The 115,343-nt window shown below is 42.9% G+C and carries 131 protein-coding genes and 2 tRNA genes (1 of these 133 running past the window's edge); 72 read left to right on the top strand and 61 right to left on the bottom strand.

Annotated elements, in window-relative coordinates; all coding sequences use genetic code 11:
- Nucleotides 1–35: 35 nt before the first annotated feature.
- The 48 genes from C5S62_RS09405 to C5S62_RS09650 all read right to left on the bottom strand — a co-directional run bounded on the left by C5S62_RS09405 (nt 36) and on the right by C5S62_RS09650 (nt 59,616).
- Nucleotides 36–815: a PolC-type DNA polymerase III gene (locus tag C5S62_RS09405; RefSeq protein WP_104405127.1), complete on the bottom strand. Its 780-nt coding sequence runs from the start codon at nt 813–815 to the stop codon at nt 36–38.
- Between the two features lies 1 nt (nt 816).
- The gene (locus C5S62_RS09410) at nt 817–1,338 is read right to left on the bottom strand and encodes a guanylate kinase (RefSeq protein WP_104405128.1); all 522 of its coding nucleotides are present in this window, start codon (nt 1,336–1,338) and stop codon (nt 817–819) included.
- A complete protein-coding gene (locus C5S62_RS09415; protein ID WP_104405129.1) occupies nt 1,335–3,512 on the bottom strand; it encodes a DNA polymerase III subunit alpha in 2,178 nt (725 codons plus the stop codon). Before C5S62_RS09415 ends, C5S62_RS09410 begins: the two co-directional genes overlap by 4 nt.
- A complete protein-coding gene (locus tag C5S62_RS09420; RefSeq protein ID WP_104405130.1) occupies nt 3,499–4,824 on the bottom strand; it encodes an ATP-dependent RecD-like DNA helicase in 1,326 nt (441 codons plus the stop codon). The genes C5S62_RS09415 and C5S62_RS09420 overlap by 14 nt, the downstream gene beginning before the upstream one ends.
- A gap of 1 nt (nt 4,825) precedes the next feature.
- Nucleotides 4,826–5,200 (bottom strand): hypothetical protein, encoded by a 375-nt coding sequence (locus tag C5S62_RS09425; protein ID WP_104405131.1) that lies wholly within the window; start codon nt 5,198–5,200, stop codon nt 4,826–4,828.
- Nucleotides 5,201–5,202: 2 nt separating this feature from the next.
- Nucleotides 5,203–6,936, bottom strand: a complete 1,734-nt coding sequence (locus C5S62_RS14075) for a PHP domain-containing protein (protein WP_104405132.1) — start codon at nt 6,934–6,936, stop codon at nt 5,203–5,205.
- Nucleotides 6,920–7,450, bottom strand: coding sequence for an NUMOD4 domain-containing protein (locus C5S62_RS09435; RefSeq protein WP_104405133.1), 531 nt, complete (start codon nt 7,448–7,450; stop codon nt 6,920–6,922). Before C5S62_RS09435 ends, C5S62_RS14075 begins: the two co-directional genes overlap by 17 nt.
- Nucleotides 7,447–8,478, bottom strand: a complete 1,032-nt coding sequence (locus tag C5S62_RS09440) for a toprim domain-containing protein (RefSeq protein WP_104405134.1) — start codon at nt 8,476–8,478, stop codon at nt 7,447–7,449. The genes C5S62_RS09435 and C5S62_RS09440 overlap by 4 nt, the downstream gene beginning before the upstream one ends.
- Before the next feature lie 14 nt (nt 8,479–8,492).
- On the bottom strand, nt 8,493–9,839 hold the full coding sequence (locus C5S62_RS09445; protein ID WP_104405135.1) for a DnaB-like helicase C-terminal domain-containing protein: 1,347 nt from the start codon (nt 9,837–9,839) through the stop codon (nt 8,493–8,495).
- Nucleotides 9,823–10,413, bottom strand: a complete 591-nt coding sequence (locus C5S62_RS09450; RefSeq protein ID WP_133159558.1) for a hypothetical protein — start codon at nt 10,411–10,413, stop codon at nt 9,823–9,825. Before C5S62_RS09450 ends, C5S62_RS09445 begins: the two co-directional genes overlap by 17 nt.
- Nucleotides 10,367–11,017: an RNA polymerase sigma factor gene (locus C5S62_RS09455; RefSeq protein WP_104405137.1), complete on the bottom strand. Its 651-nt coding sequence runs from the start codon at nt 11,015–11,017 to the stop codon at nt 10,367–10,369. Before C5S62_RS09455 ends, C5S62_RS09450 begins: the two co-directional genes overlap by 47 nt.
- A gap of 229 nt (nt 11,018–11,246) precedes the next feature.
- Nucleotides 11,247–11,735, bottom strand: a complete 489-nt coding sequence (locus C5S62_RS09465; RefSeq protein WP_104405139.1) for a hypothetical protein — start codon at nt 11,733–11,735, stop codon at nt 11,247–11,249.
- Nucleotides 11,707–14,049 (bottom strand): AAA family ATPase, encoded by a 2,343-nt coding sequence (locus tag C5S62_RS09470; protein WP_104405140.1) that lies wholly within the window; start codon nt 14,047–14,049, stop codon nt 11,707–11,709. Before C5S62_RS09470 ends, C5S62_RS09465 begins: the two co-directional genes overlap by 29 nt.
- 2 nt (nt 14,050–14,051) lie before the next feature.
- Entirely contained in the window at nt 14,052–15,101 is a 1,050-nt protein-coding gene (locus tag C5S62_RS09475) for a metallophosphoesterase (protein ID WP_104405141.1), read from the bottom strand.
- Between the two features lie 72 nt (nt 15,102–15,173).
- Complete coding sequence (locus C5S62_RS09480; RefSeq protein WP_104405142.1) at nt 15,174–16,577, bottom strand: hypothetical protein; 1,404 nt, start codon at nt 16,575–16,577, stop codon at nt 15,174–15,176.
- Nucleotides 16,578–16,591: 14 nt separating this feature from the next.
- Nucleotides 16,592–17,065 carry a hypothetical protein gene (locus C5S62_RS09485; RefSeq protein ID WP_104405255.1) on the bottom strand — a complete coding sequence of 158 codons (474 nt, stop codon included), beginning with the start codon at nt 17,063–17,065 and terminating at the stop codon, nt 16,592–16,594.
- A gap of 184 nt (nt 17,066–17,249) precedes the next feature.
- Complete coding sequence (gene nrdG / locus C5S62_RS09490; protein WP_104405143.1) at nt 17,250–17,744, bottom strand: anaerobic ribonucleoside-triphosphate reductase activating protein; 495 nt, start codon at nt 17,742–17,744, stop codon at nt 17,250–17,252.
- Nucleotides 17,737–19,938, bottom strand: coding sequence for an anaerobic ribonucleoside triphosphate reductase (locus C5S62_RS09495; protein ID WP_104405144.1), 2,202 nt, complete (start codon nt 19,936–19,938; stop codon nt 17,737–17,739). Before C5S62_RS09495 ends, nrdG begins: the two co-directional genes overlap by 8 nt.
- The gene (locus C5S62_RS09500; RefSeq protein WP_104405145.1) at nt 19,922–20,644 is read right to left on the bottom strand and encodes a hypothetical protein; all 723 of its coding nucleotides are present in this window, start codon (nt 20,642–20,644) and stop codon (nt 19,922–19,924) included. Before C5S62_RS09500 ends, C5S62_RS09495 begins: the two co-directional genes overlap by 17 nt.
- A gap of 421 nt (nt 20,645–21,065) precedes the next feature.
- Nucleotides 21,066–21,275: a hypothetical protein gene (locus tag C5S62_RS13625; protein WP_104405146.1), complete on the bottom strand. Its 210-nt coding sequence runs from the start codon at nt 21,273–21,275 to the stop codon at nt 21,066–21,068.
- A gap of 2 nt (nt 21,276–21,277) precedes the next feature.
- Nucleotides 21,278–23,038, bottom strand: a complete 1,761-nt coding sequence (locus C5S62_RS09510; protein WP_104405147.1) for a hypothetical protein — start codon at nt 23,036–23,038, stop codon at nt 21,278–21,280.
- Between the two features lies 1 nt (nt 23,039).
- Entirely contained in the window at nt 23,040–23,567 is a 528-nt protein-coding gene (locus C5S62_RS09515) for a hypothetical protein (RefSeq protein ID WP_104405148.1), read from the bottom strand.
- Nucleotides 23,564–24,472 carry a hypothetical protein gene (locus tag C5S62_RS09520; protein ID WP_104405149.1) on the bottom strand — a complete coding sequence of 303 codons (909 nt, stop codon included), beginning with the start codon at nt 24,470–24,472 and terminating at the stop codon, nt 23,564–23,566. Before C5S62_RS09520 ends, C5S62_RS09515 begins: the two co-directional genes overlap by 4 nt.
- A complete protein-coding gene (locus tag C5S62_RS09525; protein ID WP_104405150.1) occupies nt 24,453–25,355 on the bottom strand; it encodes a hypothetical protein in 903 nt (300 codons plus the stop codon). The genes C5S62_RS09520 and C5S62_RS09525 overlap by 20 nt, the downstream gene beginning before the upstream one ends.
- Nucleotides 25,356–25,358: 3 nt before the next feature.
- A complete protein-coding gene (locus tag C5S62_RS09530) occupies nt 25,359–26,039 on the bottom strand; it encodes a hypothetical protein (protein ID WP_104405151.1) in 681 nt (226 codons plus the stop codon).
- Nucleotides 26,039–28,654 (bottom strand): hypothetical protein, encoded by a 2,616-nt coding sequence (locus C5S62_RS13930; protein WP_223301208.1) that lies wholly within the window; start codon nt 28,652–28,654, stop codon nt 26,039–26,041. The genes C5S62_RS09530 and C5S62_RS13930 overlap by 1 nt, the downstream gene beginning before the upstream one ends.
- 62 nt (nt 28,655–28,716) lie before the next feature.
- Complete coding sequence (locus C5S62_RS09540) at nt 28,717–29,370, bottom strand: DUF4376 domain-containing protein (RefSeq protein WP_104405152.1); 654 nt, start codon at nt 29,368–29,370, stop codon at nt 28,717–28,719.
- Nucleotides 29,371–29,381: 11 nt separating this feature from the next.
- Nucleotides 29,382–30,863 carry an RNA-directed DNA polymerase gene (locus tag C5S62_RS09545; protein ID WP_104405153.1) on the bottom strand — a complete coding sequence of 494 codons (1,482 nt, stop codon included), beginning with the start codon at nt 30,861–30,863 and terminating at the stop codon, nt 29,382–29,384.
- A complete protein-coding gene (locus C5S62_RS09550; protein ID WP_104405154.1) occupies nt 30,850–31,365 on the bottom strand; it encodes a hypothetical protein in 516 nt (171 codons plus the stop codon). The genes C5S62_RS09545 and C5S62_RS09550 overlap by 14 nt, the downstream gene beginning before the upstream one ends.
- A gap of 59 nt (nt 31,366–31,424) precedes the next feature.
- Complete coding sequence (locus C5S62_RS09555; protein WP_104405155.1) at nt 31,425–37,985, bottom strand: DUF1566 domain-containing protein; 6,561 nt, start codon at nt 37,983–37,985, stop codon at nt 31,425–31,427.
- Between the two features lie 197 nt (nt 37,986–38,182).
- A complete protein-coding gene (locus tag C5S62_RS09565; protein ID WP_104405157.1) occupies nt 38,183–38,404 on the bottom strand; it encodes a hypothetical protein in 222 nt (73 codons plus the stop codon).
- Between the two features lie 4 nt (nt 38,405–38,408).
- Nucleotides 38,409–40,937 (bottom strand): hypothetical protein, encoded by a 2,529-nt coding sequence (locus C5S62_RS09570; protein ID WP_104405158.1) that lies wholly within the window; start codon nt 40,935–40,937, stop codon nt 38,409–38,411.
- Complete coding sequence (locus C5S62_RS09575) at nt 40,937–42,772, bottom strand: hypothetical protein (RefSeq protein WP_104405159.1); 1,836 nt, start codon at nt 42,770–42,772, stop codon at nt 40,937–40,939. Before C5S62_RS09575 ends, C5S62_RS09570 begins: the two co-directional genes overlap by 1 nt.
- Before the next feature lie 2 nt (nt 42,773–42,774).
- On the bottom strand, nt 42,775–43,767 hold the full coding sequence (locus C5S62_RS09580) for a hypothetical protein (protein WP_104405160.1): 993 nt from the start codon (nt 43,765–43,767) through the stop codon (nt 42,775–42,777).
- Between the two features lie 5 nt (nt 43,768–43,772).
- Nucleotides 43,773–45,263 carry a hypothetical protein gene (locus tag C5S62_RS09585; RefSeq protein WP_133159559.1) on the bottom strand — a complete coding sequence of 497 codons (1,491 nt, stop codon included), beginning with the start codon at nt 45,261–45,263 and terminating at the stop codon, nt 43,773–43,775.
- Nucleotides 45,264–45,267: 4 nt separating this feature from the next.
- Complete coding sequence (locus C5S62_RS09590) at nt 45,268–46,383, bottom strand: DUF6046 domain-containing protein (RefSeq protein ID WP_104405162.1); 1,116 nt, start codon at nt 46,381–46,383, stop codon at nt 45,268–45,270.
- A 3-nt stretch (nt 46,384–46,386) separates the two neighbouring features.
- Complete coding sequence (locus C5S62_RS09595; RefSeq protein ID WP_104405163.1) at nt 46,387–50,646, bottom strand: phage tail tape measure protein; 4,260 nt, start codon at nt 50,644–50,646, stop codon at nt 46,387–46,389.
- Nucleotides 50,647–50,753: 107 nt separating this feature from the next.
- Complete coding sequence (locus C5S62_RS14055; protein WP_255400151.1) at nt 50,754–50,885, bottom strand: hypothetical protein; 132 nt, start codon at nt 50,883–50,885, stop codon at nt 50,754–50,756.
- Nucleotides 50,886–50,920: 35 nt separating this feature from the next.
- Complete coding sequence (locus C5S62_RS09605) at nt 50,921–51,316, bottom strand: hypothetical protein (protein WP_104405165.1); 396 nt, start codon at nt 51,314–51,316, stop codon at nt 50,921–50,923.
- Nucleotides 51,317–51,460: 144 nt separating this feature from the next.
- Nucleotides 51,461–51,910 carry a hypothetical protein gene (locus C5S62_RS09610; protein ID WP_104405166.1) on the bottom strand — a complete coding sequence of 150 codons (450 nt, stop codon included), beginning with the start codon at nt 51,908–51,910 and terminating at the stop codon, nt 51,461–51,463.
- Nucleotides 51,911–51,928: 18 nt separating this feature from the next.
- Nucleotides 51,929–53,263: a DUF2586 family protein gene (locus C5S62_RS09615; RefSeq protein ID WP_104405167.1), complete on the bottom strand. Its 1,335-nt coding sequence runs from the start codon at nt 53,261–53,263 to the stop codon at nt 51,929–51,931.
- 12 nt (nt 53,264–53,275) lie between these two features.
- Nucleotides 53,276–53,617, bottom strand: a complete 342-nt coding sequence (locus C5S62_RS09620; RefSeq protein ID WP_104405168.1) for a hypothetical protein — start codon at nt 53,615–53,617, stop codon at nt 53,276–53,278.
- A 100-nt stretch (nt 53,618–53,717) separates the two neighbouring features.
- Complete coding sequence (locus C5S62_RS09625) at nt 53,718–54,815, bottom strand: hypothetical protein (protein WP_104405169.1); 1,098 nt, start codon at nt 54,813–54,815, stop codon at nt 53,718–53,720.
- Nucleotides 54,816–54,833: 18 nt separating this feature from the next.
- On the bottom strand, nt 54,834–56,099 hold the full coding sequence (locus C5S62_RS09630; protein ID WP_104405170.1) for an ATP-dependent Clp protease proteolytic subunit: 1,266 nt from the start codon (nt 56,097–56,099) through the stop codon (nt 54,834–54,836).
- Nucleotides 56,100–56,152: 53 nt separating this feature from the next.
- Nucleotides 56,153–56,881, bottom strand: coding sequence for a hypothetical protein (locus C5S62_RS09635; RefSeq protein WP_104405171.1), 729 nt, complete (start codon nt 56,879–56,881; stop codon nt 56,153–56,155).
- Nucleotides 56,878–57,411 carry a hypothetical protein gene (locus C5S62_RS09640; RefSeq protein ID WP_104405172.1) on the bottom strand — a complete coding sequence of 178 codons (534 nt, stop codon included), beginning with the start codon at nt 57,409–57,411 and terminating at the stop codon, nt 56,878–56,880. Before C5S62_RS09640 ends, C5S62_RS09635 begins: the two co-directional genes overlap by 4 nt.
- A complete protein-coding gene (locus C5S62_RS09645; RefSeq protein WP_223301209.1) occupies nt 57,395–58,213 on the bottom strand; it encodes a hypothetical protein in 819 nt (272 codons plus the stop codon). Before C5S62_RS09645 ends, C5S62_RS09640 begins: the two co-directional genes overlap by 17 nt.
- Before the next feature lie 71 nt (nt 58,214–58,284).
- Nucleotides 58,285–59,616: a DUF935 family protein gene (locus tag C5S62_RS09650; protein WP_104405173.1), complete on the bottom strand. Its 1,332-nt coding sequence runs from the start codon at nt 59,614–59,616 to the stop codon at nt 58,285–58,287.
- Nucleotides 59,617–59,864: 248 nt separating this feature from the next.
- Here C5S62_RS09650 and C5S62_RS09655 point away from each other — a divergent pair, with 248 nt between their 5' ends.
- From C5S62_RS09655 to C5S62_RS09700, 10 genes are all read left to right on the top strand, one after another.
- On the top strand, nt 59,865–60,410 hold the full coding sequence (locus tag C5S62_RS09655) for a DUF4494 family protein (RefSeq protein ID WP_104405174.1): 546 nt from the start codon (nt 59,865–59,867) through the stop codon (nt 60,408–60,410).
- Nucleotides 60,411–60,544: 134 nt separating this feature from the next.
- Nucleotides 60,545–60,868, top strand: coding sequence for a hypothetical protein (locus C5S62_RS09660; RefSeq protein ID WP_133159560.1), 324 nt, complete (start codon nt 60,545–60,547; stop codon nt 60,866–60,868).
- Nucleotides 60,846–61,187 carry a hypothetical protein gene (locus C5S62_RS09665; protein ID WP_104405176.1) on the top strand — a complete coding sequence of 114 codons (342 nt, stop codon included), beginning with the start codon at nt 60,846–60,848 and terminating at the stop codon, nt 61,185–61,187. The genes C5S62_RS09660 and C5S62_RS09665 overlap by 23 nt, the downstream gene beginning before the upstream one ends.
- Before the next feature lie 5 nt (nt 61,188–61,192).
- Complete coding sequence (gene dut / locus C5S62_RS09670; protein WP_104405257.1) at nt 61,193–61,627, top strand: dUTP diphosphatase; 435 nt, start codon at nt 61,193–61,195, stop codon at nt 61,625–61,627.
- 54 nt (nt 61,628–61,681) lie between these two features.
- Complete coding sequence (locus tag C5S62_RS09675; protein ID WP_104405177.1) at nt 61,682–63,628, top strand: BRCT domain-containing protein; 1,947 nt, start codon at nt 61,682–61,684, stop codon at nt 63,626–63,628.
- 167 nt (nt 63,629–63,795) lie between these two features.
- Nucleotides 63,796–64,383, top strand: coding sequence for a tyrosine-type recombinase/integrase (locus tag C5S62_RS09680; RefSeq protein WP_104405178.1), 588 nt, complete (start codon nt 63,796–63,798; stop codon nt 64,381–64,383).
- Nucleotides 64,384–64,467: 84 nt separating this feature from the next.
- Complete coding sequence (locus C5S62_RS13305) at nt 64,468–65,109, top strand: hypothetical protein (RefSeq protein ID WP_133159561.1); 642 nt, start codon at nt 64,468–64,470, stop codon at nt 65,107–65,109.
- Nucleotides 65,081–65,410, top strand: a complete 330-nt coding sequence (locus tag C5S62_RS09690) for a hypothetical protein (protein WP_133159562.1) — start codon at nt 65,081–65,083, stop codon at nt 65,408–65,410. The genes C5S62_RS13305 and C5S62_RS09690 overlap by 29 nt, the downstream gene beginning before the upstream one ends.
- A gap of 108 nt (nt 65,411–65,518) precedes the next feature.
- A complete protein-coding gene (locus tag C5S62_RS09695; RefSeq protein WP_104405181.1) occupies nt 65,519–65,698 on the top strand; it encodes a hypothetical protein in 180 nt (59 codons plus the stop codon).
- Complete coding sequence (locus C5S62_RS09700) at nt 65,685–67,655, top strand: hypothetical protein (RefSeq protein WP_133159563.1); 1,971 nt, start codon at nt 65,685–65,687, stop codon at nt 67,653–67,655. The genes C5S62_RS09695 and C5S62_RS09700 overlap by 14 nt, the downstream gene beginning before the upstream one ends.
- Nucleotides 67,656–67,717: 62 nt before the next feature.
- Here C5S62_RS09700 and C5S62_RS09705 read toward each other — a convergent pair whose 3' ends face one another.
- Together C5S62_RS09705 and C5S62_RS13310 are read right to left on the bottom strand one after the other, a co-directional pair.
- Nucleotides 67,718–68,704, bottom strand: coding sequence for a hypothetical protein (locus C5S62_RS09705; protein WP_104405183.1), 987 nt, complete (start codon nt 68,702–68,704; stop codon nt 67,718–67,720).
- Between the two features lie 644 nt (nt 68,705–69,348).
- Entirely contained in the window at nt 69,349–69,600 is a 252-nt protein-coding gene (locus tag C5S62_RS13310) for a hypothetical protein (RefSeq protein ID WP_133159564.1), read from the bottom strand.
- Nucleotides 69,601–69,831: 231 nt separating this feature from the next.
- Here C5S62_RS13310 and C5S62_RS09710 point away from each other — a divergent pair, with 231 nt between their 5' ends.
- The gene (locus C5S62_RS09710; protein ID WP_104405184.1) at nt 69,832–70,320 is read left to right on the top strand and encodes a hypothetical protein; all 489 of its coding nucleotides are present in this window, start codon (nt 69,832–69,834) and stop codon (nt 70,318–70,320) included.
- A gap of 171 nt (nt 70,321–70,491) precedes the next feature.
- Here the strand turns inward: C5S62_RS09710 and C5S62_RS13315 are convergent, their stop codons facing one another.
- Nucleotides 70,492–70,956 carry a hypothetical protein gene (locus C5S62_RS13315; RefSeq protein WP_133159565.1) on the bottom strand — a complete coding sequence of 155 codons (465 nt, stop codon included), beginning with the start codon at nt 70,954–70,956 and terminating at the stop codon, nt 70,492–70,494.
- Nucleotides 70,957–71,809: 853 nt separating this feature from the next.
- Here C5S62_RS13315 and C5S62_RS09720 point away from each other — a divergent pair.
- From C5S62_RS09720 to C5S62_RS09995, 54 genes are all read left to right on the top strand, one after another.
- Nucleotides 71,810–72,547, top strand: a complete 738-nt coding sequence (locus C5S62_RS09720; protein ID WP_133159566.1) for a hypothetical protein — start codon at nt 71,810–71,812, stop codon at nt 72,545–72,547.
- A 258-nt stretch (nt 72,548–72,805) separates the two neighbouring features.
- Nucleotides 72,806–73,426 carry a hypothetical protein gene (locus C5S62_RS09725; protein ID WP_104405187.1) on the top strand — a complete coding sequence of 207 codons (621 nt, stop codon included), beginning with the start codon at nt 72,806–72,808 and terminating at the stop codon, nt 73,424–73,426.
- Between the two features lie 14 nt (nt 73,427–73,440).
- Nucleotides 73,441–74,001 (top strand): hypothetical protein, encoded by a 561-nt coding sequence (locus C5S62_RS09730; RefSeq protein ID WP_133159567.1) that lies wholly within the window; start codon nt 73,441–73,443, stop codon nt 73,999–74,001.
- A 237-nt stretch (nt 74,002–74,238) separates the two neighbouring features.
- Nucleotides 74,239–74,499, top strand: a complete 261-nt coding sequence (locus C5S62_RS09740) for a hypothetical protein (protein WP_133159568.1) — start codon at nt 74,239–74,241, stop codon at nt 74,497–74,499.
- 39 nt (nt 74,500–74,538) lie between these two features.
- Nucleotides 74,539–75,156 carry a hypothetical protein gene (locus C5S62_RS09745; RefSeq protein ID WP_104405191.1) on the top strand — a complete coding sequence of 206 codons (618 nt, stop codon included), beginning with the start codon at nt 74,539–74,541 and terminating at the stop codon, nt 75,154–75,156.
- 3 nt (nt 75,157–75,159) lie between these two features.
- Nucleotides 75,160–76,008, top strand: a complete 849-nt coding sequence (locus C5S62_RS09750; protein WP_104405192.1) for a hypothetical protein — start codon at nt 75,160–75,162, stop codon at nt 76,006–76,008.
- Complete coding sequence (locus tag C5S62_RS09755; protein ID WP_104405193.1) at nt 76,008–76,313, top strand: hypothetical protein; 306 nt, start codon at nt 76,008–76,010, stop codon at nt 76,311–76,313. Before C5S62_RS09750 ends, C5S62_RS09755 begins: the two co-directional genes overlap by 1 nt.
- Nucleotides 76,310–76,867 (top strand): hypothetical protein, encoded by a 558-nt coding sequence (locus C5S62_RS09760; RefSeq protein ID WP_104405194.1) that lies wholly within the window; start codon nt 76,310–76,312, stop codon nt 76,865–76,867. The genes C5S62_RS09755 and C5S62_RS09760 overlap by 4 nt, the downstream gene beginning before the upstream one ends.
- Before the next feature lie 10 nt (nt 76,868–76,877).
- Nucleotides 76,878–77,351 (top strand): hypothetical protein, encoded by a 474-nt coding sequence (locus C5S62_RS09765; RefSeq protein WP_104405195.1) that lies wholly within the window; start codon nt 76,878–76,880, stop codon nt 77,349–77,351.
- Nucleotides 77,352–77,355: 4 nt separating this feature from the next.
- A complete protein-coding gene (locus tag C5S62_RS09770; protein ID WP_104405196.1) occupies nt 77,356–77,721 on the top strand; it encodes a hypothetical protein in 366 nt (121 codons plus the stop codon).
- Nucleotides 77,718–78,287, top strand: coding sequence for a hypothetical protein (locus tag C5S62_RS09775; RefSeq protein WP_104405197.1), 570 nt, complete (start codon nt 77,718–77,720; stop codon nt 78,285–78,287). Before C5S62_RS09770 ends, C5S62_RS09775 begins: the two co-directional genes overlap by 4 nt.
- A complete protein-coding gene (locus C5S62_RS09780; protein ID WP_104405198.1) occupies nt 78,271–78,555 on the top strand; it encodes a hypothetical protein in 285 nt (94 codons plus the stop codon). The genes C5S62_RS09775 and C5S62_RS09780 overlap by 17 nt, the downstream gene beginning before the upstream one ends.
- 82 nt (nt 78,556–78,637) lie before the next feature.
- A complete protein-coding gene (locus tag C5S62_RS09785; RefSeq protein WP_104405199.1) occupies nt 78,638–79,306 on the top strand; it encodes a DUF1566 domain-containing protein in 669 nt (222 codons plus the stop codon).
- Nucleotides 79,307–79,361: 55 nt separating this feature from the next.
- Complete coding sequence (locus tag C5S62_RS09790; RefSeq protein WP_104405200.1) at nt 79,362–79,553, top strand: hypothetical protein; 192 nt, start codon at nt 79,362–79,364, stop codon at nt 79,551–79,553.
- Nucleotides 79,550–79,894 carry a hypothetical protein gene (locus tag C5S62_RS09795; RefSeq protein ID WP_104405201.1) on the top strand — a complete coding sequence of 115 codons (345 nt, stop codon included), beginning with the start codon at nt 79,550–79,552 and terminating at the stop codon, nt 79,892–79,894. The genes C5S62_RS09790 and C5S62_RS09795 overlap by 4 nt, the downstream gene beginning before the upstream one ends.
- Before the next feature lie 178 nt (nt 79,895–80,072).
- Nucleotides 80,073–80,321, top strand: coding sequence for a hypothetical protein (locus tag C5S62_RS09800; protein WP_104405202.1), 249 nt, complete (start codon nt 80,073–80,075; stop codon nt 80,319–80,321).
- Nucleotide 80,322: 1 nt separating this feature from the next.
- The gene (locus C5S62_RS09805) at nt 80,323–81,585 is read left to right on the top strand and encodes an RNA-directed DNA polymerase (RefSeq protein WP_104405203.1); all 1,263 of its coding nucleotides are present in this window, start codon (nt 80,323–80,325) and stop codon (nt 81,583–81,585) included.
- Between the two features lie 1,357 nt (nt 81,586–82,942).
- Entirely contained in the window at nt 82,943–83,404 is a 462-nt protein-coding gene (locus C5S62_RS09815; RefSeq protein WP_104405205.1) for a hypothetical protein, read from the top strand.
- Nucleotides 83,405–83,422: 18 nt separating this feature from the next.
- Entirely contained in the window at nt 83,423–84,520 is a 1,098-nt protein-coding gene (locus tag C5S62_RS09820) for a ubiquitin carboxyl-hydrolase (protein ID WP_104405206.1), read from the top strand.
- A gap of 64 nt (nt 84,521–84,584) precedes the next feature.
- Nucleotides 84,585–85,187, top strand: a complete 603-nt coding sequence (locus tag C5S62_RS13935) for a hypothetical protein (protein WP_223301210.1) — start codon at nt 84,585–84,587, stop codon at nt 85,185–85,187.
- A 3-nt stretch (nt 85,188–85,190) separates the two neighbouring features.
- Nucleotides 85,191–86,765 (top strand): DNA cytosine methyltransferase, encoded by a 1,575-nt coding sequence (locus C5S62_RS09830; protein ID WP_104405207.1) that lies wholly within the window; start codon nt 85,191–85,193, stop codon nt 86,763–86,765.
- The gene (locus tag C5S62_RS09835; RefSeq protein WP_104405208.1) at nt 86,762–87,034 is read left to right on the top strand and encodes a hypothetical protein; all 273 of its coding nucleotides are present in this window, start codon (nt 86,762–86,764) and stop codon (nt 87,032–87,034) included. The genes C5S62_RS09830 and C5S62_RS09835 overlap by 4 nt, the downstream gene beginning before the upstream one ends.
- Nucleotides 87,035–87,048: 14 nt before the next feature.
- Complete coding sequence (locus C5S62_RS09840) at nt 87,049–87,756, top strand: DUF2829 domain-containing protein (RefSeq protein WP_104405209.1); 708 nt, start codon at nt 87,049–87,051, stop codon at nt 87,754–87,756.
- A gap of 53 nt (nt 87,757–87,809) precedes the next feature.
- The gene (locus C5S62_RS09845) at nt 87,810–88,451 is read left to right on the top strand and encodes a hypothetical protein (protein ID WP_104405210.1); all 642 of its coding nucleotides are present in this window, start codon (nt 87,810–87,812) and stop codon (nt 88,449–88,451) included.
- The gene (locus C5S62_RS09850; protein ID WP_104405211.1) at nt 88,448–89,650 is read left to right on the top strand and encodes an RtcB family protein; all 1,203 of its coding nucleotides are present in this window, start codon (nt 88,448–88,450) and stop codon (nt 89,648–89,650) included. The genes C5S62_RS09845 and C5S62_RS09850 overlap by 4 nt, the downstream gene beginning before the upstream one ends.
- A 47-nt stretch (nt 89,651–89,697) precedes the next feature.
- Complete coding sequence (locus C5S62_RS09855) at nt 89,698–90,537, top strand: radical SAM protein (RefSeq protein ID WP_104405212.1); 840 nt, start codon at nt 89,698–89,700, stop codon at nt 90,535–90,537.
- On the top strand, nt 90,534–90,767 hold the full coding sequence (locus C5S62_RS09860) for a hypothetical protein (protein ID WP_104405213.1): 234 nt from the start codon (nt 90,534–90,536) through the stop codon (nt 90,765–90,767). Before C5S62_RS09855 ends, C5S62_RS09860 begins: the two co-directional genes overlap by 4 nt.
- Nucleotides 90,751–91,470 (top strand): TIGR02757 family protein, encoded by a 720-nt coding sequence (locus C5S62_RS09865; RefSeq protein ID WP_104405214.1) that lies wholly within the window; start codon nt 90,751–90,753, stop codon nt 91,468–91,470. Before C5S62_RS09860 ends, C5S62_RS09865 begins: the two co-directional genes overlap by 17 nt.
- 6 nt (nt 91,471–91,476) lie before the next feature.
- Nucleotides 91,477–91,818 carry a DUF551 domain-containing protein gene (locus C5S62_RS09870; RefSeq protein ID WP_104405215.1) on the top strand — a complete coding sequence of 114 codons (342 nt, stop codon included), beginning with the start codon at nt 91,477–91,479 and terminating at the stop codon, nt 91,816–91,818.
- 10 nt (nt 91,819–91,828) lie between these two features.
- Nucleotides 91,829–92,092, top strand: a complete 264-nt coding sequence (locus tag C5S62_RS09875; protein ID WP_104405216.1) for a hypothetical protein — start codon at nt 91,829–91,831, stop codon at nt 92,090–92,092.
- A complete protein-coding gene (locus tag C5S62_RS09880) occupies nt 92,089–92,328 on the top strand; it encodes a hypothetical protein (protein ID WP_104405217.1) in 240 nt (79 codons plus the stop codon). Before C5S62_RS09875 ends, C5S62_RS09880 begins: the two co-directional genes overlap by 4 nt.
- A gap of 1 nt (nt 92,329) precedes the next feature.
- A complete protein-coding gene (locus tag C5S62_RS09885) occupies nt 92,330–92,695 on the top strand; it encodes a hypothetical protein (RefSeq protein WP_104405218.1) in 366 nt (121 codons plus the stop codon).
- 1 nt (nt 92,696) lies between these two features.
- Nucleotides 92,697–92,900, top strand: coding sequence for a hypothetical protein (locus C5S62_RS09890; protein ID WP_104405219.1), 204 nt, complete (start codon nt 92,697–92,699; stop codon nt 92,898–92,900).
- Nucleotides 92,897–93,133 carry a hypothetical protein gene (locus tag C5S62_RS09895; protein WP_104405220.1) on the top strand — a complete coding sequence of 79 codons (237 nt, stop codon included), beginning with the start codon at nt 92,897–92,899 and terminating at the stop codon, nt 93,131–93,133. Before C5S62_RS09890 ends, C5S62_RS09895 begins: the two co-directional genes overlap by 4 nt.
- Nucleotides 93,134–93,205: 72 nt before the next feature.
- Nucleotides 93,206–93,466, top strand: coding sequence for a hypothetical protein (locus C5S62_RS09900; protein ID WP_104405221.1), 261 nt, complete (start codon nt 93,206–93,208; stop codon nt 93,464–93,466).
- 5 nt (nt 93,467–93,471) lie between these two features.
- Nucleotides 93,472–93,684 carry a hypothetical protein gene (locus tag C5S62_RS09905; protein WP_104405222.1) on the top strand — a complete coding sequence of 71 codons (213 nt, stop codon included), beginning with the start codon at nt 93,472–93,474 and terminating at the stop codon, nt 93,682–93,684.
- A 112-nt stretch (nt 93,685–93,796) separates the two neighbouring features.
- Nucleotides 93,797–93,985 (top strand): hypothetical protein, encoded by a 189-nt coding sequence (locus C5S62_RS09910; protein ID WP_104405223.1) that lies wholly within the window; start codon nt 93,797–93,799, stop codon nt 93,983–93,985.
- A gap of 83 nt (nt 93,986–94,068) precedes the next feature.
- Nucleotides 94,069–94,218 carry a hypothetical protein gene (locus C5S62_RS13635; protein ID WP_190311580.1) on the top strand — a complete coding sequence of 50 codons (150 nt, stop codon included), beginning with the start codon at nt 94,069–94,071 and terminating at the stop codon, nt 94,216–94,218.
- A 282-nt stretch (nt 94,219–94,500) separates the two neighbouring features.
- Complete coding sequence (locus C5S62_RS09915) at nt 94,501–94,842, top strand: hypothetical protein (RefSeq protein ID WP_104405224.1); 342 nt, start codon at nt 94,501–94,503, stop codon at nt 94,840–94,842.
- A gap of 37 nt (nt 94,843–94,879) precedes the next feature.
- Entirely contained in the window at nt 94,880–95,290 is a 411-nt protein-coding gene (locus C5S62_RS09920) for a hypothetical protein (RefSeq protein ID WP_133159570.1), read from the top strand.
- 1 nt (nt 95,291) lies between these two features.
- Nucleotides 95,292–95,702 carry a hypothetical protein gene (locus C5S62_RS09925; RefSeq protein WP_104405226.1) on the top strand — a complete coding sequence of 137 codons (411 nt, stop codon included), beginning with the start codon at nt 95,292–95,294 and terminating at the stop codon, nt 95,700–95,702.
- A gap of 3 nt (nt 95,703–95,705) precedes the next feature.
- Nucleotides 95,706–95,966, top strand: a complete 261-nt coding sequence (locus C5S62_RS09930; RefSeq protein WP_104405227.1) for a hypothetical protein — start codon at nt 95,706–95,708, stop codon at nt 95,964–95,966.
- Nucleotides 95,963–96,325 (top strand): hypothetical protein, encoded by a 363-nt coding sequence (locus C5S62_RS09935; RefSeq protein WP_104405228.1) that lies wholly within the window; start codon nt 95,963–95,965, stop codon nt 96,323–96,325. Before C5S62_RS09930 ends, C5S62_RS09935 begins: the two co-directional genes overlap by 4 nt.
- An 11-nt stretch (nt 96,326–96,336) precedes the next feature.
- Nucleotides 96,337–96,642: a hypothetical protein gene (locus C5S62_RS09940; RefSeq protein WP_104405229.1), complete on the top strand. Its 306-nt coding sequence runs from the start codon at nt 96,337–96,339 to the stop codon at nt 96,640–96,642.
- Nucleotides 96,643–96,887: 245 nt separating this feature from the next.
- Entirely contained in the window at nt 96,888–97,508 is a 621-nt protein-coding gene (locus C5S62_RS09945) for a hypothetical protein (RefSeq protein WP_104405230.1), read from the top strand.
- On the top strand, nt 97,477–97,872 hold the full coding sequence (locus tag C5S62_RS09950) for an RNase H family protein (RefSeq protein WP_104405231.1): 396 nt from the start codon (nt 97,477–97,479) through the stop codon (nt 97,870–97,872). Before C5S62_RS09945 ends, C5S62_RS09950 begins: the two co-directional genes overlap by 32 nt.
- A 9-nt stretch (nt 97,873–97,881) precedes the next feature.
- Entirely contained in the window at nt 97,882–98,271 is a 390-nt protein-coding gene (locus C5S62_RS09955; protein ID WP_104405232.1) for a hypothetical protein, read from the top strand.
- A 2-nt stretch (nt 98,272–98,273) separates the two neighbouring features.
- Nucleotides 98,274–98,909 carry a hypothetical protein gene (locus C5S62_RS09960; RefSeq protein WP_104405233.1) on the top strand — a complete coding sequence of 212 codons (636 nt, stop codon included), beginning with the start codon at nt 98,274–98,276 and terminating at the stop codon, nt 98,907–98,909.
- Nucleotides 98,910–99,098: 189 nt separating this feature from the next.
- The gene (locus tag C5S62_RS09970; RefSeq protein WP_104405235.1) at nt 99,099–99,308 is read left to right on the top strand and encodes a hypothetical protein; all 210 of its coding nucleotides are present in this window, start codon (nt 99,099–99,101) and stop codon (nt 99,306–99,308) included.
- Nucleotides 99,305–99,799 carry a class I SAM-dependent methyltransferase gene (locus C5S62_RS09975; protein WP_223301211.1) on the top strand — a complete coding sequence of 165 codons (495 nt, stop codon included), beginning with the start codon at nt 99,305–99,307 and terminating at the stop codon, nt 99,797–99,799. The genes C5S62_RS09970 and C5S62_RS09975 overlap by 4 nt, the downstream gene beginning before the upstream one ends.
- Nucleotides 99,796–100,194: a hypothetical protein gene (locus tag C5S62_RS09980; protein WP_104405236.1), complete on the top strand. Its 399-nt coding sequence runs from the start codon at nt 99,796–99,798 to the stop codon at nt 100,192–100,194. Before C5S62_RS09975 ends, C5S62_RS09980 begins: the two co-directional genes overlap by 4 nt.
- Nucleotides 100,195–100,196: 2 nt before the next feature.
- Nucleotides 100,197–100,529: a hypothetical protein gene (locus tag C5S62_RS09985; RefSeq protein ID WP_104405237.1), complete on the top strand. Its 333-nt coding sequence runs from the start codon at nt 100,197–100,199 to the stop codon at nt 100,527–100,529.
- Nucleotides 100,530–100,580: 51 nt separating this feature from the next.
- A tRNA-Met gene (locus C5S62_RS09990) sits at nt 100,581–100,654 on the top strand.
- Between the two features lie 275 nt (nt 100,655–100,929).
- Complete coding sequence (locus C5S62_RS09995; RefSeq protein WP_104405238.1) at nt 100,930–101,208, top strand: hypothetical protein; 279 nt, start codon at nt 100,930–100,932, stop codon at nt 101,206–101,208.
- A gap of 52 nt (nt 101,209–101,260) precedes the next feature.
- Here the strand turns inward: C5S62_RS09995 and C5S62_RS10000 are convergent, their stop codons facing one another.
- The 5 genes from C5S62_RS10000 to C5S62_RS10020 all read right to left on the bottom strand — a co-directional run bounded on the left by C5S62_RS10000 (nt 101,261) and on the right by C5S62_RS10020 (nt 105,717).
- Complete coding sequence (locus tag C5S62_RS10000; protein ID WP_133159571.1) at nt 101,261–102,538, bottom strand: hypothetical protein; 1,278 nt, start codon at nt 102,536–102,538, stop codon at nt 101,261–101,263.
- A 254-nt stretch (nt 102,539–102,792) separates the two neighbouring features.
- Nucleotides 102,793–102,865, bottom strand: a tRNA-Phe gene (locus C5S62_RS10005).
- Nucleotides 102,866–102,986: 121 nt separating this feature from the next.
- On the bottom strand, nt 102,987–103,772 hold the full coding sequence (locus C5S62_RS10010) for a TatD family hydrolase (RefSeq protein WP_104405240.1): 786 nt from the start codon (nt 103,770–103,772) through the stop codon (nt 102,987–102,989).
- Nucleotides 103,773–103,886: 114 nt separating this feature from the next.
- Entirely contained in the window at nt 103,887–104,858 is a 972-nt protein-coding gene (locus C5S62_RS10015) for a polyprenyl synthetase family protein (protein ID WP_104405241.1), read from the bottom strand.
- 58 nt (nt 104,859–104,916) lie between these two features.
- The gene (locus tag C5S62_RS10020) at nt 104,917–105,717 is read right to left on the bottom strand and encodes a TonB family protein (protein ID WP_133159572.1); all 801 of its coding nucleotides are present in this window, start codon (nt 105,715–105,717) and stop codon (nt 104,917–104,919) included.
- A gap of 114 nt (nt 105,718–105,831) precedes the next feature.
- Here C5S62_RS10020 and porQ point away from each other — a divergent pair, with 114 nt between their 5' ends.
- From porQ to C5S62_RS10060, 6 genes are all read left to right on the top strand, one after another.
- Nucleotides 105,832–106,809 (top strand): type IX secretion system protein PorQ, encoded by a 978-nt coding sequence (gene porQ, locus C5S62_RS10025; protein WP_104405259.1) that lies wholly within the window; start codon nt 105,832–105,834, stop codon nt 106,807–106,809.
- Nucleotides 106,810–107,381: 572 nt separating this feature from the next.
- Nucleotides 107,382–107,894 carry an RNA polymerase sigma factor gene (locus tag C5S62_RS10035; protein ID WP_104405244.1) on the top strand — a complete coding sequence of 171 codons (513 nt, stop codon included), beginning with the start codon at nt 107,382–107,384 and terminating at the stop codon, nt 107,892–107,894.
- Nucleotides 107,895–107,905: 11 nt separating this feature from the next.
- Nucleotides 107,906–108,361, top strand: a complete 456-nt coding sequence (locus C5S62_RS10040; RefSeq protein ID WP_104405245.1) for a hypothetical protein — start codon at nt 107,906–107,908, stop codon at nt 108,359–108,361.
- A 56-nt stretch (nt 108,362–108,417) separates the two neighbouring features.
- Nucleotides 108,418–108,948, top strand: a complete 531-nt coding sequence (locus C5S62_RS10045) for a DUF4252 domain-containing protein (protein WP_104405246.1) — start codon at nt 108,418–108,420, stop codon at nt 108,946–108,948.
- A gap of 464 nt (nt 108,949–109,412) precedes the next feature.
- Nucleotides 109,413–109,979 (top strand): elongation factor P, encoded by a 567-nt coding sequence (efp, locus tag C5S62_RS10055; RefSeq protein ID WP_104405248.1) that lies wholly within the window; start codon nt 109,413–109,415, stop codon nt 109,977–109,979.
- Nucleotides 109,980–110,097: 118 nt separating this feature from the next.
- Nucleotides 110,098–111,114: an acyltransferase gene (locus C5S62_RS10060; protein WP_133159573.1), complete on the top strand. Its 1,017-nt coding sequence runs from the start codon at nt 110,098–110,100 to the stop codon at nt 111,112–111,114.
- An 84-nt stretch (nt 111,115–111,198) separates the two neighbouring features.
- Here the strand turns inward: C5S62_RS10060 and C5S62_RS10065 are convergent, their stop codons facing one another.
- The 5 genes from C5S62_RS10065 to folP all read right to left on the bottom strand — a co-directional run bounded on the left by C5S62_RS10065 (nt 111,199) and on the right by folP (nt 114,775).
- Entirely contained in the window at nt 111,199–111,483 is a 285-nt protein-coding gene (locus tag C5S62_RS10065; RefSeq protein ID WP_104405250.1) for a DUF4834 family protein, read from the bottom strand.
- 18 nt (nt 111,484–111,501) lie between these two features.
- Complete coding sequence (locus C5S62_RS10070; RefSeq protein ID WP_104405251.1) at nt 111,502–112,215, bottom strand: phosphatidylcholine/phosphatidylserine synthase; 714 nt, start codon at nt 112,213–112,215, stop codon at nt 111,502–111,504.
- Nucleotides 112,216–112,310: 95 nt separating this feature from the next.
- Nucleotides 112,311–113,003: a phosphatidylserine decarboxylase family protein gene (locus C5S62_RS10075; RefSeq protein WP_104405252.1), complete on the bottom strand. Its 693-nt coding sequence runs from the start codon at nt 113,001–113,003 to the stop codon at nt 112,311–112,313.
- 146 nt (nt 113,004–113,149) lie between these two features.
- Entirely contained in the window at nt 113,150–113,920 is a 771-nt protein-coding gene (gene cdaA, locus C5S62_RS10080; RefSeq protein WP_104405253.1) for a diadenylate cyclase CdaA, read from the bottom strand.
- Between the two features lie 12 nt (nt 113,921–113,932).
- A complete protein-coding gene (folP, locus tag C5S62_RS10085) occupies nt 113,933–114,775 on the bottom strand; it encodes a dihydropteroate synthase (protein ID WP_104405254.1) in 843 nt (280 codons plus the stop codon).
- A gap of 179 nt (nt 114,776–114,954) precedes the next feature.
- Here folP and murF point away from each other — a divergent pair, with 179 nt between their 5' ends.
- Nucleotides 114,955–115,343 carry the start of a UDP-N-acetylmuramoyl-tripeptide--D-alanyl-D-alanine ligase gene (gene murF / locus C5S62_RS10090; protein ID WP_104405260.1) on the top strand. Its footprint extends 904 nt past the window's final position, so only the first 389 of its 1,293 coding nucleotides appear in the window; its start codon is at nt 114,955–114,957; its stop codon lies off the right edge, out of view.

The following is a 115,343-nucleotide window of genomic DNA, read 5'->3' on the forward strand; positions in this document are numbered from 1 at the left end:
CATATTTATCAACTTAAATTAATTCCGCCAACGGGTTATATTTTGAAGTGTTTACGTGATTTTTCGGCCTTTGAAATTGCAAGTTCTTCACCTTCGTATTCACCACCTATACTTCTCATACGCTGAGTGAGAACAGCGGCGACATTGGTAGTAGCCGAAACATCTGCGTCTGCATCATGGGCATCATCCAATTCAATTCCCAGATTTTCACACATGATTTCCAGTTTGTATGAGTTGACATTAGGTAAATGACATAGCGCAAGCTGCCCAAGTACAATCGTATCTACATAGAGCGGATGCCAGTTTCCGTAGAAATCCTCATCTCCCCGGAGAACCTTTTTCAGTTCATTCATAAGGCCAGCGTACTCGAACATTTGGCAAAGGAACCCCTCGTCAAATGCGATATGCTGTCCTATCAAAAATGGTTTCATGTTTTTAGGACACTTAGGCGTATTGTCTATCATAAACTGAAGGACCTCCTGTGCCACTATTTCAATGGGTTTGCCATAGGACTCCAGCATATCCATAGTGATAGCTGAATATTCCAACGCTCTTGCCTCATAGTCCATTGCTACTGCATCATCATTGTCATATTTTGACTTTAATGTTTTGCGTTTTTTGGTGGCGCCGGCTATTTCCTTACGGTTATAAGGAGCAATGTAGCTTTGATATGTGCCAATCTTTTCAAAAGTATCGAGTCGAGTGGCATGTACCGCTATCTGAGTACAAGCCGATGTCTGACATTTCAAACCGCCGGTCTCAAAGTCCAGGGTAAACGCTACCAATACCGGGGATTCTTCTTTAGGTGCTGCCATATTATTGATGTTTTTGAATTATACACTGTGCTGTTAAATAAAGAGTGGCGCGAAGATTCTCAATCGAGCCATTGTTATTGATGACATAATCATATAGTTCATCTGGGATGTTGATACGGTCATTGTCTCGCGCTTTACGCTTATCGTCAATGTCTTTCAAATTATCTCGCTTAATCTTGATTGTCACCAGAGAGAATGGGAAAGGAGTAGATTCTTTACTCTGTAAATTTATGAGCCCCTTTTCATCAATTACATACACACTGGGAAAGAGCGTAAGGAATTGATCCCACTCTGTCCAGTATTCATAACCTCCGAAATTTGTGTAAGCACACATTCGACTTTGAGGAGGTACTTGGTCTGGTTTAACAAACCAATGGTCTTTTCCATTTACCTCTCCTTTACGCATAGGGCGTGTCGTATAAGACGCAATAGCAGTCCATCCCAACTGTTGTTGGAGAATCATGGAAGCGGTTGTTTTACCACTTCCAGATGCTCCTACAATACAAATAATCAACGGTTTCATATTATCTCAATAAAATTGTTACGAGTGAGTTGGAGATTATTATGGCCAACGTAGTCACTGTATTTCACGGTAGCCATACAGATTATCAATTTGTTCTTGGCGCCAATGAGTAAGGCACGAGCATTACGATACTCTTCAGGCCATATCACCAATTCTGCCATATCGTTATTCTGCTGAAGGGTGACTTTGCAGAACACCTCTTGCTCCCCAGTTTTCTTACTGGTGAACTTCTTTTCCTCCATTTCTACTATGGTAGCGGCAATAGCAGCCTTTCTACCATCTTTATCCTCACTCAAGGAGTCTTTAAGCGTAGTGTATGCTGCTCGACCACGAATCTGTTCTTTAATCGCACTGTTGTCGTAGATTCGTTTATAATCAATGGCTCCGAGACCGGACACTTTAATTTGTTGCTGAGACCAGAAATAGTGCTTGTTGCGTAAGTCATCGGGGAAATCTTTTTGTTTGATTTCAAACCCAAGGGTTTCCGCAGCCTTCTCCACAATTGCATATCTTTCAACTACCGACAGTGCGTTTTCTATCTTGTCAAAGCATCCAGCAAGGATAAGATTGAGGACATGACGGGCATTGACTGGGCATCGTTGTACCTCATCTTCATTGTCTGGATCATCCCAGTATTGATATTTCTTGAGTTTATACTTGAATATGCGCTCAATGAAGTTGTTAATACTGGTAAACTCACCATTTTTGTTGCGCTCGTTGATAATCCAATCAACCGCTTTTGTGCCAACCATTTTAATACGAGAAAGCGACCAGAATATCTGATTGGTTTCATAGTCCGTATAGAAACTCATCGCACTCTTGTTGATGTCCGGTGACACTACCTTAGCGTTGCTGCAAGCCTCCATTTCGGACATGATAGGTATAAGTTCTTTGTCATCAGCCCATTCCAGTGCGACCGTATAAAACGCTGTTGGATATTGTGCTTTCAGAAAAGCACCGATATATGAGGTAACAGCATAGGCAGTTGCGTGGGATTTATTAAAGAGGTAAGAACCGCACGCTTCAATCTGTTGCCAAATAGCAATGGCATCTTCTATCGGACAGCCGTTCTCTTTTGCTCCTTTCAAGAATTTCTCACGCATGGCTTGAATCTTCTCAGCCTTTTTCTTTGAGATGAACTTTACGAGTTTTACACCTTCACCTAACGAGAAGCCGCCAACTTCACGAGCAATCTGGGCAACTTGTTCCTGGTAGGTAATTAACCCGAATGTGTCATTCAGGGCGTTATAAGTACCCCAAAGATACGTTGGCGCCACCAGTCCTTTTTTTCTGTCAACATAAGCCTCTGTTGAACCGTTTTCCAATGTCGCCGGACGAAACAGGGCGTTGGCCGCAATTAAATCGTGAATACAAGTGGGTTGCATCTCAACCAAAAATTTCGTCATGCCTCGTGATGAAAGCTGGAATACATTCTGCGTGCAACCTTGGCGTAACAATTCGTATGCACGTTCATTAGCCAAGTCACTTTCCACTACACCCTCCATTGTAAGGCCGGCACCATAATGCTCATTGATTAGATCAAAAGTCTGGTGAAGTTTGGAAAGCTCCTTAGTTGCCAGACAATCGTTTTTGAGCAAGCCCAGTTCATCGAGGTCGTAACCGCTATTCTCACTTACAAGGATGTCGTCAACTTTTTTAATAGGCACAAAGTCAAAACACTCCACATCTTCGCCGTCCATATCGTCCGGAGTTACAAGTAATGCTGAAGCATGGACCGAACTGGAGCGAGGTTGAAACATGAGAGTGCGTATGTCTTCAAACAGTTGCGGATAGTCATGGATAAATTTGGCAATCTTTCGGTTAGAAGCCGCAAGTTTGAAGATTTCTGTATAATCGGCACCATCATCCTCTATAATAGCCGTTAGATAATTTACCAAAGAAGGACTGATGCGCATTGTACGAGCCACATCCTTAATAACCGCCTTGGCTTTTAGAGTGGTAAATGTGCCGGCAGAAAACACGCGCTGCTTACCATCGTGATTGTAACGGCGTTCTATGTATTCCTTAACTTCTTGACGCTTGTCTGACTGGAAATCGTTGTCCACGTCAGGAAGTGATCCGTGCTCTGTTTTTACATAGCCGGAGTCAACGAAACAGTCCAGTACTTTGACTGGATGTTTCGTATGATGTTCTTGTATTTTAGTTACCCTCATAGCTCAAACTTTTGCAAATGGCGCGATATATGTCAAGATTAAACTTATTACCGTTATTCCGGCAGATGTGGTTAAAAGCGATGAGCTCTTTATCCTTAATAATGGCTCTTTTGTTAATGAAAAAATCCGTTACGATTCCTTTCATCGAAGTACATCGGCTCAATGCTACATATAACATTCCAGGCGCAAACGCATAGGGGCAATGTATAACCACGTTGTCAAAGGTAAGTCCTTGACTTTTATGAATTGTGATTGCCCATCCCAAAGTAAGTGGGAATTGCCTGCAACTTCCTTTTTCAATTGTTTCAATCTCATTGCCATTAACTTTATATTCTCGGTCAACCCATGTGAAAGGCTCAATGATGACCTGATGGCCGGCATCCAACATTACTCCAATTTTAGTGGCACTAATATCAGTTACTGTGCCCATAGAACCATTATAGAACCCCTGTCTGTTATCGTTTACTAAAGTCATTACGCGAGCACCAACACGTAGCTTCAAATCCAAATCACAAGGCGCATTTTTAGGATTGAAAGCATCCTTGAACTCTGCTGTAAATGAATGTGTCGTTTCTCCTATCATTTGACTATTGATTTTATCGGCATCGCGGCGCAATGAACAAATATGAATAGCTTGCGTATTGAAGTCTTTGCTCTCTCGATTGTCCCGCAGTTCGCTCAAATCATCAATATCCATCGGAAGAAGTTGATATTCTCGTATGCGATTTAGCATATTAACAAATCGTTCATCTTTCTGACGAAATACTTTAGTGAGTTCAACAATTTGAAAACCTACTTCTCTAAGTGCATGAGAATAGAAGAAGTAGTTTCCACGATACCACTGTCGAAGAATGATTTCCTCATTTTTCTTTATAACCGGAGGTAACTGGAACAAGTCTCCAAACAGCACGATTTGAATACCGCCAAATGGAAGTTCATTCATTCTGTAGAGCCTCAGTTTTCGATCCACATAATCCAGCACATCTGGCCGGACCATACTCGCTTCATCGATAATAAGCGTATCAAGTTTACCGAATAGTTCAAACTTATCTTGATACAGTTTTCCTTTGATAGGCGAATTTGGTCCTTGTAAGTCAAACGGGATTCCAAACAAACTATGTAATGTCACACCCCCTGCATTGATAGCTGCAATCCCGGTTGATGCAGCCACAATGATATTTTTATGAGTGTTCTCAACTATGTACTTCAGGAATGTGGTCTTCCCGGTTCCAGCCTTGCCTGTAATGAAGAGGCTGTCTGTCGTTTCTTCTATAATTTGAAACGCACGACTCATTTCATCTGTCAATTCCATATCAATCGTATTTTTCTATTCTGTCATTAACGAATTTGGAAAACTCAATCAATTTGCTGGCCGTCATTTCATCGTCGGGCATATACAAATCATTGCAAAATAAATAGTTAATCGACATTAAAGACGGTTGCAATTGGACGATGCTTAACTTGCCATTATTAGCTTGTTCCATGCAATGTGCACACATGAATTTAACACCATGACCAAAGCGTTGCCAAAGCTCATCTGTAACCATTGGAGCGTACCTATAATCATACATGTGTCCGCACGCATCACATTTTGTACTGTGATTTGCGACAGGTAGATTTTTACAGAAATATGGCGATGATTTCACCATTTTCTTAAACTCCTTGTATAAAATCTCGTTTTTGTTCATAATTATAACTCGTTGATTGTAAAAAGAATGTCTTTGTTATCAAAGATGATTTCATCACCCTCTTGGAGTTCATCAGCATATATTCTGATAGGCTCTTCGGTACCCATCCGCTTAACCATGAACTCAGCATCGTAATCGACTTTGATGATTTTGTCATTGTCTAATGTAAGCTCAAAATAACGATTAGAATCCATGTCGTTACCAATAATGGTTGTATCTGCTGGAGACAGTCCGGCACGCTCAGGAAGTAGGAAACGCTCGAAGATGAGATTGTATTTAATAGGGTCTATGAGGGTAATTCCCAGCAAATAAAGAAGCAGAGAGCCGGCAGCAGAGCCACGTCCACAACCCACAAAAATGTTGTTCTTACGAGCCCAGTTGCAAGTATCATACTGCACAAGCAAATAGTCCACATTATCAGTAGATTCAATGATGTATTTCTCGTACTCCATCTGCTTCCGATACTGATCCATTTTATCTTTAGGGGCCAAACACTGAAGTCCTTCCTCCAAAAGTTGATTGAACATATTATGGGTGGTGCCATATTTCCCCAGTTCTTCCGGAGTCATATCGTATTTCGGCATATAGTTTCTGGTAGTGTCCATACGTCCTTCTGCATGGTCTGCAATGATGAACGTATTTTCTGCACATTCACGGAATAATTCTTCTATATCCCAGTCTTCTCCGAATAGGGCCTCAAACAAAGCATAATGCTCATCAGTGTCTTTGAAATACTGGTCGCTGCTTTGCTCGTGTGCGGCACCCTCTGCTACCTTATTGAGAATTATTTTATTCTTGGCGTCGTCGGAGTCAAGATAATACGCATCGCTAAGCAGTACAGGGCGTGGCATTTTGCTGTCGTCATACCATTCATGGAAGTATTTCTTAGCAGCTTCTAAAACCTTGATGTCAATGCGCTCAGCTTTGTATTCAGATAAATCAACTTGATAGAAAATGCGATCAAACGCCTGTGTTAATGTTTCAACCACTTGCTTGTTACCCACGAAAGAAGTTGGTGCGTATTTATCGAGCACAAGTGCATTGCCTTCTGCCCGATTAAGCAGTTCTGAAATATCTATGGTCTTGTTTTCTACATTATCTACCATAATCGCTTTCTGGATTCTCAGCAGGTTACGGAAACCTTGTTGCGTCTGAACATAGATCTTTGCTCCAAAATTAAATCCATCAGCCTCAACTGTAAGGGAATAACCAAACACAGGCTTGATTCCGGCAGCATCACAACCTTTTTGAAATACAAAGCAAGCGGCCATAGTATTATAGTCACATACCCCCAATGCGGTATGCCCTAAATACTTCGCTTTACGAATCCATTCCTCCGGCATAAAGCTGCCATTCAAGAGTTCAAAGGGAGTATGCACCCCAAGATTTACAAATGGGATGTCATGTTGTAACTGGGCCCGCTTACCAACGTACTTTAAGATATTCAATTTGAAATCTTGATTTAGGTTGTGATAGTAGAAATTGTCGCCGAATTTGAAAATGATATTCTCAATGCCATCATTCAGCAATTCTTCTGGACGCACCAAACTATTAAAGATAAAGTTACCGTCCGTATCTTTGCGGAAGATTGAATTGTAGGTTGAACGCTGGGTGTCTTGGAAATACGCCTTACCAAACCCAGGAATATCAATAACTTCTGCATCTATTTGTGTGTACTGAATTTTGTTCTTCTCCAGCCACTCATACAATTCGATTATTCTATCTGATTTTGCCATGTGTAGTAATAGAGTTACGGTAAAACCAATTATTGATATATCGCCAAATTGTGATTCTTGATACACAATACCTTTTAGCTAAATCAACCAAAGTGTATTTACCTGTTTTATACAATTTCTTAACTTCTTTCACTTGCTCGTCTGTCAGCTTACTCATTTCTCCTTTTATTGACGATCTTCTGATGTTCTCGCGCTGTGAAACAATTTCAAGATTAGAAACACAATTATTAGATTTACAGCTATCCAAATGATCAACAACTAATCCAGAAGCAGGGTCATAATCTAAAAATGCCATAGCTACTAAATTATGGATATTCTTATATGTAACAATCCCATCTTTGCATAGAGACACACGGGCATATTTATGGTTAAAATTAGGCGTCAAAATGCGACCTCTATGCCGCCGGCTTCCTTTATTGCTATTCACAAATCTATCCAAACTACGCACGAGCCCCATTGAAGATACATCATACAAGCCTTCATATCCCGGTACTGCTTTCCATTCTTCATTCATATATTACCTAATTTATATTCTATGGGTGTATATAAATTATAAGCAAAGCTGTCATAAATTGACCAAAAATCACTTTCATCCCAATCTTTACCTTCACCTACGAGTTTGGCAATCATTACATTGTCAAAGTACTCGTTCAATTTGTCTGCGGCCACGTTGATTGCGTCTGATGCGTCCGTATCGTAACCTATGATGATGTCGTGGACGCCCTTACTTTGCAGTTTATAAATCTGGGCATCGCTGATTTTCTTTCCAAATGTGCAGACTGCCACTATACGATGGTTGTCATACAAATCCAGTTTGCGAGTAAGGGCAATGACATCAAATATACCCTCAACTAATATCACGGTGTCAGTCTCATCCTCAATTATGGAATCATAATTGTATAGGAGCTTGACAAAATCATTTTCAACACTATTGTTGTATCGACGAATCTGATATTTGTTGTTACGTTTTGCTTTGTCGTTGTATTCATCAATATCTTGTTTGCTCCATACATGTCTGGAGACATATCCTACAATATCGCCATCATCATATATCGGAAAAACCACATAATCGTCAAACTTAAAGTTTAGGCCGCGAGTTGTCCCGACAGGGAAATAGGCATAATCGTCAGTGGTAAAGCCACGAGATTTCAAATATGGGTTTTTGAAACACCGTTTCCAAGATTCTGGCATTTCTACGACCACAAGCTCATCATCAATCTCATCCTCTTCCAGATTGAAGAACTCCGGTACTTCTACTGGAGTAAATTTAGCTGTGTCCTTAACCTGTAAATCAGACCGACCAATTTCTTCTACAAATCGGTTAATGTCCTTACAAGTTCTACCACAAGAAAAGCAATGTGCCATACCGAATACTTTGCCATTCTTTTCAGGACCAACATAAATTCCAAGTTTACCACCGGTCTTACCGCACCAAATACATTCAGGGACTATTAGGTTTTTACGACCGCCGTCCAGCCTTGCGTGAAGCTCAGCCTGAAGCTCACGAATCAAGTATTCTTTATCTTCCTTACTTATATACATAACACCTCCGTATATTAAAGATTGGCTGTTCTTTGTCGGTCGAAAAACCTTTCATGGTCATAATCCGTAGCTATCTTGAATGTATCTCCCTTGGGGAAGAAACGGCTCTTGGCAATATGGATTCTCATTGTCTTTTCTCGACGCTCATTTGCGGATTGATTGAGAGTAATCAAGTGAGTAAGTGGCTGGGCGATTCCTTTGGCCTCCGATGACGAGTATTCCGTTAATACGTTCTTTTCGTCATTTACCCAATCAGGGTTTTCTATGCGTGCCTGATAAGTCGTCACCACCCAGACTTCTTCTTCACTGGCAATATCCTTTAAGTCATTTGCCACAGCAATGCGTTTCAGGCGCTCTCCGCTATCTCCATACTTACGACCAGATGAATCGTTCAATAAGTCCATAGAATCAATGAGGATAATATCCGGTTTAACGCCATAGTTCTTGCGAAACTCAGCAATAGCTTCCTTGATATTGATAGTGGAAACATGCTGATTGAATTTTGGATAACTTCTGACGTACAATTTGCCGGCTATGCTTTCCAATTCTTTAGTAAAAGCATCCATGTCCTTATCCTTGATAAAGCCCTTTTCATAACTATAGGCATTACAAGCAACAAGTGCCGCAGAGTAAGCGTTTTCAACTTCCTCTCGGCTACCTTCTAACTGGAAATGGAGTACGTTAAAACCGTCAATACAAGCCTGTGAGCCTATCCAACGAGCTGCATGACTTTTACCAACACCAGTTGGAGCCAAGATACAAGAAAGTTGACCACGCAAATCCCTATCTTGGTTAAGGTTGTCCAGCTCATCAATATAAAAGCGTGTGATAGCACGTATAGTACCACGGGAATTGTTTTTAGCACGATTTTGAATATGCCGTGTTGTAAAAGTATCAATCACATCGGTATAAGTTGATTCGGTTAATGAGAATGTACGCATCCAATCCACGTGCTTTGCAAGCAGTTGTTGGGCACTTTCTAACCCTTCTCGATTATAAACCTCACCGGCTTTCTTATATGTTTTCTGAAATTCAACACGTTTTAGATATTCTTCGAGCAAGCCAAGACATTCATCAGTAGCCAATGCTTCACCGTTATCATAGGCTTCCTTCCAAAATCTGAGGGCACCATTCTTGCCAGCGAGCTTTTGCTGAATAATTGAGTAATTCGGCACTCGTCGATATTCTCTATAATAGTCCTTAAAAGCTTTGAGAACAGCTGCTGTATTGCGATCTGGGAGATGTTCTTCTTCCAAATGCTCGCATACCATCGAAAGTATATAACTGTCCTCTATACATGTGATAAACAAATCTTCGATGAAAGCTTCCGAAAGGACGTTTGTTTTATTGTTTGCTGACATATTCTATTCTTAATCGGAAGATTTCCGGATATTTTTTTTGAGTTTCTGTTTTACATTTTGCAACAAAGTGGCACTCCGAACATGCTGTTGACAATGGCGACCACCCCAATGTAGAGGTTTGACAGATAGCAAAACCGACTTCTCTATTAAGTAGCCTTTGCTTAGTGCCTTCCTCACTGGAGACAAAAATGAATTTTGCCTTGGGGTGTTCGCTACGGTCAACAATCATATTTAGCAGTAACGACCGACTCAAATCTTCAGATTCCAGCCATTTGTTTTCAAAGAACATACGGCCTTTATCGGAGTTAAATCGTTCAAGAGACTTCGGTCCAAATACTTGGTTCAATTTCCAATTTGCACCCCTATCCTTGAAAGCATAGGATGAGCACACCACATAATCAACTATTCTTTGAGCTGTAAGGGCGCCATATTTCTTTTCAACCCGTTGGAGAGCTGTACGCATAACTCTTGTCGGTTCCCCGCCTTGCGGAAGCCGATAACCTGGATGTATGAGCTTAACTGCAATCTCATGGAACATCTTCAGGGTCTGTTTGATGAGGTATTCGTTGACCATCTTTAGTAAGGTTGTTTCTTAAATATTGTCTTGCCAACCTAAGCCGGCTTTTAATAGTATCAATGTTGAGAGTTTTCAATGAACCTTTAGCATACTCCATCTCTGCAATTTCTTTCAGTGAATACCCAGCTTCCTGGAGTATCAATGCGTCTCGGTATCTTGGCTTTAGTTCGTCAATGACTTCAACTATATCAGGACTATAATGCTCACGCCAATTATCTACACCCAAAACATTTTCACTGACATGATCATCATTCAACAGTTCGTCCCTATAATCATCAATATCATTGTCGTCGCTCTTATTATTGTGGGCATTTCTTTGTCGTTCACAAGCCCAGACCTGACGCTTGACACAAATGTGAATCCACGTTCTTATTGGTCGGTTCGGATCGTATGTCTCTATTCTTCTATAGAAGTTTACCATAACCTCAGAATAGTTCTCTTCTACATTTTGCGGGCTCCAACTATAATCCTTACATAATTTGTATATCATATTGGAGAAGGGCAGAACGTATTGATTGAAGAGAGCTGTTCTGCGGGCTATTACTTCTGGAAGGCAATCGACATCTACTTTTTGTTCGGTAGAGTGTACTTTTGTTCCCATGCGAGCGACACATTAGCATTAAACAAATCTGCTATACGTGTCCCAAGACGGTGGGTGACACAGTGTACACGCCACTCTGATTCATGTCTTATGAACTCAGCTCGTACTGTCTCATTTGAAGGTTTGGGCTGGGAGTCCAATAATTGATAGAACTCTTTCAGATGCTTGTTCAAAACCTTCTTATGCTTCTTAACTTCCTTTGGAAATACATTATTAACTGGCTGCATGATTAGAGGTTAAAACGCTTGATATAACAGAAGAATATGTGAATTGCGTCGGCCTCATTATCATCGCCGGGCTCAATTTGCCATCTGAGTTTACAAAACTCAATCATTTTTGCCTTTGTAGCCTTTCCATCTCCAGTGGCAAACTTTTTAAGGGATGCCGGATTGATGAAATGGGGCTCAGGCAGGTCGAGGGTGTCACACACCTCAAACAAAATTCCACGAAACTCTGAAAGTTTGCGTGTATCAGTGAAGTGGTTGTTTACACTGACATCTTCAGCCACAATCTGCTTAATTCCGTTACGCTGGATAAAATCAATCAGTGTGTCGCGGAAAGCCTTGTGCTGTTTGTTGTTGTTACGGCGCATAGATTCAGTGAAATCCCATGTGCCACGTTCATTCAAACAGAAAAAGCCGGTGTGCGTTGCGATGTCGAGTGCGGCCACTTCATTACGAGTAAGTTTCTCAGTTGTGGTCGTTGTTTGTTGCTTCATAAATTGAGGAAACCCCATTACTTTTTGTTATAGTAATTTTGTTGGGATAGCCCTCATTGGTCAAACCATGACTAACCACTAATGAAGTGATTTGCGTTTGGTTGAGTGCCTTAAAAACGCTGGCGAGTCCCTGCTCATCTGCGCTGTCAAGAACCTCATCCGCGATAAGAAGGTCTAATCCTTTCCCATCTTCGCAATTCAGATTCGTCAATTGATTCATGCTCAGGATGCTTGCAAGTTCTACTCGAACACGTTCTCCGGCAGAGAATTTCTCGAATGAACCACAATCAACCCCGTCTCTAAGAAGTGAGACAGAAATTTTGTCGCGCACTTTTCCAGATTTCAAAATAGTATATCCCGAAAGTGCAACTCGTATATCGCTGCCAATGGTTTCCAAAAACTCATTAGTAATTTGGGAAATGGCATTGATTTTTGTATTGGCGAGGTATGTTTTGAACTCAATAAAATATGCTTCTTGAGCTTTCAGCTCATTAAGCCTACTCTCTACCTCATTCTTGGCTTCTACGGCTTTCTTGAGGGCTTTCTGATACTCGGCTTGACTCTTATTAAGAGAATCCAGCATATCCTCTTCTGAGGCGTTCTGAGCATCTTCGATAGCCTTTTCGTAGGATGCAATAGAGCCATTCATAGTATTGACATCCTCTTCTAAAGATTTGATTTGATTTTCACGGCGCTTATAAGCACTGTCAATAACTTCAAACACTTCGTCAAAGATGCGTTTACGAATTTTTGAGATTTTGTCTTTAATTGTAGCAAGCAGGGTATTAGCTTCTTCGACCTCCTTTTCACATTGCGAACAAATTTGCCTGGCTTTCTTTATTGTTGCATCCGCTTTTTCGGAATCCTGCTCAATTTGTTTACGCTCATTATTCAACGCAGTTTCTATGTCCCGTTGATTCTTTCCATCAGCAACTGTCTTGTCATATTCCTTATTGTTCTCAATGAGGTCTTTGCCTATTTGAGCAATAGCGGCTTGTACTGATTTCAGATTTTTCCGGGCTGCTTCAATATCTAACTGGGCATGGAGAGTAAATTCGTGCTTACATTTAGGACATTGAATAACGCCGGCAAGTTGATTTTCAAGAGAAGCGGCCTCGCGTTTTTTTGTACGCTCATCACCATTCAACGAATCTGCTTTATTCTGAAGGCGCTTAACAGCCTTACTAAGTTTCTCCAAATGCTCAGTACATTCTGCACGATTGACACTATTCTTCTCCAGCTTAGACTGAAGCTCCGCATGAGTTGTGTTGTAATCGTTTTCTTGTTCATCCAACACATCACTGAGCTCTTTGGATTTAGCTGCCAAAACTTTAGCATTTTTGGATGCGGTCTCCAGTTGAGTGTCAAGCACAATCATCTCATGGAGATAATCTGTTGTTAAAGCAAGGTCATTTGTTTTGAACTGATTTGCAATTACCTGAAGGGATTCTTTGACACCTCTGTCACTTTTTTCGAGTTCCTGCATTTCTGCATCAAGGTCATCTAACCTCCCAAGACTTTCATCAATCTTGTTGATGTTATCATTAGTTGTACGAATGTCTGCCCGTTTTTGAGCAATCAATTCAGTCCAATTCTTAATGCGGGATTCGTTGGAAGCCTTACGCTCAGCAGATTCATTGATAGCCTTTTCTATTTCGGTGCCTAATGCTTCAACACGGCCAGTGCAAGTCGCAACTTCTTTGTCTGCCTCTTTCATTTCTGCTTCAATGGGCTCCATATCGACATGAAGCTCCTCAATTGATTGGTCCACCATAACGCCATTGCTGAAACGATTGATAAGCTCTTTTTTCTCTTTATCTGAACTGGCAAGAAAAGACTTATACTTACGGGCAGTCAAGATGAAATTCCCAAAAATATCGTCCTTTGATAAGCCAATCTGATCAAGGATATACTTATTGTAATCCGCAACCGTAGCCTGATTGATTTCTTCCGTATCTGTATCGTATGGACCTGACTGCTTGACAATTTGAATCTGCTGGGGCTGCTTACGAGAAAGACGGCGATTGACTGTCATTTGCTCTCCCAGTACATCATTGGTTAAAACGATGCCAATAGTCGCTTCGTCTTTAGTGTCATTTATAATTTCATCGGCGTTTACTTTGCGAAGTGGCTCTCCGGTAAGTCCGATTGCAATAGCCTCTATCAATGCAGATTTGCCAGAGCCGTTAGAGTTCTGGGAATCACTGTCGAGGTTATTTCCAAATATCAGTGTTGCTGCGCCTTGTTTCGGAGAATAATCCAATTCCAAGAACGAGCAAAGATTTTTAGCATGAATAGATTTCAGATGCCACATACTTACTTCAGTTTATCAAGATAGTGGAGACCAAGCTGATTATCGATGGATTTTTGAGTACAAAAGTTAGTGTACTCCTCCTTAATGCCTGACTTGTCAAACTTCTGTGTGATGCTCTGATGATCGGTGTGCATAACTTCCGTTTGTTCAGTAACAAGCTCAATTTTGTTGGCGCCGGCTTCAGCAAGCTGTTGCTTGTTGACTGAGGACGACTGGGCAGAATTACATTTTACGCGAACTTTGACTTTATAGCGACTATCGGCCTTAACTTTAGCCAGCATTTCCATAAAATCATCGTCCATATCTGCTACATCTACTTCGATAACCCTATATCGCTGGTTCACTTCGTTCTTGACAAACTTAGTAGAGCCATCTGTGTAAAGTATAGTATAGCCTTTCTCTTCATCTTCACCGAAGTTGTGTTGACGAGAAGAGCCAATATATTCGATTTGTGTGCCAGGAATTTGTTTACGATTATGATAATGACCCACTAATACAGAATCAAAACCCTTAAAGATATTAGCCGGGAGTTCATCATCACTTGGAGTAGCTAAGCCTCCGCGTATTCCCTCGTGGATATATAATACATTCTTTTTCTGGCTGTCAATGTTATATTCTTGCTGAAGGGAATCTAATTTCTCAATGAATGAGCCGCTTTCGGGGAAATAGCTCATCACATACAGAGAGAGTTCATCAGATAAATCAATCTCGGTAAAGTCATTGATTACCTCCACATTCTCATAGTCAGAGAACACATGGCTGTAACCCTCCATGTTTTCCAGATTAACCTTGCAATGATTACCTTCTGCGATAATAACATAAAGCCCATATTGCTTTGTGGCTTCCAAAATGGCCCAACGGACTGCCATAAGGACATCCAAAGTTTGAGCGCTGCGTGAAAGCCACATATCACCTCCTACAATCAGATACTGTATTTCGTTCTGCTTGCAGAGTTGTAAAGCCTCATTCCAGTTCTTGCGAAACTCAGCTATATTATCTTTGCTGGCGTGAATATCGTTTATCAACAACGCACAGGGAGATTTCTTTGACATAATCAATTGTGTTTTAAGAAATGCTCACCCAGATTTAACTGGGTGAACATTTCGATTAAAGTGCGTTGTTATTTAATCACGACGACGGGGTGGACGGGATCCACGGCGACTTGCTCGTGCAGCCGGTTCATTGGTGTCATCATTGCGCTCACGACGTGAACGGGGACGTTCAGGCTCTGGCGTATCATCCTCTTCCTCATCGGCTGGCTGAGCGGGTTCTGCATCGTCTTCCTCTTCTTCAACAGGGGTCTGACGGCGTTTAGGCGCAGGATCGGGCTTTTCCTCCTCTTCCTCTTCTTCATTACCTCTATTGTTGGCAGCTGTGGCAAGTTCATCCTCGATTTCATTCAGAATGTCTTCATTGGATTTCTTACGAGTTACTTTTACGTCAAGGTTATGCGCTTCAATATAAGCCATAATGTCAGTGCGAAGTTCCTGTCCTTCAGCAGTCTGGTCATCGAGGTCATCATTGCAAAGAGCATCGTAACGAGCCCACAGAGAATCAATGTCATTAGCAGAATCGCTATCAGATTCATCCTCTTTACCCTCGCCAAGAGTAAAGTGAGACTGATCGTCTGCCGGCAGCAAGGTCTTGATCTGGTCAATACAGTTCTGAACCTTATCTTCGCTCATCACATCGATGTCAAACTTCTCATCAAGCTGGCTGAGATAAGCAACAGTAGCCTCCAAATGATAACGAGTGTAACGGTAAATTTGCTCCGGGAGACGAGGCATGTCAATCAGTTGCTGGAGGATAGCTTCGTCCAGAACATCCTTATCAGATACGGTGTCGATGTTGAAACTGTATGCCGGCTTGTTATTCTCAGTCTTACGAGTGATTTCAACAGGATAAGCTGAGTCAATAGAAGAAATAGGGCATGGCACCATCTTTCCGTTTTTGTTCAGTTTGCCCCACAAGTTCAACTTGCGCTCTTCAAGGTCTTTGTACTGTGAATAAGAAAGCTGGAGGATTTGGACGCCATCGCCGGGATTGTCAAGGTCGATGATATACATGCAACGACGCGAATCCCACTTCAAGCCACCGGAAAAACTGCCTTCACGCAACTTCTTACAGAGCTTGTCATCGTCTGCGTACTTTTCACATGCCACAGAAACATAGGTGTCAATAAGGTCTGCGTTGATTTCCTTAAAGGCATACTTGGCGTTACAAACTGTAACATAGGTAATAGACGGCTTACCCTTCACCAGCTTCTTGTCGTTCTCAATTTTGAGCATCAAGGAACGAAGCGGATATTCATAGCCCTTACGTTCCAACGGTAAGAAGTTACCATCCTGGTCTTGAACTGGTGCCAAAGGAAGAATACGAATAGCATAAGTGCCATCTTTGGCAAAACGGAAAAACGAGGCGCGTTTGCTGCTCTCTTCTGCACTCTTTTTCTTTGCGTCATCAAATGTTTCTTGGGATGCCGCAAACACGTCATGGAGTGTACGTGCTTTTTTTTCTTGTTCCATCATGGGAGAATTGTCTTTTAGACTTTCCTTTGATAATTCTTCCAAGTATCAGCATAGGCACCTGCATAAAGTTCTGCTGCTTCAGCAGCTTTAATCCCTTCGCGGGAAAGCAGGTCAATACCCCATTCTGTCTTGGCATGATGGATAATTTTTTCAATAACATAATCCATCTCAGTTGCTGGTTCGTTTTTAAGGTCAAAGTATTCAAATACATTTGCCTCTCCTGGGATTTTGCAGCGATGAATCGGAGCATAAAGCTCTTCAAAATAACTGTATAGTGCTTCCGGATCTGGGTTGCCTTCTAACTCTTCACTTAGAGTTTTCAGTAAATACCCAAAAAGAAACTTCAACTGAGGTAGCGAGCGGTTCTTGTTCTTGTCAAACAGGAGATAACCATATTCTCCATCTGGCAGAATGTCCACAGCCTCTTCAAGCTCGCTGGTGTCGGCATAACCCTCATGGACTTCGACTATGCCCTTACTTCTAATCATGTCATATTCATTCGTTATTATTGATTGCGCTGCAAAGTTAAGACATTTTTTCAACCTAACAAAATTTTTGGGCGAAAATTTTTCAAGGGCTTGAAAATATGTTTTGCATTATTGCTGTAAATCAAGTATTTAACATTTTCATTTATATTAAAAAGATTATTTTTGAAAGTGTTTGCTTATTACACTAATCAAACCTGTCAGATATATCAGTAATGCGGATTTCCGGATTATGCACAATCTCATAAATCCGCTGATTTTTCGATCCCCTAAATGGTAGTGTCGCATCTCGCAAGTTTTCTTTGAAAACCCCATCAACTATGACATCTACATATTTTATCAGGTCGTTAAACAAGCTTTTAACTTGTGCCATTTCATATCCGGTCCATATCCAAATGGTTTTATCAGTGCGTTCTTTGATGGATCGGCACAGTTCAAGAATTGCTGGGTACTGCACAAGAGGTTCGCCGCCAAGAATGGAAATATTGAAGTCGTCAACATTAAGAGCTGCATAAACTTCCTCAATTGTCATTTCCTGCCCAGACTCCAATGGCCACCATTCCTTGTTATGACATCCGGGACAATGAAAATTACACCCAGACACATACAGGGAATTGCGCAGCCCAACCCCATCAACTGAGGTTGAGCTGACAATCTTAGCTACATATAGTATATTACTCATGTGTCTCCCGGTCTTTTAGTTCTGCAAGTTTTGCAGAGTTCCAACGATCTGTTGTACCTACAAGATAACCGGTAATACGCTGAAGGGTATCTATGTTATCGCCTCCGCAATTTGGGCATGTATGAAGTTCCTTTTGCGCATCTTCATATCCACAATCAAGGCAACGGTTGCGGGTATGATTGATTGAACAGTAACCAATATTGAACTTGTCCATCAAATCCACCACATTCATTACGGCTTCTACATTGTGTGTTGCATCACCATCCAGCTCGACATAGAAGATGTGTCCACCACGAGTTAATTCGTGGTAGGGCGCTTCTATCTGTGCTTTATGCGCAGCGCTACATTTGTAGTACACTGGAACATGATTTGAATTGGTGTAATATTCTCTGTCTGTCACACCAGGAACGAGGCCATACTTCTGCTTGTCTTTCTTTGTAAACTTGCCGGAAAGACCTTCTGCTGGTGTTGCAAGAACAGAAAAATTCATATCGTAATGGTCGGAAAATGCTTGGGCGCAATTACGCATAGCGCCTATAATTCTCAGGCCAAGTTCCTGAGCCTCGTCACTTTCTCCGTGATGCTTACCCGTGAGTGCTACAAGACATTCTGCAAGGCCAATAAAACCGATTCCCAAGGTACCATGTTTAAGTACTGGTCTTACCTCATCATTGGGACCAAGAGTTTCAGAACCGACCCATAAACCCTGCATCAACAATGGGAATTGTTTGGCTTTAGCGGTGCACTGGAACTCGTATCGGTCGAGTAGCTGCCGTGCCGTTACCGTCATCGCTTTATTAAGCTTATCGAAGAAGGCGATGATACGTTCGTTCTCATCTTCTATATCTCGAACACTCAAAGCGATGCCTGGAAGGTTAATAGTCGAAAAACTGAGATTGCCACGACCCACAGAAGTCTTCTCGCCATGACGGTCTTCAAATACACGGGTGCGGCATCCCATCGTGGCTACTTCATACATGTAGCGTTTGGGGTCGTCTGCACGCCATTTATCATGCTGGTTGAACGGCGCGTCAAGATTAACAAAGTTCGGGAAAAAGCGTTTGGCCGTTACGCGACACGCCAATTTGTAAAGGTCATAGTTTGGATCACCAGGCAGATAGCTTACACCCCGTTTCTTTTTCCAAATTTGGATAGGGAATATAGCAGTAGAGCCGTTGCCAATTCCCTTTTCTGTAGTCAGCAGCAGTTCACGGATTACGCAACGGCCTTCTGCCGATGTATCAGTACCGTAATTGACAGAACTGAAGACTACTTGATTACCGCCACGGGAATGAATGGTGTTCAGGTTATGTACGAAAGCCTCCATAGACTGATGTACACGGCGTACAGTTTCATTCATAGCGTGCTGTACCATACGTTCCCACGATTTCATACCATCCAAAGGTCTGATAAGGAAATCATCATAAGGTGCATCATAGGCTTCGGACAAGTCAACCTCATTAACCGTTTCCAACTTCTTGAGTTCTTCCTTAAAAGTAACACGCACATAAGGTGCCATGTAGAAATCAAATGCTGGAATAGCCTGGCCTCCGTGCATGACATTTTGAACCGACTCCATAGATATACAGCTCAAAATGCTTGCGGTTTCAATACGTTTAGCCGGACGTGATTCTCCATGTCCAGCCTGAAAACCTCCGCTCAAAATTTTATCTACAGGATGCTGGATGCAAGTCAAACTTCTGGTAGGCAGATAATCCTTGTCGTGAATATGAAGGATGTTGTCAGCAACAACTTGCTTTGTTTCTTCGGACAAAAGATAATCATCTACCAGTTCCTTGCTTCGTTCACTGGCGATTTTCATTACCATGCCGGCAGGAGTATCGGCGTTCATGTTGGCGTTTTCACGAGTGATGTCGTTCTTTTCAGCAGCGATAATGCTGAGGATGGTTTGGTCGCTTTCACGATGACGGGCCTTACTACGTTCATTACGATAGCAAATGTACGCACGCGCTACATCTTTATATTTGGAAGCCATCAAGCTCTCTTCCACCAGATTCTGAATTTCCTCAACGGAAATTTCATTGGGGCACTTGGTTGCAATCTTGTTAGCGATTTTGATTGCATAGTCTTCATCTGTTGTACCAACTTCTTTCATCGCAGCGAGAATCGCCTTAGTGATAAGCATCTGGTCAAACGGCACCTTACGGCCATCGCGTTTAATTACAGTTTTCATGGAATAACCCTTTTTGCTTTTGATTGAAATTTGACAAATATCGAGACAATTCTTCACGGAATTTCTGAGTTCCGTTAAACCCACAGCATCTTGGCTCTCCGCAAATGCCACCTCGATATACGCATTTACGAACCATTACTGAAGCCAAATCCGGGTCAATTTTTACAATCTCTTCTTTGATCGCCTGAAACACGGTTACAGTACCGGGAGACGCACATCCAGTACACAATCTCAACTTCGACATATCAATCAATGATTGGGCATTGATACATAGACTGAGGTTTACTGGGGTTTCTCTGTCAGCATTATTTTTAAGCCACTCCAGTTCTTCATAGATTGCATCTACCTCATGCTGATGGTTGCTAATAAATGCACCACCATTATGCCAAGTATCTACCAATCCTCTGATACGCTCAATAATTAAATCCACCTTGCCGGGCAAACCAGGGTTGCCCCCGTTTCTATCATCTCGACAAGTTAGTTGAAAAGGAACAGAACCAACATGGTGACGAATTAAGTGTGTACTAATGTAAAGAGGAATGTTTTTGAGGCTAATCCAAAATAGCTGAGTGCGTACTGGAGAGTGCTCAGACTTATAAAGAGAACTTAGTGTCGCATGACTGGTTCCCAAAAATGTCGTAGCACACGCCTCTTGTAAAAGTTCTAAGTCTGTAAGCTTTCGTACAGACACGGTAAAATCCTTCATTTATAGGAGTTTGCATAGTTTTAATAAATAAATTCTGTACGAAGTCAATTTGAAATGCGGTGCAAAGTTAATCAAAAATTTTCAAGAGCGTGAAAAAAAGTGCGAACAATTTTCTCATTCGCACCAATTTTCAGACTATTCTTGAAATTATCCTTTCATCATATTTTTTCGCTTATTTATCGCAGCCACAATAGTTTGAGGCTTTGGCGGTCTCTTGGGGTGTTCTGCATAACAGCCTTCATTTCTATATAAAATCAGAACTCGTCTGAAATCCACAGTCCTGAAATATGGATTTTTGGATGAATAGCTAATGGCTTCCACCAAATCTGCATCTGGGACTCCATTAGAGCCGACTACTTGCATAATAAGGTCGAACTCTAATGGAGCGTTCAATCGCAAATTATAGCCAAGAGGGACTTCATCAAACCTCCTTAGTATTCTTTTTCGACCGCGTTTTTTTGCCTGGGGCTTCGGTTTCGGTTTCCGTCCTCTTTTCTTCCCCTTCTTCTGCGGCTTGTACGGGTTGAATGTCGCCATTGATTGTAGGAATAATGTTAATTACTGAAGAGGCGGCTGCGGCCTCAATTTCTCGCAAGTTACGAGCCTGTGCGGGTGAATTGTACGTTTTCATTGTTATACCATATAAGTGATTGAAAATTCTGTTGATTTTCCACAACTGCCATCACAATAGACAACTGTGCAAGCCCTTTGACCGGCTGCAATTTTGCATACCCAGGATTTTTTATTGGAGAGAGCAATGCTATGTTTAACTGCATGACTTGGGGCTGCTATAGTGTTTGGTATAGTAAACACTGTGCCTGAATGTACTGTTTTAGTAGAACCCTGTATGCACACGATATTACCAATTTGACGTACATACAGCGAATCCTTAATCCATTTCCAACCAGAATCTGTTAATTTAGGCTGGAAATCGCCTACGCCAGCGGCTCCGATGTTGTTGCGGATCTTCTGTTTCTGTGCATCACTTGTTGCCATATCAGAAAGGCAATTTGACAATTTTGCATACGAGCTCAAGTCGTTTTTGCCAATAGCGCCTATATGAGAACGGCAATCGGCCGCAGTAACAGTTGTTGATACAAACTGCGATAACCCACTGGCTTTTATCGCAAATTTCTCATTTGCCTGAGTGGTTGTGTAAACATCTGCTGTGTTAGCTTTCTTATTCAATTCTTTAGTGAAATTGGTAGCCAGCACGTATTTCTCAGAAAGCAATACGCCATCTTCCATAATAGCCGGACCAATGTTTACGCTGGCGTGGCCCATAATACTGAGATTGTATGATGGTGCCGAAATAGAGAATACTTGATCTGTGGTGCTCAAAAAGCCAATGCGGGCCATAACATTATTGAGTGAGTCACGCCAAGAAATAGCATTAGTCAGACTATTGTTTTCTTTCTGAGCATTTGCTTTCAGGATTAACCCATCAGTAACGCCAGCTTCTATTTTTGTCACGCCATATATATTGGCACTTCCTTCAGAACCGACAATGCTAAACAGAATTTTTCCCTTACCATTTCCGATATGGGTGGTTCTGAACTGGGTGATACCGCCGTTATAACCACATACATTGATAGCCAACTCACTAATAGCATTGGCCGTTCCTTGATACAAGTTATTAGCAGTCAGTACGAGCCCACCAAACATGCCCTCATTTGCTGATACTGGTTTGCTGAAAGTTATAGCAGATGCTCCAATGGTGGCAATCAAAGTACCATTTGCATAAAAGCGAAGACCCACGCCGTCTTCTAACGACAATTGATAATTATTCGTATTGCCGGTGTATTTGACATTAAGCGTACTGCCGCTATAGTTTATCTCTGCTTTGATTGCACCAGATTTAATAGTGACACTCTTATTGACCGTAACATCGCCATTAGCATTGATTGCCTTGGCAAAATTCACAACACTGTTGACAGTTTGCGAACTGCTTGCAGGATTGAGCAAAAGAGCGTATTTACCGATAAAGGCGTCCTTCATGCGTAGCCCGCCTGTTGAAGGCATTGCAATAGACTGAAGGGCTTTACCAGTGAGCTCGTCTTGCTTTACGGGGACAGACTTACCTATGGCACATCCATAAATATTACGGCCAACCTTTGAGCCACCGCTTTCATAAGGCATATTTTCGGTAAAATTGGCTTCATAAATGTACTGGGGCCATGACGTGATACCTGTAGCACCTGAGAAATAGCGGAATTTTCCATTCAAGAACACATAGCCAGCACTGATAGCACTGCCTGTAATTTCACAACCGCTTACAATGAAATTGTCACAGTCATCAAAAATCTGAGCAAAAGCTAACGCCAAATCCTGAAGGTTTTCCAGGTCGTCGGCATAGGTGTAACGTCCACCGGTTTGTGCGCTAAATTCTTTCATTTCAATCGTATTTGATGATATAAGTTTTATTTGCAAGCCGATACCTGTCTATGACATATTTCAGCATTGCGACATATTTTTGCTCTGTAATAAGCTTCGTATCAATTTGGGGTGTCGTAACGATAAAACTAACAGAGCTTTCTTCTGTCTGCTCATCACTACGATATAGAATCAATTGGCGAGTAACACCAGCCTCTTTGTCGTGGTACACTAATATATTTTGCTCCACATCAATGTTGGCTGATTCGTGATAAATCGGAGTGCCTAATGCTTCAGAGTTTTTAATCGCAATTCGCCCACCATTCGCAAAATACTTTTTGAATTTACGATTAAGGTACCATTCAAACTTAAAAATCTGAGAGGTCATAGCAGCTTCGATTCTCGTTTCTTTGGCATATTCTACAAAGCCATCATTGACATGCCGTAACGGGGACATCAATGCTTGCAGATACAGAATCAGTTTGCGTCCTCCTATATAGTAAGGCACAAGCTGATTTATCGTTTTGTCGAAGTTGATAAAGTACCTCATACGTTATCTTCCAGTTTAAGAATTATTGTATCACGCCACAAAGGAATATTCACTTCCTCATCGGCGCAAGAGCTCTGCTTGATATAGCCAGAATTAGGGATGTAGTAGCGTCCAATTTTAGTCTGGACATTGCCATTTTCATCTTTGATAAGATGATTATCGTCGTCATACTTGGCAACAAATATGCCTTGATGGTCAGTATCGTCTGAAGAAACAGACACATCAGTAACGTGTTCAACACTCTGGATGCTGTCAATTACTTTCTGAGCATACACCAAACCATTAAACTCGATATTAGCGATATATTCATTGAGGGCATCTTCAATAGCTTGATATATCTCATCTTCGGTCACAGCACCATCGTAATACACAACTACCCGTGGTATCAATACATCACCAATGCGACTAACCACTTTAGCATGTTGGCCGGCAAACAATATTTGATTGAGATAGGCCCGGATTGAAATCAACTCGTCTTCCTCAATACGAGCATAGGCTCCGGGCTTTCCTGTCGCTATCTTGAAACGAACCAGCTTATCATGGAATCCAACCTCTTCCTCCTCAAAATACGCCACTTTCGTAATAACACGCTTAGAGGCGTCAATATTAGGGTAAGAAAAAGCTGTTCCATCTTCATTCATCACCAGTTCATCGCCAGATTGATATTTCAATAGAGCATTGGCAAAGTATGCCGGAGTGCCATTGATTCGATTCTGAAGGTCCTTCGCCAGATCAATCTTGAATACATCCAAGACATTTTCAAACGTCCAAATGCACGCCGATGTAACCCATGTAAATGCGTCAATTATAGACATTTTAGAGCTATTCTCGAACTCTGTGAGCTCAAGATACTGGTTGCGGCTATCTTTTGCCTCAGCATATATTTCACTTAGTGTTCGTGCCATTGTCAGGTTGATATAATTGATTGTTAATATAAAATTTCCATGTGTCTGAAATGTTCCACTCCGGCTCATTTAGAATTGTATTGATAGCTGCATATCCTCTTTCTGAAGGTTCGGTTGTCAGCCATATAGTGCAAGGCCGACGATCGGCATGATGAGTCACAATATATTCAAGATAATCGTCCACAGTGTTATCATGTAGAAAACGAACACCCGTCAAGTCAAGTTCTTGAAGGCTCATGTCACCTATCGGTAGCAGACTGTCAATAGTAGTCGAACGAAGGTCTATCTTATATGTGCCCTCAAACATAGATAATCCTACCAATAAATACCCACGATTAGTGCAAGCATATTCATCAACAACAACAGGTTTACAAAGAATCAAAGCTCCACCTAACCCTGTTGTATCGAGCTGAGTGAATTTTAGCGTTTGTGTGTCTCCATAAATGCGGATGCGTCTCTTTTCTGTCTCATTATCAAAATAATGTTCAATAGATTGTACAACTACGGATAATTGTACATGTTCCAATTCCGTATTATCTCCCCAATCAATAATCACTGTACCTTCTCCCGCAACTTTGAAGGAAGTGAAGACCATATTCGCATTGACTCCTACAAGAAATATCAAATCTTCACCAGGACGTTTGAAATAGACTTTACGTGCTCCAGATGAGGGGGTGATATTTTGTTTTTTGAACTCGCTCACAATTGATTCATTCAATACAAAATCTTCATGGTATATAAGTTCTTGACCATACACAAGGTCTGAAGTCATATTGAGTTCCGGGTTACTAATGAGAAGGTCAAATAGTCCTTCGATGCTGCCATACAAATGCAGGGCTACATCAAACAAATTCTGGTTCGGTTTTACTGTATATATGCCCATAGTTTAACCCTCCAAATCTTTTGCGTCCAACTCCATTTGCTTGGTCTCATAATTGTAGGCGGCATTACGAATCGTTACGCCGTCTGCACCAAATTCATCCTGAAGTACTTTGGTCAGACTGGTTGATGTCACATTATTTGAGTTAATCCATCGAGCAAGGCCAACTCCTGTCAATGGGTAACGATAGTTGCCACCAGGGAAACAAGCAAGAAGGCAGTTTGCGTTCTGTCGTCCAGCCTTGATGATATTAAAATCGGATTGACTGCTGGCATATAATTGAGCGATGCCATCTTTGAGCATGATGAAGAATCCATTTTCCGATATAGAAGGCAACTCTGATGCAAATACATTTCTTAATGTGGCGCCATATACTTGTGACTTAACGATAAACCACTGGGAACCATCTACATCGTTGGTGACATAGACAAATGAGCCATCTTCATTTACACGGCGAACTCGAAGCATAAATTCTTTGTACCTGGGAGTATATGGAATCACAAAGCATACCCCCTTATTCAAAATTGTACGCTCACTCAATGTGTATGGCACATCTATCTCACCATAAATATAGCGAGATAGCAATGCAGGCTCATCAACCCACCTAAACTCTCTCAATTTGATTTTATTCTGGGGGCTGATGGCAACATCACCAGTTATAATATGTATTTCTATATCTCTACGCATTAGCTTGAATGATTTAGTATTTGGTATCTGAAACCATCAATTTTGCTAATCAACACTGTTATAGAATCTCCAGAAGCCATTTCGTAATCTTGCACTCCTTCATTGTGATTATAAATTCCTTTCAATATGATCTTCTTTGAACCAGATCTTACTCTAAAAGTCACTATAGTAGCAAAGTCATCTGGAAGAGTGCTTAGACCAAATTGTTTAGCCACGGATGATTCCGTTGGGAGAGTTACTTCTGCACCGCTATAATCCGGCTGATTGTAATACATTAAAATAATATTATATTGCGAGAAATCAACAGTATAGGATCCACTCCCAAAAGTAAGCATTTTAGCTTTTGTGTTAATAAATGCAGGAGCTTTCAAAGCTGCGTTTGATTCTATGCCATAGTTTTTCGTACCACCGGTCACATTGATCAGCAAACCGTAATTGGCTTGATCAAATCCATAATACCCAAAAGTATTAGGAGCATTATTGACAATACGGCCAACTGCCGTGAAAGCGCCACCTGCGGAGCTCGGAATGACATCATTACCAAACATGACATATCCTTTAGCTCCTCCAACCTTAAAGAAATCTTTATAAATTGTAAGGGCAGCCCAACTTGCTTGTGAATTAGATCTAGGCTCTGAATCACTGGAGCTCTCTACCCCAATACATCCAGATGAAATTTTGAACCCTGCAATACTACCAGATGTCGCAACAATCTTTCCTTCTACGGTTAGATTACCATTATCATCCCAAAATAGATGGTTGGATGCTAAATATCCTGATCCGTCTGTAAGTAAAGCCCATTTTCCTTCACATTGAATAGATGCAGTAGATATAGTGCCAGCAGTAATATTGTTTGCGCTAATCTTAGCATCAACATTAAGATTGCCGTCCGCATCCCAATTGATCTTACCACCAGCCAATGCGCCAGAACCATCGTTCTCAAAACGCCACTTATAGCCACGCAATCCTGTAGGACCAAGAGTGATTTCTCCAGTGTTTGTATATCCAGAAGTTGCAGCAGTACCAGTGTAGAGGGTCGCGTGATCGAAGTTCCAGCCGGCAATATGACTGACACCATTACTTTTAATCTTGAAAATGCGTTTGCCATTCAAATCGTATGCAGCAAGGTCCGCACTATCAGCTTTAACCTTCAAGTAAATGCCACCATAGGAATCTATAAAGTTTTCCAATGATGCAGCAGACCTGGAATTGAACTGGGAATTTGCCGCAGCAGACATATATAGCCCAGTGTTTGCGTCATCTGACACAAGAGTTATCTTATCCGTAGAGAAGCGGCTTTCATTAAGTTTCCACCCCACAATCTCACCGCCATTGTCAGCAGCAGAGAATGTGATTTTGCCTCCCATAAACGACACGTCTCCATTTGCGTCAATATACCATTTGATACCACGCAAACCATTAGAGCCAATTGTTATGCCATTCGTAGCATATCCCTTAATAGTATTATTCTTATCACCAGACCAAATTGCTTCTGTATCGAAGTTCCAGCCGGCAATACAATTGGTAGAACCAGCGGAAAAAACTAAATTATCCCCACCTGTTCCATACGCTACAAAGCCAAAATTATTGCTGGAGCTATAATATAATGCGGCGCCGCCATATCCACGCATCCACCCCCAATGGTCATCTCCCCATTCACTGTCGGGTTCAAGTTTGCTCACGTTTGCAATAGCAATATATTTCCGGGCAGCAGATATTCCAATAGGAATATTATAAATACGCCCCTCTTCAATGGTCCATCCACCTATAGAGCCTTCCTGAGATGTGATTTTCCCTTTGAACTCGGCGTCACCGTTTGCATAAAATCTCACATTCTCCATCGCAAAACTGGCTTCACCGTTTTCTCCGATACTCCATATAGCGTCTCCTTCTGCATTGATAGCGCGAATTACACCATTGCTGAGAATTTGAAGCCTACCTTCTTTGCTGGAGATACCATAAGAGTCAATACTCCATCCACCAATCATTCCCCCATCTCCATTTAGATGAAAGATTTCTTGGCTTTTTAGATAACCATAAATACCATTGCTGCTCTCACCTGAAGCAAGCAAATCTGGGCCGATGTACACGCCTGTCAATGCTCCTTCTTTCCATGTTGGCTGAGTGCCAGAAGTGTCAAGAACGGCCTCTTTCTTACCAACGAACAGCTTGGGGGTCATTATATAGGTGCCACCAACTTTGGTTTTAGTGCCCTCCCAATCCTGAATCCAATCAAGCATGGTCGATTCACGTACTACATTGAAAGAGAATTGTACTTCGGTTGTATAATTGAAACCGTCTTGTGTGGTAATTTGGAATTTCACATAACCGTCTAAAATAGTATTAGCGAGTTTAGTTATCGCAAAGGGCAGCGTTGTAACCTCTTGAAATGACCAACTTACGGAAATTCCAGCAGAAGAATATACAACTTGACGTACTTTGAATGGCACTATTTTGGTTCCACGTTTAACCGTAATAGTGCCTTTTGCATTGGTTAGATTGGGGTTTGAGCCATCAAAATCAGCAGAAATAGAACACGAAGACGGAGTGAGCAATACTGTATAAGCATCGTTCACCGGACTAAGTGTGATTTCTCCTTTTGCTATTGTGCCCATTGTACTTTAAGTCTTTATGAAGAATAGTCAAAACGCTCATGGCATGGTGTCAAAACCAAGCTTTATTCTGCATTTTTAAGCTGAAGAATTTCAGGGTAATCAGCGCAAACATCAAATGCCCTAAGAGCTTCAACTGTACTACATTTATCTATTTGCGCCAAATGCTGTGCGGTAACATTATAACATTCATGTGCATACAATTCAAGCTGCGACAAGATTTCCAGAGCAACATCAACATTTACATTGACACTATGGCTTCCAAACCATAAACAAGTAGTGCTACGCTTGGCCTTCTTCTCAATGGTTATAGAATTGACCAACCCAACTCTGGTTGCCTTATCAAGCCAAAGGGCAAGACCGTCAAAATAAAAGAGATTGACCTTTTCGCTATTGTCATAACCTTGTATCTGCATTTTCCGAATCGCTTTCCATGCCTCAACGTCATTTTCGGACTGGAAGAATCGCAAAATTGATTCCAGTTCTTCAGTGGTCGCCTCCGCGATATGAGCTGAATCTACGGCATCAAGAAATGCAGATATAGAACGGTCGGCCAACACCAATCGTTCCGTGATAGCCTGAAAGTGCTCATCCTGATTTTCTGTCAGTTGCTTCATTTCTGATACCTGAAGATTGAGCCACACTATCCAGTGTCCCTTTTTATGCCCGCCATTATTGATAGTGGCCGGTCGTGTATTGAATTTGCAAATCTGTTTCATAATATATTCTTCTATCTAATAATAGTCTTCCATTGTTTCCTCAAGGTAACTTTAGAGACATTTCTGTCGATTTTGAAATACCTCTTAAACTCTTGGGAGTAAATAAGCGGTTGCATGGCTTTACGACGGATTCGATAAATTTGCCGATATTTACAGAAACCCAGATATGAGTTGAGGGTCGCAAGAATATGGTCAAGGTCAGCTGAAGTAATTTCTTTTGCTGGTTGTTTCATAAATTCAGCAATTTCCTTGGCTTTATTAGTGAATCGCCCAATAGTTCTGTTACTCAAATACAATCGGCCATTCTTGATATATGTGCCAACAAATAGCACTCCATGACTGGCCGGCTGGAAATATCGTTTGTCCTTATGGATTACCAAGTCCATAGATTTTATCTTAATTTCAGCAGCATGTATCAACCACTTCAATGCTTCTTTATCATTGCAAACCAAGATGAAATCATCCACAAAACGATGATAAGCAGCCCTGATGCCTCTTGCTCTCAGTTTTTTCACGCAATCCACCATAAAGGCATCGAAATCGGCCATAAAGAAATTGGCAAATAATTGAGTGGTAAGATTCCCGATTGGGGCACCACGCCCCTCTCCAGTCCGGAACAATGATTTGTTATGAGCCAATCCAGCCCAATCTTTTGGGTCTGAATTAAATACACAGTTCAATTCAGGACGGTGCATCACAACCACATCCAGTAGCCATATCAGAAGATTCTTGAAATCACCATGATATTCGTCTTGTGCAAAATCAATCAAATTATCGCACATACGGCGCTGGGGTAATGACATGAAAAAGCCTACCAAGTCTCCTCTGAACAAGTAGGCCTCCATACCATAATCGAAGGTGACTTCTTTGATTGCTTCAAACACCCCATCAACTGCCGATTTAGTCCCAAACCCAACTCGACAGTTATGAGTTACATTACCGATATTTTCATTGAGTTCTTCAAAATGAGGCACCAACCGCATACAAATCCAGTGATGAATGATACGGTCTCTGAAGGCTGCTGCAAATACTTCTCGAAGTTTAGGAAATCTTACAAGGAAACAGGTAGAGGTCCCTGGCTTGTAGGTTCTCTCTATCAGTTCCGTTGTAAGTAAGTCCAAGTCTTCGTTAGCGATGGGAATGTAATCTTGGAATTGTTGACTGGAAGTCTTGCCTCGACAGCAGTCTTCATACGCTTCCTGTAAAGATTCCCTTAATCGAAGCCAAGCCTTTGTCGGATGAGCTACAGCAGGGCGAACCACGTTAGTGTTGTACTTGTTGTTGTTGTTGCTGTTACCACTGTTGAAGTTCACGTTCCACGAGTTGTTGGCACTGTACTCAGTGGATGACCAGTGGTTGCCTGTGCTGTTTATATGCGGCTGTGCAGCTTCGTAACTCCGAACATAGTTCGTACCATGAAACGGAGTCAGCCGCCCATATCCGAGCAAAGCTCTAAGCTCTCTTCCGATGTTACAGCTATTAGGCTTCGTCATCGGAACCCTGGCTTTGTATTAGTGAGCCACGCCATGCTACAAGTTGACGTATCACTGCGTCAAAGGACGCAATAAGCTGCTTGTGCTTCGTAGCGCTAACGAGACCGGACATACAATTGAGCGTAATTTTAATCACACTCATTAAAGAAATAGCTTCTTCAAGTGCATTTTGTTTAAGAAAATCATCTTGATGATTATATGCTGCCGCAGTCCAGCGAATCATATCCGTAAAATTTTGGAGTAAGATGTCAGATACTTTTACAGTTTTCTTGGGCATCAATTGCACAATCTCTATGATAAGCCTCATAGAAGCGTGCAATGACCTGTAAATAGGTGTATTCTGAAATCCAGTAGCCTTCTTACGGGCTTCTCTTTTATTGCGACGGGCACGATTTATTTCATCATTGGAAAGCACAACAGAGTCATCAGGTTCGCTAAAAGGCGAACTATCAAACAAGTCACACACTTCCTCATAAGTCATAGATTTTCCATTTATATCCATATTTTTTAGTTTTATTTAACGGTTATAGGCGAGCTGCTTTAAGCAGCTCGCCAGGAAGATTAAAGAAAAAACTGATAGGCTACAGCAGGGCGAACCACGATAGTGCCGTACTTGTGGCCGTTGTAGCTGCCACCACTGCCGAAGCTCACGTTCCACGAGTTGCCGGCACTGTACTCAGTGGATGACCAGTGGTAGCCTGTGCTGTGCTGGGTGAACGGAGATGCACCGTTAGCAACCAAAGCCCTCCATAGAATCATTGAGTAGATTGGCTTCTCAGCTTCCACTAATGAATGGAAATATCGATTGATAGCAGCTATCTCAAGCCCAGTGTAATTGCCATATTCCACGTGTGATGGATTGACATTAGATTTAATTTCATTGGGCTCCGAAGAATTGATTGCCGCTAAAATCATATCGTCAATTACACTCTTAGCCGGGCTGGTGCCTTGGCCTTCTTGATAGGTCTCATTCATACCTCCAGTTCTGGATTTCGCAAAGAAACTATACTGGCGATACAATTCGCCACAAGCCGGTAAATACCAGTTCCCAGAAGCATATTGAGGATCAAGTTGCTCTCCTTCCTTCACTGTAGGCTGATAGAGATAACATCCATATCCTGCTGGATAGAGAAACTGTTGGTATTTCGTTAAGTTATTATTGGCTTTATGAAGTATTTCCATTGCGTTGGCTAACTCCTTCACTGTAGTTGGAATACCAGACAATTGATGTTCATTACCATCATCATCGGTAAAATAAATACCTACAGACTCATTTTCATCTGAAAGCAAATATGCGTTGATGATTTGATTCGCATGGCGTACAATTGCTTGCGTTTTTTGTTTTCCCTGCCAATCAACTACACAGCCTGATGCTTCAGAATAATCTTTGAACCCATCATCTTCGTTGATGTCAAGATAGTTGCCGATTGTCTGATAGTCATTATTAGGTCCACCTGTCAAGCCACGGGTTGTAATATTGACAATACCTGGCAAATCGAAAATACTGGAGATACCAGTAGCCGCACTAATTTCACTTTGTATGCTACCATGTCCGTTTGTATCACTACTCGGATAAAGCCCCCAAACGGAACTTCCAGCATTGATGAAACCACTTTCGCTTTTGAATGGAATATTTTCTTTAGCGTCAACACTAATTTGATAACCCACAAGTTTCCTTGTTTCCTTAAAAGATTCTGTCGGCTTATTATAACCAGTAAAAATAGTAGGCTCTGCTTCATTGTCGCCTTGCCACATTTCGTCAAGTTTATAAACAATACCAACCAATGTCTTATCTTTCATGTATTGATCATCGAATGTACCGTCTGCATAAGCAAAGTCTCCAATTTTAGGTACTCGCCGATAGAATCCAACCTGAAACTCTGCGGTTAAGATAGTGCCAGTAGTTTTTGTAAGCTCACACTGCGCCAAATAGCGCATGTCCGTACCACTCTCATCTAATTTGACTACTTGTAAAATACCATTTGCGGGGTCAACAAAAGTACCATAAGGCTTAGCGCTATCATCAATGCCCCATTTGATAGCCAGTTTCCCATCTTTGAGAGCGACATCATTACCGGTAGAAGGAGAGCATACCAATTTATACTGGTATATTCCTGTTTCAGCTATGTACGTTGGACCATTAACAGAAATACTGTTAATGGCACGCTTTGTGTAATTGATAAACAACTTATTGGCAGCATCGTCAATGTTCCCATAAGTATTTGCCAATGCCAATTTATTATCGAATGACAAATTACCACTCAAGCTAATACTACCAGTCAAATTGGCTTCTAATTGCTGCAACCACATCATAGCATCTACAGCAAACCCTGTCCATAATACATTATCAATCTCAACAAGATTGAGATTTTTAGCTTGTGTATAAGCAAGTTGTATAAGTGATTGTGTCTGTTGCTGAATCTGATGTTCCCCGATAATACGCAGTGTCCGCAGGTTTTCCATTCCTTCAACCAGCATACTTGCAAGATTAGGCTGACCATCAACAGTAATAGCGTTGACAGTGCCCGGCAACTCCACTTCAGTCAGTGTTGATGTTTTAGGGAGTGTTACACTGGTGTATGATGAACCGCTCAGTAACAACGATTGTAGGCGTGGCAAATCCGCAGAGAATGTACCAGAGAACGCTGACGCATGAGTGAAATCTATTTCTTCAAGGTTACGACAATTTGATATGACGATTCCTCGTGGATGAAATTCTATTGGAACTCCGTTTGCTGACCAACACTCTAATTTTCTCAGTCGTCTTCCGGTTATATTTACATTACCATCTTCTCCGCATGGAAGCGCACCAAGATTACCAATACTCTTAGCATAGTGCATCCAGCGCAGTGTAAACTGAGTATTGGAGTCAGTGTTGACAATGAAGCGTACAGTCTCTCCAGGAGCACAGAGGTAAGGCTCGCTACCTTGATTAACCCACTCTCCATCTTTTTTGGCATACAATGCTGCCATGCTGCCACCAATCGCCAACTTCGGATAAATATACTGGTAAGCGGTGTATTCTATGTCGTATGTGGGTGACTGTCCCTGCTGGTTATTCACGGAACGGAAACTGAGGGTGCCATCACCACCTGTCTCATACTCACACCATGACATTAGCATCGGTAAACGCTGATTCATAAACTGCTTCTCGCACTCCAACTGGTCTCCTACAGCCTGTGTGATTGGGTCTTGACTCACATCGATAAGCCCACTCATCAACTTCACCTGAGCAACTTCGTAAAGCACTCGGCTCGTTTCATTATATGCCACAGCTGGGAAATATTCTTGAACCCAATAATAACGCTTCTGCATATATTCTTCTACACTTCCAGCAATTTGAGCCATGAGGGTGAAGATGTCACGCATCATATTACGCATACGATCCGGATATGCACGCTCAATAAGAGTAAAGAGAATGTTGTTCTCACCATTCCAATAGTTGCTGCCATTGGCATCTTTAGTATGTTCCAACGCATAATACGGCTTAGTTTGACGACCTTGGTTATCGGTCTTCTTGATAGTATCAAGGTCGTCCTGCTTCCAACGAACCAATTTGTCAATTGCCGGATCAATCCACGGATATACGTTCTTGGTACGGTTATCCGTGCAAGCCTCCAGTTTGACAAATGACTGATGAAATACAATATCAGTAATGTCGAGGTACGCAGAAGCGTGAGCAGCAAAATATGCGACACGAGCCTTAGAGAAAATGTCATTAAGCACATCCATATTTGATGTCCCTAAAGTATTCATTGCCTCTTCAAGTGTCATATTTTGCTTGCCATCAACCGTATCAACACTGATGACGACCCCAGCAAGTTGTTCTGTAAGTTTAGGACTGCCGTAAGTATATGCACGGCCATCGCTTCCCCACGCTGTAGGAACCTTGACAATCTTCTCAAACTTAGCGGTTGCGGGGTTAAAGTAATACACATTAAAGCGGTCTGAACCAGAATTGAAAATCCAATACTGATGGTCACGAACCAAATTGTCACTATCCGCAATCAATTGAGCTTCAGTGCCGGCATAAGGCTTCAACAAAGGCGAACATGCAAAAACAAAATTAGCAAAGTCTGCAAAATGAGTATAGAGGGTGTTTTCTGTACCCCCCTTTGCCTCATCCTCAATGCGTAGTACGCCCTTATCTGTTTCTCCACCATCATATTTGGAACCAATCTCAACTTCAAAAGCAAGTGTATCACTATTACCGCTCTTATAACAGTAGCCGTTTTTAATATCACCGGTATTTATAGTTACGCTCTTGGCATAGATATTACCTTCCCATGCACCCTGTGTGTTTTTGCTGACAATCCAAGGCATTTGGAAAAGTGCTGCAATAGCACCATTATCGGCTCCAGAAACACAGAGATAGTCCGGGCTTTTCTTTTTATCGTAACCAAATGTTTTCTTATCGCCTTTACCGCTACCCCAAGTCTGGAAACCACAAAACACAGGATTACCATTACCTATTTGATAAAAAGCAAGGAACGGCTTTTCGTAACAACAAGCATGAGTGTTCTGAAGTACCGGACGGCCATCACTCCCATTATTAACAAGCGACTGCCAAAGCTCATCATAAGCCCAAATCGCGCCAAGCTTATGGCTTTGCATCGGAGAAGCATAGTTGCACTTACCAACCAATTTGGTGATACCGCCACGACCCTCTTCCAACTCGTATTTGGAAGCATACACTTGACTTACCCCATCCAGTGAATTGAAATACGATATTTTTTTATAGTATTTCCCATCCTCTGTATAGTGAGTCGGATCATTAGCATTATATTCATCAGCAGAAATCTCTTTATCATCTTCAAAACCATCAGAAATATTCCACCAATAATACCCCTTAGCAGAAGTTCCCTGCCCCTTATCAGTCATGCCTGTAAACGTGCCTGAGTGCTTAGTGTCAAGACTTTCTGCATTGCCACGTTCAGTGTAAATACGGACATCAACAGCTACATTCTTCTGCTTGCTTTGATTTTCGCGAGAAGGGTAATGACCGCCTTCTGGAATACGACGAAGAATTGTGTTGAGTCCCATAGCATTACACAAATCATAACCAATCTCCGTACCATTAAAAATTGAATTGAAACGCTTGAACAATTTTTTATCTTCAATGGTTGGCATCCCAGCCATGTAGTCATTCTGAATCTGAGTCGAACCAAGCTGCTGCCCTTTGTAAATGCGAACACCATAAATATCAATGTCAGCTTCATCTGAACCAATCACAATATTCTGTGCGCCGGCCACGCCAATAGGAGTGAATCTATCCTCATCAGTATAGATGAATGAACGATTAGACTTACCGTTGACATAGATACGAACAAGGTTCATACCCTCACCACGCAAATTACGAATAATGTTAATTGCAATATGTTCACGAACTTCCTCTTGGTAGTGAGCATCGCAAATATCTTCCGTAAAATTATTACGACTCAAGCAAACTACACGCGTAGGATAAAATTTCAATCCTGTATAAGCCTGGCTGAAAGGGGCTGAGGCGTCAATAATAGGCGCGTCACCCACAATATTCTTGGCTTTAAGGTCAAACTCAATAGTAATGGATCCCTCTACACCGTTAATATTCTGACCAGTATTCTCATTAAACAATTCATACGGTACAGTCAAACGATTGCCGGCACCAATACTAAGAATCGGGACATTAACTTGCGCTCCGGTAGAATCTGATTCCAGATTACTAAGCCAACCTGTATTAGTGTCTTTCGGATTAGACAACAAGTCACTCAACTCATACTCGACCTCATCAATAACAATGCTTTGCTTTTCTGCTGAAATTACAACATTCGCCCCCTTAGTAGGCGCAAAGTTTTCTGAATTATCAACAGTAAAATTGATATTGTTACCAAATGTTACGCCTGCTGCATTGGTAAACACAGCCTGAGCATGAATTATATTCGGTTGTTCCTCGCCTTCATACTCCATAGAGAAGTTCTCATCAAAGGCATATTCCTCACCATTAACACACACCTGGCTCTTTTGAATATATGCTTGACCTGTATCTCTATCTTGCAGAGTTATATTCAATTTGGTTTCGCTTTGGGCCGGATTGTAAATAGCATAGCGGAATATGGTAACACGAGTCCAGTTCTGAAACTCTTCCATAATATCCGTAACTGCCAGAATAGGTGTTGTCGAAGTATCTCCTTCTGGAATATAGATAAATTGGAACTCTTGATGTTCTGTCTCTGCGGTATAGCCCTCACCAAAAGCAATCCATGCCTCTGCCTTTACTGCCCCACGCACTAACGTAAACTCAGCCTGACTAAGAACTGCACCATAAGTGTTATCGATATAAGTGGCGGTGCCCAGTGTATAGTTTTTCGTGTAACCGTTAATTTTAATACGAAGCTGCTTCTGTACACTACCGGAAATACGGAAGGGTAACTGTACACTCGCGCCTTGATAAGCAGTTGCAATAGAGCCTTCGTAGTTTGCAGCAACATTAGAATACACGATTGTCATTGTAACAGGACTGGCAGAAATTCCACTGGTTTCACCAGTCGCAACCAAGCGCACCTGATATGTAGCATCAGATGTCAAGAGCTTACTCAGATCAATCACTTTGGTCTGACCGGATTGGATATTCACAGTAAACTCCTTGCTGGAATCCCATGAACCCCATGCTCCATTTGAGTTCTGTGTACGACAAGACACAACAATGGTTGCATCTTCATCTTGGTCCGTTGTTTCCTGAGTGATAGGATTGTACTGCTGCCACAGATAAGATACTTCTACACTTGCAATTGGCTTACTGGTCACAATCGAACCTGAAGAGATTCTGGTCAGCTTAACGATATTGCTGATTCCACCTTGTTCTTCAAGTAGCGGAATCGCTATATTAGCCAATCTCAAATCCGCATTAGAATCAGGATCGGTCATATAATCATCATAAGCAGCCTTGTCCGCAAACCCCCAAAAATGATAATAACCATCGGTATCTTTAGTTTGTGGAATGACTGGATAGCCTATCTTAGAACCGAGCTGGCTCTTCAGAAAGGTTTCAATGTCTTCAATGTCCACGCTTTCTCTCAGTTCTTTATTGCACCAAGGTTCCTTTAGCGAGGTCAAAGTTTTGCGAATTACAGTATTCTTTGCCATAGAAATTATTATTAAAATATACTATTTGCGATTTGCACCCCAGCCGGTTCCATAATCCCAGCCATGCCCATGTTGCCACCATCCACCGGCTAAGCAGTTGCTAACGGCTTCCCATATCAGGCGAGTGCCTTTATAGGTTGCAGATATAGCACGACGGCCATAATACCGGGCTGATAATTCTAACTTGTTTCTGATAATCATTCTTCAAAAATGTTATATTCGACAGTATCAATAATCTGGTTGTTTTCCAACAGAGCATCATATTCTTCTTGCGTGATGTACACAGTGGAATTTACCGATGCAATCATTTCGTTTACTTTCTCAACCAATTTATTAAACTCAGCAGCTGTAAGTTTTCCACTGGCATTAACTCCTTGGTTAGCAGTCTTAGTACCTATTGTCAGTTTCTCTATAGCCATATTATCAGAAAATTATAGGGAATGAATAATCGAAATGATCTGCCAGTCCAATCTCGCATACAAAAAGATCAGAACCGTCCATTTCGTAATTTAGCGTTAGTACATTGTTGCCATCCGTAACATCCAAATCCTCAAATCCAAGGTCTGTATTTAAGTCATTGACATTATAACGGTGCCAAGTAAACGTAAAATGCTCCAACGCATATTCCAAATTGACCGGCTGACCTTGATAATATACAGTAGCAGTTAATACGGTTGCGCATACCCCATTCTGAAAGGCATTACCCTTAGATGAAGTAATTTGCACCGTATATCCTTGAACATACTGCTTAATGATATTGAATGTATCGGTGTATGTTCTGGAATCATTCAATTTGATTTCGCATTTGAATGACACACGACTCTCGCCATGATATGTGATAGGGGCGCCATTCTCATCAGTGGCCGGCGGTGTAGTAACATAACCATACCAATAGCAAGAATCAGGAAACACCTCCAGTGTATTGCCGTTTGCACCAGGTATTGCAATCCATTCGTCTCCGATTAACAGATACCATTGACGCTGGCTGGACGATGAAGCAAAGCCAACCTCCTCCAACGACATCACAATGGATGATGGGCTACACGTTTTACCGTTTGTAGAATCCGCTTGTCCGATGATAGTAAAGGTGTCTTGTCCGAGAATACGCATATAACGATTTGCCATCTCATCCTGCGCATCATCAGATAAATTATCCCAATTAAGTGTTACATCTTTACCAAACGTGACTTTTCCATTATGGTCCCATTTGATATTCTCATTAGCCAAATGACCAGAGCCATCCTGATTCAGTCTGAATGAATTGGTACGAGTGTCAATAGCACCGGTTCCATCATAATTCAATCGAAGCAATGGATTTTGGATAGTACCTCCAATACCACCACGCGAAAACCATGCGCCATAGTCATTGGTTTCATCCAAAATATCATCAGTTGGCTGGTATTGCGTGCAATACTCTCCAGTTTCTAATTGAGGTGCGGTAACGTATAATACTTGCTCATCAGGATTAAGACTACCGGCAACAGACTGATATATTGAGCTGGTGAATGTAGGAATCAGACTAAGCAACAAGTCGTCCGTATCTTTTTCAGGAATCAGTAAATCAAAGAACACATGAAGCCTACGCCACTCATGGCATTGATCTGATGCTATTTGAAGTGCGCCAATGACTTTCCCGTTTTGTTTGATGCCAATCTGACACGGTTTTCCAGCATATCCCCAGAATGAAAAACAATATCGCTCCTTTGCATGGGTATTCAGCCACTCTCTGCTTTGAGCAAACATTATCAGTTCACTGGAGTTCATTGTTTTGTACACGTTACCCATACCAGTTGGGTTCAAAAGCGTGTCGTTGTCAATAGTAATACTGCTCAGAAAATTAACATCACATGAATTTCTAAAACAGTTACGATGTATTTTACCTGCATAGAATGTGGAAGCAAAGCCATTTTCATCTCCGGCAGTCAATGTACCTGAAATATGAGCGGTCTGGGAAGCATACAATTTTTGGATATACGCACCATACCCAGTAAGAGTGCCAAACACTGGATCGTTCACTCCTTCAAGTTTACCGATACGCATAGCAGTGGCGCTGCCAAAATTAGAGATGCTATCCAATAATATAATGTTGAAATCAGCAATCTCTACCCAATCATTTACCCCCAAACTCTGAAAATCCAGCCTGAATGTACGAAGGTGTCGTCCTGAATTAAGAACATTGATAGCCTGAAAGTGATAATGCCAATCTTCGGCAAAATCTTCAGTCCATTCTGCATCCTTTACATTAGCAACCGAATACCCAATCTCAGCATTAACAGTTACTGCTTTATTGGCTCTGGCCTTATAAGAAACAAGCACTCGCTTCTGGGCTGCAACCAGTTCATAAAATTCTTGGCTTAACCCACAGAATCCTGTCGTTGCTGTACTACGAGTTAAACGCACGATACGATTTTGGTCACTATCGTTCCCTTTGAAAAGTGCGGTTAGACCACTTCCTTTTACAATGTATTGCGAGCGTGGGTCTTCAAACGCTTCACTGGCAATATTTTCCGGCCAGCATATACTCTTGTTTCGGCCAAGACCATCAATGACATCCATGAACGGAGCTTTATCATCCGATGCTGTAAGATACAAGGCACCGGACCGGTCTGAGTCGAAAAGATTGGTAATTCTGGCAAAGTCAAGCAGCTCGTTAGTTTTAGGCGCATCTCCTTCCAACAGAGCCCCAATAAAATAAGGCACGTCTCGTTCAACATTTTGAGTGAGTATAGTGCCATCTGCATTGAATATGGGCTCTCCATTAGAATCGTATTGCGCCTCAGTGGAGAACCGCTTTGTCGTGCCATACGACAATACGCACATAAGCGAATAGATGATATTGGCACCATCAAAATATTGACGACGCACAATATCACCTGTTCGTAAACCCTGAACCTTCTTTGAATCCGGGGCTATCAGTATTTGGTATTTTCCCAGTTTGACCGGTGCTGCCATTACTCTAACGCTATTACTTCGTCTCCTGAGCAAGAATCACTGACCCAAAAAGACCCGTTGGTACATGATATTTTTTGGACTTCAAGCTCATAAACTCTCATTTTCTTACGAACCGTGAGAGAATCGAAGGTGGCGTGAAAGCCTCCATTTGTTACTTCATCTTTGACTGCCCATCCATAACCCGCAAAGCCACTCGCAAAACTGGGCGATGAAACACTGCCGTCAAAGTAGCCGTTGCCAGAATATCGAAGACCGTCAACTACACCTTCTATGAACTTTCCGTCATCAAAGAATAGAGCATCTTCAATCAGTCTGGTGTGATATTGCTCGCTTTTTATTGCAAAATAATCCGCTTCCACCGGTTTGTCGAAGGCGAAAAATTCCCCATCAGTATTAAAATGGAGTGTAGCAGACCAGTCTAATACCTTGTTTCTAAAAGGAGAAGTGGTCTGAGCAAAGAATGTATCAAACTTTAATTGTTCAATCGGATGTCCTTCTGCTTCACCGTTAATATGGGGTATCTGGATGTTCAGTTTGCCAGTAACGGGGTCTTGATAAATCGCCGGCCCCTCGGTAGTGCCAAAGCGAATCTGCTTGGGAAACAAAACGCCTAAATTATCTGCGTCTGTGCGAAATGTTTCCAGTACAGAAGACCCATTCACAGCGCACTGCGCCCTCAACCCATTCACAAAGTTTCCAGCACCTTCTTTTGAAACAAGCTTAAAATTGTTGGAATAATCCCAAATATCAGCCTGTAGGGATATTTTACTGGTTTGTTTGCCATTGTCACTATCACCCAAGTTCATTATCATTCCGGGAGCTGAAAACGATACCACTTGGTTATTGCGTACATTGATAATATAATCTTCGTCGAATTTAATTCCATGCCCGTTGATGATACGCAAATCGGAATCAAGTACGGTACAAGCTATCGAAGTAACGCTGCCATCCTCTGCTATTTGGTCTATCTTTTCAGAATAAAGGAGTTGTTTCTTTAATGCCCCCAAAGAAAAGCCATCATTTACGGCAAGAGCGCCCTCTACTGAAGCATTACCTTTGACTGACAGATTGCCATACACATTGGCATCTTTCATAGTCCAGTCCACATCGGATTTATTCGAGTTTCCCGAATGATAGAACTCATACTTGTCCCAGAAAATGCCATCCTTATTGATAAGGACATCGCCCAATTTGAAGGTGCCGTCAATTTCGATGTCGCCTTTCATTGATATGCTTTGCCGTTCTATGACAAGAGCATTGTTATCCAAATAAATGGACTTATTACCACCAAATGAAATCCCATCGCCAAAGTCTAATGTTCCTGTAATGCTGGCATCGCCCTTAACTTGCAACCCACCATGCACAATAGCCCATTTCTTCTCATCCGCATCAATAGATACTTCAAAGATTTTCTGGCCATTGACACCGGCATCGAACCCGTACCATGCAGACAATGCGCCCTTCATAGAGTCGCCTCCACGAGATACAAAACCTGTGGTATCGCCGCCTTCGCCACTACTTCCACCTCCGCTCAAAACGGACAAAATAGAATTGGCAAAGAGGTATGCCGAATTTTTCATCAGAATTGTAGAATAGCCGGATGCGACTTTATCTACTTCTGCCTTTTTCTCTTGGTCAAGCACCGGCTCTCCATTGGAATCAAAAACAGGATTGCCTTCTCCGTCTAATACGAGCAAATCATCAGAAGATGGGAAAGCCGGAGGATCAATCTCATTTGCTTTTACCATCCCCTGATAAAGCCTATCATATAAATGATACAGGTCACTTTTTTTATCAAGTTCTTCCTCGTTAAAATTAAGTTGTGCGTCTGCCATAACTATTTTTGAATTTGAACTTTCTTTGTTAAGAATCCACTATGACTGGAAGCAAACGATTGGATTTTTGCCTTCAATGCAATAAAACTCGCAAGGACGTTGGCCGGCGGTTGCGGCCCCATCATTGTCGGAGTCATCATTTGGCCAAGATAGCCGACCAAATCTGATAGGATTGTAGCAAGCTGTTGACCCAAAACGGCATCATCAGTACCACTTTTGCTGCCGACATACACAGTACCGTCTTCAGCTATCACAGCAGACTTACCCATCTCCATTTTTGCCTGAGAGCCGTCCAGAGTGACATTAGCTTTATCGTGCTCCAACACTATGTCATCTTCGGTCATAGTAGATGTCGATTTTCCTGAAACATCATGCTTGATTTCCAAGCCATCATCAGGGTCATTTCCTATGACTTGCGTTGCCACATGTTCTGCATTTTCATCGGTAACAGCAATAGTCTTAGCTGAATCTTTGGTGTATTCGGTGGTTGTCTGTATGCCTGTAAGCTCCAGCTCATGTATATCTGGGGCATCTTCGTCATCCGGTTTATATTCCTCACGCTCACGCACACCCACCATGATTTTTTCATGGGAATCGAGCTGGATGAGGTCCACGTGAGAGAACATCGTGACATACTCATTATTGGTTTCAGGGTCTTTGCTGACAAGGACATCTGAATACAGCTTAGGAATAATGATATAACCTTGATTGTCCTTCTGAATGGCGGTCAGTAAAACACCTTCATGGTAGCCTATTTTAGCGTCATCAGATTCTGCAATTGACCAGTCTGCATATTCCTGTACGTCTATTGTCCCAAATAACTCATCACTTTCATCGGAATGTATCTTAGCAACATAACCAGTAACTTTAGATGTACCTCGGACAGCACCTGTTTGACTATTGACAACACCTTTCAAAGCTATAGCGCGTATAGCCTCGCGTATCATCTCATTAGATGAATGGTCTGTCAAATGTTTTTTTGTATTGTTACTCATAATTATTATTTCTTGTCGTTGTTGCCTTCTCTCTTAATGCAATACGGCAATGTAATTTTTTGACGGAATCCATCCTTTGTACCGAAAGTTGTAGTAACTTCCTCAACTAAATAGATACCATTCTTTCCGGGGTATCTGTTGTCAATTAACTGAACTTGTTGGGCGGTCCGAATATGCAAGTCACCAAATAACGTGAGCGCCCCCTCTATTCCAGTCATATTGTAACCTTCAAAATACTTAATTGCCTCTTCTGCCAATTTCTCAACGGTTGTCGGAATTTTTTTTGACACGAAAGCAATCTGAGTATAGAGCTTCATATCAACCTTATCGTTAGGGGCATCTGTCAAATACCGTTTTCCTGCCTTCAAAGCCTTCTTGCTCAATTTTGTTTCATTAACATAGCGATAACGAGAATTACTCTTAGACTCTGGTTTACCTGGGTCGTACTTGGTATTTCTCAATATTGTAATGTTAATAAACTTATCATCGGATGATATGCCTTTTGCCTTAACAGCTAAGAAATCCTTATCAGAGGAAGTCAAGGTCAGTCCATTGTCCGCAACATGATAGTCGAAATGGATAGGTACAATACCGGGAACCGTTGTTGCGTTCAATAATGAATCTCTCCCTGGATTTGAAAAATATGCCCGTCCTATTTGAATAGCTGGCTGACCATTGTAATCACTAACATAACAGAACATACCATACTTAGCCCATTCTGTCAATACATCCGCAACAGTTAGCTCGGTGCTCAGTTCTACTGCTCCCAAGTCAAAATCCATTCCTGCGGTGTCTGGGTGTAAAATCAATCCGGTGTCCTGAAGCATCTTATATCGCCCTTTGTCACCAAGAAAATCTTTTACCTCACATTTCTTCAATTTAACCTTCGGGCAAGTAATTGTCTTTAGATAACTGGCAAGGTTCTCGCACTCCAGTTCAATAGGAGTGTCCAAACTAACCTTGGTGATGTACCCATCAAACATCAAACTCATATATTTTTTTGAGTCCGGGCCAGTATTTTTGAAATTCGACAGATACTCTTGATACGTGTCATTATCATTATAAATTGTTTTGCCAGTATTCCCCGTTTTGGCCATTTCTGCAACCAGTGGGTCTGTAGTGTAACCCAGATAAATTTTAATACGCTGGCCTATTTTGAATGTATCAACAGATGCCACGGAGGTTTCAGTACGAGTTTCTTCAACCACGCCGCTATTTGATAGATTAACACTAATTTTCTGAAAATCTTTTTCTTCTTCGGCAGTTCTGGCTGTAATGGTCTTGCGAATAATAGTACCACGAGGAAAACGTACTGAAGCAGTGCCAATCAGTTTCTTAAATGATTCTTCAATTTGCACTTCTTCAACTTCACAGATACGCATCACGTCCCCACTAATCTCACCATTGGGTTTTTTCTTGTCTTTCGGAGTCCACACCTCAATCAAAGAAATAAGAATGTGATAACCCGGCTGTTTGTTTGTATCGAAATCTGCCATGTCACTATATATTAGGAAGTAATTCATCAAGTCCGGCTCCAGCAGAAGAAGTCGCTGCACTTGTAGCTACATTCAAAGTTGTCTTAACAGCCATTTGAGCTAATTTGTTATCAAGAATAGCCTTGTACCAAGTGTCCCATTGAGATTCTGCAAGGTCTTTGTTGATTGCAGCAATTGTGTCAGCCTGGATAGTAATTGCATCATCAGGCTCAACCGCAACACACGTAAAACTGTAAGGCTGGATGTTTTTGTATTCGATTGTATCCAGTGAAAAATCCTTGATGATGATACGAGTAACGCCAAGCAATCCGAATGTGATAAAATTCACGTTCACAATTCCATTGTATTGCATAATTTTCACAAAGCGTTTCACTGCTTCGGTCGGGTACACACCTTCATCATTTGATACAATAGAGCCACTTATGTTATATGTCAAATCACCACCAGAAACCAACTCTTTACGAGTGAAATCTCGACCTTGTACTTGAGTCAAGATTACGTTTTTACTGCTATTCATCGACACTTTGGGAGCCAGGTCGATATGAAAGACCGTCTTTGTGTCAAAAGGATCGGCCTTAGAAGACTGGAGATTGTGTTCAATCTCATTTCCAGGATTCCAAAGTTTTTCCAGCGTACTCTTCTTCTTGATTGTATAAGACTCCACGGTATTTTCATCCCAAAGCACATCATCATAATGTACCTTTTCTTGATCATCAAAAGACAATATCAGAGCTTCGGGGACTGGAGTACCATACTTGGTCTTGGCAATAAGTTTATGCCCGCCCTCGCATACAATAAAGCCAAAGTCCTCAGTGGACTTCTTGCCATTATTGATAAGCACTTTACGATTAGCCTCTTGTTGAACACGCATCGCGTCTCTCATCTTATCACGAGCATATCTTTCATACCTTGGAAGGAGGCTATTTAATTCTCCTTCCAAGGTTGACATGGCAAGTTGCTTGGCTACATGAACCAAAGCACTTTTATACGCAGATCTGGAAACATATTGAATACCGCCCTGAGTTTTTTGATAGCGCCAGTTAAGGCTGCTTACTAATTCAGAGGTTGCATTTCCTGCGTTAAACACAAGGTTAGACCATACACTATTAAAGTAACCCATACATTATGTGTTTGAAAGGCCATTTAGCATCATTGTTCCGTCGGCGGCGGCTTCATAGAGTGCGTAGGCAACTTTTTCTTTTAATTTTTCAATTATTGCAACATTGTTTTCGTTGGTCATATCAATTGAATCCACCTTCATCAAATTCTGGATGTTGATGTTAATCTGCTTCGGAATGGCACGCTCCTTCTGATGAGATTTATAGTCAGATGTCCGGGTGCCGGTACGTCCACCGTTGTTTGTACCTTTATTATGGTTATTTCCAGTAGGAGTATGCACACCGGGTGCGTTAGGCTTAGCAACAGCATTACCCATCTGCTGAGGCGTCATAGTAACGCCTGTCGTCCTATAAGTCTGCTGAGGCGTAAATAAATTGTTACCGTTATTCCACGATGGCCACCAGCTAAATGGTTGTTCCTTGTTCGTATTTGTCAATGGATTCCATAACAAGCCATTAGTGGTCAAATTATTATTATCCGTCCCCCAATTGTACGGGCTGGCACTATTATAACCCCAGCCGGAGTTAATTGGATATACAGTAGGAAATAAAGTAGGCCATTGTGCGTTGACGTTTTGAACGGTTGTCAACAACGTATTCATATTGTTAGACATATCCACCAATCCCTGTGAAATCTGAGCTGGTTGATTATTGTCATCGATAAGTTCCCATTGTTTAGTGGTCGCGTTCCAACGCCATTTCTGACCATTCAGTTCTTTTATTTCTCCATCATGTGAACCAGACAGTGCCTCATTAGAGCCCATAAACGATTGAGCTAATGTAAGCAATGTATTGGCGTATGTCTGGAGTGCCTGAGTGGATGGGTCTGCTTCAAGCCCAAGCTTCTGGATAGATTCCAAAAGACGTTGCATCTGACCAGCAGCGGTTTGAGCCATAACTTCTGGCGTTTCACGGCCTGAAGGGTCACGCCATATACCATCGCCAGCATAGCCCATATTACGGAACCAACTGGTAACATCATTTGGATTATAGTCCACCAATGTCTGACCGAGAACATCATAGTCACCCCATCGCAATGCCCGAACTACATCATTTTCTGTCAAATTACCAGCGGCTAATTTCTCTTTGAAATCGGCAATAGCATTTTGAGCCTCAACCATTTGGTACATTGATTTCCAAAGAAGCTGAGCACCCATATATGACTTAGCAATGTCTTCTCCAGACCAATATTTAGCGACATCAGTATCTTCATTCCACTGATCCGGGCGAATCAAAGTTGCCCATGAAGCGGGACCGTATGTGGCGGCAAACGTATCACGCCAATTCTTCGCGTCTTCAACAGTAGCTTTTCCATAAAGAATCTGAGCCAAACGATGCTGATTCTCGTCCATAATTTTTGAACGGTACTGTCCATGTAGCAGTTCCATTGCCGCAGCCACATCATACATAACAGCATCGTTGGTGTCGGATGAACCTTTAGGGTTAGCAAACCTAATATACTTTCCATTAGCATCTTGATAATACCAATCGCCACCGTAATTACGAACTGACAACCCAAATTCCTGACCGTATTTATTAAAGAGTTCGGCTGCACGAGAAGCTGCACCACGGCTACCCCACATAGAGTCAGCTGCATAAAACTTCTCATACATAGTTTTATACGTTTCATTGCCAACATCTTTTGTAGTAGTCGCATTTGGTGTCTCAATGCCCAGCAACTCTTTCATCAATTCAATACGGCGCTGAATTAGGTCGTTTATGTCGTAATTCTTACGCCACACAAATTCAAGATAACGCTCAGTACGAGTATTACCATTCAATAAAGCGCCGTCAAGAAGTTGATGGCTATTGGAGAAATTATCAACAAATCCAGAAAGAGCATTAAGGTTCTGATTGAAACTGGCTAAAGATGCACCTAATCCACCAAGAGCCAAACCTGCGGCGGCTATCCACCCAATAGGGCCTCCAACCATTGCAGCCATGCCTGCCGCAGCAAATAGTCCTCCAGAAGCAACATCCAAACCATTTGCATTTTCTTTAGTCATCTGGTGCATACCAAGACCCATAACGGTTGCACCAACTCCCATTTTGCCAAACCCTTTAAGACCATTCTTGATTTGCATGTTGCGAACACGCTTGTTGAACGTCTTTTGATTCTGCTTATATCGCTTTAGTGCAGCTGCATCTTCTGCTTGGCGAGCCTGATACACCCCAGAGTTCCATGCAGCTACTTCTGCCTCTCTTCCAAGATTGTCTATTCTGTTAAGATAATATCCACTGGTTGAAGCATGAGGTCTGGACAAATCCAAGCCTTTAGCTGCTTTCATGTACTGTTTATATGACAATGGAGCAAACCCCGCTATACCCATAGGAACTCCAAATGCAGATAACTGACCCGTATTTAACATACTGCCAGGTGCTGCTACAGGGACTGTGTTTCCAATAGCAGTTACTACATTACCCAATCTTCGCTTAAACCACCCACCTTGCCCTAAAGTAGTGCCTAAAACAAGTAGCCTCTTATTAAGATTGCCAAATACACCAGACAGCCCAATAAGTACACTGCCTACCTTCCTTAAACCCAAGAGTCCAAGAAATACACTTCTAAGAGCCGTTACAGCTTTGACGACGGGCCAAATCATCAACTGAAACTTAGCCCATGTCTTGACGAGACCACCAAATTTATCAAAGAACCAAACAAACCATTTAGAAGCATCTATCAAAATCTGAATAAACTCTATCAGACTATTAGCCACCTCCTTGAACACCTTCTGTGCATCAGGATTCTTGTTCGGGTCCATCCAATTGATTGCCATCTTCATCCAACCACGCAAAGCCCCCTGCACTCCATTAAATGCAGTGACCCCCTGATCTGTGAACACAGAAACAAGTTGTGCCCATAAACCTTGGAATGTATTTTGTTTTTCTTCTGCCAAACGACGGGTCATACCTCCGGCTAAGAAGTTTTCCAGATAAACTTTCTCCCATTTATCTGCATGGGTTGCGAGAGCTACTGCTCCAGAAGCCGCTGTCTTATGGAATATACGATAATAGGCATCAACATCCAGATTCTTATCGTGAAGTTCCTGGAATATCTGAAGTATGTCTTTTCTTTGACCGTTCTTATCTGTAAGACTAATTCCTATATCTTCCCAGCCAGCTCTTTGTTTTTTAGTTGGATTCGCAAGGTTGGCCATAATAGTACGCATTGTAGTACCAGCCTGAGAACCCTTGATACCAGCATCTCCTAACACGCCAATAGCAGCTGTAGCTTCTTCAAAAGAAACATTGCCGGCAGACAGAAGTGAAGCCGCATATTTATAAGCTTCTGCAATCTCTGTCAATGTAGTATTTGACATGGTGAATGTATTGGTCATAATGTCCGCAGCATTACGCATCTTATTTGGCTCAATGTTGTAAGCGGTCATAATGTTTGTGACCAAATCAGCAGTTTTACCAAGCTCGGTATCACCAACCAGCGCAATGTCTGCAATAGGACTAATTGCTTGCTGGATAGCATTTACATTGAAACCGGCCATTGCCAAGAACTTCGCGGCATCGGCAACTTCCGTTACCTTGAACTTAGTCTTCATACCGACATTGCGGACGACCTGAGTCATTTGTGCAAATCTGCCGGCAAAATTTTCAGCGGTGTCGTGAGATTTCAAGATGTTCTCAACGGTTTTCATCGCATTGTCATACTCTGCGGCCTGATTAACGACTTCGGAAACCAGCATACCGGCTCCAGCAATACCATAGGCTATGCCCATGCCCTTGAGCATATCAATAGCCATACCGCCATTATTAGGAAGCGGAGTAGGACCCCAAAGCTTATATCCAAGATTAGTTGGGTGTCGCATTACTGAGGTTGCGTAACGCCTTGTAGCTGCTGTGGTCGTACTGGATGAGCGTGAAGGCGCTGTCCTTGTACGCGAACTGGAACCGCCAATAGGTGCGGCGGTAGCGGCAGTACGAGATGCTGTTTTTTTCTTATTGCCAACACCTCCTAAAGTCACACCCATTGCATTAAGCTGTTGCACTTCGACTTTTGCCATTTGCAAAGCGCGAATCAGCTTGCCAATCTTCTGAGTAGCTGGACGAGTATCAATCTTAACCGAGTATTTACCCCGATTAAGCGCACTCATAGTTTCCACGAGACCACGGACTTTACGCTGTAAATCCATTATTGGTTTCGTAGCCTTATCCATTGATGCAACGGCCCGCTTAAACGAATTGATTGCGGATTGAGCGTTGGCTGCATCAACATTTACAATATAATTGACTTGATATGTTTGTCCGGTCATAATCGAATCAGTCTTTTACAAAGAATAGAGATAGGAGATGAGGCATGGGGAAAAGATTAGCCCCGTTACACGATATTTGTAACGGGGCCTTTCAACGAGTTATCGAATTACAATCCTAAAGCATTTGCGTGTCTGGTGATGACCATTTGACTGTGCATCCACTCCGCATCGCACACCAGCCTGGCAAAATCGTCTTCATCAAGGTCATCGATATTAACACCTGGAAAGTAATGTCGCAAGAGAATTATCTTTTGACGAAAATAGTCATCCTCTCTTACTTCCCAGGTTTCGATAAATTTATGACACGACCGCCGCGCATCTGAATGATGTTGTTCAGCTGTCCCATAAGACCGAAGAGGAACAGAGAGTCGTCATCAATGAGTTCCTTGTCGCCATCCAAGAAGCAGTCACGCGCAAGCTGACGCATAGCCGAAGCCTGATCTTTCTGTGCGAAAGTCATGTACTTGGAGAACGTGATGAACGAAGGCTGGCAGAAGTAGCCGATATAGACGTCCTTTTCATCGTCCGGATCGCCGTCCACCATAAGCGGAAAAATCTTTGCTTTGGGGTTGTTAGCTTTCAGGTCTGCAACCTTCTTTTCAACGGCTGCACGGAGCTTGGGATCGAGTTCTTCGATGGTCTGAAGCTCAAGAGTTTCTTTTTCTTCCATGATTCGTTTATAAATTAAAGTTGATACTCAATATAGAATAGGGCGTCACTTATTCAAAGGAGTGAAAATCTTCAAGAAAAATGCGGCACCAGAATCATTACTGGCGCCGCATCCGTTCACTCTAATAAATCCTATGGAAGAAAATTATTTAGTGCTCAGTTCAATCTTGAAGGGGTTAAGCTCGAACTCTTTAGTGATGTTGGTGTCATCCTGTGATACCTCCATGCCATCCTCGTTGAAAAGACAGCCCTTCAGAGTCACAGTCTCCGTAGAGAAATCCTGAGAATTGAACTCGTTTGCGAAAGACAACACAAGATCAAATTCGCCCAGAGCCATCAAAGAGCCTTTGAGTGCTCGCAGCTGAACCTGAGTATTGTAGTCCATCGTAATCTGAGCAGTGTACTCAGTGTTACCAAAACCACGATTTACCGGCTCACCTCCAAGACCATAATTGGTCTCAACCTTCTTCTTTTTGTTCCACTTAATAGCGGTCACACCCTGAAGGATGATTGGATTAGGGTTTGCTGACCCCGTAAGTGCCAAGGATGTCAGCTGAACCATTGCCCATGAATAGGCTACGTTATTGATAATCATTGTCGTATGTAATTTTTATTACTGCTGACTAACGTAAAGACCTTCCGTAACCTCGATAGACTCTGCACAGCCCATCGGCACGATACCATACGAGAGGGTCAGCTTTTTGGTGACAAGAATATTCTGTTCAGCAGGAACGGTTACGAAAGCTGTTCCACTGATTTCCTCTGCACTCTCCATCTCATTCAGAATGTCTTTGAGAAGGTTCTCGAAAACAGTAACCTGAGCAGAAGACAGATTGCCATTAGAGGGGTCAACTTTGATCGGTGAGTTCACGTAAGGCAGCAAGGCGATACGAATAAGGCGACGAGACTTGTTGATAGTTCTGTTACGTGAAATGGTACAGAAATCACCAGCAGAACAAGTGTGGTCGTTAGCAAAGTATGTGTGTCCTTCCAGTCCCTCGAAAGAACGTACAAACACATAACCAGCCTCTTCCAGTGCATTGAGCTGAGACTTGCTCAGTGCCGAATAACTCAAGCCATTGGTGATGAGTCCATCAACAACAGTGGAGTCGCCAAATCCCATTTCGATTGCCGGAACATAGTTTACAAGGTCAAACTGACGAACCCAGCCGATAGACTCACCAACGCCAGCCTGAGTCAGAGTGCCCAATGCAAGTCCTACAACGCCGACAGGAGTCGTAGATTCAAGCGATGCTTGCATACGGCGAACATCTTCTTCCATTGACTGAGACAAAAGTACAGTCACGTAACGAGCGTCCACTACGCAAGAGGGGATCTGGCTGACCGCAATCTTATTGGAAGTGGTAGTGCCAATCTTGACCTTTGATGTGTTTGCGCAAAGCAAAATTGAAGCAGGGGCGAAATACTCATCAGCAAGCTCAACAGCTGCACGGTTGATGTCGGCCACAAGACCGATAGAGTAAGCGTTTGCACTCTCATCAGGCTTAGTCCAAAGCTGTTGCTCTGTCCATACACCAATCTGGAAGATTGCGCCACTGGCTGCACGCTGCATCTCAATGATGGCGTTCCAGTCATTAGAACAATCTGCAAACATCACGAACAGACGACCGCTTCCACCGGCCATGTTGAAGAACTGGCGAATGTGATAGTAAGGAATACCTGCCAATACATCGGTGCTGGCATTGGTTTCGCTATCAACTTCTCCAGTATAAGCGGTAATACCAGCCTCTATTGCATCATTAAGGCTATTCAACTCTATCACCTTGTCCTTCCAGGCATCTGCGATGTTCGCTCCACCGCCGGTAGTCCAAAAGTTAGTCTGACCAGAGATGTCAAAAATGAGACCACACACATTTTCAATGGTGTTGGAGCGCAATACCGGAATATTGCCGTCCGTGTCTTTCATAAAAACATTTCCTAATGCCATTGTATTATAGTTTTATTGTTTGCAAAATGGATTTTGGTAGAGGACTGCATCCTTCAGGAAAACTTTCGGAGTATCTGCTGAAAATACACCGCCCAGTTTGTCAAAATACACAGCCTTCTCTTCTGTATGATTCTTCAGATAGGCGAGCACGTATTCGGGAATATCGTCCTGTGATTTAGCACTGGCTTCATCTTTCTCTTCTGTAGCAGAATCTTCAACTTTTGTAGCCTCTGTTTCAGGCTCAACCACTTCAGTCTTTTCGACCTCTGTATTTTCTTTTGTGGCCTCGACTTCTTGTGCAATTGCCTGTTCAGCAACCGGCGCATTGTCTTCGGCCTTCTTTATTTTAGCCATAAGATTATTTTATTGAGTTACAATTAAAAAGAGGAATGGAGTTTCGGTATCTCCACTCCTCTTTTGATGATACAATTACACTTCGTGATTCAACATCTCTTTAACCGCCTGTAGTTGTTCCGTTCTTGTACGGAGTCCAAACGATAATCTCGCCCGGACGAACAAGGTTGACGTCCATCTTGAGACGCATCTGGAAGAAGTACATCTCAGAGTTAGCCTGAAGGCGTTCAACCTTCACGGACTCTTCATCAGTACTGTAGTCGATGGCCATCCAGAGGCAAGAATCCTGGTCGGTAGAGAACTTACCGAAGAAGATGGTCGATTCCGGAATACCGTCAATGACAACGATTTCCTTACCCTTGAAGGTACGCTTATTGACGTCAGGGTTCTCTACATACTTGTAATCCTTCTGAGTGGTCAGATACTGGTCGTACAGATCCCAAGTGTCCCAGCCCATGACGAACTTGAGCTTCTTGGACTTACGAATATTGGAAGGAGTCTTCTTCCAAATCGCATAAAGGGCATCTTCTACGTCTTTACCAGTGGTGAAGGCAGTAGAACCGGCCAACACAACCTTACCAGAAGCCAGTTCGTTCTTGTCTGCATCAGTAGGAACAGTTGCAGCCTGAGCTTTGAGGTTGGCAAGTATGCGAGCAAGTGCGCCGTCAAAGTACTTCATCGGTCCAGCAGCAGAAGCGCCACCGAGGATGGTAGCCCCAGCAGGAGCTGTGATATTTGCGTCTATGCCACCTTTCTTACCACACCAAATACAATCATTGATGTACTGGTCTTTCTTGTCAAGCAACAGACGAAGCATCGTCTTCTGGACAGCGGGGTCAAGTTCGCGGAAAACGAGAGGTCCTTCAGGCTGAGCAAAGCGCCAATACTCCTCAAAATCGCGAGGATTGAACTCAAGGTAAACCATGAAGTCCTGTGGATCAAGGTAGCGCTCAGACAGTTTATACTGGTTAAAGCCGGTTGTGTCATTCGCAGCACCTTCTGTAGAAGTAGGCGTAGGCTTGTTGTCCTGAATGATGGAGCCCAACTGAATGTGAGGCAAAACGTAGCGTTTTTGAATACCGGGCTTCACATGAATAAGACCGGCCTCATAGGTCTCATTCCCCTTCGCGGTGTAAACAAGGAGGTCTTCAAGTACCTCGCCCGCATAAGTGTTACCGGCAAAATTGATTGTAGCCATTGTTATAACGTAGGGAGATTAAAATGTTTCAAATTTTACCTCGCCAAGTTTCTCCTTGATTTTGGCTTTCATCTGAGCATCAACGTCTTTCAACGTCTCCTCGATTTTGCCTTCATTCGCAGGGTCTTTAGCGATTACCTCTGTGATTACTTCACGAGCCTGGATTGATGCAAGAGTGCTCTTGACAGTGGCAAAGTCAGACTCAGCCATCTTTGTCCAAGCATCTTTTGCAGAAGCCTCAATTTTACCTGCCTTGATTGCATTATCGATAACCGTTGCAATCTCGGCTTTGAGAGCAGCTTGTTCTGCATCCTTGTACGCCTGAAGCGCCGCCTTAGTCTCGGCCAGTTCACTTTTGGCGTTAGCGAGGTCGGCTTCCTTGCCTTCGAGTTTGATCTTCGTTGCAGTAAGCTCACCCTGAGTTTCCTTGAGTGTTGCTTCTGCATTGATCAACTCAGCAATGCGAGCTTCAATCGCTGCGGCCTGAGTGTCCTTAGCGAGTCCAAGTTGTGCTGAAATGGCGTCGAAATTGTTTTTTTCGTTGTTTTCCATTTTGTTTTCTTGGATTGGTGAATAATTATCTTTCTGATTACGAATAGCGGTAATTGACTCGATAAGTTTATTTTCGTCCACTTCAGCAGATACGGCAGACATGATATTGCGCATTTCGACAGCGCTATCAATACCTATCATCTCGTTTTTCACTTTGTCACGCACCTTTTTAGAGGTCTTGATGACATTCTCTGATGGCAGGAATCCAGCTTTCACAGCATCTTTAGCGCTAAAGAAAGTACCGTCCGCATCTCCCTCGCCGTTCATAATTTCCGCAACCTTGTCTTTGGAAAGTCCAAACCGTTTAGTATAAATAGTTTCCAATTGTGAGCGGAAAGCTTCAACGGTTTGCTTTACCGATGGGTCATCATCCTCAACCTTTGAATTAAAAGGATTGTGAATCATCAACAATGAATAATCGTGCATATAAAGGTTATCACCAGCAGCCCAGATAACGCTGGCCATCGAAGCTGCAATGCCTTCTATTACACAATCGACTTCAATAGGACAAGAGCGAATAACCGAGAACGTGCTCATTCCGTACAACACTGAGCCTCCTTCAGAATTGATCATCACAATAATCTTTGAAGGTTTCACATAGTCTTGCAACCACAAGAACTCATCATTGAAGCAGCGAACACTGTACTCATCTACGGCTGAAAAAAAGCGAATGATAGCCGGTTGGCCTTCCTCAGCCTTTCCAACTACATATTTCAAATTTTCTGCATCCATAATTGATTACTCTTTTTCCAAGAATAGAGAATTGCAATTTGAGTAGGGTGAAATCACTCTTTTTTATCTTTGAATCCTGCAATGTCTTCAAACTTCGGATATTCGTGATTTGGAAGATGATCGGGGTTGGCAATCTCATTCTGGTCGCTTGGCTGAGTGAACGGCGGCACCGTGACATACACATCCTGGTAATTCTTATAAGCGTATGAAGTAAAGTCTTGAAACCAGATTTGATAATCAATCCAATAGGGCTGTAAAGCATCATCGAAAGTCAATGGCTGATCCCAATACTCCAACTGAAACCTTGACACAAGTGCCGGGAAATTGGCTTTCTGCGCTTCTATAGCAGACACTATACGCTTATAGACTTCCATGCCTTCACACTCCACTTCATCATCACTGTTGTTGAGGCGATTCAACACATAATGAATACGCATAGTGCCTTTACCCTCAGCAATGTTAGAGGTACCAACATTGTAGTAAATATTGATAAAATGTATAAACACCGCCGGGAACACGAGCCCGTATTCCTTATTATGCGTGTTATATTTAATTCGATTCAACTGGCCATTGTCCAATTTGATAGTTTTGAACAATCGAGGACTTTTAGGGTCTTTAGGGTCCTTTGGAATAGACTCTAAAATTTTTCTTACAGCCTTGTACGCTTCAATCATCGGGTTGGTTTCCACGACTTCCTGAACTTCGTCAATTTCAGGCTCCGGCACCACAGGTACCTCTTCTGGCTCTGTTGGGCGTATTGGTTTGTGTTTATCAATAATCATGGTCTTACACCTGGGAATGTTCTAAAAATGATTCTTTCCAATTCTCGCAATTTGTCGTTCATCACAGACGAGTCACGCTTCTCTGTTGGCATGAATTGTCGTTGAGGCATATTGGCCACTCGACCAGTCCGTATAGATGGATCGTCCGAATTATGTACTGCGGCGAAACAAAAGCCTTTGTGATTATAAGTTCCGTTAAATGCCCTTGGATCAGTAAAAACTTTAACTTTTCCTTTGGAGCGATTGTAGGATTCTGTTTCATAGGTGATAGAATTTCGCAATGACCGAGATTCCACCAGTCCACCAACAGTGAAGCCACCTTTGTTACGTTTAGGGCTATGCCTCCAAACCACGCTGCCTCTTGTATTAAAGCGTTTCATATCAAAGGACTTTTGAAAAATATCAACGGCAGATTGTCCTACCGACACTTGAAAGTTCCAAAGGTTCAAGTCAAACAAGTGAGGCAGCGGTTCCCATTGCTCACGAAATTGCTGTGGCATCAATGGTATGCCTTTATTCACCTTCGCCATCTTTCAAATACTTTGCTTTGAGACGATTTGCTATGGCATTGAGACGGCCAACATGCCGCTCATCAACTTGAAAATATGGGTGTTCATCAGAGAAAATGCGACCACCAAGAGCCACACTTTCTTTGAATGTACGATTAAACCAATCAGGCATCTCAGGTATCACAGATGCTTGAATAGAAGCTATGACTGTTGACGTATCTTCTACCAAATAACAGCGACAATTATGCTCAATAGGAGGAATAAGCCATGCTGGAAACATTGACTTAGGAGCAGTAAATCCTTCATACTGAAGATGCCACGGACGTACTCGCTCATCACCTTGCGTCATGTACATTAGAGTCGTGTCGTTTCTAATCGTCGATAAATAGGCAGCGACAATCATGGCATATTCTATGTCCATGTTTTCTGTACGCATATATTGGTCATGGAATTTAGAAAAGACTGGCAGATAGAAATTGAACCAATCTTCATCTTCCATATCTTCTGCTTCCTCTTCTGTTAGCGCTTCTTCTAACTCTGCCATATCATCAGCCATGTGATATTCTTCCACAACCGCAAAGTCAACCAGATTATCAACTGCGGACAAAATGATATTCCGCTGAGCTATTTGCTCATTGTCAAGCCCGTCAGCATTGCGTATGAGACGTAACGCTTCCTCAAAGTCAACCCCAAAACCGGCACACGCTCTTCTAATGGCAATATCAGCACGAGCTTCCATTAACGCCTCTAAGGACTCCCATTCATCCTCATGTTGGATAACACTAATGACGAAATCGTGGAATAGAGGAATAAGTATTGCCACTTCCTCTTCGTGCCGGTCCTTGTTGTCATCAGGTTGTCGTAAGGCTACTACATTGGAGAGAGGAACCGGACCTATTTTCCCCTCTCCCGAAGAAAATTTTGCGTTTCACGGGCATGACCGTATCTACGGAAATATTCTTCATCGGTTAAATGTCTGGTAGCTGTACGGCTATACCCCGCGCCACTTCCACCGCCAGTCGGACTACCAGCCATGCCGTCCATCACGTTGAGTTGTCGTTTAACCTTCACACCAAACTCTTGCTCAATTGTTTCTGGATCCATTTCCCATGATGTAGTGAGGTTCTGGAAGAGGCGTATGCGGTCTTCGTCGGACATCTCAATGCGCTTAGAATATTTGAACTCCAGTCCATCCGGTAAATAGCCCAAACGAACCAAACGAGGTATTACGGTCTCGTTCATTACAAGTTCTATGTAATCGCGATACACCTCAATGCGGTCTCTGAAGATATTCTCATGCGCTCTGGTTGCGCCTACATACGACTGGGTTGCTCCCGCCATAGACTCTGATCCAAGAATAAGGTTGGAGACATCTTTATCCACAATTGAAATAAGCCCAGTGAACACATGCTCAGAGTTCGACATGGTGAATGTTTTTATGTCAACCTCATCATTAAGGCCGGTAACAATTACCTTATTTTGAGCCGCACTCGCAATATCATTCGCCATTCGTTTGCGGTCAACAGTGTTTTCAGACTCAGTTTTGCCATGAATAATAGGCTGACCGTATGTGTGAGAAAAATTGACATAATTGGCAAAAGTGAATTTTTTAGCCAAAATCAAAGGAGCGACAGCCGAGAACAGTCCCAATTCACCACTGTTAATAAGTACATAGTGGTCAGAATATTTAGGGTCATCAAAACTCCACTGTGGCATCCAAATACCTTGACGCTGCACAATTTTTCTTTGGTCTGCCAAGATATTACGACGCTCCACATAGTTGACCTGAAGACCACCGCGTTCTGCTTCTGGATTAACCAAAAACTCTAATCCTGTATAGCCATATAGTTTTGATTCTGCTATACCACGTATAATCTTCAAAAATTCAGTATTCTGAATTTTTCTGGTAGCAGCTATGTCTTTGGTATATTTCCCTTTCTCATTTTGACTTGCCATCATAAACCGCTCTCCAACAATCTGGGAGAACAAAGTTTCCATAACACCCCTCAGATGGGCGTCTTGCTGCACACAAGCATCATAAATGTCTATCAAACGGCCACGGTCATCCAACACCGTACCGTTCTGTAGGTGACGATATGAAGATTGGAATCGACATCTGCGCTCGATTTCCCTAACATACTCCTGCACGCTTTTTTTGCTGGTCATAAATATGCTTTCCAGCTTTTGCGTGATGAGCTCTTTATCTGATAATTCTGCGTTAGCCATTTGTTACTATGTTTACTTTCTGAAGAATAGAAAATTCAAGATGATTTTGTTTTAAGACCAAACACACAATTATCCAATAAAAAGAGTCGAATATAAAAATCTAATTTGTTGTTTTTGTTATAAATCCCTATAAATCAACGATAATAGAAATATATTATATCAAAAAGACTAATTTTATTATTGTTATATTGAATTTTTTATGTACCTTTGCAGCGACAAATCAAGTTTCACTTCAAATTCAAAACATTATGGAAGAAAAAGAGCGTAGCTATTTCCGCGTAAAAACGGAATGTACAGTCGAGCTTCCAAACGGTGCTTTGGGTAAAAAGAAGATTGAGGAACTGATACTGGCAACGAGCTATACCGAAGCTGAAATGCTGGTACACGAAATCATATCTTCTCTGAACCGCACCCAATTCGGAAGCGTTCACTATGAAATCATCAAAACCAAGATTTCCGATGTTCTATTCAACGACACTCTTGCCCAAGAGCAAACAGTGAAAGATTTTTATTGCAACTTTTTTGAAGAAGACGAAACATCTGGAGTTGGCCTTTATATGGTCAAGGTAATGTTCCTAACTCTTGACGAAAAAAGTGGCAAGGAAAAGAAAACAATCGAAGATTTTTATGTGCCGGCACTTTCCAATGCAGACGCAAACGAGAAAATCAACAAACATCTGGGTAAAACTATGTCGGACTTTGTAATCCGAGACACCAAATTTGACAAGACGGAAGCTATTTATTGGCCGCTTGACGTACATAAAAGTAAGGTTGAGAATTTCTCCCTTAGCTGATGTTGGGTCAGACTGGGAAAGGCGAAATCAAACTCCAGTGTAAAGAGCAATCCTTTCCTGAATTTCCTAACTTGCTCTTTGGTCAAAGCGAATCTGGGCACTCGTATTTTGATGCCACATACTATCTGTCTCAAATGACAGAACCCAAGCCCATACAGCCATTCTTTAATCAGTATCGCTATCAAATCAAATCGCTTTGCGATACATACGAAATTGGAGACGACCAAATATGTCTCATCAACGAAGAAGGGCATTTTCTAATTGATGGAACATTTCTGTTTCTGTTCATAGCATTTGTCGAACCTGACTTTCTGGCATATATGTGCGATAGAGTTTTTGAGCTATTTGCGCACGGGGTTGCCGTTTCAGATACATACCTTGTATCGGCAGCACGCTCCCGCTTGTCCAGTAAAGTCCTTACTGAGATAAGTAGCTATGAAGAAAAATCTAAGCAATAAAACCAGCAATCCAGTTCTGGTCTTTAGTCCTCTTAAAAGATTTATTGGCTACTTTCATTCATTGACCGCTGCGGGCATAGCCTTTAAGACAGCCAACTCTGTTATCTATTCGGCTTGCACTGGTCGCAGCATATCCAGTTGTGGACTTTATTTTCGGTTTCTGGCTCAAGACATTGAAATAGAGGCAAGCGATTACGGCACTTTGAAATTGGAAGAATATGATAAAATGTGCGGGGTCACTCGAACATACTATCCTACAGCCAGTATGTCACGTAAAGGAATGAAATATAAACAATACTCTAAAAGTAATAAGAAATGAAAACTATCAAGGTAAAAGTCATCAATCACTCAAATAATGAGTTACCTCAGTATGCAACCCCGATGTCAGCCGGCATGGATCTTCGTGCGTTCACTGATGAGCCGATAACCATCATGCCCGGTGAGCGCAAACTGATTCACTCCGGTATCAACATCCAGCTTCCTGAAGGCTATGAACTTCAAGTCAGACCTCGTTCAGGGCTTGCGCTCAAACATGGAATCACCCTGACAAATGCACCTGGCACCGTGGATGCAGATTACCGTGGCGATGTTGGGGCTATAGTTCACAATCTTGGTACAGAACCTTTCATTGTCAATAATGGCGACCGCATTTGCCAAATCGTTGCTAAAGAATACGTGAAAATTGAATGGGAGGAAACTGACTCCCTTGATTCAACAGAACGTGGCGAAGGCGGTTTCAACTCTACCGGTATCAAATAAACACTTACAGTAAATCAGGGAGGGTCTGTTGATCCTCCCTTAACTATATACAAGATGAATACTCAAAAATATATTGCCGACCTCGTTAAAAAAATAACCAAATACAATGAGGAATATCGCAAAGGTACACCGCAAATATCGGATGCTGAATACGACAAATTGATTGATGAACTGAAGGAGCTTGACCCAGGCAATAAATGGTTTCAGCACATAGAACCGGTCATAGTTAATAAAGACCGTAAAGTGAAGCTACCAATTCCTATGAAATCGCTGAATAAAGTAAAATCAGTAGCCGACATCAAACAATGGCTTAGCTCAATGGCAATTCCGGAAACAGCCAAATTGGTAATCACTCCCAAATTTGATGGAGTTTCTTGGCTCAGAGATGAAATATCCAAAAAGGTGTATTCAAGAGGTGGCGCCGACAACGAGGGTCAAGACTGTTCTCCGCACTATGACTTGTTGGCACTACACAAAGAAGATGGGGCAAGCGACCTTCACTACACTTTCGGAGAATTGGTCTTTGATTGTAAAACATGGGAGCAAGAATTAGCTGGAAGGGCTTCAGATTCTACAGGAGAAAAATTCAAATCGCCTCGTAATACCGTAGCCGGCTTCATAAATCGTGATGAGCCGTCAAAACTCTTGCGGCATACCACATTCTACCGATACGGTGTAAGCGAACAGGATCTTGACAATTTCCAAACCTACACTCAACTATTCCAAACTCTTTGTGAGAAATATCATCAACACATCTATGGTACAGTAGTAACTGTTGCAGAACTTGACGAAGCGAAACTTGCTGAATTATTCAAAGAATGGCGCAAGGATTTTTACATCGATGGACTTGTTATTTATTTGGATGACATCCTGCTTTGGAAAACAATCGGACGACAGCAAACTACCGGCAACCCCCTGTACGCAATTGCCTACAAACACCCAGATTTTACTGACGTATTTGAGACAACCGTGAAGGGTATTGACTGGAAAATTAGCAAAGCCGGCACACTAAAACCAGTAGTCAACATAGATGCAGTTAATACTGGCGACTGCACAATGGAGAACCCAACAGGTTACAACGCTAAATATATCTTTGAAAATAGCATTGGGCCGGGGGCACGCATTGCTGTAACACGTTCTGGCGGCGTCATTCCCAAAATTCTCAATGTCATGGAAGAAGCTACGGCTGAAACGATGATAAAGCAACGCGACGGTCTTCTATATTGTCCCAATTGCGGCCAGCCTACCAAATGGAATGATTCAAAGGTTGAACTGATTTGTACCAACCCAAATTGTCCAGGCATCCAACTGGCCAAGGTGGTACACTTCTATACCACGCTGGAAGCGGAGCAAATGGGTGAAGAAACAATTGCCAAAATGTTCAAGGCCGGATATGACACCCTCCAGCGGATTCTTGACATCACTTTTGATGAACTCATGCTCATCGATGGATTTGGCGAATCAATAGCCAATGTAATCCTGACCGCCAACAAAAAAATTCGCGACGGCGTTGACGTCATCAAGCTCATGCACGCCAGCGATTGTTTCTTGGGTATAGGACAAGTCAAAGCAAAAAGTATCGTTTCAAATCTATCCGAAAATGACAGATTTGCATTTACACATGGCTATGTATTCACTGAAGAGGGATTTGATCAGACACCTCAGTTCCTTGCCCTAAACAAAACCATGCAATCCTTCCTTAAAGGCATTGTGCCATTCTATGATTTTGTGGCCCGCAATAAACTAAAGATTCTCCCTATGGAAGAGCCGAAGAAAGCAACAGGCAATAAATACGCAGGAATGAAAATTTGTTTTACCGGTGTCCGTGACAAAGAACTGGAAGCAGAAATTGCCGCACAGGGAGGAGAGGTGGTTAATGGTGTGTCCAAAAACACCACCCATTTAATTGTGGCAGACATCAATTCGTCTTCGAGCAAGGCTGTAAAAGCAAAATCACTCGGCATCCCAATTTTTACAATTGAAACATTCAAACAGTTATAAAGAGCTATTATTCATTGAACCACTGACTATTATATCATATTTTAGTCAGTGGTTTTTCTCTTACCTTAAAAATAATTTGCTGCAAAAAGATAGATTTTCAATAAATCTTTTTGAAGTTTCATTTTCATTATGTAACTTTGCAGCACAAAAATGAAAGTATAAATAATATGGGACAGAAAAATCAAATTACAACCAGTGACCATCTTCCTTATGATGAGTTCACAAGATTCCTGGATTGCCTTCATAAAGACGGAGACTATCGCTGGGAAATGTATGCCCGACTGTCGTTCTGTACAGCCTGTCGAGCATCAGATACACTTCGCTTTCGATGGAAAGATATTCTGGGTGTTTCATCAGTAACTATTGTTGAGCAAAAGACAAAAAAGACGCGCCAGATTCCATTTAACCCCTCGGTTCAAAAAAACTTCCATGAATTATGGGAACTATTGGGACGCCCGGACAAGAAAGACTACATCATGGCATCTCCGCAAGGCGATAAACCAATGACCATTCAGTATGTAAATATTAAACTTAAAGAGTTCAAGTATAAGTACAAACTGCGCATTGATAATTTTTCCACTCACACTTTCCGTAAGACCTTCGGTAGATATGTTTATGACAAAAGCGAACATAGTGCCGAAAGTTTGATTCTTCTCAACAAGATTCTCAATCACAGTTCTATTCAGGTTACAAAGACTTATATCGGAATCACACAAGAAGAGGTGGCCGGAATCTTCGCCTCTATCAGCCTTTAATCAAGGCACCCAAATTGAAGCACACCCAGTTGTGCCCTTGCATAATTTTATACTCCACACATACCGGTCATTATCCACAAGGGCATGGCGCATACATTTATCACTTGTTCATATTGCGGCAAGCGAGAAGACCTTGAAGCCTTCCGCTCAATCAAAAATCCGCTGGTTTCTAAAATGAGAAACGAGCAGATGTGCTTTGATTGTGCCTACTGGATAAATTGGCTCAACGCCCCGGAACCAGACACAATTGTTGTCAGTGGTAAACTGTATAAACTGACCTCTTCATTAAATCTGCTGCCACTCAGCAAAACCAGAGCGAAGACATTGCAATTCGTCGTGAAAACCGGAACCAAAGAGGTATATGCAACAACCGGCATGGTTCTTCGCGGTGCAATTCCTGCAAGACTCTCACAGTTGGTTCCAGATCAATACAAATTCATCACACGAGATGAATACCGCAGGGTTATCGGATTTAATGCTGAAATGTGCCTATCAAAGGGATGCTTCGACCGATACCATTGCTTGTGGTACCGGGCCGACATCGCAGAACCAGATGAACCGTGGAATATAATACCAAAAGATTATCAAATTGGCGGTGAAAACTGCCCAAGTTTCATAAACAAATATGGATTCAATAACAATGGCCAACATCATCATTTATATCCTTCTCGTGGCAATACTTTGGAATGTATTGGACATGAAACGCGAACAGCGAGCAACGAATAATGCCCTCAATATCGTAACAGAAACTCTAAAAGAGGTTGCGCAATACGTTGACCACAGTAACGAAAAAGAAGCAAACACAATCCGGGCACTCAATGAAATGTGTAATGCCCTCAATCAATCGTTCAGCACGACCGGCGCATTTATGAATCATACTTCATACGCCCTTCAGAACATTGTCATTTGTATGATCCCTTTCATTGATGACATCAAGCAACGGGCTGTGGCAAATGAAGAATATGAAAAGGCTCAGGAATGTGTGAACATCATCAAGAATCTGACAGAGATTGCAAAACAAAAATAAGATAAAATCAGACAAATCGTTCTAAAACAATTATCTGAAAAATTGGGATAATTCACCTATTCAAATCGATAAAACCCTATTCGTAAACAAACAGTAAATTCAAATAATATGGAAAATAAGTTCAAACCTCAAATGACATTCGATGAAATGGCCGCAGCTTTTGCTGAAGATAATCCGTGGTTCATTCCCAACAACGCCAATGTTGGCCGATATGCAAAGAAGCATGGGTATATGAAAATCAAACAAATGATCAACAAAGTAATCGTAATGAAATATGTCAAAGCCTAATCAAAAAGCTCTGTATGCTGGGTATGGCTTGCACTACCATGCGAACAACCAACTATTCCCGAATGTATCAGACAGGATGCTGTTTCAATGTCTTCTTGATATTGTCAGAAAACAGTTGGCGAGTTCACTTGATAACCAAACAATCATTTTATCTCAACGGCAACTCGGACGCATGGCCGGCTTGAACATATACCGTACAATTCCATCTTCACTTGAAAGACTGGAAGTTCTTGGGCTAATCAAGAAGCATAAAAACGGCATATCAATGATGTGCGACCAATATGTTGCACTTCTGCAACATTACGAATCGCTCAATAATGCAGAAAGGGAAAAATTCGCTGGCGACTTCACCAAAATTGGTATTCAAGTATTAGAGAAAAATGGTATTGTTGCAAAAGTGCAATGCCGTTCTGAATTATTAGGAGTTTCTGGAAGTTCTATCCTTGTCTCTCAATGTTGCAGAAGTGCAGCATTTTCAGAATCAGAAGCGAAAAATGTTGCAGAAGTGCAGCATTTTTATAATGAAGACCATAAAATGTTGCAGAAGTGCAACATCCCTATGGAAGCCTTCAATGTTGCACAAGTGCAACATTTTGCAGAAGCGATAGCCGAAACGCTGCACTTGTGCAATACTTACTGCACTTTTGCAGAGCTTATAAAGGACTTTCCTGCTGCACTTTTGCAACATGAGGCAATTGACGCTATAAAAATTGCTTTTGAAACCGGTTTCTTCCCCAAAGACTCTATTTTTGGTCCAGAAAAGTGTTGCACTTCTGCAACATTGAGTGTTGCACTTTTGCAACTTTTAGCCTCAAAAATGTTGCACTTTTGCAGCACAGTAATAATATATAATAATAAAATATATAATAAACGGGACGAGCAACAAAAAAACGAGGTCATAGAAGATTCCGATGAAGATTATTCCAGAGATATTCAAAAAGGTTTTGAAGGTTTTGGAAAGGTTGAGGTTATAGACTTTGATAAACTTTCAGAAGATATAAAAGAAGATTCGGAGGAGATAGAAGAACTTTCTCAGCAAAACTTAAAAAGGGCAGAAAGGTCGATGAGGGCAAGGAACTCTTATCGTAACAAACCTTTCATAAAGGTTGAAAGGGTTAAAGAGATTGTTGACTGTCTTGATGAGGTTGTCAAATCCCCAGTAGATTTCTTTCTGTATCAATTTTGGTGGGGTATCTTTGATTTATATTGTGACCACTATCATCCTTCCAGCAGAATAGATGAAGAAGGTGAAGTGGAAGAAGAACCTCAGTCAACAGATTGGAAAGAGATGATCGGGGCTGCACTTCCACAAGATGAAATATATTCTCTTGCTCAAAATATCTATGAAGATATGGTTGGGGCCGTCGAACAAGGCAAGTATGTTTATGGAGACAACAACGAATGGGAGGTTAAGTTTGGGTTCAAATCCTTCCAGGACTTTAATCCATACGAAATCTTCCAGTGGATTCCATGTACCATGCAAGACAAGTCGGTGCCGGCATTGAGGGTTGCAATTGACCGCTTCTATGATATTGAGGCAAACGATGTGTTTACTGCCAGCAGAGGAGATAAGAAAACAAAGAACTCCCAGAATAAAAAACTCATAAGCCTTATCTTGTCTGCCGATGATTCCAGCCTTTCTCCAATGGAAATTGCAATCAAGACTTTCTATCGTGACTTCGTTATCTCAGGCGAAGAAAATGTGATTGATGAGTTTACTGACGGCAGAGGAACGACCTTAGAAAGCGGTGGCGGGCTTCCAGACCATCTTTTGAAACCTTGGTGCTATAATTTATCATCCGTGGGATATAATGAGCTCACAGGCGTTCTATGCAACAAATACAAGCCTTGTGATGGAGTACACAAGAAAGCATACATCTTCTCAGCGGAGAATGTGGTGGAATGGAATGAGCGAAACGGTTATACAGACACTATTGCACATCAGGCGCTCCAGTAATACATGAAGCATATAACAATGCCCGGCATGATTGTTTCCAGTCTTGTCGGGCATTGTCGTTTTCAGTCGTTGTCTTTATCGTCCAGTTCTGGCCACTTATCAGAAGCGAGATAATCCCTTAGCATTTCGTTAAAGATGTTTAGCATTGTCATGGCGGCTTTGTGAGTGGTGAAATAGTTGCCGGACAGATAACGGAGGTGTGACGTTGGAGTTCCCTTTTCTTTTTCTTGTCTTACTTCCATTTTGTCCGTGATATAAAAATACGTTTCTCCAATTGGTACTTTTACTTCCAGCGGTTCGATTCTTAGCGTTTTGTTTTTCCAGACCTTTCCGACTTTCTCCAACTCTTTTCCAAGACGTCGGAAACAACTGGTAGAGTTTCCAAGTGTAGTTGATGTGTTGTCTTGGTCGATGTTCTCGAATACCATTGTTCTAATGTCATATCCTGGAGTCTCAGCAAGAGAATAACCGATTTGTTTGGGGTGGTCGGGGGTTGGATAGGTAAAATAGCAATAGAACATTACATCATGTTCTGAATCGATATGGCGAACCACACCAACACCTTGAACTTCCAGCGAATAATCGTAGAAGATTACTCGGTCGCCCGGATTGGGAATATATTTGGAAACGAGACGGAGCTTGTTGGGATCAGGTTGGAGATTGGCTGTGAAGAGGACATCATAGAATTGCTGGATGTCTTCGTTAGAGGCATCAGATATTTCCTCTTTGGCAACGGTACGGATTTCTGTGCTGATAGAGCCGTCATCAAGAAGGGCACCGATGATTTCACAAGTCTCAAGAGTGCAATTGCCCAGCAAAACAACTTCATTTTTGAAACGAGCCATTTTTAGCGCGTTTAAGCCACTTTCAAACCACGAGACGAAAGATTGCACGTCTATAAGGTTTGCGCCGGGATTTGGGGCGAATACGGGGGTTTTAGGGGTAATCTGGAAGCGTTGTACTAAGAACGAATTTATAAATTCAGCATCTAATGATGTTTTCGGGGCATAATTAGAGAGAAAAGATAGGGTCTGAAACTGTGATTTCATTGCTGTGGGATTATGAATATATCAATTTTTGTGCAAAGGTACTCATAATTTTGGAAAGTGTGCAAATAGCAATCGGAAAATAAGCGTTATATTCCAAAAAACGATTTGAAAAATGGGTTCTGGGAAAAATTTTGAGATTAACATATTAGGAGATTGTATATGGCAAAGGTGAAAAATTGGAAGCAACAGGTTTAGAGATGATAAGCTTATATATAATAATGTGTTACTGGAAGGATTTCGTTCTAACAGGAATGAGTGGCAGTGGGACATTGCTTAGGCACCCAGTAATTCTGTTATGAAAAACGGATTTGAAAAATTGGGCCGGAGTATATGTATGGAATCCCCACCATCGGGCACACCCACCCGCGTATTTTTGCGTGCGTGCGCGATTAACAACCGCGAGTGGGCACGTGGTAGCAATCCTGCGTGGGCGCACCCATACGATAGGCGACAAATGCTTGAAAATCAACACATTGTGACTTTCACTTTGTGCAAAAGTGAAACCCTTCGGGTTTACGCCCACGCACGCTCACGTGGGCACTCAGGCAAGCGCATGGGCGGTTGTGCGACCCCTCCCAGCACCCCAATTTCTGAAAGAAATTGCCACTCACACACGGACTCCCTCCTGCGCCCACCCGTTGTGCCTAAGTGTGTGCGGTCACGACTACTGTGCGCCCATAATGCGTGCGTGGTAGTGCCTGAGTGCCAGCGTGTTGCGTATGCGGTCGGGCATGGACGTGTACATGTGCGCCCACGATAACGTGCCTGGATGCCCAAGTGCGCCCAGATGCGTAACGTGTACGCCCACTTACGCACACTCGCGATCGTGCACGCCCATAATGCGCCAAACTGCGCCTGAGTGTACGCCCATGACGTGCAAGTGTGTGCTCGCCCATACGCTCATGTGTTGCGCCCTGGTGTGGGCAAGCGCATGGCTGTACACACACGCAGGGAAACTCGCGCTGGACGCGCTAAGACTCTCACGCGCCCTTTCTCCTGCGCATTATGCTTGCGGAAACAGGCGAAGAGACAGGCACGTAGCTCGCACAGTTTCGACCCTACCTTTGCACCGTCAATCACGACAAACCGCCGCCGACGGGTTTCGGCAAAATCAAAATTTTCAAATCATGGCAAATTCTGCAAAAAACACCGCAAACGTAGTCGCTAACAACGTAGTTGTTACCAAGTCCGAAACCGCTAATGCCCAAAAGGGCACTACACTTCGTGTAGTGGAAACTCGCGAAATGTGGGCTGTGGTCTTTGACCACACGGCAACCCTGCTCGCAATGGCAGTCAAAGGCGAAGCCTTTGGGAAGGACGAAAACGAAGGCTTTGCCTTTGGCAAAACGACCGACAAGAACGGCAAACCCCAGAAACTTGCAACAAAGTTGCAACCGAACATCCGACCCTACTCGTACTCGCTTCTCGCTGGCTTCGCCAGTCGCAAGGGCTACAAGCACGCCAAAGGCACCGACCTCGCAAACCTCGACCTCGAAGAGGTCGCAAAGACGGTGTTCCTCAACCTTCACCCTTCGGGTGACTTCGACAAACTTGTGGGCAAAGCCGAACCCAAACAGGCAAAGACCCTCATCGAAGCCGTTATAGCAAAGCTATAAAACCATCGCAAAGCCGGTTGCTGCATCGCCCTCTACCCTTTGGGTAGGGGGTTGTTGCCGTTCCTCACGCGTGTGCGCCCATATAGCGTATATGCGTGCCCACATTCGTGTGTGCGTGTGCATATATGCGTCCATCCGTGCAAGTGTGCGCTCACTCGTGCCCATACGCAGTCATGCACGCCCACAATGCGTGTCGTGTATGTGCATGGGTGCCAACGTGCGTGACATACGCATCCACGACGCAACACGTGGGAGCCCAAGATAGTTCACGTGGTAGCCCAACAAAACGCATGAGGCTCCAATTTTTTCGTGGGCGACCAAGCAAGCGTGATGGGTACCCACGCAATATTGTGGACGTCCGATATAACGCTGGTGGATGCGCATAATGTTGCGTGTGGTTGTCCAACGAGTACAGCCATGTACGCCCATGAAATCTCGTGTGTGCCCATGCAAATAACGTGTGAGCCCACCTGTAACACGTGGGAGCGCAGAACGATACACGCTGGATGTCCATATATCACGTATGAGCGTCCATGACTTCTCGTGGACGGCTAACACAATTTCGTGGACGCTCAGAAAATCTTGTGGTCGCCCATAATATCGCATGGCTACCCACAATAACTCGTGTGCTTCCACAATTATGTGTGGATGCCCAACGATTGTCGGCTTTGGATGTCCAAGAGTGTGCGTTGGCTCCCAATTTTGTGGATGCCCAGAATAGTGCCTGACAGCCCACAAAAATCGTGGTCGCCCAAAGATTGCCTGAAACGTGGGAGTCCATCCGTTGTTTGGGTGCCCAAAACTTTATGGGCGAGCGTGGACAAATGTGGGAGTGAGTGGGTATGTCTGGATGCCCAAAATCGTGTGGACGAGTGGTTACGTGTGGACGCAATTTGTGGGCTACCACGTGCGTCCAAATATGGGTGCGAATGGACGGCCAAATTTGCGTGAATTTATGGGTGCGCACGTGCTTACGTGGCCACATTTTCGTGAGTGTTTTGTGGGTGCCCATGATACGTGGAGGTGGATGCGCAAAATGGGTGCGCCCACTATGAGGCGTCCATGCCCAGGTCACGTGGACGAGCCCATTTTGACGCGCCCTCTGCCCACGAAACTTTTCACGCGCCGGCTTCGCCTCACGCGCCAAGTTTTTCAAAAAATTTCTCGCAAAACATTTGGAAATCAACAACTTACGACCCTATATTTGCAACGTCCGAAATCGACATCGGCAGGTGTCCGAAAGTACGGCAACAAGTTCTTTGACATGATTGATTATGCGACAAGCGTTGTGTGAGCCTTATGGCGCATAACGTGAGCACAAGATAGCCCTCGGAGAGTAGCGGAAATTTACGTCTGACGCATTGAGTACGCATAGGGTAAAAGGGTCTAAACTGCATAGTCATGCTGACACGCTTAATGCCCCCGTACATACGGACTTCTGTCCTAATTGTGTACGCTCGTGACAAGGCGAAAATTGCATTTTGTAGCAATGCGACAGGCAGAGTCAAGCGTAATTTTTCAATCACCCGACACACGGAAGCGGTGTGTGGGCTACACACAGGTACAAGGACCAAGCGACATGATTATGGCTAAAACGAACAAGTCAAACAGCGCAAACAACATTAAGTTCAACGTAACTTTCGGCGAACTCAACGTGAACACAATGCCCGCAAATGCAGCGGTGCTCCTGCGTAACGCAAAGAAGCGCATCGATGGCGAGATGCAAGAAGTGACCGAGTTTATGGCGGTCGAAGGTGTACGCCGTGCATCTGGTGACGGCATCCTGCTCCCCCTGCTCGCTCTCATGGTGGCAGACGCACAAGAGCGTAACGGCTTCGCCACGGCTTTCAAAATCGTGGTTGTGAACGGTGAGCAAATCGAAACCAAGCTGACCGCCAAGAGCACGTTCACACGTTGGCTTGCAGGTAACGTGGTGTACAAGACCGACAGCGACGGCAAACTCAAGAACGCACTCACACTTGATGACGGGCTTTTGCTCCGACACACCAACCTCAACGTTAAGAAAACCTCGCCCCTGCTCACGGCTGAGGGTGAAGCACTCTCCGAACTGCTCAAGACAACGGCAAAGGCTATTGCAAAGCAAGCCAACCTCCGCAGTGCTATCCTCGCCAAGGCTGAAAGCATGTACAATGCCGCTGTGGGCACTGCAACTGAACCGGCACCCGTACAAGTTCCCGAAAGTGCAACCGACGAAAAAGCCGCATAACTTACCGACCGCAATACGACTGCCACTCAGCCCTTCGGGGTTGGGTGGCTTTCTTATGCAAGCACGCACGCCCACGATGCGTTGTGCGTCCACTTGCAAATTGCGTCCACATAGGCAATGCGCCCACTCGCACATATATGCTCGTCGTGCGTTACATTCGCGTCCACTTGTTGTGTGTCGCAACGTGGTAGCAAAGCCCTAAACGCGTAACTTTTTCAGATTTTCCCCCGGTCCAAGGAGCCGGTCAATTCAAAGAACATGAAACTCGGAAATATATTCTCGGATGCGCAAATATCTGCGCTCAAAAGCATTGCAACCGCCCCGACAGATGCGGAAAAATACACGTCCCATGTAAGCGAAAAAGCGTGGGAAATGCTCTATGATATGGCGGCAGGACTTGGACAAAAATTGTCGCAAAAATTTTGGCAAACGCTGGATGCAAATATACAGACAAGCCAGGAAGTCATGGTGTGCATGAAGGGCAAAAAGGAAGTGCGCATAGAGCCTGTGATGCGTCAGGTTTGTTACGCAAAGCACCTCGGTCAGATGCTCAAAAGCGGATATTCTATCGCTTGGGTTGGCAAAGGCTCAACTTTGGTAACTTGGGACAACTGGAAGCGCATATATAGCACACTCACAGCCCCGCTTTGCTCACAAGCATACGACACGCCCATGTCTGATGCCGAATATCGCCGTATCAAAACCGCAAGACGGAAAGAGCAGGAATTTTACGACCTTGCCCGACCTATCCGAAGCAAGAAAGCTGGTCGGTGTCGCATCAGTTTTGAGGAAGCCAATGCCCAGCGCATTAAATCTGAGAAACTTATGTTTGAGTGTCGTGTGGAAGCAAGAGCGAGAAGGATTTTAGAAGCGTTATAAAATAGTTCATAATCATGTCAATAGCCGCAATCGGAGCAATCTGGTTGCGGCTATTTTTATACCCCAAAAGCAATGAAAAAAGTAAGATATTCCCTGTGGGGCAAGCCTCACAAAGCGATATTGGTTGCCACTTGCACAAGCAATGGCGTGTACACAAACTATGCAAACACCCGACACAAATGAAGGTGAAAGCGTCAACAATTTTCTGTGCTCTCTTGGCGATAGTCGTGGGAGCACAACTTATTTTTGCCCACATTGAGAACGAGGCAACGCTTAATAAGCCCGAAACGGAAGAAACATATCTGGAGGAAAATGACCCTGTGTCGGGTATGTTCTTCAGCTCCGAGTATGTTCTGGAGGAGTATGAACGTGACGGCGCATATTGCATCCGCTACGATGATGCCGACGCAAACCTGTTTGACGTTGAAATTATCGTGGACTCCGTGACATATCAAAGCGTGATTGACTCAATAAAATCCGGCAAGGAAATGGTCGGGGCGCTTGTATTAAACGACAGCCTTTCTTGCCATTGGCAACAAGTATTTACATTCGTTCAAAACTCAGAAAATTTGTAATTATGGCAAACAACAATCAAAACTCAGAAACACTCAAGTCTCGCATATTATCCTTCACTGGCGACATTCTCATGGTTATTTGCCGTGTGATTGTTAGGTCGTTGTTATGGATTGCAAAACACTTCTGGAAGCGTTACTTCAACATTGAAACCCCGGTGTACAAACTATGGTGGTCATCACACGCCAGAATAATGCAAAAGAACTTAGACAAATGTCATCAAATAAATGGTTAGCAACATGGAAACGAAATTTGAAGCGCAGCAGCCGATTGATGTTTGCGGTATAAGGATATTTGCCTATAACAGGGTGCTTGATCTTGGTGTTGGTTATATTAGTTATGCAATAGACAGAAACGAAACGGCGGTTGTTCTGAAAGGAGCAGATGGGCTCGGAGTAATGTTTCTCGTTCTCAATGGAGATAAGAGAAAAGAAGTAGAAAAAGTAATCGAAGAATACTCTCAAGAAAAATGGCTGAAAGACGGCTTGTTTGGCGAATAATCAAGAAATACTTTGGGAACAACCAAATTCTTAAAAAACATGGAACAGACATTTGAACAATATGTAATTAACTGGTGGACAGAATATATTGAAGACCACCAAGACGACTCAAAACGCCTGATGGAATTGTTTATCGGCGAGGAAGAAACCATAGAGGATTATTTTGATGAAGGAGAAACACCTTACGATTGGCTGATGGCTAAGGGTGAGGAGGATGCGGAGGAAATTTACGAACACTTCTTTGGCTATCGTGCAGACCATTCTATTCTTGCTGACGACCTTCCGGACACTGAAACATTCCTGACTGAGATGTTCAAGCAAGCATACACGGAAAAGTATGATTTTGTAGATGAACTTATCGAAGATATGGCAGGCCATGCTGAAGGATATGATACACCGTATGGATTTTTCCATGACCTTTCTTATGGCGGTTGCTCGTCAGGCATGATTGGGATGTTCATCTACAATTCCGATTGTAAGCGTTTCTACATCGACCATATTGATGACTTGGAAGAGTTTGTAGAAGACTTTGAGGAAGGTATAGGCGAACCTGTCCGCAACGATAAGCATCTGCCTCATTATGTGTTTATATGCTGGCTCTGTTATGAAGAGCTTGCATACAATATCGCCAGAACTCTTTACCCTGAAAGCTTTTGAAATATGAGACTGGATTTACAAGTGCCCAGCTTTACCGGCTTTTATCAAGGTATCTGGGATCAAAGCGAGAACGAGTGGATAGAAATCCATGAAATGAAATATGGTGAGCATGAAGACTTTGAAAGCTTGAATCTCATTGACGATTGGGGTTTTGGTCCTGATTATAGAGATAAGGTTGCCAAATTATTTGCAGAAGACTACGCTAAGATTATTGAGAATTGTCTTGGCGTTCCTATGGAATATATAGGCTATTTCATCGATTCGCCGAAAGAGTATAATTTCAGGACTGACCGTATTTATGCAACTTTTGAGGTGCCTGATTATGATGCTCTCGTTAAACGCTTGAATCAATTAGGGAGTTTGCCAGAATATCGTACTGAGCTGGCTGCGCTAATCAAAAAATACCACACGAGCTGTGACGGTTTTTGGTCATTTATGAGCAATGACATCGAAGAATGGTTTGGGCTGATGTATGACCCCTCAAATGACCATTACACCAGTTATTTCACTGGGTATCTGCTTAGTTTGATGGCACCGGAAGAAATTGAAGGCTTGAATGAGTCTGAGTACGAATATGTACTGGAAAGCACCGATTATCATTGCGTAGAGCCTGAAACGGACGACGCAAAAGATGAGTGGGAGGTTTATCTCAAATACGGCTCTGTATATACTGATTGGGCAGTAGAGCATCCTATGCGTCATCCCGACCCTTATCGTCCCGGTTATAATACAATAGATGACTGGGAAGATTATAAAGAACAGTTCCTTGATTATGTCAAGGAGTATGAGAAAGAACAAAAACGAAAGGCTGTGCTTGCCGCTCAGCCGGAAATCCCAGGACTGTTTGACTAATGAAACTTTTATTTCCTCTACCTAACGGAGAAGAGCTCGACCTGTTAGGCGATGGACCAAGCGATATGGAATACATTTGTTTGGTATGTGGTGAGTTCAAAACTCCCATATCAGAGCTACTTGAAGATTATAAACAGGAGCCTAATAATTTTCGACGTCAGGCTATTGCTGATGAAATACGTGACCAAGCGTATTTTTTCGCTGGCGAAACTGCCAATTACGACGAAGACCTTCAGCAAATGATTAGCTGGGATGACCTCGGAGAACAAATGTATCAGGCTCTTATAACATTTGCAAAAATATGAAAACAAAAGACTGCTTCGATGAAAACGGGTGGCTGAAGGATGAATACCTGTGGCCCCTCCGTCAACAAATAATACTCGGAAGCATATTTGTTTCTGATTATGAGAACAACTTTGGCATCAAGGCTGAAAAGGTCTGCGACTTCTTTACGTCCTTTTGGGACAGTTATTGTGAAGAGCGAGCTAAAGAGGATGGCTTATGGGTAAAGGCTGTGACGATGGCAAAAAAACGGTTTGCCAACGAGCCTGATGCTTCAAAGCATAAAGTTAGCAACTATATACAAGATACTTATCTTGACTTACAGCATCAGAAATATGACAATGCAGAAACCCTTTTGCAATGGTATGGCTGCTTTGCTGATGAATGTCCTTTACCGCCGACCTATGTAAATGTCGATATTCACTGGAATTTTGCCCGGTCAATTCGAGTCATAGCGTCTTCTGAGGATGAAGCATACGACATCGTAGATGAAATGATGCAGAAAGAAGAAATTCCCAGGAGTACATTTGAGCCGACAGGTGACTACGAGCTTGATACAGACTGGCAACCCGAATAAATATTACGATATGAATCAATTCACCAATGAACAGTGGCAGGACATCTTTACGAAGTTCTGCCACGACTGTTTTATGTATTGGAGGCATGAGGGTGATTCTATTGCGGTTGCCTTTGATAAAGCGCGGGAAGAAACTCTGAAGCTCCGGCACTATCCATTTGCGCCCAAGGGTCCGGAAGTCAATTATGACTCTCTCAGCAAATGGGGCGAAATGTATAATCAGACCGTTGTCGAAATTCTTCATTCGTATGAACAAGATGACGCTCTTGGTGATTTGCGTATCTGTGAGCATTGTGGTTTCCCAGTATTTGATGGCTACTACATTGCTGGCAGTTTCTTTTGCTGTGAGTGCTGTGCTATTGATGGAAGTTACGATGGTGACAAAGAACAGTTTGAGCAAGATTTAGAAGAGGGCGACGACCCTCAAAATCCTATGTGGGACGAAGTTTATTGGTCCCAATGGCATTACCCTATCAACGATTAAGATTATGAACATAGAGAATTTGAACCAGCGTTGGTTCTCACTGAAGGACGACGCAAATCAAACACTACTGGATGCTATCAAGGCTCACGGCGGTGCATATTATTTTGTCGATGAAAACGATGAAAGCCTTGCTGAGATTGATGACCTGAGTGAATTGGAACTGCCTCTTGTTGACGCTTACACTTACTACAAAGGCCGGCAGGGTTCTTTCTATGTGACATCGGTTATCCTTGGCAATCATGGCATCGAGTTTTACGGCATGGATGAATATGATTGCATAGACTTCAAAGATGCCATCCAGCTTGACCATGTTTCGTTGGGAGGTATTCTTGATATACTTGAAAATTTACCAGACCCAAATATAAAATGAGACATTCAAATTTTTATCAACAGTACAGAAAGCTTGAAGCCTTAGAGCGAGAGGAACTTAAAAAGGCTGTTCTTGCCCACGGAGGCGAATTTCGCTTCCAGACAGAAGACGGAGAAAACGTAGAAGGAGTTCAAATGCCAATTGTGATGGCCGGAGATAGTCATTGGGAGTCTAATTGTGATTGCTACATCACTCGTGTAGCGGTAGTAGATGGCATCCTTGAGATTTACGGATATGATAAAGAATATGGCAATGAAGAAATGCGTCTTGATGATGTAGAGTTTGGACATCTTAGCTATATCATAGATGAGATTCCAGAGACCAACGATGTGAAAGATGTTACTACGGAGCCGCCCGTTTGTGAGGTGCCTGTAGTAAGCTTGTGTCGAGAAGACATTTCCGATGCCGGCTATGATCCGGAAATTTCTGATGGCGATTTCCAACAGGTTGCAAGTAGAATCGGGAAATACCTGGAATGGCAAGACTTCTTCCCTCAGTTCCTTGAGAATGTTAGAGAGGCTTGCGCTTATCTAAACATTAAAGCCTTAGATGATGAAAACGAATAAACTCATCGTATATACGGTATTTGGCTCTGAACTGGTAAGGGCTGTTACCGAAGAGGATATGGATGACGTTCAGTATCTAATGCGAACACCGCACAGCGTCGTCAAGCGAGAATTTACTACCGAGTCAGAAATGAAGGCTTATATGCAAGGACTTTCAGATTCTTCAGGATGGATGGAAAGCACTTGTATCGACAATACGGATTGCTTTGGGAAATCGTTAATTCAATTTATTGAGAAATATCGTATTTACAAAAAAGTAAATGTGTAGAATTTTATTCTTCAAATAATCGAGAGTGGAAAGTTATGTACTTCTCCACTCTTTTTATATAAATCATCAAAATCAAATTACAATGGCAGCAAATCTTACAGAGATTCAAAAGCTCAGAATGGCTATCGTAGCCAACCTCAACTTCGATGTTGAGAAAGCAAAGAAAGTGTACAATTTCGTAACTGGTGATGAACAGGCTCCGGCTTCTTCCCAGCAACAGTTCTGGTCAGACGGCGTGTATTACGTCTTGGAGGGTGGGCACCTCACATCTACTGACGACCCGAAGTCAATCGCCGACAAGGTAATTGGCGTGGCTGTCAAAATGGGTAATAAAATCGCGACTGTTGCGCTTCACGATGCAGCTGATGGTGAAGAGGTTGCTCTTACCGCAGATGAAAAAAGTGGCACTCCGGAGTTTTATCACTCAGACTTCTTTGATGCAATCACAGACTGGGATGGTGAAGCCAATACCAAGGACTATGGTGAGGCATTGAATCCGGAGATTGACCTGAAAGAAGGACAGTATATTCCATCTCTCGCTCAGTTGCATCTCATTCTGCTGAATATAAAGGAAGTCAACAAGGCGCTGGAGGCTGTTGGTGGTTCTCCGATGAGAAAAGAGTGGTACTGGTCATCCACTGAGTACAGTGCCAACGGCTCGTGGAGCGTGCACTTCTACAGTGGTTACAGCAACAACAGCAGCAAGTACAGCACTAACGTGGTTCGCCCTGCTGTAGCCCTATCAGTTTAATCTTTATTCTTCCTGCCGGGCCAGTTTTTCTGGCCCGGCTATAATAAATTTCAATATGGAAAGTAGAGCTATTTATCTAACAGTGCGTGTAGATTTGTCTGTACCTGACAACTATGAGTTATCTAACGGAGAAATTGCTGAAGAGCTTGAGTGCGCACAAGTGGAAATACAACTTCCGCAAGACTGCCCATACCTTGTGGATAATGTAGAAGTTTGTGGTGGAAATATTAACAATCAGATTATATGAAACATACATTAGATACTTTGTATTGTCCTGAATGTGGCGGTACTAATGTTCAAGTAATGGCATGGGTGGATGCAAACACGAACAAATACTGTTCTGATGTAAACACTCCGGCTGAGACGGAAGATACATGGTGCGAAGATTGCGAAGACCATACCGGCCTTGCCACTCTTTCTGAATTGTGGGAACGATTTTCTGAAATCCCCATCAACAATGATGATGAAATAGAAAAGCCGTTTTTGTGTTTTCCTGCCGGCACTTATCGTTTTGATGTCTGGCATTGGTTTGATGAGCGATGCCCAAATGGTCTTGCGGTGGACTTGATGGGAGAAAATGCAGAATAGAATGATGTCCGATGTTAAAAGCGAAAGATAACATTATTCCTACAGTTGAACAGTGTGCTCCATCAATTCTCTCCCTTCATGGATTGAAGAAAGGCCGTGATTACACACTTAGTAATGGTCAAATATACTTGAAAAATACCGCAAAGAAAAATACAGTAATCGCTGCTCTTAGAAGAGTTTGCCCGGAGAAACATTATTACTGGGAAACGCCTCATTTGTTACGGTGGTTTTAATCTATTGTGATATGACACAAAAATACTATGTAAATGTGCATTATGATGTGGTTTTGCAAGCAGAAGTGATTGCGAACTCGGAAGAAGAGGCTCACAGATTAGCTATAGAGCAAACAGAGTCCATATCTCTCGACGATGGCGATATTTGTGGTATTACCACATGCACAACCCAAATTGATAAAATATCAGAATAACATGGCAGATATTATATTAGAAAAATTCTTCGAGTTGCCTCGATGGGAATATGCTATTGACAAGGGTGTCGGCAAAGACATAAACCGACGAGACCTTTGCAAATTAGCGAAGCCCGAAGTGAGGGCTCAAATGTATCAGGCTATCAAGGATGGCAAATATGAAATTGCCCCTCCTCATACAGCTCAGATACCAAAGGACAACGGTGAGTTCAGAACGGTCTATATCAACGAACCGATGGACCGCATACTTCTTAGCATTGCCAACGATCTTCTTTTTGAACTTACTCCAGATATGGTTCACAAGAGTTGTAAGTCCTATCAGAAAGGCACTGGCTGTGGAAAGGTAGTTCAGGAAGTTTCAAGAACGATATGTGGGACTAAGGGTGATGTAATTGGCTGGAAGTCTGACCTCAGCAAGTATTTCGATAGCGTGCCCATCGAATTTATTGATAAGGCATTTGACATGGTAGAGTCTCAATATGGCCACTCTGCATTGATTGATGTGCTAAGAAAGTATTATCACAGCGATTATTACTTTGATCCAGACGGCAACCTGTTGCAACAATATCAGTCATTGAAGCAAGGTTGTGCCGTCGCTTCGTGGTTAGCCGATGTCCTTCTATACCATATTGACTCCAAGCTAAGTCAATTGGATGGCTTCTATGTCCGTTACTCCGATGATATGCTTTTCGTTGGTCTCGAATACGAAAGAGCGATGGCGATTTTGACAGATGACCTTTCGCTAATGAGTATGAAGCTCAATCCGAAGAAAGTGGAATACTTGACCCATACACATTGGTTCAAATTCCTTGGCTTTTCTATAAAAGGGGCTGACATCTCATTAAGCGGGTCTCGAATAAAAACTTTCCAGAAGGAAATTGAGCACCGTACAATTAAACAACAGGGAATCACATTGACAAAGGCTGTCAATTCTGTCAATCGTTATCTTTACAAGGGTAATGGCGAGTTCAGTTGGGCCACACAAGTTCTCCCTATTTGCAATGTCATCAAAGACATTAACGAACTGAATAAATTTGTCATGGATTGTCTGAGGGCTGTGCAAACCGGTAAGAAGAAGGTCGGTGGTCTTGGCTATGTCAAAACAAAGTCTGAAGGTTGCATACAACGCGGACAGGGCAGAAATGTCAAAAGCAACCGAAACAAGACAGAGCGAGAAATTCCTGGATATTTAACTATTGGCTGCATGAGAAACGCTCTTTTGACGAGTCGTGAAGCTTATGCGACATTGGTTGAGAATCTTTGATAGTGCAATACGCTGGAAGAAGAGCACTTCTTTCAATTTAGACGCCATAACGCAGTCCAGTTCCAGCTCAGACTTGTAGTCGTACCCGACTCCTGCGCCGGAGCTTCCAGCGGACAGAATGGCGTCTCAATATCGAAATGATTACAGAAATGCACCATAAGTGCTGACTTTCAGCAACCGAGTGTACGGTTTGAGAGGAATGGCTTCAAAATTCAATTAAGATCATCTTTAACTCTTGATTCGTTTCGTCTTGAGTGTACCACCAAGACTGTCAGAATCAAGACAAGATGATCCTAATATCGACACCATTAAAGTATTACACAGTAAAACCTGACTTCTCTTCTGAGTATGCAGAATATGATTGAATAGCGAATACTTCAGCGTGATCTCCTTAACACTCGATAAGGTCCGAGTCTGTTATACATCCTGGACCGTTATCGATGAAGCAGATCACGTACATCGAAAAGATTATAGAACCATACAAAAACGCTTGACAATCATAAAACATTTTGGCATCTGCACAAGATAGATTATGAGATATAAAATTTAATTCTGAAGACTCAAACCAGAATCGACGGGCTTTTGGAGCAGCGATTGCCATCTCCAGCCAGCCCGTCGATTCTGGCGAATCTTCTTCATATCGACGCCAATATAGTTATGTGCAATTATATCTTGGTAATCTCGGCAATACAGCCGGCCAGGTTCAAGAAACTAATGTTCAGCTTTGCGGCCAGAATCCACCGCGTGAGCCGGCGCCAACAGTGTTTCCACTGTTTCGCCGCCGGCGCACTCCGTTCATCTGGCCGCACACATCGAAACGATTGAAGTAATGTATCGCAGTTTTGAGAACCAAAATTCTTTCAGCACAACTTCGGCCAGTCAAGGCAGCACCTTTATAAGAGACTGGATTTGAATGAAGGCTATCCATCCAGGTTTGAAACCTGGATTACTCGCCTTCAGCATCCAGCTCTCTAATCGAAGCAAATATAGAAATGTGCCAAACTGATGAGACTGGCTATCAATACAGCACAGTATCAATTATGCAAGCGGCTTTAATTCAGCGCGGCGGGTACATACACGCGTGGTTCATCTCAAATATGAGATGACCTACGCGTGCCAAACCCGCTCTTCGCATCGGCTCTAATATAGCAATGTGTCAATTAGCCTGAGCATAATTAAAACAATGTAACGTAACATCGGATGTATAAGGGATTTGGCTTTAAGTAACAGGTCACAATCATCCGGGTTCTCTCAGGATTATATCCTGACCTCACCCGGATTCAATACCTGTTATGTATCGATTTGATTAAAGAATTACGTCACAAATTTTGAATACGTCCTTTTTAATTGACATTCAATGGAAAATATTTGGAATGAAGCGCAAGAAAAAGTCCATAATGGTTCCACCTTCAGAATCAATTTGGAGAAGCGTGACCTTGTAATTGATGGCAAATACATCATCAAGGATGGTAAATATGAAGGAGAATTGGGGTACGACACCAAGTTCCCAGCCAACGCCTTGCTTGCTATGACAGAAGAATACTACTGGCAGTATCTACATAGTGTTCCGTCTGCCCGTAGTGAAGCAAAGTATAGGCGTTATTTCCGTGCCCTGCCGGAGCATGAACTTTCAGAAGAAGATATGCTATACGGTCAGCACCGGGATATAACCCAGTTACGCTTGGAATTATTTATTCTTATTATGGTTTTGCAAAACACCTTAGTTTGGGATGAATTTGCCAAGGGTAAATGGTTCTGGCAGTCTAAGAAGTATCCGTCTCTTGTACTGCTCAAAAAATGGATAGAAATCAATAAATAATAATAAACATATACAGCAATGAAAGAAACAAAAGTAGTGTGCCCTAAGTGCGGCGCAAGCATCGCAATCCCTGAGCATGAGTCATTCACAGTAGGCGTAGCTATCGGTAAGGATAGTGGTCTGGGAACTGTTACGCTTCCGCTCGAATCAGAGAACAATTCAAATTCCAAAAACAAATCAGAAATGAAAGCAGCAAAGAAAATTCAGGCTATGAAAGCCGCCGGTATCAACGTGTCTAATCTTTTCGCAGTCGCCAACGCAGAGGGTATAGAGGTTATCGCCCGTCTTGAAAATGGCAAACTTAACATTCTGGATGACAATGATCCAGTGTTTGTCGCCATCATCAAGGGCGGCACCGTTCCCAATCGTCGTCTGTTCCGTCGATGGGTTATGGCTCAGGTCTTCCACATGATGACCCAGAAGAAGTGGAACTCGGATAAGCCTATGGGATTCCTCAACGCACTTCAGGCAAAGGGCTTCCGTTACAGCTGGGAAATGCTCATCGAGGAAATTCGTGTCCAGGCTAAACTGGAAGTGCTCGACCAAGAGAACTTTATCCAGCGTAATCGTTGGTTCAACAAGGACGTTGCCGTCAATATGGCGACTGATTACCTCAAGCAACTGAACGAGCATGTTGAGCAGCGCAAGAAGAGATGCAAGCGTTGCAAGGGCAATCCGTACATCACGCTCAACGGCAACGATATTTTCGTTGACGACCTGCGCAAGAAAGTGTTCAACCCACTGGATAAGTATGTGCGTATGATGAAAAGCGCCAAGGACATGACTGACCTTTACCATGCTATCGTCGGGTTTTATCAGATTGTGAAAGACATATATTCTTGCTACAGCATCGTGATGAGCCCGGCTTTCAAGGATGCGTACAAGGGTGCCGGTGGTTATTTCACCATGCGTAACCTCATCATGTTCCACGGATGCAAGATGAGGAGTTCTAAGGGAAATCCGCTGGTAGAATTGTCTTCTCTCCGTGAACTGGATCGACTTGCTGAAGTCTATAAAAATGGAGAAGGCTGGCGTATGTTCGGTGCGATGAAGGAACTGATTGCTCGGAACGGTATCGACATCGAGAAGAAAATGAACGAGTGGCGTTGCAAATAACATGAAACCGGGGCTCACTAATCCTATCAAGTTTTAGTGAGCCCTACTATTAAACTCTCAAACAATGGACACTAAAAGAATAGCCGATATAGGAGAAGTTCATTGGCATAACGGTCTGCCATATTTCCTATTCGAGCACAGTGACAATGGCTTCATTTTCAAAGACGAAGAAGCCTATAAAAATGACTGGGATGCTCCTTGTTATGTTCCAGAATATGCGGCTGAAGATGCTGCTGTGACAATTGACGGCGTAGAATACGAGTGTGGCGGCGAAGACTGTGATTATTATACTCATAACGACCTTCTTGAGCTTTGCTGCGGCAATCGAGAGTGGTGCGACTCATTGTTCAATGATATTGACTGGTGCTACCCTGAAACCAGAATTGCAGAAGAGGACGATGAAGATACCTCATATTATTATCGCTTTATCAAACCCGGAGCTAAAGTTTGGTGGAATGACCCAGCCGGAGAAACATCAGGTGTATATGAGGTTTATGAAGCCCCATTCAGTTTCGATGAACGTGGCGAATTAGCTGAGGGCGACCGTGATGAGTTCTCTTTGGACTCTATAGTGAAAATCGCTTCTCCTTATAGCGAAGCTGAAGTTTGTGTTCACGAGCTCACCCCGATTTATCCGGATTTAGTTGAGCCAAATCAAAAAGAATAGGCAATGAGTATTAAACTGTTATATATTGATTTGTTTTGTGGAGCTGGTGGTACCAGCACTGGCGTTGAGAAAGCCCGTTTGAACAATGAGCAATGTGCGAAAGTAATTGCATGTGTCAACCATGACAAAAATGCAATTGCCTCTCACGCTTCAAATCACCCAGACGCTCTTCATTTTACCGAAGATATTAGGACTTTGAAATTGTCTTCGTTGGAAGTTCATTTGGCACGTTATAGAGCGTTATACCCTGACGCATTGGTTGTTTTGTGGGCTTCTTTGGAATGTACCAATTTTAGCAAGGCGAAAGGCGGGCAACCACGAGATGCTGATAGTCGCACATTAGCTGAGCATTTATTTCGCTATATTGAGTCAATCAATCCAGATTACATTCAGATTGAAAATGTAGAAGAGTTTATGAGCTGGGGACCGCTGGATGAGAATGGTAAGCCCATTAGTAAAGATAAGGGCATGTCTTATATGCGATGGGTCGAGAATGTTAAAACATACGGTTATAGATATGACTACCGTATTCTTAACGCTGCTGATTATGGTGCGTACACATCTCGTAAACGATTTTTTGGCATCTTTGCTAAAGAGGATTTGCCCATAGCCTTCCCTCAGCAGACTCATGCTAAAGTAACACATATTCCCAAATCTGAAGATTTACTTCCTTGGAAAGCGGTAAAAGAAGTGTTGGATTTTGAAGATGAGGGCAAATCAATATTTGCACGTAAAAAACCACTTGCCGAAAAGACCCTTGAACGTATATACGCAGGACTTATCAAATTTGTTGCTGGCGGCAAATCTGCCTTTTTGTCCAAACAATTTAGCGGCCACCCTGATAGTAAAAACATTTCCGTAGAAGAACCAGCAGGAGCGATTACTACGATTGATCACCACGCTTTTGTATCTGTGCATTATGGCAACGGATTCAACACGTCATGTGATGCTCCAGCGGCAACACTAACCACAAAGGATAGAATGGCTCTTATACAGACGAAGAGGTTTATTGCCAATGAGTATTCTGGGGGAGGTCAATTATCCAGTGTTGAACAACCTAACCCGGCGGTGTTGACAAACCCTAAGCAGAAGTTGGTTACAGTTAAGCCGTGGATAATGGACACCAATTTTAGCAATGTTGGCCGTTCTGTAGATGAGCCATCACGTGTCATTACTGCCAATCGGAAGCATCATTATTTGATGAATCCTCAATTTGCTTCTGCCGGTGGATCGGTTGATCGCCCTTGCTTTACACTTATAGCCCGTATGGATAAAATGCCGCCCTATATTGTGACAACAGAAAGCGGTGAGGTTGCAATAGAAATTTATGATACTGATAGTCCAATGACCATCAAAATCAAAGAGTTTATGGCATTGTATAATATCGTAGATATAACAATGCGAATGTTAAAAATTGACGAATTAAAAGAAATTATGGGATTCCCTAAAGACTATATTTTGGTTGGCACAAAGGCTGAACAAAAGAAATACATAGGCAACGCTGTTGAAGTAAATATGGCGAAAGTTTTATGTGAGGCTTTATGTAGCTTCCTGTACAAAATTAAAAAGACAGCATGAGATTTCAAGACTACGAATTTAATGGTACGGCATATAAATGTCGTATCGTAACAGACAAAGATGATAACGACCTCGTAATTGCAAGCACAAAGTTTTTGGATGCGTTGCAGCCTGGAAGGTTTGACGATGAAAATGAGGGGTTCGCCAGCAAAGAAGCTGAGGATATTTATGATGAAATATTCTTCTTTACTGACGAATCAAGTCTCAGGCTTGCTGATGAGCAATTGATAGAGATCTTGAAAGAAGACAATGAAGAATGGTTTAATTAAAAATAAGAGACAACATGAAAAAGTACATTGGAACAAAAACAATTAGCGCCACCCCTGCGTGGCGAGTAGATGGTAAGGTATATCCTAAAGATGGAGAGGTGCCTCGCTCGATGAATCGTGAAGACGGCTACAAAGTCGTTTATGAAGATGGCTATGAAAGTTGGTCCCCGAAAGATGTGTTTGAAAAGGCATATAAGATTGCAGAAACACCTGTTGACCGTATGCAGATAGAAGCCAGCGAAGTTAATGACAGATATATAAAGTTGGCTGCTTTCATAGACTCTGGCAAAATGAATGAAGTTGTGGATGACACGTACAACAAGTGTTTGCTGGAAATGCAGTGCTACACCATGTTCGACTATATACGCCTTCTTGACGCTCGCATACAACGTATGCAAGGCTCTGATAGCGCAGAAGTGCGGAAGATGAATTTTGGCATGGCTATCATGGCTCTTAAAGCGGGTTATCCAGTCCGTAGAAGCGGCTGGAATGGTAAAGGTTTGTGGGTTATCAAACAAGTACCGGCGCATATTACCGAGGAGATTATCCCAAAGATGCAGTCCCTTCCTCAGTCTGCAAAGGAACTTATCTTAAAAGGTAAGAAATCTATTGATTACACTTCTCAGTGTCTTATCTATAATGAGAACACTGGCTGTGCTGATTCGTGGGTTCCGTCTATCAGTGATGTGTTTGCTGATGATTGGGAGATTGTAGTGGAGTAACTAAATGTTTACTGGGAGGCCAATTCGTTGACCTCCCTAAAATTCATTCGCAAATGATTGACAATTTCGACATAATCAAACCTTTGTTCTACTTCAATGAAGCGAACAATATGTTTTTTCATCTTCAGATACTGAGGCGTGGTAAGGATCATCCGGAACTACCAGCGGCAAACAAACTCATTCAGTCATGGCTCGTTAGAAGTCGGGAACAACTTGATAACTTGAAGGATGAGGTTGTATTCCTGTGCGAACATTACAAAGCGCGGGCATATATCAATGTTGCCGGGAAAGATTTTGAGAAGTTGAATACCCTCATTCTTAAAAAGCTTGCGGATAATGTTCATACAGGCAATGTCATCAACCCCTGGCATATTTACAACAGTGCTTGTGGAGAATTAACAAGCCGTCGTAAGAGCTGGATAATTGACATTGACACACGAGACCTCGACACCAAATACGAAGTACTGGAAGAATTGGATGGCATCTGGCTGGAAACTCATCCAGAATCGAAAGAGTATCTGGATGAGTGTTGCCGTGACATTGTGTATCTTTTTGCTGAGATTCCGACAATGAATGGGTGCCATCTTATCACCAAACCATTTAATCTTCAGAAGTTCAAAGAAAAGTTTCCGGAGATTGACGTTCACAAGAATAATCCAACGGTGCTTTATGTACCGAAAAGTATAACACAATGAAGATATTTCAAAATTTAATAGGCCAAGACGTGAAGATCTTCGGAGATATTCTGGAAGATGAGGCTTTAGCTCAAATACAGCGATTGGCCGATTTCAAGCCATATCAGGATTCCCATATCCGAATTATGCCGGATGTTCATGCTGGGAAGGGGTGTACTATTGGTACCACAATGTATATAACCGATGCTGTGACCCCTAATCTGGTAGGCGTTGACATAGGGTGCGGTATGTTTGTCGTTCCGCTGGGTCAGGTTGATATAGACCTCGCTAAGTTTGATGAAGTTGTACATCAGTATATCCCATCCGGCCATAACATTCATAATACTCCGATTCAAGAGTTTGTTCAACTCAGCGAATTGAAGTGTCTCCCCGCAATAGATGTTCATAAGGCAAATTGTGCGATAGGCTCTCTCGGTGGTGGCAATCATTTCATTGAAGTTAATGAAGATGATGATGGCTGCAAGTATTTGGTAATCCATTCCGGTAGTCGCAACCTCGGTGTTCGTGTATGTCAGTATTATCAAAAGATGGCCGAATCGTTATGTAGTCGTGGTTTTGCCGATAGAAACGAAATTATTCAGCATTTGAAGGCTGAAGGCCGTGCTAATGAAATTCAAACTGAATTGTCAAAGCTAAAGCCTATTTCGGTGCCTGACGGACTTGCATACATAACAGGAGAAGTCCAAGAACACTATTTCCATGATATGCAGATTGTCCAAATGTACGCGCAAATGAACCGTGAAACAATGGCATATATCATACTTGCGAAGCTCGGATTAAAGATAAGTAGGGCTATTCAGCCATTTCATACTGTTCACAATTACATCGACTTTTCCACTTCAGGGATTATCCTCCGTAAAGGCGCAGTTCGGGCAAATCAAGATGAACACCTTATCATTCCAATGAATATGCGAGATGGTTCACTGATTTGTGTTGGTAAGGGAAATCCGGACTGGAACTATTCTGCTCCACATGGAGCCGGGAGGTTGATGTCTCGCAAGAAGGCAAAGGAAACGCTCTCGGTAGAACAATTTGCCGAAGAGATGAATCAAGTGTACTCTTCTTCGGTGTGCGAAGCAACTCTTGACGAGGCACCGATGGCTTACAAGCCTATGAAGGCTATCATTGATGCCATTCAGGACACCGTTGAGGTTAAGAAAATCATTCGTCCTATCTATAATTTCAAGGCAAAGGAGTAATATGTGGTAAACTATTATGAGATCAAATAAAAGAAAAATTACACTTTATGATTATCAACATAACACAACATTGCACATTACGTTGCCCACACTGTATGCAAAATGCCGGGCCTGAACACAACGAAATGATGAGCAGAGACACGTTCATCCAGGCTTTGCGATTTGCAAAGAACATAGGGTCAAAGGTTGTCATGCTTTCTGGAGGTGAGCCGACATCTCATCCAGAGTTCCTTGATTTTTTGGAACTCCTCATCAACAGTGATTTCATATCAGTTTCGGTGCTATCCAATGGCACGTTCATCAGAGACCACACTTTCACTGAGAAATTTGCTCAAATGGTGTCAAAGCGGCAAGGATTCTTCTTGCAGATTTCTTCATTCAAAGGCTTATATGCTAACTATGACGAACTGCATAAGCCCAATTTGAAAGCCTTGCGTCTGTTTGGTGAAAAGGTCGCGTTGTGTGATAAAGACAGCGACATTCGGATGAAACCGTTGGGCCGTGCTTGTAGTGGTAAGTGGTACGATGAAGCTAAATGCGTAAACGGATTCCCTTCCTGTATCAACTCATCATTGATATTGGCACAAACAAAGGTTCTGTGCAAAATCGGTATAGGTGCACTGATGGAGCATCATCAGCGTTTCTGCCTCCCCATTGTAAGTTGGGACGGCAATATTCGTTTAGGAGAGTCTGAACAGTGCAAAGTCATCGCTAATATATCAGAGCCGGTATTTCATATCACCCAGAAGTTGCTCAGTTTCCGTCCATGTGGCGGTTGCGATTCATATAAGTGGCATCTTCAGAACCCTTCTACTGAGCAGGAAAAGCAAGTCTGCGACATATTGTACGGTGTTACTAATCAATCAAACAAAGAGGAGGCAGTATGACAATAATTGCAGAAATTATAGCTTGGGTGGCGACATTGTTTCGCGGTGCCGGGATGTTAGCGAAAAGCGCTAACACTATCAAATATTTGGTGAGTGCCGGCAATCTCTTCTGGATGGTCAATGGCATTATGACCCGGAACACCCCACTCATAGTTAGCAATGGATTTTGTTTGGCGGTCATGCTTTACGAAATCATAAGCAACAAACTCAAAAATGGACAACAGAATTAAGCAACGGCTGATTGATTGGGCTGGACGGTATGAATCTCCAGCCTTTATCATTGACGACCCGGTGCAATTCCCCAGAAAGCATATTGGAAAGCGAGCTGAGATTAGTGGCTTTATCACGTCTTGGCTCGCTTTCGGTAATCGTAAGGCTATCATTAAAGCAGCGGATTGGCTGGACAAGGACTTTTGCGACGACCCTTATTGCTGGGTGATGACTAAGCAGTATAATTTCTATTATAACGACTATAGGAAGTTTTATCGCTTCTTGTCTTATGATGATTTATATCAGCTTGGGAACCGCTTACGGAGGCTCTACAATGACTTTGAACGCATGGAGGATATGATTATCGCCCAACCCGAAAAAGCGCCTGTAGAAGCCATTTCTGACTACTTTAGCGGCATCAATGGAATCCCGGATTACAGCAAGGGCTCAGCCTGTAAGCGACTGTGCATGTTCTTGCGTTGGATGGTGAGGAAAGATAGTCCAGTTGATATTGGCTTATGGCGTAAGATGAAAGCCGACAACCTGATTATTCCTCTGGACACTCATGTGTATCGTATGGCATTGGAGCTTGGCTTGACAAATAGAAAACAGGCCGATATGCGAACCGCTTTGGAAATTACCAAGGCAATGAAAGAGATATTTCCTAATGACCCGACAAAAGGTGATTTTGCCTTGTTCGGGTATGGTGTTGAACATAAATAATGAAAAATGAAAACAGCAGCAAAAGAATATGCCAAAGCGATAATCAAATCATTCGGACGCAATGGCGTTCCATGTGGCACCTCTGACATCATGCAAATGATTGCTGAAGGGTTCATTGCAGGAGTCAAATGGTACAAAAAGAGTCAATGGATAAAGGTCGGTGAGGGTGAGCGCCTTCCTAAAGATGAAATGTACATACTTGTCCGGAGACACTATAAAAACCGGGCAGGGCAATTAGTTACAAAAGTGACACAAGAGATGTATTTTACGGATTTTGGATTTAAGCCAATGTGTAGCAAACTATGTAATGAGCGGATTACACATTGGATGCCTGTGCCTCAACCATAATTAAATTGATATGGAAGCAATACTTAAAAACGCGAAAGAAATAACTGAAGATTATATTCAAATTCGCAAGTCCGATTTCGGCTTGGTGCAGCGAAAATATAAACTATCGCCAACTGAAATTGAGTTATGCGGTATAGAGTTAATAAAGCAAAATATCGCTGTTGAAATAGGCCAATACTTGCTCAGTCAGGGGTTACTTAATTTTGAGCAAGATGGCAACATTCTAATCGCTGATTTGTATGTAGTAAAACCACCAAAAGGAGGCAACAAATGACACAGAAAGAATTACAAGATACCGTAATCGTTACGGGTTGGAAATCTGCTTATATCGCTAAGAAAAACAAAAGCAAAGATTTGATGAGCCAGGTCAGACGAGAAATCACTGAGAACGAAATTCTCGGTTTAATCGTGTGGTACTCTCAGCAAAAATTTGATGCAGACAATTGTGATGAATACACAATCACTGACAGTCACGGTAATGTTGAATTGACAATCAAAAAAGGCAAATAATATGGAAGCACAAGAAGTTATCAAAATTATCGAATCCCAGCTTACTGGGGATGAGCAGCAGTTATTGAAAGATACTATCAATTATGGCGCTTGGGGCGATACTGACATGGAGTTTCGCAATGAAGCAGGAGATATTGAAACAGCTTACGCATGGGGCTATTGTACCAATGACGCTAAAAATGCAGGTCATTTTAGTGGCCGCAAGGTTGCGACCATGTTCAAATCAATTTATCAGAAACTTTGTCCGGATAATCATACCGGTCGATTCCTGAGTCAGTGCAACGATTGGTGGGGCGACGGAAGTGGAGATATGCTCTTTATTCGAGGCGAAATTCATAATTATATTGAAGAATGGGCAAGTAAGTAACATGAAAGCGTCTGAATGTAAATGTATCGTTTGTGGCAAACAAGCCGTCGCCTTCTGGCCCATGATTGACCCAGATATTCCTGCTGAGCCATATTGTCGAAAATGTTTGAACAAAGCAAAAGCTGAAGTGCTTATGAATTGTTTTGGCTACTCAGAGAAAGAAGCAAAGCTGTTCACCCATTATCAAAACAAACAAAAGAAATGAAGATTTTCAAGAAACGAATTACCGATGTTTATGTGCATGGTATGTGGAGCACTCAATGGCATCGGAGTCAGTATGCAGTCTGTGTTACATACACGAAAACATTGTTTGGTATCAAGTTCATGGAGACTACCAATATCCATGCCATATTTGACACTAAACCCGAAGCTCGCAAATGCGCTAAACATCTGAGACGAAAACACAATGTGCCTCAGAAATTCAATCACAAGGATTAACTTGTACAAGTCCAAATTGATATGGTGGCTCTGGCCACAATAATTCATCTAAATCATTTAACAGTTATGTAAATGAAATTTTTTAATGCTATTCGCAATTGGCTGGAAGGTGTAAAGGAACGCTACCAGGCCAAACGTCAAGAGCGTTATGCAAAGCAGCTTGAACAAATGAGTTGCAAAAGCATTAACGTCATCGAGTTCAACGGTTGTTTATTCATCGCCCACGATGGGGTGCCTATCGTGAGAGTGGATGACTTAAAGGCCAAAGCGCCTGAGATTCTGGCACAGGCTCGTGAAGACTATCTGGCATGGAGAGCAAAATTTAACGCATAACAGCAATGGCAACAGCAAAATTCAAAACAAACGACCGAGTAACAATCGTGAGTAACAGCCTTCAACCCCAGTACAAGGGGAAGGTTGGTAAAATCAAGAAGGTCTATGCCTCTTTCAGCGATAACGATGCGGAGGAACGCGAGTTCTTCTATCGCGTTGAAGTTGACAACACCGTTCTAAAAGGAATTGCTTGCGATTCAGACCTACAGCCGGCATAAGATAGGCGTAAGTCAACTCACCTGTTGATGAGGGTTGGGGTACTGGCATATTCTGACCCTCATCTTTTTACACCGCAAATTTACAAAAATAATCAATAAAAACATTACAGAAATGGCAAAAACAAGTAAGAACACATCTAAAAATGAAGTACGTGAGGTTCGCCCAACAGATTATCAACCTCAGCCTGGGAATAAGGCCATCCTTAGTTTGGCAGATTTTAGTGACGACAATCTATTTGGCGAACTCCGTCGTCGTGGTTATAACGGAGAACTCAGACTCGTTAAAGTGATCAATGTATGAATGACAGGCTTAAACAATTTTGTAGCAACTGCCATAACAAGAAAGTCGTTGGCAGAAACAGGTGTCCGTTTGAACAAAAGCACATGTGCCCGGACTATGCTGCTTTCAAAGCTTCTCTGGTGCTGGAAGACGACACCACAGCTCAATTGGTTCCAGTGGACCTTTTGCTGAAAGCGTTGCGTGCTCATGGCTATACTGGTGAACTTCGTAAGGCTATAACCGTAACAATCTGAGTCATAATGACAGAAATTTGTTAATAGTTGTGCTCGGATTACAAGAAATCCAATGATATTTTGTAATTTTGCAGTGGCTTTAATTGCCGAATAAGACATATTAGAAAAGTGCCTCATATTCGTTAAATCGCCAAATTAAACAAATATACACGAGGCACGGAGACAGCTCATACACAGTGGGCTGCCTATCCGTGCGTGTATATAGGTGTTTGGCGATACCTGCGAATAAGTACGGATGGCAGCCCACTTTTCTTGTGTCCATGCAAATATAATTGAACAAGTATGAAACAAGAAAAACGAGATGATATAGACACTGCGATGTTGATGCTTATAGGCTTTGGAGCCGGGGCATTGCTATCTGCGGTATTCTTTCTTTTCTTAGGTGTATTTATCGAGGCTGGTGAAAATGAAACATGGTCATTGCAAGCCGTATGGTCGGGCCTGATGAGCATGTGTATCAGTGTCATCATCGGAATAATCGCCTTGCTATATTGGAAACTTATTGCATCTAAAACAGGCGTATTGTTCCCCAGATTAAACGGATTTAAGTTACTGCTTGCTTTTGCTTCTGTGGTGCCAGGCATGGCTTTGACTATAGGGCTGGCTTATCAATTTATCATGTAACCAAAAGAAGGGTATGAATCGAAAGAAATTGTTAATTATGGCCAAAATCCTGATAAATGGAGGAATATTGTGCTTGTTGCTATTGTGCTTACCAGTATTATCATACTGGGTGGAAAACAACCCATGTATCGTATTGTTCGCTTTGGCGCTCATATTGATAGGTTGTTTTCAATGTATCATAGCGAATAAAAACTTCTCTGAGAGAGAGCCTGAAGATGATTACCCAAAACGCTTTCCAATGATATGGTACTTCAAAACTATAAAATGGATCTTGATTGTTGCTGTTGCATTTCACATAATAGCAGCGTCTATTGTTCTGTTCTTTTATTGCCTAAAGCATGAATTTGAAGCCACTTTGTTGGTTACGACGTTTGCAGGAATTGCTATAGGTCTTATATGTGAGGTGGCTATACCTTATTACAAAAACAGCAAAGATAAAACAAATTGATATGAATTGTACAGAATTATGCGAACAATTGGTAAAACAGAAAGATGAAGCGCATGTACGTCTAAAAGACAGTTTACCATATATCTTACAGTTATCCAACAAGAAAATAGAAGCCATTGAACGTGGCTTTGGCAGTTTCAATGTTAATGATATGATGCTTTACATTCTTATGTGTAAGGCATCTTTTATATTAACCGGTCAGGAATACTGGATAATCAGCACGGTTGACGATTTACGTGAGTGCATTAAGCGAGAGCGTGAGTTTGCTGGAATATCGTCCAGACAATTAGCAAAGAATGTCAAGGTGCCCATGACAGTAATAGACGCTTTTGAAAACCGTGATGGCGGTTTGAGAATTGAAAGCTTCTTGGACATCATCAATGCTTTGGATATAGAAATACAATTTGAATAATATATGAATAAAGAAAGAAGAGAAGAACTATTGGACGTAATCGATTTGCTGGAAGAGGCAAAAGATAGAATTGGAGAAATCCGAGAGGAAGAAGAAGATGCCTTGTATTCCCTTCCAGAGGGACTTCAAGAATCTTCCAGAGGATTTGCGATGCAAGACGCTATGGACACCCTCGATGGATTTACTGATTCAATAGACAAAATACAATGCCAAATAGAAGAATTTGCACGTCCTAAGAAAAAACAGAAAAACAAAAAGCCATGAGACGTTTTCAATTTACCGACGACGAATACAATAAGCTTTCTGCTGTAACCGGATTCCCGGCAATTGACCTTCAGAAACTTGACGCCTTGGGTCTGCTGGCGAATGATGTGGCAGTTCGCATGGTGCTGGAATATGAATATCAAACTCAGCGAAAAGCTACGAAAGCGTTACCAAAACTCGTCCTTCAGGCTATAGCAAATAAATACGGCTTATCCCCTCAAAAAGTGAGGGGATTTTTGTTTCATAGAAAGCAGCCGGTTTATTATTGCTCAAAATGCCGTAAAGAGATTTCTCGCAGTGAGCATAAAAAATTTGATGGTCTCTGCGAGAACTGCGCAATAGATAGTATTAAACTATAATTCTTATCAATATGAACGTAAAGCAAATTGAAGTGCATGACTATTATAAAGCATTGCACCCTAAAGCGCTCATTCTTTATCATATTCCGGGGCAATATATGGTTCTGGGGAATGACGTTGATCGAGCGTTAAAATCATTGTCAACTATCCGCGTGTTAGAATCTGGTGTAGGCGTTATGCCTGATGGCTTATCTGTCCTGTCCCTCTTCGGGAGAAACGGTACTGAGATATGTATCATTGATTGCCGAAACGAGAACGGGGCACTTGATTTGCCAGATATAGAACGCATAAAAGCAGAAAAAGAAATGGATTATTAAATTTTTTCATCATAACAGGAATTGAGATTGTTGTTATCTGTCTAACGAGTTGAATTAAAGCAAATAACTCCAATTCAAACGGCAACTTACTTATAACACGAAACGATTGAATATCAGTGTTTTATGAAAATATTTTGTCGTTAAAAACAGCTTAAATCCAACTTTTATAAGCTAACTTTGTACCACTGGGTTGCATCATTTTGCGGCTCGGTGGTTTTTTATTTTGAATAATCATAACAACCGCAATGGAACAAGACATCAATAAAATCGAGACAACCGGAGCTGGTGTAGAAAAGGTTCACACGAAGCTCAAATTCATCAAATCTGAGAAGAACGGCGCATTTATCAGTTTCGTTTCCCAGAATCCTGTAAATGGCGTAGTATGCGGAGTTCGCCAGGACTCCCCGTACCCTAAAAAGATTGTCATCATCGACCGGGAAATGTCAAACAACATACTGCCTAATGTGCTATATGACTGCACCCTCATTCCGATGACAAAAACCATCAATAAAAAGACTGGCGAGGAGCACATTCCAGGCTATATTGCAATCGAGGCAAATGCCGTCCAATTTAAGGCTACTGTGACTACCAAATATGTTCGTGGTTCCATGTATCAGGTAGAAGTCGCTTTCGGCAACAAAATCATAAGGTTTGACCCCTTCCACGGACAGAAGGAAAGCGTGAAATCCCTACCGGCTTGTCTGGCAGTTCTGGAAAAGCGATGTGACGTCAAGGATCTGATGTATATCGTAGAGAGCTTCAATACCGCTGCTATCGAATTGGTAGAGCAGATGAAGCAGGATATGCGTGAAATCCATAACAAGAGAGGCAAAAATGAGAAGACCGGTCGAAGGAATCGCCACTGATGCGGCCCATTCCATGAAGAATGGGAAGACGGAGTATCAAGGTATAAACTTAGCGACCAAAGAACAGATATTTTATAAGGATTTGGGAAACCAAACCACTAACATAGGAGAATTTCTTGCGGTTGTCGAGGCTGTGAAGTTCATCATTGAGAATGACTTCCAGCCTCGAATCATTTATACCGACTCCATGACTGCAATCGCATGGTTCAAGGCGAAGAAAACATCTTCCACAAAACCGTGCAAAGACCTGACCCGTGCAGAAATGTTCCTGCGGGCACTGTCATCGGACGTGGACACCATTGAAATTTATCACTGGGACAATAAACGCTGGGGTGAGACTCCTGCGGACTTTGGCCGTAAATAACAGGGTATTATGGAAAAGATAGAAGCATATAAATGCCAGTATTGTGGCAAACTCTATAAAACCATGAAAGGGTGCATAAAGCATGAAGAACGCCTTTGTACAAAGCATCCCGATAGGACACCATATTGCTATCATTGCCAGTTTTACGACCCAAGTTATGAAAGCGATAGCCGCGAGGAAATCACATACTATGTGACCGCTGGATATGACGGGCGTGAGATTCCACAATTTAAGAAATTTGAGCCTAACCAATGTACTCTACTTGGACGTAAGCTATATAACAATACCCGCTTGTCGGATGAGTTGCAAGAAGCTCTACAAGAAAGCGGGTATCAACCTATGCCGACTCCGCAATCTGGAGGCTGCAAGCACTTCATTACAAAAAATCAATCAAAATAATTATGACTACAGAATCAATTCATTTATCGCCGACTGATTTCGACAATCTCTTATGGTGCGCAACACGGTATTGTATTGGCCGGCACTCCTATGTGAGTGGCTATGCGCAGGACTTTTGGCGTATTATCCAAAGTAACCGTAAGAATTTAAGCCAGGAACGTCTGGAGCTCTTTGCGCATGATATTCGGGCCGAAATTAGTGCACGCATTAACTATTATGGCAACATCTCAGTTAAACATGCCAATGCCCTCTGCATTAAATATGATGCGTTAAGTCTTCTTGCAAATTATGTGCGGAGCCACCCTGAGCAAAAAGAGGGTGAAACCTTTTATGAAATTGACTGCATAACTGAAAATGTTGAGGCTTCTTCATGGGCTATTGAAAGCCGCCGTTCAGCTCTTCTCCCATTTTATATTTGCAATGAATTTGATTTGCCATATTGGGCATTGCTGGCAAATTGTATTGATCGGCAGTATGAAGTAACCTTGAACTGTAATGGCAATGAACGTAAGGAATTGTGCGTTAAACACCCAGTTATAGGTGGCGAATATACTGTTGTAAGCAATTGGAGCACATGTGTATGTAATCAATTTATAGTAGATGTTAAACCTCTTTTCTCAGAGGAGGACGACAGATGAGAAAACTATTTGCAATTTGGCAAATACTGTGGGCTGATAAATTCGCCCTCTTTACATTTGAGGACGCACCAGATGATCCGGAATGGCAAACCGCCCCATATTTTAGATGGAGGTTGTCTCACGATGATAGGTATTTTCTTCAATTGATAAAGGACGTATTGTTGAATATTGAAAAAGAACATAAATGATATGGATGCAGTAGAAAAATTCCAGGCTCTTGGTAAGGGCTTTGAAGACATGATGCGCAATGGTTGCAGTTACAAAATCAAAATTATGAAGCCGATTGGTTATTTGAGACATGAGCCAACCAACACTTCTATAACTGTTTATAAGCCTATATCACGTTTCAAGGCGCTGATGCTTCGTTGGTGCTTTGGACTTAAATATGAAAAGTTATGAATATCACACAACCAATCTTAGATGCTTGCTGTGGCGGCAAGATGTTCTATTTTGACAAGCAGGATGATCGCGTGTTATTTCAAGATATACGTGATGTTGAGACAACCCTATGTGATGGACGTCAGTTTGAGGTGAAGCCTGATGTAAAAGCTGATTTTACTTCAATGCCATATTCTGATGAGAGCTTTTCGATGGTTGTCTTTGACCCACCACATCTGAAATATACAGGCAGCAAGAAAGAAAAATCAGGCTACCAAATGATTAAGTATGGCTGTCTTGAAGGAGATTGGAAAGATATGTTGTCCAAGGGCTTCAAAGAATGTTTCAGAGTTCTAAAACCCGGTGGTTTTCTAATTTTCAAATGGAATGAGACAGACATAAAAGTGTCTGAAATTCTTAAATTAACATCAGAAAAACCTATTTTTGGACATATATCTGGCAAACGCGCCAACACTCATTGGATTTGCTTTATGAAAGGAGGGAAGGTATGACACCGAAATTCACAACACCATGTTTCATACATAAAAACACCCCAGAGCTTCGCAAGAAATTGGAAGCCCTGGGGTATCGGCTGAATAATGGCAAATGGATGGGCAAATATCTTGCAACATTCCGAATTAAGGAAACAAAAGAATGGCGGTATGTTGCATCACCAGAGTGGGATTTACAAAACAACCCTGACATAGGGTGCTCTATTGATTGTGGTACTAATGAAGAAAAATTTCTTGCTATTGCTGGATTGAGAACTGATACAGATAAATACCAATGGTTTATCTCACCTGAAGGCTGTTGGTGCTATAATAAGGGCTATGATGATATATCGGAAGTTTCCCTTAAATGGCGTAAAGCCACAATAGAAGAAGTTGTTGAACATTTCAAAGATTAAATATGAAAATTATTTACAATAACATCATCCCATTTAAGGGATTCCTGGCAATCAATCTCTTCGGTATTTTGTTTGTCAGAGGTACAGAGCGTGACATCAACGATATTGTGCTCAATCACGAAAGAATCCATACCGCCCAGATGAAAGAGCTTGGATATATCTTGTTCTACATAATATATCTGCTGGAGTGGATTGTGCGTCTCTTTAAGAAAGGGAACGCTTATCGAAACATTTCTTTTGAGCGTGAGGCATACAAGCATGAAAGAGATTTGAATTACCTCTCTACACGCCCCAAATGGGCTATGTGGCAGAAAAACCACAATAAAAAGGGATAAAATAAACCTTTTATCGGTTTACATACTAATCTATAATGTAACCGATAATATCGCGGGGTGGTAGCAGTGGGTAGCTCGCCAGCCTCATAAGCTGGAGGTCGCAGGTTCGAGTCCTGCCCCCGTAACAATATGGGTGCGTAGTTTAATGAAGAACAGCAGGTGTTTCATCTGAAGGTGCTGGATCACTTCCGGCGGTGCCCCTCCCATTGAAAGCGCAAAGCAATTTGCTATTTTTTTCTTTTTACATACGAAACACTTTTGCCTCTGTCATTTGTGAAAATCGCAGAGGATTTTGGAAGGTGAAGCAGCAAGGTGCTGCAACGGTCTTGAAAACCGATTGTCCTGTATAGGATTCTCTTCGATTGGGATGCCTTCCGCACAATGAATAAATTTATCTTATATGAAAAAGTATTTCAAATGGCTTACTGAAAGCAACCGTCCCAAACACATTCTTGTCGGCTTCTTTATTGGCTTAACTCTTGGTGTTGTTGCAGCTTTTGTCGCCGCTACTTCTGCTGAAATGAAGGATTGGCTTTGGAACGGCAAGCGTGGCGGTACTTTTGGTTGGATCAAAGGTAACGGTTTTGATTGGCTTGATTTCATCGCTACCATGATTGGTGGAATTGCAGGAGCCTTGTTCCGTTATCTTGTTTTATGGCACGTCCATTTGATGAAGTGAAGTGTGGAATTGAGTCCCGGTAGTCTTGTTTTGCTACCGGGACTTTTTACATTTATGTCGCAGCTTTCATAAACGCCATCTGTAGTCTCTGCTGATTCGTGATGCTGTCCCCATTATAATAATGCTCTTGGATCATCTCTATGCTTGTCCCTGCCGCCATTGCAATATAGGAAATGGGCAAGCCGCTATCCAAGGCCACAGTGATTGCCGTATGGCGAAACACATAGGCATACAGGTCGTAGTCAACCCCCAGCTCTTTTCCGACTGATTTAAGCCAGATATTGAGCTTTTCCCGAAACTTTTTGAATGTATAGTCTTTGGTCTGGTATGTCTTTTCTTTTTCATCGTCCATGATTGGAAAGACATATCCATCTGTAGTTGTCCCTCTGTATTTGGAAATGATATTCCCCATTACCGGAGACACCGGAACTTCAACCAGTTGGTGTGTTTTCTTGCGTCTGGTTCTGATAGTGTTATTGCGAGTAAGTTCCGAGTATTTCAGTTTGATGACATCACATGGAGCGAAAAACGAATGGAACATGAATATGCAGAAATCGCGATACAGTTCGACTTCTTTCCGGTTTTTGTATTGCGGAGTGAGTTTGGACAAATCCGCATTGATGAATCGTCTCAGTTGCTCTTGCGTTAATATGTCGGGAGTTTTATTGTCGGCGCAGTTTCTTTTGGGATTATATTCCGCGAACTTGAAGTCGCCTATCTGGACCAATGAGAATGGAACATCCTTGTCTTTGCTGGCCTTGCCCAGTAAGTTTCTGAAAGATTTTGATGTTCCCTTGTACCCATCGTATTTTGCGAATGTGTGGGCCAGTTGAACGCAAGCCTTATAATCGAGCGACTGGAAAGTCAAGGATGAGAATCCTTTGATGATTTTGCGGCACTTGCTTAGCAGTTTGGAATAGGTCTCAAAATTGCAGCCCAACTTTGCCTTCTCCCGCAAGATAACCTCTTCCAGATATTTCTCAACAAAGTTGAAATCGGATGCCGGTACTGCATTTTCCGTCGGTCTTTCAATGACTTCACATTTAACTTGTTTGATAGGCTGGAAGTATGACGCTACCTGCCTCGCCGTGAGCTCGGGATGCTCAAGCAGCAACTTTATATAGGGGCTCTTGAACTCCTCCAGAATCTTGTTGTTTTCCGAGTATGAAACGGCGTTGGCTGAGAAACGCTCTTTGTCCGCGTTCCAATGCTTCGCTAAATTGGGACTGCCGGCCAAAAGGTGTTTGACCGATTTGTAGTATCTCTCTTTCCCCTCACTTATTCTCAGGACGAGGGAACTATCCTTTATTATGAATTTTAGTTTCACCATAACTCTTTGTTCTTGCTTTGTATTTAAGAATAGAAGAATGATGAACCAATAGTTGTAACCGGATGTGACTTTTCCAATGTACACCACAATGTACACCAACCGGGTCGTTCCCTTTTTTGAATTTTTCGTCCTAACAGGATTGATGTTAGTTGGATGTGTACCTAATCGGCGCGAAATCAATTACTTACAATCCGCAAAACGATAAATTCAATATAACAGAAAAGGAAGCTGATTATCTCAACTTCCTTTTCGTGTGGTGCCACCAGGAATCGAACCGGGGACACAAGGATTTTCAGTCCTTTGCTCTACCAACTGAGCTATGGCACCTTGCTTGATTGCGGTGCAAAGATAGATATATATTTATGAACAACCAAATTTTAATTCACTTTTTTACGTTATTGGTTTCTTTTTATATTGAGAAATTACGAGAGGTTGTAATAGAAGCTTCTTATAAATATTTGAAAATGCTGTGTACCGTAGATGTGGTGGTATTTGCCACTTCTTCGGGAGTTGTTGCATAAATATGGGCAAGTTTCTCTATGATGATAGGAATGTAAGAAGGTTCGTTGCGTTGTCCGCGATGAGGGGTGGGGGCCAGATAAGGAGCGTCCGTTTCGAGTACGATGCGGTTTAGGGGGACTGTATCGGAAAGAGTTTGACAGAGGCCTGATTTTTTAAAAGTGACTACGCCACCGATTCCTAGTGCGAATCGAGGAAAATAAGCAAGAAGTTCAGTAGCTTCTTCCGTTGTTCCGCTGAAGCAATGGAAAATGCCTCCGCTTTTCAGTTCGTTGCGTAAGGGAAGAAGGGTATTGATGATGTCCCGATGTGCTGACCGGCTGTGGATGATAAGAGGGAGGTTGAATCTTATTGCCCATTCTGCCTGACGTTGGAGTACGGCTATTTGGTCTTCGCGACGAGATTTGTCCCAGTAAAGATCTATTCCCACTTCACCGATGGCTATGTAGGGATGTTCCGGAGCGTTGAGGAGATTTTCCATGTGGTTGAGCAGCGGTGTAGGATTGTCTGGGAGCTCCGTTGGGTGCAGTCCTATCATAGGGTGGCAGAAACCAGGGAATTCTCTACACAATTGCAGCATCGGTTCTATGGATGATTCTCCGATATTAGGGAGCAGAAGGTGCTTGGCTCCGGCTTGTCGGGCGCGTAGGATGACTGCTTGACGGTCGGCGTTAAACTCTTCTGTGTATATGTGGGTGTGGGTGTCGATGAACATGGCGGAGGGCAGTTATGGGCCTGAGGACAAATCGTTTTGTTGTGAGAATCAGTTTGTGATGAAACGCCTGTGATTTTCTTTGTATGGAAAATGAAAGTATTTGCTTGAGACTTTTTATTTTTTGCGGTCCAACAATGTTTCTGCGTATTTCCAAAGCGGCTCGATTGTGTTGCTGCACAATTTGATACGTTTCAGAGCGCTGTGTGCCTGATAATAAAAGTTTTCAATGGCCTCACGTGTCAGGTGGTTGATGCCCAGGTTGTTATATATGTCTGTTACGGCTTTTATTTTATCGGAGGCGGGCATGTCGTGGGTGCCGAGTAGGGATAGCAGTTGTTCACGCGTGGAATTATCGGCCAGATTAAGGGCGTTGATGAGCAGATATGTCTTTTTCCCGCAAAGAATGTCACCGCCTGTTTTCTTGCCGAAAACTGTCGGGTCTCCGTAAACATCCAGATAGTCGTCCTGTAGCTGGAATGCCAGGCCTATTTTCTCAGCAAAGGTGTAGAGGGCTTCTGCATCATCTTCGGGAGCATTGGCCAGCAGGGCACCCGTTTTGGCTGCACATGCCAGAAGCACCGAGGTTTTGAGGCGTATCATCTCAAGATATTCGTCAATCGTGACATCTGTGCGGCTTTCAAAGTTTATGTCGTATTGTTGTCCTTCACATATTTCGCGTGCCGAGCGTGCAAAGAGGCGTAAGGCTTCCTCTCTTCTTCCGGTCTGGCATGCCATAATGTGCTCAAAGGCCATGATGAGCATTGTGTCGCCGGAAAGTATGGCTGTGTTGTCATTCCATTGGCGGTGTACGGTTGGCCGGCCGTGACGCATGTCCGAACGGTCCATCAGGTCGTCGTGCAGTAACGTGTGATTATGGTACATCTCTATGCCTACGGCTGCCGGTAGTGCCTGTTTGATGTTTTCCGGACAGTAAAGTCCATAGGTCATGAGGAGCAGGGTGGGGCGCAGTCGTTTGCCTCTGCCTTCGAGTACGTAACGGATGGGTTCGTAGAGGCCTTTCGGGCTGTTGGGGAAGTTGATGGCTGCTAGTTCCGCCTCAATGTTTTGGAGGAGTTGGTTTGGCATGTCTTTGTAGTATTGTTTGTTTAAGGACCTGTAGTGGAGTGTCGGATGCGTTCTTTAGTCAGTTTATTTCAAAATGAAGAGGGATGCTTACGCGCACGATGGCGATGTGGCTGCCTTTCTTGCCTGGCTGCCAACGTGGCATTCGCCGCATAGCGGACATGACCACATTGTCCAGTTCGGGATGGAGTTTTTTGGTTATTTCGGGTTCGCGTACATAACCTTTCTCATCAACCAGAAATGAGACTTCCATGTCACCCTTTACCTTTTGGTCTATGCACGAGCGGGGATAAGGAACGTTTTCATCGAGCCACTGCATCAGTGTCTTTATTCCGCCTGGAAATTGTGGCATTTCCTCCACCACCTGTACGGCTGCCAGTTGGGGGCCTTCTACCGGCAGGTCCGTCCGGTCTGGGTTGTGAAGGGTATCTGCGTCTTCAAAGTCGTGTACGTCTACTGCCGTGAACGTTTCAGGACCGTTTACGCCTATGATGATGTCTTCTTTTGTCACTTCGATGATTTCCGGTGGCTGTTCCGTCGCTCCTTTAATGGTCGATACAGCCGGCGCTCTTCTCCCGGCGGAGATGCGTTTTATTTCAAATCCCTGACGTTCGTTCAACTGTTGGAGTTTTTTCAAATCGGCTTGTGCGTTTTCCAGCCCTTGCAACAGCCTGTAGCGCGCATACAAGGAGAGGCCGGCGGGTATCCCTACGCCTAGCATCAGACCGGCTACAATGACTGTCAGCGCCAGCCGGTAGCGGCGCCCGGCTCCGGCGCGCAGCCGGTAGGCTCCGTAGTCTTTGTTGCGGTCCTGGAAAATAAGTTCGCACCAGTTCTTTGAAAATAAATCAGAGCTCTTCACGTTTAATCTAATGAAGCAGTGCCCATGAGGGCTGCGTAGCGTGTAATTATCCTGCAAAAGTACGGCCAAAATCTAAATTTAGTAGTAACTTTGTCCATAATTTTTATCGATAAAATGAAAAAAAGCATATTTATTCTCCTGCTACTTCTTTCGAGGGTGGCGGCAATGGCCCAGGAGGGGCGTTCGGCCTATAATGTGTTGTCGTTGCCCGCTTCTTCCCATGCGGCGGCTTTAGGGGGCGGCAACATCTCGGTGGTGGAGGACACGCCGTGGGCCGGATGGGCCAATCCTGCGCTTTATTCTTCGGTGAGCGACAATAGTCTCGGCCTTGATTTTATGACTTATTTTTCAGACGGCAGCTGGATGGGGGCGCAGTTCGTGAAGGCTTTCGGAGAACGTCATACAGTGGCCTTCAATGCCCAGTATATGCACTACGGTTCTATGGACGAGACGGATGGTTCCGGAGTCGTCATCGGAACGTTCACACCCAAGGACATCATTTTCGGAGGAGCTTACAGTTATTTGCTTTCCGACCGTTGGGCGGGTGGTGCGGCGCTCAAGGCTGTCAGCAGCAATTATGGCGGTTACAGTGCCTTTGCCATTGCCGTTGATTTGGGATTGAATTATTATGACGAAGACCGTGACCTGTCTCTGTCTGCCACGTTTAACAATGTTGGTGCCCAGCTCAAATCCTTTGACGGGCGTACGGAGCGTGTTCCATTCGACTTCCGTCTTGGATTGACCAAAGGAATGGACCATTTGCCCGTCCGCTTTTCCGTCACCATGGCCGATCTCACTCGGTGGAAGACCGATGATTATTTTCATGCCGATGGTGAGAAACTCAATTTTGGCAGGAAACTCCTCAACCATTTTGCCGTGGGCCTCGACGTTTTGCCAACGTCTTATCTCTATCTCAGCGCCGGTTATAATTTTCGGCGTGCCAGTGAACTCAAGGCTGCCGGCAGTGGTCACGGTGCCGGACTGACCTTTGGCGGCGGACTGACATTATCGCGTTTCAAAGCCGGCATTTCCTATGCCCGCTATCACGTTTCCTCTTCCTCGCTTATGTTTAATGTGGCCTACAGTTTGTAGGTATATGTTCTTTGCGGCTATATTTTAACACAATTTGTTTTCCGCCGGAATATGTTGTATCTTTGTAACTGCTAAGCGGGGCTTCCTACATGGAATCCCCGCTTTTTCAATGTTTTCAGGGACTGTTCCGGTGGTTTTATGTTGTATTTTCGCCCTGAATTCCCCGTATTGCAATTTAAATTCCAAGTATTCGTGTTAAAATTCCAATAAGGACTTTTCCTCACCCAATACTTACAACCTATATTTTAACACTCCGAAATGTAACGAAAGGTTAAAAATGTTAATGTCGTGTTCCCGAAAATGTCCTTAGCGGGTGCATGCCTGTGAAAGATCAGATAAAAAGTTGTTCCAATCTATTTCAAATGTATATTTTCATTATTTTTGCCCTCAAAAGCCAGTCATTATTACCTTCCCGAAAAAGACCGCTGTAACCATACTTCTGTTTTTTTCGCAAAAAGTCCAATAAAAATGTCACAAAACATCTCCCTCGTGTGTTATTGATATAGAAGGGCAACACAAATAGCCGGTTTACCAGCAACGGCATTTCCGCTCCTGCACCACCTTTAACACTCATGCACTCCCGGAAGTTTCAAGACCAATGTATCAACCTCGCTCCACGGCTGTATCGCATAGCCTTTGCCATCCTGAACAACTCTCAAGATGCAGAGGATGCCGTACAGGACACTTACCTCAAGTTGTGGAAAATTACGGACCGTCTGGAACTGATGGAAAATCCCGAGGCGTTCTTTGCCACAACCGTCAGGAACACTTGTCTCAACATGCTGCGCCTACGGCGGCAGGAAGAACAGCTTGAATACATGGAGAACATACCTGACACCGCAGACCGTACAGGAGAAGTGAAAGAGCGCGGCCTCTGGCACCGGCTGCTGGACAGGCTCAACTCTCAAACAAAACGTATTGTCGTGTTAAGGCATGTAGGGGAATACTCCACACGCGACATTGCAGAAATGACAGGCGAGACGGAGGCCAACGTACGCACACTGCTCTACAGGGGCCGGCGAAAACTCAAAGAGGATTATCTGAGAACACAAAACACTAAAACAACATATATCAGCCATCATTAAATGACACGCACATGATTATCACTCCCGAAATAGCCATCCGGCTTCTGGACAAATACTATGCTGGCACGACGACAGTGGAGGAGGAACAGGTCTTACAGCATTTCCTGTTTTCGGAGAACTGCCCTGAATCACTCTTTGCCGACAGGGAAATCATGCGGATACTCTCATGTCCGGCCGAAGTAAATGTACCGGACGGATTAGAGCAACGTATCATGAAAAAGCTAAGGCGCCGCCGTTTCAACCTGCGGCTTTTCACGATTCCAACGGGAATGGCAGCCGCAATAGCCGCTTTGTTCGTCTTCGTCAACATGACGCGCCATCTGCCGTTGAGAACCATCTACACGGATACCTGCGACACTCCTCAGGAAGCCGTTGTAGAAACACAGAAAACACTCGTCTATATCTCTCATAACATCAACATCGGACTGGAAGAAATGGACGATGAATTAGGCGGTCCCTGCCCCTGAAAATCATATTGCCGAAATGACTCCGTTACCAACATATCCCTTTACAACCTGCAGTTATGAAAATACGTTTATTATTCCTCTTCTGCCTTTTGACGATGCTACCGACAGAAAACCGGGCCTTGTCACCCCGTGCAGCTGAAAAGCCAACATTCACACTCACTGAGGGAGGTGCCAAAGTCTACTACTCTTTTGACCACTATGCTGAAAATCCCAAAATGTCGCGTTCGTTCATTTCGGGCGAAATGCTCAAAGTTGCCAGTCATTCAAAACTCTGGAAGTCGTCGGCTTGGAGCATTTCCAGCGTGGCCAACCGCCTCACAAGCGTGCTGAGCCTCCACACACACAGTATGTCAACTACAAAAAAAGTTCAGGAAGACATGAAAAAGGTGTCGAAAATAAAAGCCTATGAACTTTATATGCAAACTTATTGGAATGACATCAAACTTATTGTCTTCTGTCACCGTGGAAAAGGAAAGGTCATAGAAGAACTGCTTATATTCAAATTCCGCAGCAACTACTGTTCGCGCGTCATGCAACTCACGGGCAAAATACAACCGGAAGACATAACGAATATCATCAAAAAGTAATCACTAGTTGTTTTCACACCTTTTTATTCTGTCGGGAAAGCCGGGCACAGCGGTGTCCGGCCCTGGCTTTTTTATGGTTGATGTCATGACTTCTCCGCGTATTCCAGCCGTTTCCCATCCTTTTTTCCTCAAGAATCCTCTATTACAATTCAAACTCAAAGTATTGGAACTCGAAAAACACTTCTCTGGAAATACCAACAAAGGGCAAGGGTAAAAAGACAAGCTTTCCCAACGGAATAACATCTGCACATGACAACTCTAACAGAACGGGAAAGGCCAATGGCATAGAACGGCAGAAAGACAAAGTTGGGTGAACGAGGCGGCACCAAGTCCGTTTAATTGCGATTGAAATGAGGTTTTAAGTCTCGAAAACCAACAAAAACAAACGGGTTTACTTTTTCTACTCACTCATTTGCATTATCTTTGCACCGCAAAAAGTAAATATATAAAATATTTAAACACTCATGATCAAATCACAAGACATTAAAAAGGGTACGTGCATCCGTTTGGATGGGAAGCTCTATTTCTGTATTGACTTTCTCCACGTTAAGCCCGGAAAGGGCAACACCATCATGCGCACAACACTGAAGGATGTCGTGTCCGGACGCGTGCTGGAAAAACGCTTCAACATTGGTGAGGCTCTTGAGGACGTTCGCGTGGAACGCCGCCCGTTCCAATACCTCTACATGGAAGGTCAGGATTACATCTTCATGAACCAGGAAACGTTTGACCAAGTGCCCATTGCCAAAGATCTTATTACGGGCGTGGACTTTATGAAGGAAGGTGACGTTGTAGAGGTCGTAAGCGATGCTTCTACCGAGACGATCCTTTATGCCGAAATGCCGGTAAAAACACAATTGAAGATCACCTACACGGAACCGGGCCTGAAAGGCGACACCGCCACCAACACAACGAAACCGGCTACGCTCGAAACCGGTGCGGAAGTGCGTGTTCCTCTCTTTATCAATGAAGGCGAAACAATCGAAGTGGACACGCGCGACGGTTCTTATGTCAACCGTGTAAAAGCGTAAATGGCGCGTTTCATTCACTCATATTTCAATAGAATCCCTGCCGTCCGGTAAATAAACTCACCCGTCCGGCAGGGATTAATCGTTAAACTGACTGCATATTACATAGCTGAACGTTTTCATGAAACCTGCTACCCGACAATCTAACATGGAACTGCTACGCATCATAGCCATGCTGATGGTGCTGACGCTACATGCCACTTATGAGACTTTCCGTTATCCACGTGCCGCATACGTCAGTGAAGAGCCATTGTCATGGCTGGGTATCATCACAACAGGTACAGCATGTATAGGATGTGTCGATATTTTCGTACTGATAACCGGTTGGTTCGGCATCAGGTTCAAGGTACGTAACATATTGCGGTTAGTCTTCCAAGTGGCTTTTGCCGTAACCATAGCATTACTGGCCCTCACACTTTGGCAGGGAGAGGTTCCGGCCGGACTGCTAAGCATCCTTAAAATGTATTATGGCTATTGGTTTGTCAACAGTTATCTGATACTGTATCTGCTCTCGCCGGTACTCAATGCCTTTGTGGAACATTGCGACGAAATGGACTTGCGAAAATTCCTCCTGACTTTTTACGCATTTGTTGTTCCGGCCTCATTCATCTTTTCTGATTTGAACAGAGGTTTTGCTGCTGTGCCTTTCATTGGATTATATCTGTTGGGACGTTACGTCCGTCTTTACATGGCACCTCGACTATCAGCATGTCCGCGCTCATATTTTCTGTATTTCTGGACCGGATGTATTGTCCTTTCGGCACTGACACTATGGACGGCAGGTTTCGCCCCACAAATTGTAATAGGTGCGCTTGTACCGATGGCAACGGCCTATACCAATCCGATTACCATAGCTTCAGGAGTAGCTCTGTTGCTTTATTTTTCCCGTATTCATTTTACGAGCCGAATTGTCAACTGGTTGGCGGCAGGTAGTTTTATGGCTTACCTCACACACCAGCAAGTGTTAGTGAGGCCTTATTATTTTGAAATCATTCGCAGATTTGACAACCAGTTTGCCACCTCCCTTTTTATCTTAGCAACATTCGGCACCATCTGCCTGATTTTTATCCTTTCCGTTTGCCTGGATAATATTCGGCTATTGGCATGGAAAAGCATAGAACGGTTATTCCGGCATTAATCTGCCGGAATTAGCATAAAATATAAAAAGGGAACTTTCTTAATACACTCTTTTCATCTCGTCCACCCGTCAGAACTTTGATTATCATTTGGACGGAATATCCTCAAAGTCTACATATTCTCCTTCATTCTTTTCGAAGAATTTCCCATTGTCATTGCGGTGATTTTGTGTACCATCGGCTGTACCGGACGACGGATTTCCGGCCTTACGGGTGGTCTTTTTCTTTTTCCTCGGCCCTTCACCGTTTATCGTTTGCCTGAAAGCGTTGGCCGATCGGCGTATACTGAATAAAATTCGCAGTAATCCCATAACCGCGGCAATAAAAATAAATACGACTCCTAACAGGAGCAGAGATAAACAACCATACATAGCAGATAAAATCGTTAGTTAAGCGTTGCGTTTCATTATGTTTGCTCCCATGGAAAGAAGCACATAAAGCACGATGATATAGGCAAAAGCAACCCAACCGAAGAAAATGAGCAAAAGAAAGGCTGCAAGAATAAAAGAGTAGCGCAAGACATTTCCATGCCATCCGAAATTCTTGAATTTTAGGGCAAACATGGGAATCTCAGCTACTAAAAGGAAACTTGAGACTAGAATACCTGACAATAAGATCCATAGAGCAGATGGCATGACAGTCAACCAATCATGTGCACCATACGCTAATGCTCCCCAAAAAAGGGCATTGGCTGGCGTAGGTAAACCAATGAACGATGTCGATTGACGTTCATCCAAATTGAATTTGGCCAGACGCAATGCGGAAAAGGCAGCAAGGATAAATGCAACGAATGGCAGAAAATCCGCAACGGGCGAGCCAACTGAAGCATTTGGAGTAACTTCGCTCAAAAGAGCAAAAACAACTGATGCCGGCGCCATTCCGAAGGTAATGCAGTCAGCCAAGGAATCGAGTTCCTTACCAATAGGTGAAGATACTTTCAGCAAACGGGCCATGAAACCATCAAAAAAATCGAAGACAGCACCTCCTACAATAAAAGCCAAAGCAAGATCATAACGCGCTACTGGCTGCAAAACGAAATAAGTGGCAATACACCCGCAGATTAAATTACAACAAGTAATCGTATTAGGAATATGACGTTTCATAATGAAATATTCTTGATTTCTTTAAACGGAAAAACGGCGATACGGACATTTTAAATTGAAGCATATCCGCTCTTCTTTCAGTATGCCCACATAAATTATTTCAAGTGGGCAAGGATTGTCTGATTACCAACAGTACGCTGTCCGAGCTTAACAAGTATTTCTGTGTCAAGCGGCAAATAAACATCAACGCGAGACCCAAACTTTATGAAACCCAAATGTTCATCAATAAAACAGTCCTCACCGGCGTGGGCATAAGTAACAATACGCCGTGCAACGGCACCGGCAACTTGACGCACAAGAATTTCTTTTCCGGCTGGGGTAGCAATGACCACCGTAGAGCGTTCATTTTCCGTACTGGCTTTAGGTAGCCAGGCTTTATGGAAATTGCCGTTATGGTGTTCCACCATTTTCACCACACCGTCTACGGGAAACCAATTTGCATGAACATTAGTAACGGACATGAATACCGATACCATTATGCGGCGGTCATGGAAATATTCGTTTTCCTCCACTTCTTCGATCACCACTACCTTGCCGTCAGCGGGAGCAACGACAGCTTTCTCCGTATTGCCGTTAAAGATGCGGATAGGACATCGGAAGAAATTCACAACGACCAGATAAACGGACAATGTTACGACCAATACGAAGTAAAAAGGCCAAAGCGTGATGCCGTGAAGGAAATAATATAGCAAACCGTTAATAACCAACAAAGCCAAGCCACTTGCCCAAAGCGTGTTTCTGCCTTCACTGTGTAATCTCGGCTTTCTGATTTTTTTTATTCTTCCCATGCTTTTTGTCTGGAGGTTCTATAAGAGTTTATATTTTTTGCAAAGATAGCTTTTTTTACGGAAACAGGAAAATCCATGTACTGCTGAGTGGGACAAGCGCCTTATAATATTTCTTAAAACAATCTTTAAAGGCAGTGGAATCGGCCCTACATTTCGTTCCATTGCTCAGTGAGCATCCGTTCCAGTTCTTCGGGAGAAAGCCTTAAGTGGAATTGGCCGTTTTCAGCAATTGAAATGCCTCCGGTCTCTTCTGATACGATAAGAGCCAGACAGTCGCTTTTTTGTGATATGCCCAGTGCTGAACGGTGGCGGAGGCCCAAAGCTTTTGGAATATCGGCATCATGTGAAACCGGAAGGATACAACCCGCCGCCATGATACGTCCGTGACTGATTACCATTGCGCCATCGTGGAGCGGACTGTTTTTAAAAAATATGTTTTCGATGAGCCGCTGACTGATGTCGGCATTGATCATCTCGCCTGTGCGGATAATTTCTCCCAGCCCTTCGTTACGTTCTATCACAATGAGCGCCCCTTCCTTTTGTTTGCTCATGCTCATGCAAGCCATGACCAGAGGTATGATTTCCTTACGGTGAGGCACTTCGTTTTTCTTTTTTGAGAACAAGCGGATGATAAGGTTCGCGCGGCGGCGTGTGCCGATGCTGGAGAAGAAGTGGCGTATTTCTTCTTGAAACAGAATGATAAGCGCCAAAGCTCCCACATTGACCAACTGATTGAGAATGCCCCCGAGAAGACGCATTTCAAATAACTGCGTAACCAGGAGCCACACGACGATAAAGACAAGAATGCCGGAGAATATATTGGCCGAACTCGACTCTTTCATCAGTTTGTAGATGTAGTAGAGCAATAAGGCCACCGCAACGATGTCGATAAAGTCGACAATACCGAATTTTATCATGGTATGGATTTTTTATTTAGTGAGAGATTCCGCCATTTTTGCCGTAATCCTGACCGCTTCGGAGGCAGCATATACATCGTGCACCCGCAGTATCCGCGCCCCTTTCATAAGAGCAATGGTGTTAAGTACGGTTGTTCCGTTGAGAGCGGCCTCCGGACTGTTATCCAGAAGTTTGTATATCATGGACTTGCGGGAAACGCCGACCAAGACAGGGAGGCCGAAGGCTTGGAACTCTTCCAAATGCTGCATTAACTCGTAATTATGTTCCAGAGTTTTACCAAATCCGAATCCGGGATCGAGAATGACATCCCTGACCCCGATTTCGCGCAATGACTGTACGCGCCGGGCGAAATAGAGGCATATTTCCCGAAGCAGGTCCTCATAGTGTGGCGCCTGCTGCATGGTGCGGGGTTCGCCTTGCATGTGCATGAGTATGTAGGGCACGCCCAATTGTGCCACGGTACGGAACATTTGGTTATCAAGACTGCCGCCGGAGATATCATTGATAATGTCTGCCCCGTATTCCTCAACGCACATTTTCGCCACGCTGGCACGAAAGGTGTCTACAGAGACTACGGCTTTTGGCAACTCCCGCCTGAGAATCCGCAAGCCGTAGCGCAAGCGGTCCATCTCTTCCTCTTCTGTCACGTTGTCAGCTCCCGGTCGCGAAGAATAAGCGCCAACGTCTATCATCGTGCCCCCTTCACTGACTATTTGATGACAGCGGGCAACGATGCCGGCTTCATCCTGCCGACGGCTACCGGCGTAAAAAGAGTCGGGAGTAAGATTCAGGATGCCCATTACCTGAGGAGTGCTCAGGTCGAAGAGGCGGCCTTGACAATTGATGGTATACATGATGGCGTAGTTGTTTTTTGCAGATCTATTCACCGGCAATTTTTTCCGTAAACGCCGGACGGTTGCACCTTAATGGCGCTTCGTACAAAAATACACAGAATATTTTGTTCATCGTACCTCTGTCAGTAAAAATCCGTATTTTTGCGCCGAATTTTCAAGTTTTTCATTAAAATATGATTATGACAATATCTGATTTATATGAAATCTATTGCCAGCATCCGGTAGTCACTACAGACACACGCGACTGCCCCGAAGGCTCTATCTTTTTCGCCTTGCGCGGAACTTCTTTCAACGGCAACGACTTTGCCCTGAAGGCTCTTGAGGCCGGATGCGCTTATGCCGTGGTGGACGATGAGGCCGTCACAGGCAACAACCGCCTTATCCATGTTGATGATGTATTGAAGACCTTGCAGGATCTGGCCACCTGCCATCGCCGCCGGCTGCGCATTCCTGTTATCCAGATAACAGGCACCAACGGCAAAACCACCACCAAAGAACTGCTCTCTGCCGTTCTGTCGCAAAAATACAATGTGCTCTATACGCTGGGGAATTTCAACAATCATATAGG

Source organism: Prevotella sp. MGM2, from assembly GCF_002933955.1.
Lineage (GTDB): Bacteria > Bacteroidota > Bacteroidia > Bacteroidales > Bacteroidaceae > Alloprevotella.

Coding starts and splice junctions, on each gene's coding strand:
- C5S62_RS09655 (WP_104405174.1), top strand. CDS start 59,865: ATGGAAGAAAAAGAGCGTAGCTATTTCCGCGTAAAAACGGAATGTACA.
- C5S62_RS09475 (WP_104405141.1), bottom strand. CDS start 15,101: ATGTCAAAGAAATCTCCCTGTGCGTTGTTGATAAACGATATTCACGCC.
- C5S62_RS09550 (WP_104405154.1), bottom strand. CDS start 31,365: ATGGATATAAATGGAAAATCTATGACTTATGAGGAAGTGTGTGACTTG.
- C5S62_RS09515 (WP_104405148.1), bottom strand. CDS start 23,567: ATGAGGTACTTTATCAACTTCGACAAAACGATAAATCAGCTTGTGCCT.
- C5S62_RS09615 (WP_104405167.1), bottom strand. CDS start 53,263: ATGGCATTAGGAAATGTTTTTATGAAAGACACGGACGGCAATATTCCG.
- C5S62_RS09935 (WP_104405228.1), top strand. CDS start 95,963: ATGAGACGTTTTCAATTTACCGACGACGAATACAATAAGCTTTCTGCT.
- C5S62_RS10065 (WP_104405250.1), bottom strand. CDS start 111,483: ATGTATGGTTGTTTATCTCTGCTCCTGTTAGGAGTCGTATTTATTTTT.
- C5S62_RS09450 (WP_133159558.1), bottom strand. CDS start 10,413: ATGGTCAACGAATACCTCATCAAACAGACCCTGAAGATGTTCCATGAG.
- C5S62_RS09955 (WP_104405232.1), top strand. CDS start 97,882: ATGGAAAAGATAGAAGCATATAAATGCCAGTATTGTGGCAAACTCTAT.
- C5S62_RS09470 (WP_104405140.1), bottom strand. CDS start 14,049: ATGTGGCATCTGAAATCTATTCATGCTAAAAATCTTTGCTCGTTCTTG.
- C5S62_RS09580 (WP_104405160.1), bottom strand. CDS start 43,767: ATGAGTAACAATACAAAAAAACATTTGACAGACCATTCATCTAATGAG.
- C5S62_RS09485 (WP_104405255.1), bottom strand. CDS start 17,065: ATGATTAGAAGTAAGGGCATAGTCGAAGTCCATGAGGGTTATGCCGAC.
- C5S62_RS09945 (WP_104405230.1), top strand. CDS start 96,888: ATGGAACAAGACATCAATAAAATCGAGACAACCGGAGCTGGTGTAGAA.
- C5S62_RS09930 (WP_104405227.1), top strand. CDS start 95,706: ATGAATAAAGAAAGAAGAGAAGAACTATTGGACGTAATCGATTTGCTG.
- C5S62_RS09835 (WP_104405208.1), top strand. CDS start 86,762: ATGAGATTTCAAGACTACGAATTTAATGGTACGGCATATAAATGTCGT.
- C5S62_RS09885 (WP_104405218.1), top strand. CDS start 92,330: ATGGAAGCACAAGAAGTTATCAAAATTATCGAATCCCAGCTTACTGGG.
- C5S62_RS09465 (WP_104405139.1), bottom strand. CDS start 11,735: ATGAAGCAACAAACAACGACCACAACTGAGAAACTTACTCGTAATGAA.
- C5S62_RS09745 (WP_104405191.1), top strand. CDS start 74,539: ATGGAACAGACATTTGAACAATATGTAATTAACTGGTGGACAGAATAT.
- C5S62_RS14075 (WP_104405132.1), bottom strand. CDS start 6,936: ATGGCAAAATCAGATAGAATAATCGAATTGTATGAGTGGCTGGAGAAG.
- C5S62_RS09980 (WP_104405236.1), top strand. CDS start 99,796: ATGACACCGAAATTCACAACACCATGTTTCATACATAAAAACACCCCA.
- C5S62_RS09630 (WP_104405170.1), bottom strand. CDS start 56,099: ATGGATGCAGAAAATTTGAAATATGTAGTTGGAAAGGCTGAGGAAGGC.
- C5S62_RS09635 (WP_104405171.1), bottom strand. CDS start 56,881: ATGATTATTGATAAACACAAACCAATACGCCCAACAGAGCCAGAAGAG.
- C5S62_RS09530 (WP_104405151.1), bottom strand. CDS start 26,039: ATGCGTAGAGATATAGAAATACATATTATAACTGGTGATGTTGCCATC.
- C5S62_RS10040 (WP_104405245.1), top strand. CDS start 107,906: ATGATTATCACTCCCGAAATAGCCATCCGGCTTCTGGACAAATACTAT.
- C5S62_RS13305 (WP_133159561.1), top strand. CDS start 64,468: ATGGCGCATACATTTATCACTTGTTCATATTGCGGCAAGCGAGAAGAC.
- C5S62_RS09705 (WP_104405183.1), bottom strand. CDS start 68,704: ATGAAATCACAGTTTCAGACCCTATCTTTTCTCTCTAATTATGCCCCG.
- C5S62_RS13930 (WP_223301208.1), bottom strand. CDS start 28,654: ATGGGCACAATAGCAAAAGGAGAAATCACACTTAGTCCGGTGAACGAT.
- C5S62_RS09985 (WP_104405237.1), top strand. CDS start 100,197: ATGAAAATTATTTACAATAACATCATCCCATTTAAGGGATTCCTGGCA.
- C5S62_RS09555 (WP_104405155.1), bottom strand. CDS start 37,985: ATGGCAAAGAATACTGTAATTCGCAAAACTTTGACCTCGCTAAAGGAA.
- C5S62_RS09410 (WP_104405128.1), bottom strand. CDS start 1,338: ATGAAACCGTTGATTATTTGTATTGTAGGAGCATCTGGAAGTGGTAAA.
- C5S62_RS09440 (WP_104405134.1), bottom strand. CDS start 8,478: ATGTATATAAGTAAGGAAGATAAAGAATACTTGATTCGTGAGCTTCAG.
- C5S62_RS09910 (WP_104405223.1), top strand. CDS start 93,797: ATGGCAAAAACAAGTAAGAACACATCTAAAAATGAAGTACGTGAGGTT.
- C5S62_RS09480 (WP_104405142.1), bottom strand. CDS start 16,577: ATGATGGAACAAGAAAAAAAAGCACGTACACTCCATGACGTGTTTGCG.
- C5S62_RS09895 (WP_104405220.1), top strand. CDS start 92,897: ATGAAGATTTTCAAGAAACGAATTACCGATGTTTATGTGCATGGTATG.
- C5S62_RS09845 (WP_104405210.1), top strand. CDS start 87,810: ATGATTGACAATTTCGACATAATCAAACCTTTGTTCTACTTCAATGAA.
- C5S62_RS10060 (WP_133159573.1), top strand. CDS start 110,098: ATGAAACCTGCTACCCGACAATCTAACATGGAACTGCTACGCATCATA.
- C5S62_RS09865 (WP_104405214.1), top strand. CDS start 90,751: ATGGACAACAGAATTAAGCAACGGCTGATTGATTGGGCTGGACGGTAT.
- C5S62_RS09445 (WP_104405135.1), bottom strand. CDS start 9,839: ATGTCAGCAAACAATAAAACAAACGTCCTTTCGGAAGCTTTCATCGAA.
- C5S62_RS13310 (WP_133159564.1), bottom strand. CDS start 69,600: ATGGGCGAGCACACACTTGCACGTCATGGGCGTACACTCAGGCGCAGT.
- C5S62_RS09960 (WP_104405233.1), top strand. CDS start 98,274: ATGACTACAGAATCAATTCATTTATCGCCGACTGATTTCGACAATCTC.
- C5S62_RS09765 (WP_104405195.1), top strand. CDS start 76,878: ATGAATCAATTCACCAATGAACAGTGGCAGGACATCTTTACGAAGTTC.
- porQ (WP_104405259.1), top strand. CDS start 105,832: ATGAAAAAAAGCATATTTATTCTCCTGCTACTTCTTTCGAGGGTGGCG.
- C5S62_RS09680 (WP_104405178.1), top strand. CDS start 63,796: ATGGGACAGAAAAATCAAATTACAACCAGTGACCATCTTCCTTATGAT.
- C5S62_RS13625 (WP_104405146.1), bottom strand. CDS start 21,275: ATGAAAACGTACAATTCACCCGCACAGGCTCGTAACTTGCGAGAAATT.
- C5S62_RS09850 (WP_104405211.1), top strand. CDS start 88,448: ATGAAGATATTTCAAAATTTAATAGGCCAAGACGTGAAGATCTTCGGA.
- C5S62_RS09855 (WP_104405212.1), top strand. CDS start 89,698: ATGATTATCAACATAACACAACATTGCACATTACGTTGCCCACACTGT.
- C5S62_RS09750 (WP_104405192.1), top strand. CDS start 75,160: ATGAGACTGGATTTACAAGTGCCCAGCTTTACCGGCTTTTATCAAGGT.
- C5S62_RS09620 (WP_104405168.1), bottom strand. CDS start 53,617: ATGGCTAAAATAAAGAAGGCCGAAGACAATGCGCCGGTTGCTGAACAG.
- C5S62_RS10035 (WP_104405244.1), top strand. CDS start 107,382: ATGCACTCCCGGAAGTTTCAAGACCAATGTATCAACCTCGCTCCACGG.
- C5S62_RS09995 (WP_104405238.1), top strand. CDS start 100,930: ATGAAAAAGTATTTCAAATGGCTTACTGAAAGCAACCGTCCCAAACAC.
- C5S62_RS10010 (WP_104405240.1), bottom strand. CDS start 103,772: ATGTTCATCGACACCCACACCCACATATACACAGAAGAGTTTAACGCC.
- C5S62_RS09595 (WP_104405163.1), bottom strand. CDS start 50,646: ATGACCGGACAAACATATCAAGTCAATTATATTGTAAATGTTGATGCA.
- C5S62_RS09510 (WP_104405147.1), bottom strand. CDS start 23,038: ATGAAAGAATTTAGCGCACAAACCGGTGGACGTTACACCTATGCCGAC.
- C5S62_RS09545 (WP_104405153.1), bottom strand. CDS start 30,863: ATGACGAAGCCTAATAGCTGTAACATCGGAAGAGAGCTTAGAGCTTTG.
- C5S62_RS09870 (WP_104405215.1), top strand. CDS start 91,477: ATGAAAACAGCAGCAAAAGAATATGCCAAAGCGATAATCAAATCATTC.
- C5S62_RS09755 (WP_104405193.1), top strand. CDS start 76,008: ATGAAACTTTTATTTCCTCTACCTAACGGAGAAGAGCTCGACCTGTTA.
- C5S62_RS09650 (WP_104405173.1), bottom strand. CDS start 59,616: ATGGCTAACGCAGAATTATCAGATAAAGAGCTCATCACGCAAAAGCTG.
- C5S62_RS09720 (WP_133159566.1), top strand. CDS start 71,810: ATGCGACAGGCAGAGTCAAGCGTAATTTTTCAATCACCCGACACACGG.
- C5S62_RS09920 (WP_133159570.1), top strand. CDS start 94,880: ATGGCCAAAATCCTGATAAATGGAGGAATATTGTGCTTGTTGCTATTG.
- C5S62_RS09625 (WP_104405169.1), bottom strand. CDS start 54,815: ATGGCTACAATCAATTTTGCCGGTAACACTTATGCGGGCGAGGTACTT.
- efp (WP_104405248.1), top strand. CDS start 109,413: ATGATCAAATCACAAGACATTAAAAAGGGTACGTGCATCCGTTTGGAT.
- C5S62_RS09415 (WP_104405129.1), bottom strand. CDS start 3,512: ATGAGGGTAACTAAAATACAAGAACATCATACGAAACATCCAGTCAAA.
- folP (WP_104405254.1), bottom strand. CDS start 114,775: ATGTATACCATCAATTGTCAAGGCCGCCTCTTCGACCTGAGCACTCCT.
- C5S62_RS09525 (WP_104405150.1), bottom strand. CDS start 25,355: ATGGGCATATATACAGTAAAACCGAACCAGAATTTGTTTGATGTAGCC.
- C5S62_RS09700 (WP_133159563.1), top strand. CDS start 65,685: ATGTCAAAGCCTAATCAAAAAGCTCTGTATGCTGGGTATGGCTTGCAC.
- C5S62_RS09610 (WP_104405166.1), bottom strand. CDS start 51,910: ATGATTATCAATAACGTAGCCTATTCATGGGCAATGGTTCAGCTGACA.
- C5S62_RS09710 (WP_104405184.1), top strand. CDS start 69,832: ATGGCAAATTCTGCAAAAAACACCGCAAACGTAGTCGCTAACAACGTA.
- C5S62_RS09495 (WP_104405144.1), bottom strand. CDS start 19,938: ATGAAAACTGTAATTAAACGCGATGGCCGTAAGGTGCCGTTTGACCAG.
- C5S62_RS09975 (WP_223301211.1), top strand. CDS start 99,305: ATGAATATCACACAACCAATCTTAGATGCTTGCTGTGGCGGCAAGATG.
- C5S62_RS09900 (WP_104405221.1), top strand. CDS start 93,206: ATGAAATTTTTTAATGCTATTCGCAATTGGCTGGAAGGTGTAAAGGAA.
- C5S62_RS09690 (WP_133159562.1), top strand. CDS start 65,081: ATGAAACGCGAACAGCGAGCAACGAATAATGCCCTCAATATCGTAACA.
- C5S62_RS10000 (WP_133159571.1), bottom strand. CDS start 102,538: ATGGTGAAACTAAAATTCATAATAAAGGATAGTTCCCTCGTCCTGAGA.
- C5S62_RS09695 (WP_104405181.1), top strand. CDS start 65,519: ATGGAAAATAAGTTCAAACCTCAAATGACATTCGATGAAATGGCCGCA.
- C5S62_RS09915 (WP_104405224.1), top strand. CDS start 94,501: ATGAAACAAGAAAAACGAGATGATATAGACACTGCGATGTTGATGCTT.
- C5S62_RS09675 (WP_104405177.1), top strand. CDS start 61,682: ATGAATACTCAAAAATATATTGCCGACCTCGTTAAAAAAATAACCAAA.
- C5S62_RS09905 (WP_104405222.1), top strand. CDS start 93,472: ATGGCAACAGCAAAATTCAAAACAAACGACCGAGTAACAATCGTGAGT.
- C5S62_RS09520 (WP_104405149.1), bottom strand. CDS start 24,472: ATGGCACGAACACTAAGTGAAATATATGCTGAGGCAAAAGATAGCCGC.
- C5S62_RS09925 (WP_104405226.1), top strand. CDS start 95,292: ATGAATTGTACAGAATTATGCGAACAATTGGTAAAACAGAAAGATGAA.
- C5S62_RS09420 (WP_104405130.1), bottom strand. CDS start 4,824: ATGGAATTGACAGATGAAATGAGTCGTGCGTTTCAAATTATAGAAGAA.
- C5S62_RS09425 (WP_104405131.1), bottom strand. CDS start 5,200: ATGAACAAAAACGAGATTTTATACAAGGAGTTTAAGAAAATGGTGAAA.
- C5S62_RS09875 (WP_104405216.1), top strand. CDS start 91,829: ATGGAAGCAATACTTAAAAACGCGAAAGAAATAACTGAAGATTATATT.
- C5S62_RS09585 (WP_133159559.1), bottom strand. CDS start 45,263: ATGGCAGATTTCGATACAAACAAACAGCCGGGTTATCACATTCTTATT.
- C5S62_RS13635 (WP_190311580.1), top strand. CDS start 94,069: ATGTGCCCGGACTATGCTGCTTTCAAAGCTTCTCTGGTGCTGGAAGAC.
- C5S62_RS09815 (WP_104405205.1), top strand. CDS start 82,943: ATGGAAAATATTTGGAATGAAGCGCAAGAAAAAGTCCATAATGGTTCC.
- C5S62_RS09890 (WP_104405219.1), top strand. CDS start 92,697: ATGAAAGCGTCTGAATGTAAATGTATCGTTTGTGGCAAACAAGCCGTC.
- C5S62_RS09795 (WP_104405201.1), top strand. CDS start 79,550: ATGAAACATACATTAGATACTTTGTATTGTCCTGAATGTGGCGGTACT.
- C5S62_RS09540 (WP_104405152.1), bottom strand. CDS start 29,370: ATGAAACAGATTTGCAAATTCAATACACGACCGGCCACTATCAATAAT.
- C5S62_RS09950 (WP_104405231.1), top strand. CDS start 97,477: ATGAGAAGACCGGTCGAAGGAATCGCCACTGATGCGGCCCATTCCATG.
- nrdG (WP_104405143.1), bottom strand. CDS start 17,744: ATGAGTAATATACTATATGTAGCTAAGATTGTCAGCTCAACCTCAGTT.
- C5S62_RS09500 (WP_104405145.1), bottom strand. CDS start 20,644: ATGAAGGATTTTACCGTGTCTGTACGAAAGCTTACAGACTTAGAACTT.
- C5S62_RS09405 (WP_104405127.1), bottom strand. CDS start 815: ATGGCAGCACCTAAAGAAGAATCCCCGGTATTGGTAGCGTTTACCCTG.
- C5S62_RS09725 (WP_104405187.1), top strand. CDS start 72,806: ATGAAACTCGGAAATATATTCTCGGATGCGCAAATATCTGCGCTCAAA.
- C5S62_RS09940 (WP_104405229.1), top strand. CDS start 96,337: ATGAACGTAAAGCAAATTGAAGTGCATGACTATTATAAAGCATTGCAC.
- C5S62_RS09640 (WP_104405172.1), bottom strand. CDS start 57,411: ATGGCGAAGGTGAATAAAGGCATACCATTGATGCCACAGCAATTTCGT.
- C5S62_RS09455 (WP_104405137.1), bottom strand. CDS start 11,017: ATGGGAACAAAAGTACACTCTACCGAACAAAAAGTAGATGTCGATTGC.
- C5S62_RS10015 (WP_104405241.1), bottom strand. CDS start 104,858: ATGCCAAACCAACTCCTCCAAAACATTGAGGCGGAACTAGCAGCCATC.
- C5S62_RS09435 (WP_104405133.1), bottom strand. CDS start 7,450: ATGAATGAAGAATGGAAAGCAGTACCGGGATATGAAGGCTTGTATGAT.
- C5S62_RS09830 (WP_104405207.1), top strand. CDS start 85,191: ATGAGTATTAAACTGTTATATATTGATTTGTTTTGTGGAGCTGGTGGT.
- cdaA (WP_104405253.1), bottom strand. CDS start 113,920: ATGATAAAATTCGGTATTGTCGACTTTATCGACATCGTTGCGGTGGCC.
- C5S62_RS09660 (WP_133159560.1), top strand. CDS start 60,545: ATGACAGAACCCAAGCCCATACAGCCATTCTTTAATCAGTATCGCTAT.
- C5S62_RS09790 (WP_104405200.1), top strand. CDS start 79,362: ATGGAAAGTAGAGCTATTTATCTAACAGTGCGTGTAGATTTGTCTGTA.
- C5S62_RS09880 (WP_104405217.1), top strand. CDS start 92,089: ATGACACAGAAAGAATTACAAGATACCGTAATCGTTACGGGTTGGAAA.
- C5S62_RS09840 (WP_104405209.1), top strand. CDS start 87,049: ATGAAAAAGTACATTGGAACAAAAACAATTAGCGCCACCCCTGCGTGG.
- C5S62_RS10070 (WP_104405251.1), bottom strand. CDS start 112,215: ATGAAACGTCATATTCCTAATACGATTACTTGTTGTAATTTAATCTGC.
- C5S62_RS09565 (WP_104405157.1), bottom strand. CDS start 38,404: ATGGCTATAGAGAAACTGACAATAGGTACTAAGACTGCTAACCAAGGA.
- C5S62_RS09740 (WP_133159568.1), top strand. CDS start 74,239: ATGGAAACGAAATTTGAAGCGCAGCAGCCGATTGATGTTTGCGGTATA.
- C5S62_RS09785 (WP_104405199.1), top strand. CDS start 78,638: ATGGCAGCAAATCTTACAGAGATTCAAAAGCTCAGAATGGCTATCGTA.
- C5S62_RS09805 (WP_104405203.1), top strand. CDS start 80,323: ATGGCAGATATTATATTAGAAAAATTCTTCGAGTTGCCTCGATGGGAA.
- C5S62_RS09820 (WP_104405206.1), top strand. CDS start 83,423: ATGAAAGAAACAAAAGTAGTGTGCCCTAAGTGCGGCGCAAGCATCGCA.
- C5S62_RS09760 (WP_104405194.1), top strand. CDS start 76,310: ATGAAAACAAAAGACTGCTTCGATGAAAACGGGTGGCTGAAGGATGAA.
- C5S62_RS10075 (WP_104405252.1), bottom strand. CDS start 113,003: ATGGGAAGAATAAAAAAAATCAGAAAGCCGAGATTACACAGTGAAGGC.
- C5S62_RS09605 (WP_104405165.1), bottom strand. CDS start 51,316: ATGGAAGAAAAAGAAACTCTTGAGCTTCAGACCATCGAAGAACTCGAT.
- C5S62_RS09590 (WP_104405162.1), bottom strand. CDS start 46,383: ATGGGTTACTTTAATAGTGTATGGTCTAACCTTGTGTTTAACGCAGGA.
- C5S62_RS09665 (WP_104405176.1), top strand. CDS start 60,846: ATGAAGAAAAATCTAAGCAATAAAACCAGCAATCCAGTTCTGGTCTTT.
- C5S62_RS13935 (WP_223301210.1), top strand. CDS start 84,585: ATGGACACTAAAAGAATAGCCGATATAGGAGAAGTTCATTGGCATAAC.
- C5S62_RS09575 (WP_104405159.1), bottom strand. CDS start 42,772: ATGGCAGACGCACAACTTAATTTTAACGAGGAAGAACTTGATAAAAAA.
- C5S62_RS10045 (WP_104405246.1), top strand. CDS start 108,418: ATGAAAATACGTTTATTATTCCTCTTCTGCCTTTTGACGATGCTACCG.
- C5S62_RS09770 (WP_104405196.1), top strand. CDS start 77,356: ATGAACATAGAGAATTTGAACCAGCGTTGGTTCTCACTGAAGGACGAC.
- C5S62_RS09775 (WP_104405197.1), top strand. CDS start 77,718: ATGAGACATTCAAATTTTTATCAACAGTACAGAAAGCTTGAAGCCTTA.
- C5S62_RS09570 (WP_104405158.1), bottom strand. CDS start 40,937: ATGGCAGCACCGGTCAAACTGGGAAAATACCAAATACTGATAGCCCCG.
- C5S62_RS09780 (WP_104405198.1), top strand. CDS start 78,271: ATGATGAAAACGAATAAACTCATCGTATATACGGTATTTGGCTCTGAA.
- C5S62_RS09730 (WP_133159567.1), top strand. CDS start 73,441: ATGTCAATAGCCGCAATCGGAGCAATCTGGTTGCGGCTATTTTTATAC.
- C5S62_RS09970 (WP_104405235.1), top strand. CDS start 99,099: ATGGATGCAGTAGAAAAATTCCAGGCTCTTGGTAAGGGCTTTGAAGAC.
- C5S62_RS09860 (WP_104405213.1), top strand. CDS start 90,534: ATGACAATAATTGCAGAAATTATAGCTTGGGTGGCGACATTGTTTCGC.